The sequence below is a fragment of the Paracidovorax wautersii genome (assembly GCF_900113035.1).
GTDB classification, from domain to species: Bacteria; Pseudomonadota; Gammaproteobacteria; order Burkholderiales; family Burkholderiaceae_C; genus Paracidovorax; species Paracidovorax wautersii.
In genome coordinates this window covers 180,727-292,634 of record NZ_FONX01000004.1, presented here as the reverse complement: position 1 = coordinate 292,634, position 111,908 = coordinate 180,727, and the positions used below count along the sequence as shown (strand labels likewise).

Annotated in this window: 107 protein-coding genes and 1 pseudogene (1 of these 108 running past the window's edge); 46 read left to right on the top strand and 62 right to left on the bottom strand. The window is 66.0% G+C overall.

Annotated features, from left to right (window positions below; translation table 11 throughout):
• From copD to BM070_RS08335, 7 genes are all read right to left on the bottom strand, one after another.
• On the bottom strand, positions 1-203 hold the 5' portion of the coding sequence (copD, locus tag BM070_RS08365) for a copper homeostasis membrane protein CopD (protein ID WP_009517031.1). 736 nt of this gene lie to the left of the window's left edge; the window shows 203 of its 939 coding nt (coding positions 1-203); it begins with the start codon at positions 201-203; its stop codon lies beyond the left edge, outside the window.
• A gap of 4 nt (positions 204-207) precedes the next feature.
• Complete coding sequence (copC, locus tag BM070_RS08360) at positions 208-594, bottom strand: copper homeostasis periplasmic binding protein CopC (protein ID WP_009517030.1); 387 nt, start codon at positions 592-594, stop codon at positions 208-210.
• 131 nt (positions 595-725) lie between these two features.
• Positions 726-3,185 carry a heavy metal translocating P-type ATPase gene (locus tag BM070_RS08355; protein WP_074931806.1) on the bottom strand — a complete coding sequence of 820 codons (2,460 nt, stop codon included), beginning with the start codon at positions 3,183-3,185 and terminating at the stop codon, positions 726-728.
• A gap of 132 nt (positions 3,186-3,317) precedes the next feature.
• A complete protein-coding gene (locus tag BM070_RS08350) occupies positions 3,318-3,617 on the bottom strand; it encodes a DUF2933 domain-containing protein (protein ID WP_009517028.1) in 300 nt (99 codons plus the stop codon).
• Between the two features lie 23 nt (positions 3,618-3,640).
• Complete coding sequence (locus BM070_RS08345; RefSeq protein ID WP_009517026.1) at positions 3,641-4,129, bottom strand: DUF411 domain-containing protein; 489 nt, start codon at positions 4,127-4,129, stop codon at positions 3,641-3,643.
• 34 nt (positions 4,130-4,163) lie between these two features.
• Positions 4,164-5,255, bottom strand: coding sequence for a copper resistance protein B (locus BM070_RS08340; RefSeq protein WP_174484801.1), 1,092 nt, complete (start codon positions 5,253-5,255; stop codon positions 4,164-4,166).
• A 23-nt stretch (positions 5,256-5,278) separates the two neighbouring features.
• Positions 5,279-7,165 carry a copper resistance system multicopper oxidase gene (locus tag BM070_RS08335; protein WP_009517024.1) on the bottom strand — a complete coding sequence of 629 codons (1,887 nt, stop codon included), beginning with the start codon at positions 7,163-7,165 and terminating at the stop codon, positions 5,279-5,281.
• A gap of 261 nt (positions 7,166-7,426) precedes the next feature.
• Here BM070_RS08335 and BM070_RS08330 point away from each other — a divergent pair, with 261 nt between their 5' ends.
• On the top strand, positions 7,427-8,110 hold the full coding sequence (locus tag BM070_RS08330) for a heavy metal response regulator transcription factor (RefSeq protein ID WP_009517023.1): 684 nt from the start codon (positions 7,427-7,429) through the stop codon (positions 8,108-8,110).
• On the top strand, positions 8,097-9,557 hold the full coding sequence (locus BM070_RS08325) for a heavy metal sensor histidine kinase (protein ID WP_074931800.1): 1,461 nt from the start codon (positions 8,097-8,099) through the stop codon (positions 9,555-9,557). Before BM070_RS08330 ends, BM070_RS08325 begins: the two co-directional genes overlap by 14 nt.
• Positions 9,558-9,632: 75 nt before the next feature.
• Here BM070_RS08325 and BM070_RS08320 read toward each other — a convergent pair whose 3' ends face one another.
• The 9 genes from BM070_RS08320 to BM070_RS08270 all read right to left on the bottom strand — a co-directional run bounded on the left by BM070_RS08320 (position 9,633) and on the right by BM070_RS08270 (position 17,091).
• Positions 9,633-11,618 carry a relaxase/mobilization nuclease domain-containing protein gene (locus BM070_RS08320; RefSeq protein WP_009517021.1) on the bottom strand — a complete coding sequence of 662 codons (1,986 nt, stop codon included), beginning with the start codon at positions 11,616-11,618 and terminating at the stop codon, positions 9,633-9,635.
• A 448-nt stretch (positions 11,619-12,066) separates the two neighbouring features.
• On the bottom strand, positions 12,067-12,654 hold the full coding sequence (locus BM070_RS08310; protein WP_012202386.1) for a S26 family signal peptidase: 588 nt from the start codon (positions 12,652-12,654) through the stop codon (positions 12,067-12,069).
• Positions 12,651-13,208, bottom strand: a complete 558-nt coding sequence (locus tag BM070_RS08305) for a DUF2840 domain-containing protein (RefSeq protein WP_012202387.1) — start codon at positions 13,206-13,208, stop codon at positions 12,651-12,653. Before BM070_RS08305 ends, BM070_RS08310 begins: the two co-directional genes overlap by 4 nt.
• Positions 13,205-13,480: a hypothetical protein gene (locus tag BM070_RS08300; protein ID WP_012202388.1), complete on the bottom strand. Its 276-nt coding sequence runs from the start codon at positions 13,478-13,480 to the stop codon at positions 13,205-13,207. The genes BM070_RS08305 and BM070_RS08300 overlap by 4 nt, the downstream gene beginning before the upstream one ends.
• Positions 13,477-14,115 carry a ParA family partition ATPase gene (gene parA / locus BM070_RS08295; RefSeq protein WP_012202389.1) on the bottom strand — a complete coding sequence of 213 codons (639 nt, stop codon included), beginning with the start codon at positions 14,113-14,115 and terminating at the stop codon, positions 13,477-13,479. Before parA ends, BM070_RS08300 begins: the two co-directional genes overlap by 4 nt.
• Before the next feature lie 253 nt (positions 14,116-14,368).
• A complete protein-coding gene (locus tag BM070_RS08285) occupies positions 14,369-15,226 on the bottom strand; it encodes a replication initiator protein A (protein WP_012202390.1) in 858 nt (285 codons plus the stop codon).
• Positions 15,227-15,252: 26 nt separating this feature from the next.
• Entirely contained in the window at positions 15,253-15,543 is a 291-nt protein-coding gene (locus tag BM070_RS08280; RefSeq protein ID WP_016451569.1) for a helix-turn-helix transcriptional regulator, read from the bottom strand.
• An 83-nt stretch (positions 15,544-15,626) separates the two neighbouring features.
• Entirely contained in the window at positions 15,627-16,400 is a 774-nt protein-coding gene (locus tag BM070_RS08275) for a DUF2285 domain-containing protein (RefSeq protein WP_016451570.1), read from the bottom strand.
• 343 nt (positions 16,401-16,743) lie between these two features.
• Positions 16,744-17,091, bottom strand: coding sequence for a DUF2958 domain-containing protein (locus BM070_RS08270; RefSeq protein WP_012202392.1), 348 nt, complete (start codon positions 17,089-17,091; stop codon positions 16,744-16,746).
• Positions 17,092-17,307: 216 nt separating this feature from the next.
• On the opposite strand from BM070_RS08270, the gene BM070_RS08265 reads away from it, so the two are divergent.
• A complete protein-coding gene (locus BM070_RS08265; RefSeq protein WP_012202393.1) occupies positions 17,308-17,601 on the top strand; it encodes a helix-turn-helix domain-containing protein in 294 nt (97 codons plus the stop codon).
• Positions 17,602-17,965: 364 nt separating this feature from the next.
• Here the strand turns inward: BM070_RS08265 and BM070_RS08260 are convergent, their stop codons facing one another.
• From BM070_RS08260 to cadR, 17 genes are all read right to left on the bottom strand, one after another.
• On the bottom strand, positions 17,966-18,280 hold the full coding sequence (locus tag BM070_RS08260) for a DUF736 domain-containing protein (RefSeq protein ID WP_016451571.1): 315 nt from the start codon (positions 18,278-18,280) through the stop codon (positions 17,966-17,968).
• Between the two features lie 790 nt (positions 18,281-19,070).
• Entirely contained in the window at positions 19,071-19,463 is a 393-nt protein-coding gene (locus BM070_RS08250) for a YkvA family protein (RefSeq protein WP_012202395.1), read from the bottom strand.
• Complete coding sequence (gene dmeF, locus BM070_RS08245; protein WP_012202396.1) at positions 19,460-20,413, bottom strand: CDF family Co(II)/Ni(II) efflux transporter DmeF; 954 nt, start codon at positions 20,411-20,413, stop codon at positions 19,460-19,462. The genes BM070_RS08250 and dmeF overlap by 4 nt, the downstream gene beginning before the upstream one ends.
• A 46-nt stretch (positions 20,414-20,459) precedes the next feature.
• The gene (locus tag BM070_RS08240) at positions 20,460-20,732 is read right to left on the bottom strand and encodes a metal/formaldehyde-sensitive transcriptional repressor (protein ID WP_012202397.1); all 273 of its coding nucleotides are present in this window, start codon (positions 20,730-20,732) and stop codon (positions 20,460-20,462) included.
• A 260-nt stretch (positions 20,733-20,992) separates the two neighbouring features.
• Positions 20,993-21,202, bottom strand: coding sequence for a hypothetical protein (locus BM070_RS08235; protein WP_012202398.1), 210 nt, complete (start codon positions 21,200-21,202; stop codon positions 20,993-20,995).
• Between the two features lie 63 nt (positions 21,203-21,265).
• Positions 21,266-23,329 carry a ParB/RepB/Spo0J family partition protein gene (locus BM070_RS08230; protein WP_016451573.1) on the bottom strand — a complete coding sequence of 688 codons (2,064 nt, stop codon included), beginning with the start codon at positions 23,327-23,329 and terminating at the stop codon, positions 21,266-21,268.
• A 64-nt stretch (positions 23,330-23,393) separates the two neighbouring features.
• Entirely contained in the window at positions 23,394-24,218 is an 825-nt protein-coding gene (locus BM070_RS08225; RefSeq protein WP_012202400.1) for a DUF932 domain-containing protein, read from the bottom strand.
• A 710-nt stretch (positions 24,219-24,928) separates the two neighbouring features.
• Complete coding sequence (locus tag BM070_RS08215; protein ID WP_012202401.1) at positions 24,929-25,207, bottom strand: hypothetical protein; 279 nt, start codon at positions 25,205-25,207, stop codon at positions 24,929-24,931.
• Positions 25,208-25,272: 65 nt separating this feature from the next.
• The gene (locus BM070_RS08210; RefSeq protein ID WP_012202402.1) at positions 25,273-25,623 is read right to left on the bottom strand and encodes a DUF2958 domain-containing protein; all 351 of its coding nucleotides are present in this window, start codon (positions 25,621-25,623) and stop codon (positions 25,273-25,275) included.
• Positions 25,624-26,088: 465 nt separating this feature from the next.
• On the bottom strand, positions 26,089-26,526 hold the full coding sequence (locus tag BM070_RS08205; protein ID WP_016451574.1) for a copper-binding protein: 438 nt from the start codon (positions 26,524-26,526) through the stop codon (positions 26,089-26,091).
• Positions 26,527-26,634: 108 nt separating this feature from the next.
• Positions 26,635-26,940, bottom strand: a complete 306-nt coding sequence (locus tag BM070_RS08200) for a hypothetical protein (RefSeq protein WP_016451575.1) — start codon at positions 26,938-26,940, stop codon at positions 26,635-26,637.
• A 417-nt stretch (positions 26,941-27,357) separates the two neighbouring features.
• Positions 27,358-30,528 (bottom strand): efflux RND transporter permease subunit, encoded by a 3,171-nt coding sequence (locus tag BM070_RS08195; protein WP_016451576.1) that lies wholly within the window; start codon positions 30,526-30,528, stop codon positions 27,358-27,360.
• Entirely contained in the window at positions 30,525-32,162 is a 1,638-nt protein-coding gene (locus BM070_RS08190; RefSeq protein WP_016451577.1) for an efflux RND transporter periplasmic adaptor subunit, read from the bottom strand. Before BM070_RS08190 ends, BM070_RS08195 begins: the two co-directional genes overlap by 4 nt.
• 20 nt (positions 32,163-32,182) lie before the next feature.
• Positions 32,183-33,496 (bottom strand): TolC family protein, encoded by a 1,314-nt coding sequence (locus BM070_RS08185; RefSeq protein ID WP_016451578.1) that lies wholly within the window; start codon positions 33,494-33,496, stop codon positions 32,183-32,185.
• A 134-nt stretch (positions 33,497-33,630) separates the two neighbouring features.
• Positions 33,631-34,104, bottom strand: a complete 474-nt coding sequence (locus BM070_RS08180; RefSeq protein WP_012202408.1) for a hypothetical protein — start codon at positions 34,102-34,104, stop codon at positions 33,631-33,633.
• Positions 34,101-34,622 (bottom strand): MerR family transcriptional regulator, encoded by a 522-nt coding sequence (locus BM070_RS08175; protein ID WP_012202409.1) that lies wholly within the window; start codon positions 34,620-34,622, stop codon positions 34,101-34,103. The genes BM070_RS08180 and BM070_RS08175 overlap by 4 nt, the downstream gene beginning before the upstream one ends.
• Before the next feature lie 163 nt (positions 34,623-34,785).
• Positions 34,786-35,193 carry a Cd(II)/Pb(II)-responsive transcriptional regulator gene (cadR, locus tag BM070_RS08170; protein WP_016451579.1) on the bottom strand — a complete coding sequence of 136 codons (408 nt, stop codon included), beginning with the start codon at positions 35,191-35,193 and terminating at the stop codon, positions 34,786-34,788.
• Positions 35,194-35,458: 265 nt separating this feature from the next.
• Here cadR and BM070_RS08165 point away from each other — a divergent pair, with 265 nt between their 5' ends.
• The 4 genes from BM070_RS08165 (at position 35,459) to BM070_RS08150 (ending at position 41,900) form a co-directional block, all read left to right on the top strand.
• On the top strand, positions 35,459-38,332 hold the full coding sequence (locus BM070_RS08165; RefSeq protein ID WP_174484806.1) for a heavy metal translocating P-type ATPase: 2,874 nt from the start codon (positions 35,459-35,461) through the stop codon (positions 38,330-38,332).
• Complete coding sequence (gene lspA, locus BM070_RS08160; protein ID WP_016451581.1) at positions 38,322-38,828, top strand: signal peptidase II; 507 nt, start codon at positions 38,322-38,324, stop codon at positions 38,826-38,828. The genes BM070_RS08165 and lspA overlap by 11 nt, the downstream gene beginning before the upstream one ends.
• 87 nt (positions 38,829-38,915) lie before the next feature.
• On the top strand, positions 38,916-39,719 hold the full coding sequence (locus tag BM070_RS08155) for an undecaprenyl-diphosphate phosphatase (protein WP_012202413.1): 804 nt from the start codon (positions 38,916-38,918) through the stop codon (positions 39,717-39,719).
• Positions 39,720-39,950: 231 nt separating this feature from the next.
• Positions 39,951-41,900: a cytochrome c/FTR1 family iron permease gene (locus BM070_RS08150; RefSeq protein WP_012202414.1), complete on the top strand. Its 1,950-nt coding sequence runs from the start codon at positions 39,951-39,953 to the stop codon at positions 41,898-41,900.
• A 63-nt stretch (positions 41,901-41,963) separates the two neighbouring features.
• Here the strand turns inward: BM070_RS08150 and merA are convergent, their stop codons facing one another.
• From merA to merT, 3 genes are read right to left on the bottom strand one after another with little or no spacing between them, the layout of a single operon-like run.
• The gene (merA, locus tag BM070_RS08145; protein WP_047219395.1) at positions 41,964-43,652 is read right to left on the bottom strand and encodes a mercury(II) reductase; all 1,689 of its coding nucleotides are present in this window, start codon (positions 43,650-43,652) and stop codon (positions 41,964-41,966) included.
• Positions 43,653-43,663: 11 nt separating this feature from the next.
• On the bottom strand, positions 43,664-43,942 hold the full coding sequence (merP, locus tag BM070_RS08140; protein WP_012202416.1) for a mercury resistance system periplasmic binding protein MerP: 279 nt from the start codon (positions 43,940-43,942) through the stop codon (positions 43,664-43,666).
• Positions 43,943-43,954: 12 nt separating this feature from the next.
• On the bottom strand, positions 43,955-44,305 hold the full coding sequence (gene merT, locus BM070_RS08135) for a mercuric ion transporter MerT (RefSeq protein ID WP_046239654.1): 351 nt from the start codon (positions 44,303-44,305) through the stop codon (positions 43,955-43,957).
• 71 nt (positions 44,306-44,376) lie between these two features.
• Between merT and merR the strand changes: the two genes are divergently transcribed.
• The 8 genes from merR (at position 44,377) to BM070_RS08095 (ending at position 49,057) form a co-directional block, all read left to right on the top strand.
• A complete protein-coding gene (gene merR / locus BM070_RS08130) occupies positions 44,377-44,784 on the top strand; it encodes a mercury resistance transcriptional regulator MerR (RefSeq protein ID WP_012202418.1) in 408 nt (135 codons plus the stop codon).
• Between the two features lie 175 nt (positions 44,785-44,959).
• The gene (locus BM070_RS08125; RefSeq protein ID WP_016451582.1) at positions 44,960-45,289 is read left to right on the top strand and encodes an ArsR/SmtB family transcription factor; all 330 of its coding nucleotides are present in this window, start codon (positions 44,960-44,962) and stop codon (positions 45,287-45,289) included.
• Between the two features lie 12 nt (positions 45,290-45,301).
• Positions 45,302-45,772, top strand: coding sequence for an ArsI/CadI family heavy metal resistance metalloenzyme (locus BM070_RS08120; RefSeq protein WP_012202420.1), 471 nt, complete (start codon positions 45,302-45,304; stop codon positions 45,770-45,772).
• A 12-nt stretch (positions 45,773-45,784) separates the two neighbouring features.
• Positions 45,785-46,282: an arsenate reductase ArsC gene (locus BM070_RS08115; RefSeq protein WP_012202421.1), complete on the top strand. Its 498-nt coding sequence runs from the start codon at positions 45,785-45,787 to the stop codon at positions 46,280-46,282.
• A 10-nt stretch (positions 46,283-46,292) separates the two neighbouring features.
• The gene (arsB, locus tag BM070_RS08110; RefSeq protein WP_012202422.1) at positions 46,293-47,378 is read left to right on the top strand and encodes an ACR3 family arsenite efflux transporter; all 1,086 of its coding nucleotides are present in this window, start codon (positions 46,293-46,295) and stop codon (positions 47,376-47,378) included.
• A 14-nt stretch (positions 47,379-47,392) separates the two neighbouring features.
• A complete protein-coding gene (gene arsC / locus BM070_RS08105; RefSeq protein WP_012202423.1) occupies positions 47,393-47,815 on the top strand; it encodes an arsenate reductase (glutaredoxin) in 423 nt (140 codons plus the stop codon).
• Complete coding sequence (gene arsH / locus BM070_RS08100) at positions 47,808-48,530, top strand: arsenical resistance protein ArsH (protein WP_012202424.1); 723 nt, start codon at positions 47,808-47,810, stop codon at positions 48,528-48,530. Before arsC ends, arsH begins: the two co-directional genes overlap by 8 nt.
• Before the next feature lie 95 nt (positions 48,531-48,625).
• On the top strand, positions 48,626-49,057 hold the full coding sequence (locus tag BM070_RS08095) for a hypothetical protein (protein WP_012202425.1): 432 nt from the start codon (positions 48,626-48,628) through the stop codon (positions 49,055-49,057).
• 83 nt (positions 49,058-49,140) lie between these two features.
• Here BM070_RS08095 and BM070_RS08090 read toward each other — a convergent pair.
• The 8 genes and pseudogenes from BM070_RS08090 to BM070_RS08055 form a co-directional block, all read right to left on the bottom strand.
• Positions 49,141-49,287, bottom strand: a pseudogene (locus tag BM070_RS08090) (addiction module antidote protein); the annotation flags it as partial.
• Positions 49,287-49,811: a helix-turn-helix transcriptional regulator gene (locus BM070_RS08085; RefSeq protein WP_012202427.1), complete on the bottom strand. Its 525-nt coding sequence runs from the start codon at positions 49,809-49,811 to the stop codon at positions 49,287-49,289. The pseudogene BM070_RS08090 and the gene BM070_RS08085, both read right to left, overlap by 1 nt.
• A 4-nt stretch (positions 49,812-49,815) precedes the next feature.
• On the bottom strand, positions 49,816-50,094 hold the full coding sequence (locus tag BM070_RS08080) for a hypothetical protein (RefSeq protein ID WP_012202428.1): 279 nt from the start codon (positions 50,092-50,094) through the stop codon (positions 49,816-49,818).
• Positions 50,095-50,269: 175 nt separating this feature from the next.
• Positions 50,270-51,469, bottom strand: coding sequence for a tyrosine-type recombinase/integrase (locus BM070_RS08075; RefSeq protein ID WP_016451583.1), 1,200 nt, complete (start codon positions 51,467-51,469; stop codon positions 50,270-50,272).
• Positions 51,470-51,717: 248 nt separating this feature from the next.
• Positions 51,718-52,104 (bottom strand): hypothetical protein, encoded by a 387-nt coding sequence (locus BM070_RS08070; RefSeq protein WP_092939144.1) that lies wholly within the window; start codon positions 52,102-52,104, stop codon positions 51,718-51,720.
• 2 nt (positions 52,105-52,106) lie between these two features.
• The gene (locus tag BM070_RS08065) at positions 52,107-53,909 is read right to left on the bottom strand and encodes a PhoH family protein (RefSeq protein ID WP_092939143.1); all 1,803 of its coding nucleotides are present in this window, start codon (positions 53,907-53,909) and stop codon (positions 52,107-52,109) included.
• A gap of 176 nt (positions 53,910-54,085) precedes the next feature.
• Positions 54,086-54,571 carry a peroxiredoxin gene (locus BM070_RS08060; RefSeq protein ID WP_092939142.1) on the bottom strand — a complete coding sequence of 162 codons (486 nt, stop codon included), beginning with the start codon at positions 54,569-54,571 and terminating at the stop codon, positions 54,086-54,088.
• Between the two features lie 148 nt (positions 54,572-54,719).
• Entirely contained in the window at positions 54,720-55,103 is a 384-nt protein-coding gene (locus tag BM070_RS08055; protein ID WP_092939141.1) for an Mth938-like domain-containing protein, read from the bottom strand.
• Positions 55,104-55,275: 172 nt separating this feature from the next.
• Here BM070_RS08055 and BM070_RS08050 point away from each other — a divergent pair, with 172 nt between their 5' ends.
• From BM070_RS08050 to moaD, 6 genes are all read left to right on the top strand, one after another.
• Positions 55,276-56,505, top strand: a complete 1,230-nt coding sequence (locus tag BM070_RS08050) for a pyridoxal phosphate-dependent aminotransferase (protein WP_092939140.1) — start codon at positions 55,276-55,278, stop codon at positions 56,503-56,505.
• A gap of 80 nt (positions 56,506-56,585) precedes the next feature.
• Positions 56,586-57,932 (top strand): homoserine dehydrogenase, encoded by a 1,347-nt coding sequence (locus BM070_RS08045; RefSeq protein ID WP_092939139.1) that lies wholly within the window; start codon positions 56,586-56,588, stop codon positions 57,930-57,932.
• Entirely contained in the window at positions 57,932-59,371 is a 1,440-nt protein-coding gene (thrC, locus tag BM070_RS08040; RefSeq protein ID WP_092939138.1) for a threonine synthase, read from the top strand. Before BM070_RS08045 ends, thrC begins: the two co-directional genes overlap by 1 nt.
• An 82-nt stretch (positions 59,372-59,453) precedes the next feature.
• A complete protein-coding gene (gene mobB / locus BM070_RS08035; protein WP_092939137.1) occupies positions 59,454-60,044 on the top strand; it encodes a molybdopterin-guanine dinucleotide biosynthesis protein B in 591 nt (196 codons plus the stop codon).
• Positions 60,044-61,276: a molybdopterin molybdotransferase MoeA gene (locus BM070_RS08030; RefSeq protein ID WP_092939136.1), complete on the top strand. Its 1,233-nt coding sequence runs from the start codon at positions 60,044-60,046 to the stop codon at positions 61,274-61,276. The genes mobB and BM070_RS08030 overlap by 1 nt, the downstream gene beginning before the upstream one ends.
• Positions 61,273-61,551, top strand: coding sequence for a molybdopterin converting factor subunit 1 (gene moaD, locus BM070_RS08025; protein WP_092939135.1), 279 nt, complete (start codon positions 61,273-61,275; stop codon positions 61,549-61,551). The genes BM070_RS08030 and moaD overlap by 4 nt, the downstream gene beginning before the upstream one ends.
• 45 nt (positions 61,552-61,596) lie before the next feature.
• Here moaD and dapA read toward each other — a convergent pair whose 3' ends face one another.
• The 3 genes from dapA to BM070_RS08010 form a co-directional block, all read right to left on the bottom strand.
• Positions 61,597-62,511, bottom strand: a complete 915-nt coding sequence (gene dapA / locus BM070_RS08020; RefSeq protein ID WP_092939134.1) for a 4-hydroxy-tetrahydrodipicolinate synthase — start codon at positions 62,509-62,511, stop codon at positions 61,597-61,599.
• 300 nt (positions 62,512-62,811) lie between these two features.
• Positions 62,812-63,129 carry a hypothetical protein gene (locus tag BM070_RS08015; protein ID WP_092939133.1) on the bottom strand — a complete coding sequence of 106 codons (318 nt, stop codon included), beginning with the start codon at positions 63,127-63,129 and terminating at the stop codon, positions 62,812-62,814.
• Positions 63,130-63,161: 32 nt separating this feature from the next.
• Positions 63,162-63,416: a hypothetical protein gene (locus BM070_RS08010; RefSeq protein ID WP_092939132.1), complete on the bottom strand. Its 255-nt coding sequence runs from the start codon at positions 63,414-63,416 to the stop codon at positions 63,162-63,164.
• A 214-nt stretch (positions 63,417-63,630) separates the two neighbouring features.
• Here BM070_RS08010 and BM070_RS08005 point away from each other — a divergent pair, with 214 nt between their 5' ends.
• Positions 63,631-63,861 carry a hypothetical protein gene (locus tag BM070_RS08005; protein ID WP_092939131.1) on the top strand — a complete coding sequence of 77 codons (231 nt, stop codon included), beginning with the start codon at positions 63,631-63,633 and terminating at the stop codon, positions 63,859-63,861.
• Positions 63,862-63,869: 8 nt separating this feature from the next.
• Positions 63,870-64,349, top strand: coding sequence for a molybdenum cofactor biosynthesis protein MoaE (locus BM070_RS08000; protein ID WP_092939249.1), 480 nt, complete (start codon positions 63,870-63,872; stop codon positions 64,347-64,349).
• Between the two features lie 50 nt (positions 64,350-64,399).
• Here BM070_RS08000 and BM070_RS07995 read toward each other — a convergent pair whose 3' ends face one another.
• Positions 64,400-65,395 (bottom strand): Bug family tripartite tricarboxylate transporter substrate binding protein, encoded by a 996-nt coding sequence (locus BM070_RS07995; protein WP_139222784.1) that lies wholly within the window; start codon positions 65,393-65,395, stop codon positions 64,400-64,402.
• Positions 65,396-65,524: 129 nt separating this feature from the next.
• Between BM070_RS07995 and clpB the strand changes: the two genes are divergently transcribed.
• The 5 genes from clpB to BM070_RS07970 all read left to right on the top strand — a co-directional run bounded on the left by clpB (position 65,525) and on the right by BM070_RS07970 (position 72,168).
• Entirely contained in the window at positions 65,525-68,137 is a 2,613-nt protein-coding gene (gene clpB, locus BM070_RS07990; RefSeq protein WP_092939130.1) for an ATP-dependent chaperone ClpB, read from the top strand.
• A gap of 69 nt (positions 68,138-68,206) precedes the next feature.
• Entirely contained in the window at positions 68,207-68,548 is a 342-nt protein-coding gene (locus BM070_RS07985; RefSeq protein ID WP_092939129.1) for a hypothetical protein, read from the top strand.
• Positions 68,549-68,738: 190 nt separating this feature from the next.
• On the top strand, positions 68,739-70,175 hold the full coding sequence (locus BM070_RS07980; RefSeq protein WP_092939128.1) for a coniferyl aldehyde dehydrogenase: 1,437 nt from the start codon (positions 68,739-68,741) through the stop codon (positions 70,173-70,175).
• 150 nt (positions 70,176-70,325) lie between these two features.
• Positions 70,326-70,847 (top strand): GNAT family N-acetyltransferase, encoded by a 522-nt coding sequence (locus BM070_RS07975; protein ID WP_092939127.1) that lies wholly within the window; start codon positions 70,326-70,328, stop codon positions 70,845-70,847.
• Positions 70,848-70,977: 130 nt separating this feature from the next.
• The gene (locus BM070_RS07970) at positions 70,978-72,168 is read left to right on the top strand and encodes a methyltransferase (protein WP_092939126.1); all 1,191 of its coding nucleotides are present in this window, start codon (positions 70,978-70,980) and stop codon (positions 72,166-72,168) included.
• Positions 72,169-72,217: 49 nt separating this feature from the next.
• On the opposite strand, the gene BM070_RS07965 is transcribed toward BM070_RS07970, so the two are convergent.
• Complete coding sequence (locus tag BM070_RS07965; protein ID WP_092939247.1) at positions 72,218-72,703, bottom strand: hypothetical protein; 486 nt, start codon at positions 72,701-72,703, stop codon at positions 72,218-72,220.
• A 222-nt stretch (positions 72,704-72,925) separates the two neighbouring features.
• Between BM070_RS07965 and BM070_RS07960 the strand changes: the two genes are divergently transcribed.
• Complete coding sequence (locus BM070_RS07960) at positions 72,926-73,918, top strand: tRNA dihydrouridine synthase (protein WP_092939125.1); 993 nt, start codon at positions 72,926-72,928, stop codon at positions 73,916-73,918.
• Here BM070_RS07960 and BM070_RS07955 read toward each other — a convergent pair.
• The 8 genes from BM070_RS07955 to BM070_RS07920 form a co-directional block, all read right to left on the bottom strand.
• Entirely contained in the window at positions 73,878-75,755 is a 1,878-nt protein-coding gene (locus tag BM070_RS07955; protein WP_092939124.1) for a phospholipase D family protein, read from the bottom strand. The genes BM070_RS07960 and BM070_RS07955 overlap by 41 nt on opposite strands.
• 98 nt (positions 75,756-75,853) lie before the next feature.
• The gene (ribD, locus tag BM070_RS07950) at positions 75,854-77,014 is read right to left on the bottom strand and encodes a bifunctional diaminohydroxyphosphoribosylaminopyrimidine deaminase/5-amino-6-(5-phosphoribosylamino)uracil reductase RibD (protein ID WP_434803177.1); all 1,161 of its coding nucleotides are present in this window, start codon (positions 77,012-77,014) and stop codon (positions 75,854-75,856) included.
• Positions 77,014-77,469: a type IV pilin protein gene (locus BM070_RS07945; RefSeq protein WP_092939123.1), complete on the bottom strand. Its 456-nt coding sequence runs from the start codon at positions 77,467-77,469 to the stop codon at positions 77,014-77,016. The genes ribD and BM070_RS07945 overlap by 1 nt, the downstream gene beginning before the upstream one ends.
• Positions 77,470-77,482: 13 nt before the next feature.
• Entirely contained in the window at positions 77,483-81,004 is a 3,522-nt protein-coding gene (locus BM070_RS07940; protein ID WP_139222783.1) for a pilus assembly protein, read from the bottom strand.
• 35 nt (positions 81,005-81,039) lie between these two features.
• Positions 81,040-81,810 (bottom strand): pilus assembly PilX family protein, encoded by a 771-nt coding sequence (locus BM070_RS07935; protein WP_092939245.1) that lies wholly within the window; start codon positions 81,808-81,810, stop codon positions 81,040-81,042.
• A 29-nt stretch (positions 81,811-81,839) separates the two neighbouring features.
• On the bottom strand, positions 81,840-82,679 hold the full coding sequence (locus BM070_RS25010) for a PilW family protein (RefSeq protein WP_092939244.1): 840 nt from the start codon (positions 82,677-82,679) through the stop codon (positions 81,840-81,842).
• A 37-nt stretch (positions 82,680-82,716) separates the two neighbouring features.
• On the bottom strand, positions 82,717-83,337 hold the full coding sequence (pilV, locus tag BM070_RS07925) for a type IV pilus modification protein PilV (RefSeq protein WP_092939121.1): 621 nt from the start codon (positions 83,335-83,337) through the stop codon (positions 82,717-82,719).
• A complete protein-coding gene (locus BM070_RS07920) occupies positions 83,328-83,927 on the bottom strand; it encodes a GspH/FimT family pseudopilin (protein WP_245785147.1) in 600 nt (199 codons plus the stop codon). Before BM070_RS07920 ends, pilV begins: the two co-directional genes overlap by 10 nt.
• Positions 83,928-84,004: 77 nt before the next feature.
• On the opposite strand from BM070_RS07920, the gene guaD reads away from it, so the two are divergent.
• The 6 genes from guaD (at position 84,005) to BM070_RS07885 (ending at position 89,748) form a co-directional block, all read left to right on the top strand.
• Entirely contained in the window at positions 84,005-85,276 is a 1,272-nt protein-coding gene (guaD, locus tag BM070_RS07915) for a guanine deaminase (RefSeq protein ID WP_092939243.1), read from the top strand.
• A gap of 121 nt (positions 85,277-85,397) precedes the next feature.
• Positions 85,398-85,964 (top strand): dCTP deaminase, encoded by a 567-nt coding sequence (dcd, locus tag BM070_RS07910; protein ID WP_092939119.1) that lies wholly within the window; start codon positions 85,398-85,400, stop codon positions 85,962-85,964.
• Positions 85,965-86,381: 417 nt separating this feature from the next.
• A complete protein-coding gene (locus BM070_RS24155) occupies positions 86,382-86,789 on the top strand; it encodes a hypothetical protein (RefSeq protein WP_139222782.1) in 408 nt (135 codons plus the stop codon).
• Positions 86,790-86,858: 69 nt separating this feature from the next.
• Positions 86,859-87,101: a hypothetical protein gene (locus tag BM070_RS07895; protein ID WP_092939116.1), complete on the top strand. Its 243-nt coding sequence runs from the start codon at positions 86,859-86,861 to the stop codon at positions 87,099-87,101.
• A 100-nt stretch (positions 87,102-87,201) separates the two neighbouring features.
• Entirely contained in the window at positions 87,202-88,092 is an 891-nt protein-coding gene (ypfJ, locus tag BM070_RS07890) for a KPN_02809 family neutral zinc metallopeptidase (RefSeq protein WP_092939115.1), read from the top strand.
• Positions 88,093-88,296: 204 nt separating this feature from the next.
• Positions 88,297-89,748, top strand: a complete 1,452-nt coding sequence (locus BM070_RS07885) for a DEAD/DEAH box helicase (RefSeq protein WP_092939114.1) — start codon at positions 88,297-88,299, stop codon at positions 89,746-89,748.
• Positions 89,749-89,824: 76 nt separating this feature from the next.
• On the opposite strand, the gene BM070_RS07880 is transcribed toward BM070_RS07885, so the two are convergent.
• Positions 89,825-90,667 carry a symmetrical bis(5'-nucleosyl)-tetraphosphatase gene (locus BM070_RS07880; RefSeq protein ID WP_092939113.1) on the bottom strand — a complete coding sequence of 281 codons (843 nt, stop codon included), beginning with the start codon at positions 90,665-90,667 and terminating at the stop codon, positions 89,825-89,827.
• A gap of 305 nt (positions 90,668-90,972) precedes the next feature.
• On the opposite strand from BM070_RS07880, the gene BM070_RS07875 reads away from it, so the two are divergent.
• The 8 genes from BM070_RS07875 (at position 90,973) to dinB (ending at position 103,716) form a co-directional block, all read left to right on the top strand.
• Complete coding sequence (locus BM070_RS07875; RefSeq protein WP_092939112.1) at positions 90,973-91,272, top strand: H-NS histone family protein; 300 nt, start codon at positions 90,973-90,975, stop codon at positions 91,270-91,272.
• A 515-nt stretch (positions 91,273-91,787) separates the two neighbouring features.
• Positions 91,788-94,712: an aconitate hydratase gene (locus BM070_RS07870; protein ID WP_092939111.1), complete on the top strand. Its 2,925-nt coding sequence runs from the start codon at positions 91,788-91,790 to the stop codon at positions 94,710-94,712.
• Positions 94,713-94,873: 161 nt separating this feature from the next.
• Complete coding sequence (locus tag BM070_RS07865) at positions 94,874-98,167, top strand: sensor domain-containing protein (protein WP_092939110.1); 3,294 nt, start codon at positions 94,874-94,876, stop codon at positions 98,165-98,167.
• 132 nt (positions 98,168-98,299) lie between these two features.
• Positions 98,300-99,517, top strand: a complete 1,218-nt coding sequence (locus tag BM070_RS07860) for an FAD-dependent monooxygenase (RefSeq protein ID WP_092939109.1) — start codon at positions 98,300-98,302, stop codon at positions 99,515-99,517.
• 115 nt (positions 99,518-99,632) lie between these two features.
• Positions 99,633-100,577, top strand: coding sequence for a DMT family transporter (locus tag BM070_RS07855; protein WP_092939108.1), 945 nt, complete (start codon positions 99,633-99,635; stop codon positions 100,575-100,577).
• Positions 100,578-100,726: 149 nt separating this feature from the next.
• Entirely contained in the window at positions 100,727-101,677 is a 951-nt protein-coding gene (locus BM070_RS07850; RefSeq protein ID WP_092939107.1) for a DUF3034 family protein, read from the top strand.
• 65 nt (positions 101,678-101,742) lie between these two features.
• The gene (locus tag BM070_RS07845) at positions 101,743-102,300 is read left to right on the top strand and encodes a group I truncated hemoglobin (protein ID WP_092939106.1); all 558 of its coding nucleotides are present in this window, start codon (positions 101,743-101,745) and stop codon (positions 102,298-102,300) included.
• Positions 102,301-102,525: 225 nt separating this feature from the next.
• Positions 102,526-103,716: a DNA polymerase IV gene (dinB, locus tag BM070_RS07840; RefSeq protein WP_092939105.1), complete on the top strand. Its 1,191-nt coding sequence runs from the start codon at positions 102,526-102,528 to the stop codon at positions 103,714-103,716.
• 13 nt (positions 103,717-103,729) lie between these two features.
• On the opposite strand, the gene queF is transcribed toward dinB, so the two are convergent.
• The 3 genes from queF to hemA all read right to left on the bottom strand — a co-directional run bounded on the left by queF (position 103,730) and on the right by hemA (position 107,175).
• Complete coding sequence (gene queF / locus BM070_RS07835) at positions 103,730-104,596, bottom strand: NADPH-dependent 7-cyano-7-deazaguanine reductase QueF (protein WP_092939104.1); 867 nt, start codon at positions 104,594-104,596, stop codon at positions 103,730-103,732.
• A gap of 13 nt (positions 104,597-104,609) precedes the next feature.
• Positions 104,610-105,713 (bottom strand): peptide chain release factor 1, encoded by a 1,104-nt coding sequence (gene prfA / locus BM070_RS07830; RefSeq protein ID WP_092939103.1) that lies wholly within the window; start codon positions 105,711-105,713, stop codon positions 104,610-104,612.
• A gap of 145 nt (positions 105,714-105,858) precedes the next feature.
• Entirely contained in the window at positions 105,859-107,175 is a 1,317-nt protein-coding gene (gene hemA, locus BM070_RS07825) for a glutamyl-tRNA reductase (RefSeq protein ID WP_092939102.1), read from the bottom strand.
• A gap of 72 nt (positions 107,176-107,247) precedes the next feature.
• Here hemA and BM070_RS07820 point away from each other — a divergent pair, with 72 nt between their 5' ends.
• Complete coding sequence (locus BM070_RS07820) at positions 107,248-107,523, top strand: hypothetical protein (RefSeq protein WP_092939101.1); 276 nt, start codon at positions 107,248-107,250, stop codon at positions 107,521-107,523.
• 533 nt (positions 107,524-108,056) lie between these two features.
• On the top strand, positions 108,057-109,190 hold the full coding sequence (locus tag BM070_RS07815; RefSeq protein ID WP_092939100.1) for a PIN domain-containing protein: 1,134 nt from the start codon (positions 108,057-108,059) through the stop codon (positions 109,188-109,190).
• Here the strand turns inward: BM070_RS07815 and BM070_RS07810 are convergent.
• Complete coding sequence (locus BM070_RS07810) at positions 109,187-111,532, bottom strand: AAA family ATPase (protein ID WP_175518456.1); 2,346 nt, start codon at positions 111,530-111,532, stop codon at positions 109,187-109,189. The genes BM070_RS07815 and BM070_RS07810 overlap by 4 nt on opposite strands.
• Before the next feature lie 119 nt (positions 111,533-111,651).
• Here BM070_RS07810 and BM070_RS07805 point away from each other — a divergent pair.
• Positions 111,652-111,908, top strand: a 257-nt coding sequence (locus tag BM070_RS07805; protein ID WP_217648936.1) for a transposase, incomplete at its 3' end; no start/stop codon positions are given.

Sequence of the window (111,908 nt, the reverse complement as noted above, 5' to 3'; positions counted from 1 at the left end):
GCCAGGACGGTCAGCGCCCAAACCGAGAGCACGATTCCGAGAGCCGCGGCAGCACCGACCAAGGTCCTGAAGCGATGTGCAACCGCCGAGGATCGCTCGTCGCGGCCCAGCGCGTACAGAGCGAACAAGGCGACGCCAAAAGCCGCCGCCAAGTCCAGGTACAGCGCCAGGCGCAATGCGATGGTCAACCAATCCCCGGCCATCGGCTTACTTGACCTTGAAGCTCACATTGCCCGTGATCGGATGCGTGTCTGAGGAAACGGCACGCCATTCAACGCGGTAGTCGCCGGCGCGCAGCGGCTGCGCAGGTGTGATCACCATGGTCTTTCCGTCGCCGGCAGCAGCCACGCTGGCGTTGATCTTCATGTTGCCGTGGTTGGGCATGCCCGGCATGCCTGTCATCACAAGGTTAGCCGCCGAAAACTGCGGCACGAGCGTCTCGGTGAATTTCAGCTCGATGGTCGCCGGGGCATCGACTTCGGACTTGTCGGCGGGCGTGGAAGACACCAGCGCGGGATGCGCGAAAGCGGCGGTCGCGAACAGGCTGGCGGCGATCGGCGTGATGAGTTTGGCAATCAGTGCAGAGCGGGTCATGGAAGTTCCTATCTTGGTGTTGAAAGGTTGGGGGATTGAGCGAACACGGACTGCACGCGGCTCGATGGAGCGCAGTCCGATCAGATGGTTGTGTGGCGCGATAGCGACCTCCTGGTTCAGTTCTTGACCGGTCATTGCCCTCGGGGCCCGGCACCACGCAGGCGCAAGGCGTTGCCGACCACCGACGCCGAACTGAGGCTCATGGCCAGAGCCGCGATCAAGGGGGACAGCAGCCAGCCCGTGAAGGGATAGAGCACGCCGGCAGCAACCGGGATGCCGAGCGCGTTGTAGAGAAAAGCGAACACGAGGTTTTGCTTCATGTTGCGCACCGTGTCGACCGAAAGCGTGCGCGCCACGGCGATGCCCCGAAGGTCACCCTTGACCAGGGTCACCTGCGCGCTGTTCATCGCCACGTCGGTGCCCGTGCCCATGGCGATGCCCACGTCCGCCTTGGCCAGAGCCGGTGCATCGTTGATGCCGTCACCCGCCATGGCGACGACACGGCCTTCCTTCTGCAGACGCTCGATCAACTGCAGCTTGTCGGCCGGCTTGACCTCGCCATGGACCTCGTCGATGCCCAGGCGGGCACCCACCGCCTTGGCGGTGGTATGTCCATCACCGGTGGCCATGATGACGCGCAGGCCGGCCGCCTTGAGCGCGGCCAAAGCCTCAGGGGTGCTGTCCTTGACCGGATCGGACACGGCCAGCAGGCCGGCAAGCTGACCGTCGACCGCCAGGTACATGACGCTCGCGCCCTCGCTGCGCAGCGCCTCCGCCTGCGGCACCAGTGGATCAACCGAAACACCCGCCTGCTGCATCAGCACCGTGTTGCCCAGCGCCAACTGGCGCTGCTCGACCTTGCCTCGCACGCCGATGCCGGTCCCCGATTCGAAGCCTTGCGGCTTGGCGAGTTGCAACCCCTGGGCCCGGGCAGCCTGCACGATGGCGTCGGCCAAGGGGTGCTCGCTGCCCTGGTCCAGGCTGGCCGCCAGGCGAAGCACCTCCTGGTCGGTGAAGCCAGCAACGGCGACGGCTCGGTCGAAGGCGGGACGACCTTGCGTCAGGGTGCCCGTCTTGTCGATGACCAGCGTATCGACCTTGCGCAGGTTCTCGATCGCCGCGGCATCTCGGAACAACACGCCCTGCGTGGCGCCGCGGCCGGTGGCCACCATGATGGACATCGGTGTGGCCAAGCCCAGCGCGCACGGGCAAGCGATGATGAGGACCGCAACGGCATTGATCAGCCCATACACCCAGGCCGGTTGCGGCCCGTAGAACCCCCAGACGAAGAGCGTCGTCAACGCGATGGCGACCACGACCATCACGAAGTAGCCCGCGACGAGGTCGGCCATGCGTTGCATGGGCGCCTTGGAGCGCTGAGCTTGGGCAACCATCTGCACGATCTGCGAGAGCACGGTGTCAGAACCGATGCGCTCCGACCGCATGACCAGTGCACCACTGGTGTTGAGTGTGGCGCCGATCACCTTGTCGCCCGCGCGCTTGCTCACCGGCAGCGGCTCGCCGGTCAGCATGGACTCGTCGACCGCGCTACTGCCCTCGTGCACCACGCCGTCGACGGGCACCTTCTCGCCGGGGCGGATGCGCAGCAAATCGCCCACGTGCACATGGCTGAGCGGCACATCCTCCTCGCGCCCATCAGCGCCGATGCGGCGCGCGGTCTTGGGCGCCAGTCCCAGCAGCGACTTGATTGCCGCAGAGGTCTGCGAGCGGGCCTTGAGTTCCAGCACCTGGCCCAGCAGGGTCAGCGAGATGATGACGGCCGCGGCCTCGAAGTACACCCCGACGCGGCCCATGGAGAAGAACGAAGCCGGAAACACCTGTGGTGCCACGGTCGCTACCACGCTGTAGAGGAAGGCGGCTCCCGTACCCAGGCCGATGAGGGTCCACATGTTCGGGCTGCGGTGCACCACCGACTGCCAGCCGCGCGAGAAGAAGGGCCAACCCGCCCACAGCACGATCGGCAGCGACAGCACCAGCTCGACCCAACTCTGCGTGGCCATGTCCATCAGATGCAACCGCTCGCCCGCCATGGCGAGCGCCAGCACCACGAGCGTCAACGGCAGCGTCCACCAGAACCGGCGAGAGAAGTCGCGAAGCTCGGGGTTGTCATCGTCCAGGTCGGGCAACAGCGGCTCCAGCGCCATGCCGCACCTCGGGCAGGTACCAGGGTGGTCCTGGCGAATCTCCGGATGCATCGGGCAGGTGTAGACCGAGCCCGGCGCTGCGGCGGGCGTTGGCGCGGCCTGCGCCATCGGATCCTTTGCCGTGTGCACGTAGCGCAGCGGCTGCGTGTCGAACTTGTTCTTGCAGCCGGCGCTGCAGAAGAAGTAGGTGCGCTCTTCGCGGCTGGAACGGTGCGGTGACTGCGACGCGACCGCCATGCCGCAGACGGGATCCCGTTCTCCGGCCTCGGGCTTCGAGGCATCCGATGAACTTGCGCCGTCGTTCTTGGGCAGGTCGGCACTGTGCTCGTGGTCCTCGTGGTGCGCATGTGGGCGGGAGCCCGACGCGTCCTTAGGCGCGTCGTGAGGGGGATGTCCATGACCTGACGATGGGAGGGAAGAGTTCATGTTGTGTGCTGGCCTCGCCTAAGTTCAAGCGGCGCGATAAGCGCGAAGGGTTCGTCCGACATCCTCAAATACCGTGGAGCGCCGCACTCACACCTCATAGAAAAGACGCGCGGGCGTGCAGCTTCGCTTCGTTCATCGCTGCTCGCCGCCGGAAGCCGGGACCGCGTTCGACGCTTCCTTGCCTTCCCGCGACGGCTCGGTGTTGTTGTCGTCGGCGCGGTGACCGTGGCCTCGGTGCATGAAGAGGTGCATCAGCGGACATGCCGCAAGCAGCAGGAATGGCAGATAGCCTGCGATATGCGTCAAGTGCCCCTTCAGCAGGAAGTACGCAGCGACGGCCGCGATTGGCACCAAGATCAGGAAAGCCAGGCCGTAGCGCGACCGCCAGAATTGGGGGCGGCCGCTGGGTGTCTGCGTGTGCGCATGGTGCATAAAAAGCTCTCCCGGATCCGTGTTCAGCGATGCGACTGGAAGACCGTGCTCTTGCCGTCCGCCGTCAACAGCAACACGTCGTAGGCGTCCTTGCGGTCACCGTACACGGGACCGTCCATGCCGGGCGAGCCGACCGGCATGCCTGGTGCGGCCAGGCCGATGGCCCGCGGTGCTTCCCGCAGTAGACGACGGATGTCTGCGGCCGGGACATGGCCCTCGATGGCGTATCGCCCGATCTGCGCCGTGTGACAGGAGCCGAACTTCTGCGCGATGCCCAGGCGCGCTCGCGCGGCGTTGTTGCCGCTATCGAAAACCTGCACCTCGAACCCAGCCTGCTCCATGTGCGTGATCCAGTCCTTGCAGCAGCCGCAGCTCGGGTCCTTCCAGACCTTGGCCGTCAGCCGCTCCTGGGCCAGGACGGGGCCCGCCAGCAGCAAGGCAAGGACGCCCGCGATGGCGGCTCGGCGCTTCGCTTCGACCGGACGCTGCGTGTGCTGTGTTGTCGTGTTCATGCTTTGCCCACTCCTCACGTCGACGTGTTACCAACTAAAACCAGAAGCGCACACCGGCCACCCAGCGTGTTTGCAGGGGGCGGCCGCCCGAGGCGCGCACGTAGTCGGCGGTCTGGCCGAAGCTGCCCGCGCGCTCCACGCCGATGTAGGGCGCGAACTGGCGGCTGAACTCGTAGCGCAGTCGCAGGCCCGCGGACGCTTCGGCGAGGCCCTTGCCGATGCGCCGCTCTGGATCGTCCTTGCCGTAGAACTGCAGCTCGGCGCGCGGCTCGAGCACCAAGCGCTGGGTCAGCAGCATCTCGTAGCTGCCCTCCAGGCGCAGCGCGGTCCTGCCGCCGCTGCCCACGTAGGCGGTCGCGTCCAACTCGAACCAGTACGGCGCGAGTCCCTGGATGCCGAAGGCCAGCCACTGGCGGCTTGGTCCCTCGCCGGTGTCCAGGCGGACGCCCAGTTGCGTGTCCCAGAAGGTGGAGACCGCATGGCCCCACAGCAGTTCGGTGCGCGCCTCTTCGAACTTGCCGCCCGCCACGTCGCCCTCGGCCTTGAGCACCGCCCGATTGAAGGCGTTCCCATACCAGGCTTGCAGGCCGTAGGCCGTGTCATTGCCGCCATTGCGCGTGAAGCGACGCTCCAGGGTTTCGGCCCGTAGCGAGAAGAAGGCGTGCTCGTCGGCCAGCATGAGCCGTGGCACGCCCGGCACGGCGTAGTCACCCGATCCCAGCTTGAGGCCATTGGAGTAGGCGTGCGGATCGCGCGCATCGGGCGGGGCCGAGCCGCCTTGCATGCGCATGTTGCCGTGGTCCATGGCCGGTGCGGCGGTCGCGGAGGAGGCGCCACTGGCGGGCGCACCATGCCCGGCATGAGGATCGGTCGCCGCGGCAGCGGCAGGCGTGGCCGGCGCAGAGGGCGAAGACGGCGCGCCGCTGGCGGGAGCCCCGTGTCCGGCATGCGGGTCAGCGGCGGCAGGATTCGCGGTTGCGGCAGGTGCGACTGCTGGCGCGGGTGTGGCGCGGGGAGCGGCTTGACCATGGGCGCTGTGGTCGTTCTGCGCCCGGGCTTGTGTGGCCACGCCGACAAGGGCCATGAGCGCGATGGACAGTGCGCGAAGGGGGAGTGCTTGGGACATTCTGGATCTTCCTTGTGCTGGGCTCAGGACACCACGACTTCGCGGAACATGCCGGCATCCATGTGGAACATCAGATGGCAATGCCAGGCCCAGCGTCCGAGCGCGTCGGCCGTCACAAGGAAACTGATGCGTTGCGCGGGCTGCACCGGCAGGGTGTGCCGGCGGGCGAGGAAGCGGCCATCCGGGCTCTCCAGCTCGCTCCACAAACCGTGCAGGTGCATGGGATGGGTCATCATCGTGTCGTTGTGCAAGATGACCCGCAGGCGCTCGCCGTAGCGAAAATGGACCGGCGTGGACTTGCCGAACTCCAGTCCGTCCAGAGACCAGGAATAGCGCTCCATGTTGCCCGTCAGGTGCAACTCGACCTCACGGCCGGGGCCCCGTTTGTCCAGCGGACCCGATGGCGTGTGCAGATCCGCGAGGGTCAGGACACGCCTCCCGTTGTTGCGCAGGCCGATGCCGGGGTCATCCAGGTTGGTGCGCGCCATGTCGACCCGCATGTCCGTGCTCGCGCCGTATTCGGTGCGCGCGTGGCGCGCCGTGGTGCTTGGCACAGCCAGCGCGCCCGCGGCATGCTGGCTGTGGTCCATGGCCATGCCGCCGTGGTTCATGGCGCCATGGTTCATCCCGCCCATCGCGCCGTGGTTCATGCCAGTCATCGGGGTCGCGGCCATGCCGGCCATGCCGGCCATGCCAGCCATTCCCGTCATGCCGGTCATTCCCGTCATGCCGGCATCCTGGCCCGAAGCGCCGTGGTCCATGCCGCCCATCATGTCGCCCATGCCGAGCCATTCCACCGGATCCAAGGCAGGCACCGGCGCCTGCAGGCCCTCGCGCACTGCCAAGGTGGCACGCGCATACCCGGTGCGCTCCATGGCCTGCGCGAAGATCGTGTAGGCGTCGTCGCGTGGCTGAACGATGACGTCGATGGTCTCGCCCGGGCCGAAGCGGAATTCGTCGACCGTCACGGGCTCCACATCCACGCCATCGACGTGCACGACGGTGAGCTTGAGCCCAGGGATGCGTACGTCGTAGAAGGTGTTACCCGCGCCGTTGACCATGCGCAGGCGCACGCGTTCGCCCGGACGGAACAGGCCCGTCCAGTTGCCCGCCGGGGTCGTGCCGTTGGCGAGGTAGGTCAGGGTCGCGGAGGACAGATCGGCGAGATCGGTCGGGTTCATCCGCATTTCGTTCCACATCTTGCGCTTGCCGAGCGCAGCAGCCATGCCATCGCGCGAAACGTCGCGGAAGAAGTCGATGACGGTGGGCTGGTTGAAGTTCAGGTAATCGCTCTGGGACTTGAGCTTGGCGAAGATCCGCATCGGGTCTTCGTCGGTCCAGTCCGAGAACACGAGCACATGCTCGCGGTCGGCGTGGATGGTCTGGGGCCCGGCCGGATCGATGATGATCGCCCCATACATGCCGGTGAGCTCTTGCATGCCGGAGTGCGAGTGGTACCAATACGAACCGCTTTGCTCGACTTTGAATTGGTAGGTGAAGGTCTCGCCCGGCGCAATGCCGTCGAAGCTGATGCCGGGCACGCCGTCCATCTGGTAGGGCAGGATGATGCCGTGCCAGTGGATGGAGGTGGACTCGCGCAGCTTGTTGGTCACGCGGATGGTGACCGTTTCTCCTTCGCGCCAGCGCAGCGTTGGCGCGGGAATAGTGCCGTTGATCGTGGTTGCGATACCGGGCTTGCCTGTGAAATTGACGGGCGACTCAGCCACCACCAAATCGAACTCGTTGCCGCTCAGAACGCGAGGCCCCCCGACCGTTCCAGGGCCCTGCTGCGCAAACGCCTTGAGCGCGGGTGTCGACAGGCCAGCCATGACGCCACCGGCGGCCAAGCCCTGTACGAACCGCCGCCGGGACAAGCCCGGGGGCATGATTAGAAAAGGCGAGCGCGGCATAGGGTGGGATCCTCCAGGGGGTCAACGACAGTCGTCCTTGCCCGGACCCGGCCAGCCCGCTGGTCTCAGGGTCCAACGCACAAGGTTCGACGCATGGAGGACATCCTAAGGAGGGGGCGTTTTCCAACCCATGACCCGTCCATTACTTTCATGTAATGGTTGTGTCATCCTTCGGGAAGGGGCAGAGCGGTACATTGCCCGGTAGTGGGCGCAAAAGTCCCACGCGGCCCCTCTCACCGCAACGATTCTGTAAGGAAAGCCATGAAGATGCTGGTCGTCGAGGACGAAGCCAAGACGGCGGACTATGTGCGCCAAGGCCTGCAGGAGGCAGGCTTCATCGTGGACTTGGCCCGCACCGGCCTGGAGGGCCATCACCTGGCCATGAGCGAGTCCTACGATTTGATCGTTCTGGATGTCATGCTGCCGGACGTCGATGGCTGGCGCATCGTGCGCTCGCTGCGGGCGGCGGGCAAACAGGTCCCGGTGCTGTTCCTGACAGCGCGCGGCAGCGTGGACGATCGGGTCAAGGGCTTGGAACTTGGCGCCGATGACTACCTGGTTAAGCCGTTCGCGTTTTCGGAGTTACTGGCGCGCGTGCGCACGCTGCTGCGACGCGGCACTGCGCCGAGCCAACCCGACCGCATTCAGATTGTCGACCTGGAGCTCGATCTGGCACGCCGACGCGCCACACGGGCCGGCAAGCGTATCGCGCTGACCGTCAAGGAGTTCGCCTTATTGGAGCTGCTGGCACGTCGCCAGGGAGAAGTGCTGCCGCGCTCGCTGATTGCGTCCCAGGTGTGGGACATGAACTATGACAGTGACACCAATGTGATCGACGTGGCGATCCGCCGGCTGCGCGCGAAGATCGACGATGCGTTCAACCCCAAGCTGATCCACACCGTGCGCGGCATGGGCTACACGCTCGACACCGATGACGGCCTCTAAACCTGAGACGTCGGCCATTGGCCACGCCAAGCAGGTCAGGCCGACCCGGCGGCGCAGTCCCGCTTCGCTCGCCCTGCGCGTGACGGCATTGATCGGCGCGGCCATCACCTTGGTGTTCCTCTGTTTCCAGTGGGCCATCGTCCGATCGTTGGAGCATCACTTTGCGCAACAGGACGCGCATGAACTGGACGCGGTCATCTCGGCCCTGGCCGAGCCCTTGCGTCAGGGCGACGACATGGACCGCGACGCGCTGGGGCAGCAACTTGCCAATGCGGTGGCGGGGCACCACGGGATGAGCTACGCCGTCTACGACCAGACAGGCAACACCATCTACGCCACGGCGGGTCCTGACCTGTCCAAGATGAACCTGGCCCCCAAGCCTCTGGCGCAGATCGACGCCGAGGAGTTGGCGGTGTGGCAGGATCGTCAGCGGTCCTACCGGGGCGTTGCGTTCGAATTTGCAGCAGGCCCTACTTCGGATGCGCCACGCTACCGCATCCTCGCTGCCATGGACATCGGCTTCCACCTGGAATTCCTCGGGGAGTTCCAGCGCATGCTGCGTTGGGTGACCTTCATGGTCCTGTGCATTGCGCTGCTGGCCGCTTGGCTGGCGGTCCACTGGGGGCATCTGCCGATCCGCAAGGTCAACGAGAAAATCCGTGCCATCCGTTCGTCCAAACTGGACGTGCGACTCGACCCACGCGACGTGCCGATCGAGCTGTCAGAGTTGGTGTTCGCCTTCAACGACATGCTGGCGCGCATCGAGGAAGGCTTTGCCCGCTTGTCGCACTTCTCTGCCGACATTGCGCATGAGCTGCGCACCCCGGTGACCAACCTCGTGACACAGACCCATGTGGTGTTGGGGCAGCCCCGTAGCGCCGAAGAGTACCGGGAGATCCTGTACTCCCATCTGGAGGAGTTCGATCGCATGAGTCGCATGATCGCGGACATGCTGTTTCTCGCGCAGACCGAGAACGATCCACGCAACATCCGCATGAGCCAGGTCGACCTGAGTGCGCTGGTCCGGGGCTTGTTCGACTACTACGAGGCCCTCGCCGACGATCGACACATCACGCTCAGCCTCAAGGGCGCGGTCGAGCCGGTCCTGGCGGATCGCGAGATGTTGTCGCGGGCCATCGGCAACCTTCTTTCCAATGCCATTCGCTACACGCCGCGCGAGGCTCGGATCATCGTCACGCTCAAACAGGACGACCAGGGAACGGTCATTCGCGTCGAGAACCCGGGTGAGCGGATATCGGACGCCGATCTGCCCAAGCTCTTCGATCGCTTCTACCGCGCCGACCCTGCCCGCCAGCGCAAGTCCGCGGGGGCCGGCCTCGGACTGGCGATCGTCAAATCAATTGCCGAAGCTCATGGTGGACATGTGCAGGCAACGTCCAACGATACAGCGACTAAATTTGATCTAACGCTGCCTCGCATCGCTTAGGTTGGCCTCCCGCCATTGCGGGAGAATGCAGATCGTGGATGGGCGCAGTTTCGGCTCGTCGGAAGCAGGTGCTCGTCAGGTGATGGACATGCCTTTCTGTCGTCCGATCTCCCATGACACGCCACCGCCGCGTACAGTGGCAGCAAGTTGCTGACCTAGCCGTTGCTCGATCACTGGTTTCCACGGCACTAGGCTGAATCCCATGCCGTCATCGAGCATCGCGTAGCGACCGCTGGCCAGCATGACGGAGCGCCGGTAGATGCCGGCCACACGCTGCCCGTCGGCCACCGGGTGATGCTCCAGGCCGGTGTCGGCGGCAATGTCCTTCGCGGCCTGCGCTAGCTCCCGATTGCGCAGTGTGCCCAGCAGGTTCCGGGCGACGATCACGCGCTGCCCGCGCCGCTCGGCCATTCCCTGTTCGGCCAGGAAGTCGGCGCGCTGCTGCATCGCCTGCTTGGCCTCGCCACCAAAGCCCAGGTCGCCCAAGCCCGAGCCACCACCGATCAATTGCTGGTCGAGCCAGGTGGCCCCGATCACGCGAGCCTGCCGCTCGATGGGCAGATGCGATTTCAGTTCCACAGCCACGCCGCCAAGGCGCTGCGCGTCGTGGCGGCGGCCCTGTTCGGCTAGGTCGTCCGGCATCTTCCATAGTCCCTCGGCCACGCGCTCCACGATGCCGGCGCGGCGCAAGGCTTCCAGCCGGCGGACGTGGGCCGCGACGACTTCCTGCGGATCGCGGCCGGGCTTGGCCCGGCCTTGCTCAATCGCAAGGTGATGATCGGTGCGGTACAGGCCATCGCTCGCCAGCGCGGCGATGTTCTTGTCGGCCGCGCGCACATCGGCTGCCCCCTTTACCTCCACCACGGCGCCAATCGGGTAGTTCGCCAGCTCGTCGCGGGCGTTGAGCGCGACGTAGTGGGCCTTGCCGTCCACGCCGTCGATGACCAGATAGCCCCGGTCGCGCAGCTCGTCGGCAAGCCCCTTCGCGGCCACGCGGCCGAGGATGGTTTGGCCATCGTCGCCCGGCTCGAACACCGCCAGCTCGCGCGGCTCGCCGCGCATGGCCCGCTGCATGGTGCGGATGATGTCGCCGCGCTCGCCCAGGGCGCGTAGGGTCTTTTCGGCGTCGGCATGGACAGCCCAGGTGCCCGGCTGTATCTCATCGGCCAAGCCCAGGCGCTGCAAGCGTTGCAGGCGGCCGATCAGCAGCAGGCGCTGGCGTTGCAATCTCGGCTCGTTGAGGCATTCGACATGCACCAGGCCATCGTCGCCCAGCTCGCGCTTGAGCGTGCGATCCAGGCTCGTCCACCGTTCTTGCTCCACCTCGCGCCGCAAGGTCTGCTGGATCTCCAGCTCGGTGCGCGGCCCGAGCCATTCGGTCGCCAGTTCGGCGGCGCGATGGCGGAAGCCATCGGCGATGTAGTTGCCGGCGATGATGAGGTCTTTGCCGGTGTCGTCGCGCCCGCGCACGATCAGGTGGGTATGCGCGTTGTCGGTGTTCCAGTGATCGACGGCCACCCACTCCAGCCGTGTGCCCAGGTCGGCCTCCATTCGGCCCATCAGGTGCCGCGTGTAGGTGCGCAGGTCTTCCAGCTCGGCGCCATCCTCGGGCGAGAGGATGAACCGAAAGTGATGCCGGTCGTCGACGCAGCGTTCCTTGAAGGCGTCGAGGTCGGCGGCATCGGTCTGCGGCCCGTAGGCTTGACCCGGCTCGCCATCGCGGCCCACACCGTCGCGCTCAATGTAGCGCAGGTGCTTGGCGAGCGACTGCGGGCTGGCCCGCTGCTGATTGACCAGCAGCGTCTTGATAGTCACGCGCCGCGACACGGGCGTGAGCTTCGCTCCGACGAAGCGCGCCGCCGTGTGGCCGCGCCCCAGGCGCGAGCCGGGCCGCTGGCCGGTGCCCCTCCCGGAGCCGCTGGCAGCGCCAGGACGACGCACCGACGACTTGCCGCTGCTGGCCTTGCCTGCCTGCTTGAGCACCTTGGAAACGAAGCCCTGGCCCCGGTTCTTCGGGGCGCTGGGGCGGATGCGGAAATCGTCGTCGCGGCGGTCGGTCATGGCTGCGCTCCCTGCAAGCTCTGGCGTGTCCTGTCGTGCGAAGCACACGCACATGCCAGCATTGGCGCGAGCCTCGCGCTCCACGCGGCACGGCGGCGAAGCCGCTCCGTGCTGCGCCAACCCCACGTGCAGACTGGCTTTGCGGGCCGACAGGTGCCGCTCCCTTTTGTCTTGCCTTCCGCATTTGCCTCCCGCATCCGCTCCCGGCAATCGCGGCCCGGTGGCGCTGCTGCACCAGCAGCCAGCGCGCCGGCGAACGCGGATACGGCCGCAGGCCGGGCGCGTTCGAGGCAAGACGCCTGCACGTTGGACGGCTGCGCCGGAGACAGCGCGAAGTGCGGTGCGAATGCACCCGCACTGCACGCGCGACGACACGGCGACGACCAGCAGGACGACACGCCCGATGGCACGATGAGATGCATGGCAACGTGCAGCGAATCGACGGCCATCATGGGCGGGATTCCAGCCAGATCGGATGCGCGACGCCGATCACGGCGGATGCGCTGACCGGCCCGAAATACCGGCTGTCGAACGACGCCGGGTTGGTCACGCTCAAGAGGAACAGTTCGCCAGGCCGAAGCTGGCGGCACTGCCGCCAGGAAGGCAGCGGACGGCCCAGCCGGTCGGCGGGCAGCACGGCGGCCACCGGCACGCCGTCGATCCAGACCAGCGCATCAAACACGCACACCGTTTGCGGCGCGACGGCGCCCACGCGCTTGAGCAGCGGCACGCGCGCCGGCAGGTAGCGGCGCTGCGCGGCCAGCGCGGCGGTGTCTGCCGGCAACGTGGTCAAGACGATGCTGCCAACGGACAAAGGCTGGTGCAGCGAGTCGGTACGCTGGTGGAGCGGTTCCACGCGATACCAGCCGACCGCCACGCTGTCGGACGGGTTGTAGATGATGCGCGGCAGCGGATGCACGAAGGACGCCCAGGCCAGCGCAGCGAGGCCGCAGGCAGACAGGCACGCGAGCACGATGCGAGCGCGCAGGCGTGAGCGAGGACGCGGCGCGGTGCCGACAGTCGAAACGGCGGTCATGGCAGCGCCCTCCCGATGAGCCATCCGGCGTGCCGCTCGGCGGTGTATTCGGGCAGCGGCAGGCGCGCAGCGAGCCGGTTGGCGAGCGTGCGCCAGTACGCGGGTGAAGCGGCGGATGGCGCGATCCCCAGCGCCTCGATGGCGTCGATGCGCTCCAGCACGGCGCGCACCTGGTTCTCGCCCTCGGTGTGCAGCAGCAGGCGTGCGCCCGGCTGCACACCGGGGATGCGCTGCGCCGCGTCCAGCGGCGTGCAAGCCTGCATCACCATGAGCTGCCAGCGAACAGTGCCGTAGTCGGTGGACTGCCAGCGAATGCGGCAGAACATGGCATTCGGCATGAATACGGCGAGACTGCGCCAGCGGTCGAGCCGCAGCGTGCGCGCCGGTTCGCCGAAGCGCAGGTAGAGCTTGAAACGGTGCTCCAGGAAGGCCAGCGAAACGCGCGTTAGCGGCGTTGATGTTGGCCCCGTCGCGTGTGCTAGGAGTGGCGGCGACGGTGCAGCCGTGGCCGCGAAGGCAACAGGCGCGGGGGCAGACGAAGCGGATGCGGTCATGGTGTGTTCTCCCTGCGTTGTTCTGGAAACTCGCGCTCCAGCAGGCCGCGCAGCAGTTCGGCCACCGTCACGCCTTGCGTGAACGCCGACACCTTGATGCGCGCCCGCATTGCGGGCGTGATGTCGAGCGTCAGGCGTGCGGTGTAGAGGTCGCCCTTGCCCAGCGCATCGGCGTCGCCCTGGCGAATCCACGCCTCGGCGTGCGGATTCGCGGGCGGACGCGCGCCGATGCCGACGCGCTTTGTCGTGCGCTTGCTGGCGGGGCTGCTCATGTCGGCCACCGCAGCAGTTCGTCCACCAGTGCGGTGATTTCGCGCGCGGCGACGCTGTCCGGCGCCGTCTCGCGTGCCAGCCGGCCAGCAGCCACGCTGTCGGCGAACACGATGCGTTGATGCACTTCCGCGCGCAGCGCAGGAAGCGGCTGCTCGGCCAGCGCGCCGCGTGCTTCGCGTCCGATCACCGTGGTGCTCACGCGCCGGTTGATGACGAAGGCCGCGCGCAGCGCAGGCCGAAACACCTGCGCCTCGCGGATCAGCGCCACCATCTCGGCGCTGGCCCACAGGTCGTAGGGGCTGGGCTGCACCGGGATCAGCACGCGCTCGGCCGCCAGCAGCGAGGAGCGCGCCAAGGCGGCGATGCGCGGCGGCCCGTCGATGACGACGTGATCGGCCCGCCTGGCGAGTTCTGGCGCTTCCTGGTGCAGCGTTTCGCGTGCGAGGCCCACGGCGCTGAACAGCCTTGGCAAACCTTGCTGGCTGCGGCGCTGCGTCCAGTCCAGCGCGGAGCCTTGCGGGTCGGCGTCCAGCAACACGACGTGTTGGCCGCGCATCGCCAGCTCGCCAGCGATGTGGGTAGCCAGCGTGGTTTTGCCGACGCCGCCTTTCTGGTTGAGCAGCGCGACGATCATGGCCTGGCCCTCCCTGTTGGAAAGCCCGGTTGTTGCCGCTGTGCTTCGCGCCGCGTGGCGGTTTTCCACCGAGGTGCGGCGCTTCTACTACCAGTTAGATGTTTTAAGTTAGGGAAGTTAGGGGAGGCCGAAACCCGCGCCGTTATTGGCTTTGCGGCCGATCCGTACTCCTGATAGCACGAGAGTCGTACTCCCGATAGCACGATACCTCGTACTCCTGATAGCACGAGCCCGTCCACAAGCTGCGCACCGTTTATCCCCGTGCCGCGAACGGCACGGGCCGGAAGGTCAGCAGCTCGGCGCTGTTGTCCGGCATCCGCTCGATGCCTAGGACGTAGCCGGGCAGCGACTGCCGCGCGACCAGTGCGCGCAGGTCGTAGGCGAAGTCTGAGAAGCGCGTGGCACTGCCCGATTTCCGATACAGGTGTCGGAAATCGAATTGCCAACCACCCGGCTGTCGCCCGCCGTGTTTGCGCACCAGCCGGTACAGCCATCGCTCGATGCCGCCCGTGAGCCGGAAATACGCTGGGTCGATGGTCAGCACCAGCGCGGCATCCATGACGCCCGCGTAAAACCAGTCCGGCAGGATCAGCTCCAGCCCTAAGGGCGTGCCCTTGGTATCGGCCAGTTCCTTCCATTCGTTGATCCACGAGAAGCGGTGCAGCCGTCTTCCCGTGGTCTCCCGAATGGACGTGGCCACCGTCGTGGATTGCAGGCGATCCAAGGCCGCCTTGAGGCGCTGGTAGTCGCGCAGCGACGTACCGCGCCCAATGAATCGCTGGATCTCGTAGGGCGTGGCCTGCATGAGCCGCGATGGACGCAAGCCCGCGTCGCGCGCCTCCACAATCTGCGAAGCCGCCCAAATGAGCACATCTGCATCCCAAATCGTGGCGATGCCATGCTCCTGCGTTCCCTCCACGCGGATCGTGATGCCGCTGGCGCGGAAGTCGATCGGCGCCACGCGCCGCGACTTCGCCAGCGAGAAGAACGGAAAGGCCATCAAATCCTGGCTGTCGCGCGGCGCCATGTCGCCCGGCAGGGCACGGAACAGGTCGAGCTGTTCGCGCTCTGGCACGAGCCGCTGCCGGGACGGCAGCGCAGGGCTGGACATGGCGAAAGCCACCCGCGCGCCAGCGGTCAGCGCGCACGGCTGTCCGCCGAATGCTGCTCGGCGTACTCGGGATCGGATGTGCTCTCGAAGCTGCGCTCGGAAGCCCAGGCATCGAGATCGGCCACGGCGTACATGACGCGGCGGCCGAATTTGCGGAACTTGGGGCCGCCGCCCAGCACGCGCTGCTTTTCCAGCGTGCGCGGTGACAGTCGCAGGTAGTCGGCGGCTTCGTCGTTGGTGAGATAACGCTGCGGTTGCGCGACAGCGGCCGAGGTGGTTGCGGGAGCGGCGGCAGGCCGCAAGGGAGCAGGACGCATGGTGAGAACCTCCATCGGTTGCAGGGCTCCGGCCACACAGCGCAACCGGATGGAGGCAGTCTCAGAAAATGAAGCTCTCTTGCTCAGGGTCGTTTTGCGTGGCCTTCAAAACGACCCTTCTCAAGCGGCGCAAGCTGTGCTAGGCGGCGATAGCCGCCGCGCATCAGCGCATCGCCGCGCCGCGTCAGGCGGCGCACCTTGGAGCGCAGGCCGCCGTCGCTGTACCAACCGGCTGCGGCATCCACGCCGAACAAGCCTTCGGCCACATCGCGCAAGGACGCACCCGCCAGGGTTGCGTCGAGCGCCTGCAAGGTGTGCAGTTCCAGCAAGGCCGAATGCGATGGCCGGGGCCGAGCATTGGCCAGCGCCGCACCGGGCGCATGGCCGCGTGCAGGTGCGGCAGCACCGCCGTGATGGGCATAGGCGACAGCCATGCCGTCCTCCAGGCCGGGTGCCAGCGCGAAGCGCAGGCAATGGCCAGGGCTGCGCGCGATCAGCACCAGCCGCTTGCCATCGTGGATCAATTGCTTGTGACCAGGGATGCGCCAGAACGCGAAGGCGGTGGCATTCTGCGGTGGGTCGGCATCGGGGTAGAGCTGCACCACGCCGGCATGGCCGGGGAGCCAGGCCGGATGCGCGTCGCGCGCATCCAAGGCTGGGTCTTCCAGCAGGCGTAAGCCCCAGCGATGCGCCGCGTGCTGTGCCGCCTGCGGCCGGCGATGACGGTGCAGCCAGTCGAGCCGGTAGTCGGGATGGCGCCGCAGGTACTCCCAGGCCAGTGCGAGTGCATCGAGCCGCAGAACGTAGAGGTAGGCGGCGGTGGGATACCAGTGCGGGAAATGGTGAGGGCTGACCATGACGAAAGCTCCTGTCGAACAGCAGGAACGTCGCCACGGGCCGATCAAAACGAAGCTATCGCATCCAGATCAAAACCATCATCTGCATCAATTCAAGCATGTAACATGCGGTGTCAAGACTGATTGGCTCCGGTGTATTGCGAATCCCGTCCGAATGCGACGACCGCCCGACCCGACAACGTCATGCGGCACAAAACACCGTGCCCGTACCCGCATAAAAGATCGTGACTGATTGGGTCACACCAGCACGGGTTGAATGCAAGAGTGCGGATTCAGACCGGACAGGTCTGGAATAAGACTGAAATAGTCCCAATACGCCCCGCTTGGCCGCAGTGCGAACGGTTCAATCGAGGATGGAACCATTCTCCTGGGCCAGCCGCAGATATTCCGACAGCGGGCGTGCCGCCTGAAAATACCGATCCCGCATCACGGGCTGCTTGCGTGGCCCGACGATGGATTCCAGATCGGACAGCTTCACGGTGCCCAGCTCGGGCATTCCCAGCCCCAGGTCGATCAGGCCAAAGGCCGTATCGCCATCGGCCGGATCGAGCGCGGCCAGCAGCCAAGTGAGATGCGCGTCCGGCGTGAACAACCGCACCACGGGCAACGGGTCGATGGAGCCGCCAGCGGCGCGATTCTGGCCGTGGGCCAGCAACTGCCTGCGCTCGTCCTCGGTGATGAGTCGGTTCATGGGCAGCCCTTTCTTGGAACAAATCCACCGAAGCGTGAAAGCGTAAAGCCGTATCGGCGGATTTGAGGAAATGCACGGATTCGGTTTTGTGCTTCCGTGAAAAACCGCAAATGCGTATTTCTGTAAAGACGTAGAAGCACGAAAAAGGATTGATTCGGAATGAATGAGTTAAAGATAACGTGGTTTTAATTGTGCTGCGAATTGACGCTTCTGTCTATGCAGAAGCGAACCGTCCAGCGCGGCCGACCGGCCGGCTCCACCACCCATGACGCCGAGCTGGCCCACGCCTTCGGCGCGGCGGTGCGTGCTCTGCGGATGGAGCGCGGCATCGCGCAGGAATCGCTGGCACACCAGGCCGGCATCGAGCGTTCCCACATGGGGAAGATCGAGCGCGGCGAGCACATGCCCACGCTGGCGATCATTTTCAAGATCGCTGGCGCGCTCGAATGCAGCACGGCAGTGCTAATGAGCGAGGCTGAAAGCCAGCTCGCAGCGGCGGCCCCGCCGTAGGCGCTGGCCCGGCCGATCCGGCGCAAGCCGGTTCGGCGGTGTTCAAGGGGCGCCAAGTGCAGCGCGGCGGGGATGGGCCTTGCGCCGATCCCCTGGAGCAAGCGACGCGCGCAGCGCCGCAGGCGCGAAGGCGTGAGGGATTGGCGCCGAATGGCCGTGACGACAAAGACGGCACGGGGCGCAGCCAGCTAAGCCCGGCGGTGCAAGGCACCGACACGCCCGGCCGTTCTTGCAGCCGCAGACTCGCCCCATGCCTCAACAGAAGCGGCCCAACATGGGCCACGCTCCTGCAATGACCAGGCTTCCATGCAGCTCTGCGAAAGCGGCACGGCGCCCCGCCGCGTGGGCGGGGCGCTGGCGGCCATCAGGCCGCCTGGGGCTTGCTGCGCGACCAGATCAGCGTGTGCGTGCCGTCCTCTTCCTCGATCAGCCGGGCATAGACCGTTGCTGGGAACGAAGGATCGTCGAGGGTCACGGACACGTAGGGCCGTTCGGCCTTGCTGACTTTCTTCCACGCCGCGCCGATGTCGAAGCCCGCCGCCTGCACGCGGAAGTCGGGGGCGTGTTCGTTGTCCCCCTTGTCGTTGGGAACCAGCTTGGCCTTGACGTTGAGGGTCAGGGTGCGCAGCGTGCCGGTGAAGCCGTCTTTGTCCGCGGTGAAGGTGCCGATGGTTGCCATGATGAATCTCCTTACGATTGAACAAGGTTCGCGCCCATCGCGTCCTTGTTGTGATCCGACCGGCGGGAGACGGGCTGGCTGCACCGCTTGCGGTCGCAACGCAGTGGAGAACCGGGAGGCGAAAAGAATTTGTCCCGCGAGGAATGCGCGCAGCGCAGGGGGAAATTGTTTTCGCCGGACGGTTGCAGCCATAAAGCCCGAGGCGCAGCCGTGCCACCGCCAGGATTCACAACAAGACAAGGACGCCTTGGGCCGAACCGCTTCGAAAGGAGACAGGGCTGACTCGGCATCCCCGCACGAACGCTGCACTGGCTCGCTCCCAGACGCGGGCCAGGTCAACACCCCAATGACGGGCGAGAACGCCCCGGTCACACCTTGCGGCGCCAGTCTTGAGGCGTGGCATGGAAGCTCCATAGCGATGCCGGGCGGGATGCCCGTGAACCGTCCTTCGTAACGTGATGGGCAGGAACCGTCAGCGTCGGGGACGGCACGCATCCGTACAACCTGCCGCAGCAAGCTCCAGCGTATTCGCCAGTTCCCCGCCCATCGCGGCGGGGGCGCCGGCTTGGCCGATCCGGCGTTGCCGGTTCGGCGGTATTCGACGGGCGTCAAGCACCGCGCGGCAGGGATGAGCCTTGCGCCGATCCTCAGGAGGCAAGCGCAGGCGCGAAGGCGTGAGGGATTGAAGCCGAATGGCCGTAATTCGGCACGAAGCACGGGACGCAGCTCGAAAGCCCGGCGGCGCTTCGCGCCGACACGCCCATGCCATTCAATATGCCCTCAGGAAAAACTAAAGATGCGGCATGAGCCAGAACCACAATGCCACCCCCATCACCAGCCACAGCGCCACGATCATCACTGCCCCGAACCGGCTCCGCGGCTTGGCGCCTTCCGCCAGCATCCATTCATCGGCCTGAATACGGCATTGCGCCAGCACATCGGATGGCAGCAGCTTCACAGTCAACCAGATCAGCACGGGCAACAAGATCACATCGTCCACATAACCCAGCACCGGAATGAAGTCTGGAATCAGGTCAATGGGACTGAGCGCATAGGCCACCACGAACAGCCCCAGCGCCTTGGCATACCAAGGCGTGCCGGGATGCTTGCCGGCAAACCACAGCGTCACGCCATCACGCTTGATCCGCCTGGCCCAAGCCTTCAAGGTGACGCCGATGCTCATGCGGCCCCGCGCTGCACTTCGATCGTGACATGCGACAGTTCGTGAATATGCGCGAGCAGTGCCTTGTAGTGCGCGGGCTCCTGGGGCTCCCGAGCCACCAGTGAGACGATGGCCGCGAAATGCCCTGGCCCCACCTGCCAGACATGCAGATCTGTAACCTCGCTTCCCGTCGGCTCCACGGCCTCCCGAATCTCCTGCCGCACTTCCTCGCCCTCGACTGCCGCATCGAGCAACACGCTGCCGGAGTCCCGGATCAGCCCCCATGACCAGCGGGCAATCACCAGCGCGCCCACCACACCCATGACCGGATCAGCCCACAGCCAGCCGTAGCTGCGGCCGAGCAGCAGCGCGACGATGGCGAATACGGATGTCAGCGCATCGGCCAACACATGGATGTACGCGGCGCGCAGATTGTTGTCGCGGCTCTTGCCTGGCACATGATGGTCGTGATCGTGGTGGTGATGTCCATGATTGTGACCGTGATGCGCATGGTCGTCCTTCAGCAGCCAAGCGCAGACCAGGTTGACGCCCAGGCCCACGACAGCCACGGCGATCGCCTGGTTAAAGTCGATATGGATGGGTTGGGTGAGCCGTACCAGACTTTCCCAAGCGATCAGCAGGGCAATCAAGGCCAGGACGATCGCGCTGGCGAAGCCGGCCAGATCGCCGAGCTTGCCCGTGCCGAAGGTAAAGCGCGGATTGCCCACATGCTGGCGCGCAAAGCGGTAGGCCAGCGCGGTAATCAGCATCGCGCCCGCATGGGTGGACATATGCCATCCATCGGCCACCAGCGCCATGGAGCCGTAGATCGAACCGGCCACGATTTCCACCAGCATCATGCTGGCCGTGAGAGCGATCACCAGCCACACCTTGCGCTCATTGCGCTGGTGGTCGCTGCCGAGAAAGAAATGGTCGTGGCCTGAGGCCGAGGGGGTATAGGTCATTGTCATCGGGGAGTCCCTGTCATCTGGAAAAGGTCGCCGGCGGGCGGCGGGTTTATTTCATGTAGGCTCGGATGACCTCGACCATTTCCTCGCCGCCCTGGCGGCGCTCCTTGTCCGTTTCAACTTCCAGGACGTGCTCGCGCAAATGGTCTTCCATCACCTCGGCGGTCAGGCCATTGACCGCGCCGCGCACTGACGCGATCTGGCGTAGCACTTCCACGCACGCCGCGTCTGATTCCAAAGCGCGCTCGATGCCTTCCAACTGCCCTTTGATGCGGCGAACACGGGCGACCAGCTTGTCTTTCTGGCGAGAGGTATGGGACATGACAGCCGACAATTAATATAGTCTAGGGGGCTATATTATAACAACAGCAAAGACGGCATGAGGCGCAGCCGGAAAACCCGACAGCGCGTTGCCGGGCGTGACGCCCGGCAATTTCAACGCCGCCGCCTGAGTGCCAGCGAAGGCGGCGGCGTTCTGATGGAGCTGTTGGGCCTTCAACACCGGGCGCGGCCACCGCCGCGCCCGGATTGGGCTTTTACCGCGCCCAGGACGGAACGGCCTGGGCGCGGTGCTGATCGCGGTTATTCCTTCGTTTTGATGAGCCACCACACGGCGCGCGGCAAGGCGCGTCCCGTGATGGGGTGAATGTCGGCGAGGTCGGCGCGCGTCGTCCAGCCCGAGGGCGGGAGGTAGCCGCACACGTCGCCATCGCCGCGCCAGCGGCGGGCGCGCACCGTGCCGGGCGCGTAGATCGCCGCCATGCGCGGGCGGCTGGTCGTGGTGCGGGTCATGGGGCGGTTCTCCTTCCAGCGAAGCGCCCCGGTCAAGGCCGGGGCGATTGCCATTGGCGCGGGTCAAGCAGCCAGCGCCTCGGCGGGTTCATCCGCCATTACCTCGGCATCCTCCGGGGCGTCCTGTTCCGGGCCTTCCTCCTGCGCAGCTCCCTGCGAGCCTATGGCCTTGAAGATGGCGGGCATCCAGCCCGTACCATCGGCCAGTCGTTCGGCTTCGCTGGCAATGTCGGCTTTCTTCAGCTTTGCCAACCGGGTGACGTGCTCGGGCGCGTACTCGCCCACGGCTCGCAGAATCACGGCCTTTGGAACATGCCGGAAATACCCCTCGGCAGTCGGCTGCCACCACGCGGCCATGTCCAGCCCCACGGCCTGCGCTAGTTCCGCGCCCGGCTGCTGCACCGTGGCACGCGGCGTCACCACGTCCACCGTCGAAGCCACGCACACGGCCAGCAGCTTGACCAGTTCGCCTTGCTCCATCGCCAGCAGCGCAGCGAACAGTTCGGCGCTGTCCTCGGGCAGCTTCTCGCCCCATGCCTGCTGCGCCTCGTGCAGAGCCACAGCAGCAGGCGATTCCGGCCAGTCCGGGGCCATGCCTTCCAGCCTGTCCTGCACCGTGAGGCGAACCCCCAGCGGCAGATCGTGGCCGTAGTGACTGCCCTGCAAGATGGTTTGCACCATGCCATGCACCAGCGCCGCCAGCGCCACCTGCGGATGCCGGGCGACTTCGGTTTGCAGCGCGGCGGTGCGGTGGGCGCTCAAGCGTTGGGCCAGCCGGTCGGACATGGCTGCGGCCTTGGGTGCTTCGTCGGCATCTTCGCCGTCGTCGTCGCCTTCGATTTCCGCGCCGCTAAAACCTTGGCGCAGCTTCTCCAGCGTGCGCAGCGCCTTGGCCTCGGCTTCGCGCAGCAACCCGCGATGAATGACGGCTTCGCCGTTGCGGTCGATGGTGACGATGGCACCGGCTGCGGCCTTCACGCTCGCGGCATAGTCCAGCAAGCCATCCTCCAATGCCTGCAACTGCTCGCCCAGGCGCTCGCCTTCTTCCTGCAAGGCTTCGGCCTTGTCCTCGTCGTCGGCGTCCATCGCGGCATCAATGGCTTCGGCCACTTCCTGCATCTTGGCCTGCAACTTCTCGATGCGCTGTGCGTCGCGCTTGCCCGGTGCGCGGCGCTCCCTCGGCGCACGCTGAAAGGCGTGCAGGTCGGCATGGGTCACGCCCGGCGTGGCATCCACCCATGCCCAGCCCTCGGTGCGGATTGTGTCGGCAATGCTCGCCAGCTTCTGGCGCACCAGCGTTTCCAGCAGAGCGGCATCGTTGAGGTACACGCCCGCATCGCCTTCCGCGAACAGGTCGCGGCGGATGCCTCCGCCTGCCTGCTCGTAGGTGTCCAACCCGACAAAGCGCACCAGCGGATGCGATGCCCCAATCTCGCGCTCGGTCAGCCGCTCGCGCAAGTTGGACGGGTTGCGCTGCCACTGTGGCGCATCATAGAACGCGGCCTCCTGCGCGGCGTGGTCGTCGGTGATGGACAGCGCCATCAACTGATCCAGCGTCACGGCATCGGCGCGATAGTCGGCCATCAGGCGGGGCGAGACATTCGCCAGCTTCAAGCGGCGCTGCACCACCAGCGGCGTGACGGAGAAATCCGCCGCAATGTCCTCGATGGGCCGGCCCTCGGCCACCAATGCCGCAAACGCTTCAAACTGATCTGCGGGGTGCATGGCTTCGCGCTGCACGTTTTCGGTGAGGCTGGCCGTGCGGGCCGTGCCATCGGCCACCTGCAGGCAAGGCACCTCCCAATCCTTGGCGATGCGGTGTTTCTTCGCCAGCAGCTTGAGGGCTGCAAGGCGTCGGCCACCGGCCACCACCTCGTAATGCTCGCCATCAGCGGCGGGAATCACGATCAGGTTTTGCAGCAGGCCAACGCGCTGGATGCTCGCGGCCAGTTCGGGGATGGACATGCGCGGGGTCTTGCGCACATTGCGGCCCGTGGGGCGCAGCACCAGCCGCGACAGCGGAACCAGAATCATGTGCTTGCTCGGGTCGGCGGCTTGCAGCACGTTCGCTGCGCTGCTGGCTGCGGTGTGGACGGCGCGGGCTTCGGTAGTGGTAACGGCGTTCATGGTGAATCTCCAATAAGTGAAACAAGGAAATGGAGGGGAACCGCCCCTCCGGCGGGGGAACGGTTCAAGCCTTAAGCTGGCGCATACCATCGGCCAGCAGCCACAGGGCACGGTTCAGCCGAATGTCGGAATCAATGCCCTGCACGGGGCGGGTCTGCTGCCTGCGTCCGTTGGTGCTGCGCCCGGACAGGCCGCCTTTGGTGAGGTTTTCTTGAGTGCGGTTGAACACGCTCCACAAGTCCGGGCGGCGGTCGTCGAAGCGGCGCGGCATCAGAATTTGCGATTCGGTGACAGGCGCTGGCTTGTCCGGGTCGTCGTACTTCAACGCCAGCGCAGCACGGGCGAACACCTCCGATTCGCCATCGTCCAAGGTGATGCCGCGCATCAGGTCGCGCGATTCCTTCACCCGCTCGAAGCCGCTCAACACCTCATAAGCGCCTTCGATGACGTGCCCGGCCACGTTGCCTTTGTGGGGTACGCGCACATCGGCCACGGTGTCACCGCACACCAGCCCATTGCTGCACACGAAGCGGAACATTCCGGCCAGCATCTGGTAGCTGCTCGTGCCGTCATGGGAGTTCAGCAGCACGATTTCGTTAGCTTCCGCGCCGTTGATCTGGCTGGCATGGCGCAGGCGCAGCATGTGTTTCGTGTGCTCGCGCTTGCCTTCATCGCGCACGCGGGTCTGCGTCACCATGAAGGGTTGAAACCCCTCTTTGCGCAGTTCGGTCAGCACGGCGGCGGTGGGGATATAGGCGTACCGCTCGGAACGGCTCTCATGCGGTGCATCCGCGAAGATGGACGGGGCCACCCTGCGAATCTGGTCATCGGACAGCGGGTAGCCGCTGCGCAGCGCCGGGGAGTGGGAAGCGAAACGGGTTGCAAGCATGTCGTTCTCCTGAACAAAAAGGCTGTTGAAGAAAACCGCACACCGGATTCCTAGATTCGGAGCCCAGCCTTTCGGCTGTTCGGTGCGGTCGGCACGAGGAACCCGGTTGGCCCTGTTGCCACCGTCCTTCCTGAGTTCATCGCCCGCGACGGTCAGGAGCGCGCGGACGGGGGCCGTCAAGGAGACAAGCGCAGGGTTGGTGCGGCCCGCAGGCGCAGCCGAGGACACGGCCCTGCGCGCCTTGACGGCACACAGCCGCGGGCTACAGTCGCGGTGAAGGTGATGAAGTCAGGGAAGACGGCTGGACATGGCAACGGCCGTCCCTACACACCGACCGCACGGCAAGCGAAGCGCGCAGGCCCGAAGCTGGAAGCCGGGCCGGAGGCGTCAGCCGAGCGGAGCGAGGGAACGATGGAAGCCCGAAGGGGCGAGACGCCGCAGGCGGCTCGATGCGCCACGCGCACGACAGCGCGACCGGCTATCTCCCAGGTGGCCGGGGACGCCCAGCCTTCAAAGTGGAATGAACAACTGGATCAGGATGAGCAAACGCGAGGCATCGTCGATCTGCGGCTGATGTTGTCTGGCCGATCCGGCGCAGCCGGTTCGGCGGTCTTTGAGGGGTGCCAAGCATCGCGCGGCGGGGATAGCCCGCAGGGCTTTCCCCTGGAGGCAAGCGAAGCGCGCAGCGCCCCGTCAGGGGCGCGTAGGCATCATGCCGAGTCGTCAGGACGCAGGCTGGATTCCGCAACCGGCATCCACGGCGATGACGAGTCCAGCAGGTATCGCGCACCGCGCGCGTACAGACCCGACAGCCCGGTGGGCTGGTAGAACCCGGTGACGCGGCGCCGGAACTGTGCGCCGTACTCGTTGGTGTAGATCACCGCGTCGCCGATCTTGAAGCGCAAGGGCTGGCCGTTCTCCGGCGCGAACGGCTTGAGCGCATCGTGCTGCGCCGTGATTTCGATGATGTAGTCGTGATGGCTGCTCATGGCATTGATCTCCTTCGATGGTCGAGAAAGCACAAGGAGCGCCTTGCGGCGCTCCCAAGGCCAGGTCAGACAGCGATCCGCCCGGCCAAGCGCGCATCGCGCGCATAGGCGCTCAACCGCTTCTCGGCGCGGAAAGACAGGTCACGCTCGATCGGCAACCCCAGCCGCCCGCGCACCGCTGCCAGCTCGCCCAGGCTGACCCAGCCGATTTCCGGCATCCCCAGGCCCAGGTCGCAAAGACCAAAGACGTGGTCGTGGTCGTCGGGATCAATCTCGGTCAGCAGCCAGGTCGCGCCCGCATCGGGCGTGAACAGCTTGACTACGGGCGCCGGATCGAAGTCCGGGTTCTCCAAGGATGCGCGGCCGTTGGCCAGCAGCAGCGCACGCTGCTCGTCGGTGATGAATGCGTAGTTCATGCTGAACTCCTGAAAGGATGCCGGGCGGAATTGCCCAGCCCCTGCGGGTCACGGCGCAGCGCAAGCCGTCAAGGGGCACGACGGCCGCAGGCCGCAAGCGCCCATGGCGCGCCGCCCTTTACGGCGCGAACGCCGTGGCACCATGGGGAGACAGCAAGCCGCCACACCCCACCATCCAGCTACACCCGGTCTTGGCAAGCGCAGCGCGCAGGCCCTGGTCAGCAAGTTGGGCCGGAGGTGTCAGCGATGAGAGCCCGCATGGGGCGAAACCCGCAGGGGTTCAATGCGCAGCACGACAGCGTGGCCGGCCATGCTCCAGTGGCCGGGATCGCCCTGCATCTGCGGTGAAACAGAAAAACGCCTTGGGTGACGATGCTGATCACCTTGATCAATTTGCAGGAAGGATGCGACTACGAAACGCGTGCGCGTTCACCGTAGTCGCAGGCTCACATCGTCTGCGGCGCGTTATTTGACCGAGGTCACGACGTAGCCGTCACCCTCTTTCTTGAACCCGACGTGGACTTTCGCGCCCACGGCGAGTTTGTCGTACAGGGCCTTGTCCTTGACGCCAAACGCCATGGTCATCGCGGGCCACCCCAGGCTCTTGACGGGGCCATGCGCAAGGGTGACCTTGCCCTGGACCGCGTCAAATTCCTTCACCACGGCATCGGCCTCATGGGCCGCGGACTTGGCGGTGCCTTTGGCGTCCATGCCTTTCATCATGTCCTGGCACTTCTTGGCATCCATGTCCTTCATGTCCATGCCCTTCATCCCCTTCATGTCCATGCACTCCTGCATGCCCTTACCCTCCATCTTCATGCTGCCCATGTCGCCGGATTGGGCGAAGGTGGCAGCAGAAAACGCCAAGGCGGCGATCAGCGTTGCGGTTGAGACGAGTTTCATGATGGATTTCCTTTTCTGAGCTTTAAAAATGGGGCCGGCCTTCTGGCAGGCCCCGGATGGAACGCGGCCACTGGGAATGGCCAGCGTTGGAGAGTCATGGGCTGGTGCTCACGACCCGGGGTTCGTGCATGCCTTGACCTGGGCCTCGTAACGCGCCTTGCGCATCCGGTTTTCTCCAGGCGTCGTTTGGGCACGCGGGCCGTGATCCAGCGGCAGCACCAGCGGGTCGGTCGGGCAGTTCACCCGCTGACCTGTGGTGCCGTCGACTCGGGTGGTACTGGCCGTTTGCGATGCTGCTGCCGCCTGTTTGGCTGCGCGTGCCTTCTCGATGGCCTGGAAGTCGGGGCCGGCCAGTGCAGGCAGAGAAGCGCCCAGCGCCAGGGCGGCGATGAGGGGGAGCAGTGATTTTTTCATGATGGTTTTCCAAGGTTGGTTGATCCAAAAAGTCCGAGAGGAGCCTCATCGGATCAATCCAGCCACCGGCAGAACGCTAGGCGTACAGGCCATCGCAGTCGACCGCCTCCCGCATCAAAGAACCAGGTCGGCGCCGGCGCCACCGTCGCAAGCGCGAGCCAGGCCACCGGAGCCTGCTCTCGCGCTTCGCCTTCGCCGGTGAATGCGTGAGCCGCTGGTGCCGGTGCGATGGCACAAGCCGGGCATACCTGGCAATCGTCGGCGCTGCTGGGCAACGGGCGCGAGGCCACCATTGCCGTCATCACCGGGCCGGCGTGCTGAATCTCCTGGGCGGAAACGGCAGCGCGTGTCGCTGTGCCCAGCAGCAGCGACAGGCAAAGCACCGCCGCACCCCATGCGCGGCCGCCACCGGAGCGTTCAAGTGGCCGCATGACGACGCCTCCAGAACATCCGCCGCGATGCCTTGCGCTCGCGCGGCCGCCGCATCAACAGGTAGGCCGCGGGAATGACGAACATCGACAGCAACGGGGCCGTGACCATCCCTCCCACCATCGGCGCGGCGATGCGCTGCATCACCTCGGAGCCGGTGCCCGTGCCCCACATGATCGGCAGCAGGCCGGCCAGGATGACGGCCACCGTCATCGCTTTGGGCCGCACGCGCAGCACGGCGCCCTCGCGAATGGCATTCAGCAGATCGGCCTCGCTGGTCGTGCCGCGGCCGACTCGCTCCTGCCAGGCGTTCTTGAGGTACAGCAGCATGATCACGCCGAATTCGGCGGACACGCCAGCCAGTGCGATGAAGCCCACCGCACCCGCGATCGACAGGTTGTAGCCCAGCAGGTACAGCAGCCAGATGCCGCCCACCAGCGCGAATGGGAGCGCAGCCATGATCAGAAGCGCTTCACCGAACGCGCCGAAGGTCAGGTACAGCAACACGAAGATGATGAGCAGCGTGAAGGGCACCACTACCTTGAGCTTGGCGGTGGCCCGCTCCAGGAACTCGAACTGTCCCGACCAGGAGATTGAGTAGCCCGGCGGCAGCTTTACCTGCTTGGCCACGGCCTGCTGCATGTCCTGCACCGCGGAGCGCAGGTCGCGGTCCCGGATGTCGACGTACACCCAGCCCGACAGGCGCGCGTTCTCGCTGCGCAGCATCGGCGGCCCGTCGGCAATGCGGATGTCGGCCACGTCGGACAGCACCAGGCGCTGGCCGCGCTCGGTCACGACGGGCAGGGAGCGCAGTTTTTCCAGCGAATCGCGCATCTCGCGCGGGTAGCGCAGGTTGATCGGGAAGCGCTGCAGGCCTTCCACCGTCTCGCCGATGTTCTCGCCGCCCACGGCGGACGAGACCACCGACTGCACGTCGGCGATGTTCAGGCCGTAGCGGGCCGCATCGTCGCGCCGGATGTTCACATCCACATAGCGCCCACCCGTGAGCCGCTCGGCCAAAGCGCTGCTGACGCCGGGCACGTCCTTGAGCGTGCGTTCGATCTCTGCGGTGATGCGATCGATGGTTGCTAGGTCGGTGCCCGCGACCTTAACCCCCACAGGGCTCTTGATGCCCGTGGCCAGCATGTCAATGCGGTTGCGGATCGGCGGCACCCAGATGTTGGACAGGCCCGGCACCTTGACGATGCGGTCAAGTTCCTCGACCAGCTTGTCGGTCGTCATGCCGGCGCGCCACTGGTCGCGCGGCTTGAACTGGATCGTCGTCTCGAACATCTCCAGCGGAGCGGGGTCGGTGGCGCTCTCCGCGCGGCCGGCCTTGCCGTAGACGCTCGCGACCTCCGGCACCGTCTTGATCAGGCGGTCGGTCTGCTGCAGCAGCTCTCCCGCCTTTCCTGCCGACAGTCCCGGCAGCGCCGAAGGCATGTACAGCAGGTCACCTTCGTCCAGCCGCGGCATGAACTCGCCGCCGATGTGCTGCAGCGGCCACAGGCTGGTGGCCAGCACCACGACCGCCACCACGAGCGTGAGCTTTGGGGCGCGCAGCACCCTGTCGAGCAGCGGCCGGTAGACCGCGATCAACAGGCGATTGAGTGGATTGTTTTTCTCATCGGGGATGCGGCCACGGATCAGGTAGCCCATGAGCACCGGAATCAAGGTCACCGACAGGCCGGCCGCAGCCGCCATGGCGTAGGTCTTGGTGAACGCCAGCGGCGAGAACAGGCGTCCCTCCTGCGCTTCCAGCGTGAACACAGGCACGAAGGACAGCGTGATGATCAGCAGCGAGAAAAACAACGCCGGCCCCACCTCCGCCGCCGAGTCACCGATGACCCGCCACCGGGCCGGCCCTTCGAGCACCTCGCCGGGGTGCTCATGGCTCCAGTGCTCCAGATGCTTGTGGGCGTTCTCGATCATCACCACCGCCGCGTCGACCATCGCACCGATGGCGATCGCGATACCCCCCAGCGACATGATGTTGGCGTTGACGCCCTGGTAGTGCATCACGATGAACGCCGCCAGGATGCCCAGGGGCAGAGAGATGATCGCGACCAGCGCCGAGCGCAGGTGGAACAGGAAGATGAAGCAGACCACCGCGACGACGATGAACTCCTCGATCAGCTTGTGCGTGAGGTTGTCGACCGCGCGTTCGATCAGCCCGGAGCGGTCGTACACCGGCACGATCTCCACGCCCCGCGGCAAGCTGGACGCCAGGCCCTTGAGCTTGTCCTTGACCGCGGCAATGGTCTGCAGCGCGTTCTTGCCTGAGCGCATGACGATCACGCCGCCGACGGCTTCGCCCTCGCCATTGAGTTCGCCGATACCGCGGCGCATCTCCGGACCGATCTGCACCCGGGCCACGTCGCCCAGGCGCACTGATACGCCGGCGGCTGTCGTCATCAGCGGCACCTTCCTAAAATCCTCAAGACTCCCCAGGTAGCCCGAGGCGCGCACCATGTATTCGGCCTCGCCGAGTTCGAGCACCGAGCCGCCGGTCTCCTGGTTCGCGCGCTGGATCGCCTCCACGACCTTGGTGTGCGGGATGCCGTAGGCCGCGAGCTTGTCCGGATCAAGCACGATCTGGTACTGGCGCACCATGCCGCCTACCGAGGCAACCTCGGCCACGTCGGGCACGGTCTTGAGCTCGTACTTGAGGAACCAGTCCTGCAGGGCGCGCAGTTGCGAGATGTCCATCTTGCCGCTGCGGTCGACCAGTGCGTACTCGTAGATCCAGCCCACGCCGGAAGCGTCCGGACCGAGCGAGGCCTTAGCCTGGGCCGGCAACCTCGACTGCACCTGGTTGAGGTATTCGAGGACGCGGGAGCGCGCCCAATATTGGTCGGTCCCGTCCTCGAACAGCACGTAGACGAAGGAGTCGCCAAAGAACGAGTAGCCGCGCACCGCCTTTGCGCCCGGCACCGAGAGCATCGTCGTCGTCAACGGGTACGTGACCTGGTTCTCGACGATGCGCGGCGCCTGGCCCGGATAGGTGGTGCGGATGATGACCTGCACGTCCGACAGGTCGGGCAGCGCGTCCAGCGGCGTTCGCTGTACCGCATAGATGCCCCAGGCGCTGAGTGCCAAGGTGGCCAGCAGCACGAGGAAGCGGTTGGCGATGGACCAGCGGATCAGCTTGGCGATCATGGCTTGCCTCCGGCCGCCATCGGCGTGACGTGCGTGAGCTGCGGCAGGTCGTCCGCGCCCATGAAGAACTCGAAGCGCACGCGATCACCGACCTGCACGTTGCGCGCCGCGCCGTCGGGCGGCAGTTTGAAGTCCATCGTCATCGGGCCCCACTTCATTGTGGGAATGGCGCCGTGCGACAGGGTCAACGCGTCCTTGCCGACGCTGACGACCTTGGCCTCACCGACATGCCGTGGCGCGCTGGCGGCCACCGGGGCCGAAGGCGAAGCTGGGGCAACCACGGCCGGCTCGCTGTTCAAGCGGGCCTCGACACCCTTGAGGCTGGCCTCCGAGTCGATCAGGAACTGCGAGGACACGACGACGCGCTGCCCCGCCGACAGGCCGCGCTTGATCTCGGTCTGGCCACTGTTCTCCAGGCCCGCCTCGACATCGACCGGACGGAAGCGCCCGTTGTCTTCGGCCACGATCACCACCGTGCGTTTGCCGGTCTGGATCACCGCCTCGGTGGGCACGAGCAGCGTCTTGTCGGGCCGCATGTCCACGAAGTTCATCGTGACGAACATCCCCGGTACCAGCCGGCTGCCAGGATTGGCGAGCTCCAGGCGAGCCTTCAGTGTGCGCGTGCTCGGATTCACCTCGGGCAGGATCGCCTGCACCTTGCCATCGAAGCTGCTGCCGGGCGCGGCCGGGCTACGGGCCTGCACCTTGGCGCCCGGGCGCAGCAGCGCGGCCTGGCTCTCGGGCACCTCGGCGTTGGCCCACACGGTGGACAAGCCGTTGATGCGGAACAGCGTCGCGCCCGGCATCACCGTCATGCCTTCACGCGCCAGCAATTCGACCACCACGCCGCCGATGGGCGCGCTCAGCGTGATGCGTGGCTGGGTCTTGCCGCTGCGCTCGACCAGCGCGATCTGGGCATCGTCCATGCCGACCTGGCGCATGCGCTGGCGCGCACCGTCGACCAGCCCACCCAGGTCCGTGCCTTTCATGCGCCGTACTGACAGGAACTCTTCCTGCGCAGCAACCCAGTCCGGGACATAGAGGCTGACCAGCGGTTGCCCCTTGGCGACCGGGTCCAGCGTGGCACGCACGTACAGGTGCTCGACGTACCCGGTGGCACGCGCTTGCACGATCGCCTGGTCACGCTCGTTGAAGGCGATGCTGCCCACCGCCGACACCTGCGGCGACAGCGTGCCTTCGGTCACTTCGGCGGTGCGAACGCCGAGGTTCTGCTGGATGCGCGAGCTGACAGTGACGTTTCCCTTATCTGCATCCCCGTCGGCATAGACCGGCGACATCATCATGTCCATGAAGGGTGACTTGCCCGGCTTGTCGAACTTGTTCGCCGGTACCATGGGATCGTTGTAGTACAGGATCTTCTTGCCATTGGCGGGATCGACGTCGCCGGCCTTGAGGCCGGCCGCGATATGCCGCCGCGTGGCGTCCTCGCCCGACTCATTGGCAGGCGCAGCAACAGCGGGAGTCGCCGCTTGCGGCGATGCCATGCCACTGGGATTCGAAGGCGTGGCCGGCATGTCGGCTCCGTGGCGCATGCCGAGGGTGTAGAGGCCGTAGCCGGCGGCGCCCAGCACGCCGGCGGCGACGAGGGCCATCACGAGGTTTTTGGTTTTCATGGGAGGTCTCTCGGTTGTGCTCAGGGGCGGGGTGCGGCCGTGTCGTGACCAGCCGGCACCAGGTAGTTCAGTTGTGCCCACAGGCGCGCCGCGCCCATTTCCAGGCGCAAGCGTTCGACGCGCGTGTCAATCTCGGCGCGGCGTGCCTCTAGCACCGCGGTCAAGGTGCCCGCGTTGCCGCGGTAGGCGGCGATCGAGGCGCGCGTGCGCTCGGTGGCCAGTGGCAGCAGCGAGCTGTCGTAGCGCGCCAGGCGCTCTCGGTCGCTGCGCCATTCCTGCAGCATCGCCAGTGCCTCGGCCACATGGGCGCGCGTGGCTTCCTCGCGCTCGGCGCGCTTTTGCTCGACACTGGCGAGCTTGGCGGCCAGCTCGCGGTCCTGGCGGTTTTTCTGGTCCCACTGCAGCGGGATCGAAACATTGAGCGAGACCATGTTCGAGTAGGCCGGGCCGCGCTGGCTGTACATCAGCTCGACGCTCACATCGGTCTTCTTGTTGGCTTGCGCGATGTCGGCTTCGGCCTGCGCGACCTCTTCCTGCTTTTGCATCACGGCGATTTCAGGGTGGTGGGCCAACTGGGCTTCCAAATCCTGCGGGCTCAGGCGAACCGTATCCAATGCCGGAACCGAGCCCAGGGGATCGCTTGCGACGGAGCCAATCCAGCGCGCCAGTTGCGTGCGGGCCGTGGCGACCTGGCGCTCGGCCTGCTCGATGCGGTCGTCGATCTGGGCGACCGCCGAACGGGCGGCGAACACATCGGCTTGCGTGCCGCGCCCGCCCCGGTAGGCGGCATCAGCGGCGTCGATCTGCAGGCGCGCTTCGTCGCGCTGGGTCACCAGCATGTCGCGCACACGCTCCTGGAAGAGACGGTCCAGCCAGGCCAAGGCGGTGTCGCGCTGCAGGTTGGCGAGCGCCAGGCTGCGCCCGGCCTCGGCGACTTCGGCCTCGCGCTCGTAGCGCCCGGCACGGGCCTTGAGTTTGTCTTCGCGTGTGAACTCCTGCATCACGCCGATGGAGCGCATGGTCATGAAGTCGCGCGTCGGGCTGAACCGATCCGCGCCGTTGACGGGCAGGTTGTTGATGCCGAGCTTGAGGGTGGGGTCTGGCCGCTGTCCGGCGGCGACCGCCATGTCCCGTGCGGCCGATGCCGTCGCATCCTGGGCCACGAGCGCGCGAGAACGGGTTTGTGCCAGGCGCAGCGCCTGATCCAGCGTCAGGCCGTCGGCGGCATGGGCTGCACCGGCGCCCATGGCGAATGCCGCAACGATGCCGGCAGCAAGCCTGCGCCATGGCACAGCGCCGCCCGGCGTGCGGAAAGAAAAAGAGTCGATGAACATGGGATCTCCAGTTGACGAATGCCATCAGGTCGAATGGAGCTTGGCGGGGGCGAGCGGAAACTCGCGGACACGCGCAAGCGCGACCGATCGGTCTGGTTCAGCCGGCTCAGGCCGGCCGCACCAGCGTCAGGAGATCAAATGCGAAAACAGCAGTGCAGGATGGCGTGCGGCGGAGACGCCGCGACGCGCCGGAATATCACGTCGGCCGAAGGCCAGCCATGCCCGAGAGGCTCGGGTTGCACCGGAAGGGTGTAGAGGGTCGTCAGCAGCGCCGCGGGTACGGTCGGGGCCGACGCATGGTCGGCGCTTTGCTGGCCGAAACGGCAGTGCTCTACGCACAAGTTGGCGGCGTTGTCGTCGATTTGGTCGCAGCTCGCCATGGCGGCCATGTCTGACGTTGCGACCATGTCGGGCGACACGGCCATCGCAGCACCGGCCTCATCACCGGGCATCGCCGCGGCCGACGCATTCAGGGCCATCGTCGGAAGCGACTGCGGCATGCCCGACAGTGCGGGGCAGGCGTAGGCAGCGATGGCCAACTGGCCGAAGACCAGCACACCGAGCATCAGCCGGCAGACGAATCGCCTGAACATGCGCGTCATCGTCATGCGGCCACCCCATCAGTGCGGTGATAGGCTTCAGCGCCCGGCCGCACGGATCTGCGTCGGCCGGCAACGCTTGCCTGCGCAACGAGGCTCGGATCGGCGATGGCCGGATCTAAGTCCTGCTCCCCGGTCAGCGCGGCGATGATCGAACAGGCCGAACCTTCTGGCGCTTTGGCGCAGCAATCGGCCAGATTTTCCAGCGCCGAGGCCATCGACTGCAGGTCGGCCACGCGCTCCCGGATCTCCGCGATGCGTTCGCGGGTGATTTCCCGCACGCGCAGCCGATCACGCTTGGTACTCAAGGACATCAGTTCGGCGATGTCCTCCAGCGAGTACCCCAATGCCTGAGCCCGCTTGATGAAGCGCAGACGACGGACATCGTCCTCCGAATACTGCCGGAAGCCGCCGTCCACGCGATCCGGCGCAGCCAGCAATCCACCGCGCTGGTAATAGCGCACCGCCTCCACGCCAACGCCTGCCGCGTCGGCGAGTTTGCGTATGGTGAATGCATGGGTCGGCATGGGGAAAAGAATGGCTCAGGCGATCGAACGACGAAAAGACTCTATGTCTGTTGTTTGGTACGTAGTTTAGGCGGTCTTGCCGGCGCATGTCAACACAGCCTTCGCCTGCTGCCAGTGCTTGCGCACAGGCGTCTTGCCCTGCGCCATCGATAGATCTGTTTGACTACGCTTCCCGCTGCGCTGCAGAGACCAGCTCGCCAAGGATGCCGCACTCTTTCGCTTGATGTCCTGCGGAGCAGCGGGCGCGCAGCGTCGTCAGTTGCCTTTCCAGTGCTTTCAAGCTGGTCAGGCGGGCACGCACCCTCGCAATCTGCTCGTCGACCAGCCGGTTGATGTCCGCGCAATCCTCATCCGGACGGGATGTGAAGTTCAGGAGCCGCCTGACATCGGCCAGAGGAATGTCCAAGGCCCGGCAGTGGCGGACAAAGGACAGTCCATCGATGTGTTCCGTCCCGTATACCCGGTATCCATTGGTCTGCCGAGCTGGCGGCGGCAACACCCCCGTCCTCTCGTAGAACCGGATCGTGTCGGTGTCCACGCCGGTGGCGTGGCTCAACTCGCCAATTTTCATCGCAGAACACTCACATGTTGTCAGGACATGCATCGTAGCCGCTTGACCTTGGAGCTACTCCAAGGTGTGAAATAGCCCTTGTAAATGAAAGCACAAGGGGAACGGCACCTGTCGCAACGCTGTCGGCGTCTGCGCTTTGGCTCTCCTGCGCGGAGACTGGCAAAGCTGGCCCGTCTCACCACCTGACTCTTGAAGAAGAACGGATCGATCCATGAAAGCAGACACCGAAACCTCCTGCACCACGGCGTGCTGTTCAGCGAGCGCCATGAGCGCAGCGGCGACCGTTGAGCCACTCGTGACCCACTTCGGGATAGCCAACATGGATTGCCCCAGCGAGGAGGCTCAGATTCGCAAGCGCTTGGCGCAGGTCGATGGCGTCCGGGATATGGCTTTCGACTTGACCCGTCGCCGCCTTGAGGTCACACACGAACCAGCTGGACAGAACGCCATCCTGCGCGCGCTGCACGACATCGGCATGCGGGCGGTCGTGGAACCCGCGCCGCAGCAGGTCATCTACTTCATCAAGGAGATGGACTGTCCCAGCGAAGAGCGCCAGTTGCGCTCGATGCTGGAGCCACTGGCGGGCGTGCAGGCGGTGGACTTCGATCTGAAGGCCCACACGCTGACGGTGACCCATTCGCTGACCGATACAGCCCCGATTGCCAGGACCATCGAAGGCCTGGGAATGAAGCCGGTGGAAAAGACGGCGGGCAGCATGCCAATCGCTGTCGAAGCCCTCATCCCCAGCACGGCGGCGTCGCAAACCCCGGCACCGGCGACAGGGAACGGTACACGCTTCCTTATTCCGAACATGGATTGCCCTACCGAAGAGGCAACGATCCGCAAGCGCCTTGGTGCGGTCGATGGCATCGAACGGCTGGATTTCGACCTGATGGGGCGACGGCTCGATGTCCAGCACCGTCTGCCCGACCCCGCGCCGATCCTCAAGGCCCTGAACGATGTAGGCATGAAGGCCAGCATTGAGCACGCTGACGACACCGGGCCGCAGGGCCAGGCCGTGTACCTGATCGAAAAAATGGACTGCCCGACCGAGGAGGGCCTGCTGCGCAAGGCGCTCGAAGGCATGCCTGGGGTGAAGGCCCTGGATTTCAACCTGATGGGCCGCACGCTGACCGTGAGCCACGAGCTTGTCGATCTGGCTCCGGTGACCAGCGCGATCGAGCGGCTCGGCATGGCTCCAGTGCTCCAAAGCGCCTCCGACCCGGCGCCATCCGCTCCCCGTGAGTTCGGCACCGGCATCTCGCGCGGGCAATGGATTCGGATGGCGGTCTCCGGCGTGCTGGCGCTCGGCGCGGAGGCCATGGTCTTCGCGGGTGCTCCCGAGGCCTCCTGGCCCATCATTCTTGCTTGCCTCGCGGCCATCGGCCTGGGTGGGGTCGAGACCCTCAAGAAGGGCTGGATCGCGCTGAAGACGCGTTCGCTGAACATGAACCTGTTGATGACGGTCGCCGTCATCGGCGCGGCGCTGATCGGCCAGTGGCCCGAGGCGGCGGTGGTCATCTGGCTCTTCGGCATCGCCGAGATGATCGAGGCCTTGAGCCTGGATCGGGCCCGCAATGCCATCCGCAAGCTGATGGACCTGGCGCCAGAGAACGCATTGGTGCGCCAGCCCGACGGTCAATGGCGCGAGGTCAAGGCGGATACCGTGCCACTCGGAAGTGTTGTGCGGGTGCGTCCGGGCGAACGCATCGCACTGGATGGCGAAGTCGTCGCGGGACAGTCGTCGGTGAACCAGGCGCCGATCACCGGCGAAAGCATGCCGGTGGAGAAGACCGCCGGTGCCACGGTCTTCGCCGGCACCATCAACGAGCGCGGCACGCTGGAGTTCCGCGTTACCTCGCGCAAGGGCGAAACCACCCTCGACCGCATTGCACGATCGGTCCAGGAAGCGCAGGGACAACGCGCGCCCACGCAACGCTTCGTGGACAAGTTCGCCGGCATCTATACACCCGCGGTGTTTGCGCTTGCCCTTGCCGTGGCGGTCATTCCTCCGCTCGCTTTCGGGCAGCCCTGGTTCGAATGGGTCTACAAGGCGCTGGTGATGCTGGTCATTGCCTGCCCCTGCGCATTGGTGATCTCCACGCCGGTTACCGTGGTCAGCGGCCTGGCAGCTGCCGCACGCCGAGGCATCCTGGTCAAGGGCGGTCTTTACCTCGAACAAGGGCGGCACCTGAAATCGGTGGCCCTGGACAAGACCGGGACCCTGACCCATGGGCGCCCCGCACTGACCGATGTCATATCGCTGCGCGGCCTGCCGAAGGAAGAAGTTCTGCGCATTGCAGCGAGCATCGATGCTCTGTCGGAGCATCCTGTGGCCACCGCCATCGTGGCGGGCTACAACCAACCGCATGCCCAGGTGGACAAGTTCGAGGCGATCCCTGGACGCGGCGTCAAAGGCAACGTCGATGGAGATGTCTATTACGTCGGCAACCACCGGCTGATCAAAGAGCTGGGACTTTCAACACTTGAGGTCGAGACTCAGCTCGATGCGTTGGAGTACCAGGCCAAGACCGTTGTGCTCCTCGCCACGGACCAGCAAGTACTCGCCCTGCTGGCCGTGGCCGACACAGTGCGCGACACCAGCCGGCAAGCGATCGCCGAACTCAAGTCGCTGGGAATCGAACCAGTCATGTTGACTGGCGATAACGCGAAAACCGCGCAAGCCGTGGCTGCCCAGGTCGGCATCACCAGCGCCAAGGGCGAGTTGCTGCCGCAGGACAAGCTGCAGGCAATCGAAGAACTGCTCTCACGCGGGCCAGTCGGCATGGTGGGCGACGGCGTCAACGACGCACCGGCATTGGCCAAGTCGAGCATAGGCTTCGCAATGGGCGCAGCTGGCACCGACACGGCAATCGAAACGGCCGACGTCGCATTGATGCAGGACAACCTGCGCAAGCTTCCAGAGTTCATCCGGCTGTCACAGCGCGTAGCCGGCATCCTGACGGCCAACATCGTCTTTGCGCTTGGAACAAAGGCGGTGTTCATGGCCTTGGCCTTTACTGGACATGCAAGTCTGTGGCTGGCGATTCTGGCCGACATGGGTGCCAGTCTGGCGGTCGTTTTCAATGGGATGCGCTTGCTGCGGTCGTCTGAGGACATCAAGCCACATGGCCATTGATAGGGCTGTCTTGCGGATGTACCTGTTGGCCGTGACGGTGCTTGCCGCCGACGTAGCGACCAAGGCGGCCATCGTCGCGTGGATTCCCTTGTATGGCTCCCATGAAATCACGCCATGGTTCAACATCGGGCATTGGCTGAATCCAGGCGCGGCCTTCAGCTTCTTGGCGCAGGCGGGTGGGTGGCAACGCGGCTTTTTTATTGTTATTGGCGTCGCTGCTTCTGCCTTTCTCACCTGGCTCATTGCCCGCGAGAAGACTGCAACACCTGAGGCCGTGGGCTATGCAGCAATTCTCGGCGGCGCGCTCGGCAATGTTCTTGATCGAGTGCGGCATGGGGCCGTGGTGGACTGGCTCGATTTTCATTGGGGCGATTGGCACTGGCCTGCGTTCAATGCAGCCGACGTTGGCATCACCCTGGGAGCGGGGCTTCTGCTGATCGCCGCGTTTCGCGGCCGCGGCCGAAACGGCGCAGATTCCCATTCGCCAGCACGATGATCCAGATTTTCATTGACACATGCGGAGCCGTGAGCACGGCTTCGGAGAAACCGATGTCCCACTCGGCGCTACCACTGCCGCCTGCAAATGCACGCTGAACTCGTTCTCAAGACGCTAATGATGGGCGTCGTCGAAGGCATCACGGAATTCTTGCCAGTCTCCTCGACGGGGCATTTGATCCTAGCGGGCAATGCGCTCTCATTCCTTGCGAAAGAGAAGCGCGACGTCTTTGAAGTGTTCATCCAGTTCGGCGCGATGCTCGCGGTCATCTGGGAATATAGGGCTCGTCTGGCAAGCGTTGTTGTCTCAGCGCATGCCGACCAAGGCTCCCGCCGGTTTTTAGTGAACCTTGCCATTGCATTTATGCCCGCGGCAGTGCTCGGACTGCTGATTGGATCTCATGTGCAGAGGCTGCTTTTCAGTCCGGGGCCGGTGGCCGTCGCACTCGTTGTCGGTGGCATCGCGATCCTGTGGGCTGAGCGACGCCCCGTGCAAGTGAAGGCTGAGCGTGCCGAACAGATCAGCCGAATCGACGCACTGAAGATTGGTTTCGTGCAGTGCCTTGCGCTCTGGCCGGGTACTTCGCGCTCAGGCGCGACGATTATCGGCGGGCTATGGTTCGGGGCTTCGCGGCAGGCTGCGACGGAGTTTTCGTTTTTCCTCGGCATTCCAATCTTGGGGGCCGCCTCGGTATACAACCTCTTCAAGCACTGGGGCGCATTGTCGAGCGACGACATCGGCGTTTTTGCAATGGGTTTCATTGCTTCTTTCGCATTTGCGCTGCTTGCGATACGCCTTCTGATGCGTTATTTGACCGGACATGGATTTGGAGTTTTTGCGTGGTATCGCATTGCACTGGGAACGCTAATCTTGGTAGCGGTCGCCACGTAACCTTTCACTGGCGATGACGACGACCCATGTGGACGCTGTTGAAGGCCTTCTGCACAACAGGCCGTGGCGCAGGGCCATACGTGCAGCGAAAGGTGCGCGGCGTAGTTAGCCCCATCATTTTTCGCCGGCAACAGGCAAATCTTCGTTTTAGAACCTTCGCTCGCACTGCATCGTGCAACGCCCAGTGGTCCGAGTCATCGATAAAATGAGAATCAATAACATTTATACATCATGAAAATGCTTTCTCTTTGCGCCAGGCGATTCCTGGCAATAGCCGCGTTGTTCGCACTCTGGTCGGCTTCTCCCGCCTGGGCTGCCGCCCCTGCCGCCAGCGACCAGGCCAAGCAGACCTGGCAATTGCTGGACTACCTCGCGGTTGACTACGGCGGCGCGGTGAGCAACGGCCAGATTCAAAGTGCCAGCGAGTACGAGGAGATGAAGGAGTTCGCGGCAACCGCCGCACAGCAGCTTGCCGCACTGCCGAGCACTGCGGCGCTGCCCGAGTTGCAGCGGCAGGCCAAAGCGCTCGGAGACCTCATCGCCGCAAAGGCGGACGCCAAGGCCGTGGCCGACAGCGCCCATTCGCTGGCCGCAGCGCTGGTCAAAGCCTATCCGTTTCCGCTCTCGCCGACCCAGCCGCCGGATCTCGCACGCGCCAAGGTGCTGTTTGAAGCCAACTGCGCGGCATGCCACGGGGCAACCGGTGCAGGCGACGGCCCGCTCGGCGCCAAGCTCGAACCGCCGCCGATCGCCTTCACCGATCGTGATCGTGCCCGTTCGCGCAGCGTGCTCGCGCTGTACCAGGTCATTTCTCAAGGCGTGACCAGCACGTCGATGCCCAGCTTCGCCACGCTCTCCGACGAGGATCGGTGGGCATTGGCATTTTTCGCCGGCACACTGTCGCATGACGATGCCATGCGCGCACGCGGCGAACAGTCCTGGGGGCGAGACGCCAGCGCCAAGGCTGTCTTTCCCGACCTGGCTGCTGCCGCCACCTTGACCGAAGCCGCCTTGTCCGAGCGGATGCCCCCGGACGCAGCCCGCGACCTCACCGCCTATGTTCGCCGCCACCCGGAAGTCACCGCTGCCGCGAGCGGCTCGGGCGGACTGGCCTTGGCCCGCACACGCCTTCAGGAGAGCCTTGCCGCGGCGCGCGCGGGCGACCGGGCCAGCGCAACGCGCCTGGGCCTGTCGGCCTACCTGGATGGATTTGAGCCTCTGGAGCCGGCATTGCGCGCACGCAACCAGACACTTCTCACGGAAGTCGAAAACGCCATGCTGGCCTATCGCGGCGCGCTCGCCGGCGGGAAACTGGAACAAGCCGATGCCACGGCGCAGAAGCTGGACTATCTCTTTGCCCAGGTGGACGCCGAACTCGGCGCGGACAAGGCAGACCCGCTGACCACGTTCATCGCCTCCCTCACCATCCTGCTGCGCGAAGGGGTTGAAGCGCTGTTGATCGTCGTGGGCATGCTGGCCTTCCTGAAGAAGGCAGAACGGCGCGATGTGCTGGGCTATGTGCATGGCGGCTGGATGGCCGCACTGGCTTGCGGTGGCCTGACCTGGGCGGTGGCCACCTACTTCGTGAGCATCAGCGGCGCAAGCCGTGAGGTGACCGAGGGGGTTTCATCCCTGTTTGCGGCCGTTGTGCTGCTGAGCGTCGGGCTCTGGATGCACCAGAAAAGCACGGCGGGCAAGTGGCAGGCCTACCTGAAGGAAAAACTCTCCGCAGCCATGACGCGGCGTTCGGCATGGGCATTGTTCGCCTTGTCGTTCATTGCGGTCTACCGCGAAGTTTTCGAGACGGTGCTTTTCTATTCGGCCCTGGCCGGCGACGGCAACAATGGAGCCCTGCTCGGTGGATTGGTGGGCGGAGTGGCCGTTCTGGCCGTCCTCGCATGGTTCATGCTGCGCACCAGCGCCCGCATGCCGATCGGCAAATTCTTCAGTCTCAGCTCGATCCTGGTAGCGGTGCTCGCGGTCGTGCTCGCCGGCAAGGGGGTTGCCGGCCTCCAGGAGGCCGGCCGGTTGAGCGCCAGCCCGATCCATTGGCCGCGCATCGAAGTGCTTGGCATCTATCCGTCAGCGGAAACCGCCATTGCGCAAGCCGTGGTGCTTGCCGTTGCTCTGGCAGGCTTTGCCATGAACGCCGTGAAGGCGCGAAATCCCCGGCCCGCGTGAAACAAGCCGGCGTCACTGCCGAGCGTGACTCCTGGAAAAAATCGCGCTCAGCAAGAGATGACGCTATCCGGCACAGCAGGACAGCTGCTTCACGTCCTTGCTGAAGGTCTGCGCCGCGAGCTTCAGGCCCTCGACCATCGTCAGGTAGGGGAATAGCTGATCGGCCAGCTCCTGCACGGTCATCCGGTTGCGGATCGCCAGCGCCGCCGTCTGGATCAGTTCGCCCGCTTCCTGCGCGACCGCCTGCACGCCGATCAGCCGTCCGGTGCCGGCCTCGGCAACCAGCTTGATGAAGCCGCGCGTGTCGAAGTTGGCCAGCGCCCTCGGCACGTTGTCGAGCGTGAGCGTGCGGCTGTCGGTCTCGACGCCGTCGTGGCGCGCTTGCGCCTCGCTGTAGCCCACCGTCGCCACCTGCGGATCGGTGAACACCACGGCCGGCATCGCCGTCAGGTCCAGCGTCGCGTCGCCGCCGGTCATGTTGATGGCGGCGCGCGTGCCGGCCGCCGCCGCGACGTAGACGAATTGCGGCTGGTCGGTGCAGTCGCCGGCCGCGTAGATGTGCGGCGCGCTGGTACGCATGGTGTGGCTGACGAGGATGGCCCCCTGGGGATTGACCTCGATGCCCGCCGCTTCGAGGTTCAGCGTGCGGGTGTTCGGCGCGCGCCCCGTGGCAATGAGCAGCTTGTCGGCGCGCAGCTCGCCGCGATCCGTCGTCAAGATGAACTCTTCCTCTGCATGGGCGACTCGACTGGCCTGGACATGCTCCAGCACCTCGATGCCCTCGGCACGGAACGCGGCCGTGACGGCTTCGGCGACGGCGGGGTCTTCGCGAAAGAGCAGTGTGCTGCGCGCGAGGATCGTGACCTGGCTGCCCAGCCGGGCAAAGGCTTGCGCCAATTCGACTGCCACCACCGACGAACCGATCACGGCCAGCCGCGAGGGAATGGCATCGCTCGCCAGCGCCTCGGTGGAGGTCCAGTAGGGAGTGCCCTTCAAGCCAGGAATCGGCGGGAGCGCGGGGCTCGCACCAGTGGCGATGAGACAGCGGTCGAAGGCCACCGTGCGCTCACCGCCTTCCGCCAGTTGCACGGTCAGGCAGTTTTCATTCATGAAACGGGCCTCGCCATGCAGCACGGTGATAGCCGGGGTGCTCTGCAGGATGCCTTCGTACTTGGCATGGCGCAGCGCATCGACGCGGCCTTGTTGCTGGGCCAGCAGCCGCTCGCGCAGAATGGACGGCGGCGTGGGCGGCAGGCCGGCATCGAACGGGCTTTCCCGGCGCAGATGCGCAATGTGCGCGGCGCGGATCATGATTTTGGACGGCACGCAGCCGACATTGACGCAGGTGCCGCCGATGGTGCTCCGCTCGATTAGCGTCACGCGCGCGCCTCGCTCGACCGCCTTGAGTGCCGCCGCCATCGCCGCGCCGCCACTGCCGATCACGGCCACATGCAGCGCCCGCTCGCCACCACCGTGACTCGGTTCGCTGCCCAGCCAGCCCAGCGCCTTGCCCAACAAGCCCGCAGCCTTGTTCGGCGTGTCGGACACCCGTGCGCGGTAACCGAGCGCGGCCATCGCCGCGACCAGCGGACCATGGTTCATGTCCGCATCCGCCTCGACCTCGGCCCGTCGCCGCGGATAGGACACCGAGGCCGAGCGCACCCCGGGCACCTTCTCCAGCGCCTCTCTGACGTGCTCGGCGCACGACGCGCAGGTCATGCCGTCGATGTGCAAGGCGATCGCTTCGGCCATGGCGGGCAACCTCACTGCTTGACGGTGGCGGGGTAGCCCGCGTTTGCGGTGGCCTTGGCCAAGGCCCCGGCGTTGGTCTTGGCATCGTCGAAGGTCACGACGGCTTCCCGCTTTTCATAGCTGACCTCGGTCTTCTGGACCCCGGCCACCTTGAACAGGGCCATCTTGACCGTGATCGGACACGACGCGCAGGTCATATCGGGCACCGACAGTGTGACGGTCTTGGTGGCGGCCCACGCCGGAGCGCCCAGGGTAACGGCCAGGGCAATAGCGGTGGCAAGTTTCTTCACGGTGGATTCCTCTCAATAGAACAACGGCAGGACGTACGGAAAAGCGAGGGCAATCAAGACCAGCGCGACCACGATCCAGAAAATGATCTTGTAGGCCGTCCGCACGCGGGGCACGGCGCAGACCTCATCCGGCTTGCAGGCGTGAACCGGCCGGAAGATGCTGCGCCAGGCGAAAAACAGCGCCATCAGGGCCGCGCCGATGAAAATCGGCCGGTAGGGTTCCAACACGGCCAGGTTGGCGATCCAGGCGCCCGAGAAACCGAGCAAGACCAAGATGAGGGGGCCGAGGCAACAGGCCAACGCAAGAATGGCGGCGAGGCCGCCAGCGGCCAGGGCGCCACGCCCGCTCTTGGGTTCCGACATATGGTTTTCCTTCCGGGACTTCGCTTGATGCTGTAAGGTTACTTCCGTAGTCAACTACGGAGTCAAGCGTCATGGAAAGCGCCTCGGACAATCTGACCATCGGCGCCTTTGCCAAGGCGGCCACAGTCAATGTGGAGACGATCCGGTTCTATCAGCTCAAGGGCTTGTTGCCCCAGCCGGAGCGGGCCTACGGCCGCATCCGCCGCTACGGGCCGGCAGATGTGGCGCGGGTGAAGTTCGTGAAGTCAGCCCAGCGCCTGGGGTTCAGCCTGGATGAAATCGGCCAGCTTCTGAAACTTGAGGACGGCACCCATTGCAATGAGGCGGCGGAGCTGGCCTCGCTGCGGCTGGCCGATGTGCGCGCCCGCCTGGTGGACCTCACACGGATTGAGGCGGCATTGTCGAAATTGGTGGGTGAATGCGACGCGCACCATGGCAATGTGTCCTGCCCGCTGATCGCGGCATTGCACTGCTGTTGAGCGGAGAAGTTCGGCCGTTCACCTCGCGGCGAAGGGGCGGACAGGCAAGCGCGGCGCGCGAACCAGATTTAAGGTATTGAGCCGGAGGCGCGATGGGATCAAGACCGGATGGCCACAATTCGGCGCGATAGTGCCCTTTTGCACATTAATTCAATAAATGTTGTATTATCGAAATATGAAAGAGACCCAAGCCGTTTCCGCCCTCGGCGCCCTGGCCCACACCCAGCGCCTGCGGGTTTTCCGCGCCCTGGTGGTCGCCGGCCCCGAAGGGCTGACACCCAGCGCCCTCGCCGACCAGCTCGACGTGGCCCGCAATTCCCTGTCCTTCCACCTGAAGGAGCTGGCCCATGCCGGCCTGGTCACCATCGAGCAGCAGGGCCGCAACCTGATCTACCGCGCCGACTTCACCCAGATGAACGGACTGCTCGGCTACCTGACCGAGCACTGCTGCCAAGGCAGCACATGCGAGGTCAGTGATTCCTCCTCTGCCTGTACTTCCTGCTGAAAGGATCTCCCCATGAAGCGCTTTCACGTTCACCTGCACGTCGATGACCTGAACCGCAGCATCGGCTTCTATTCCCAACTGTTCGCCGCGCAGCCCGCGCGTGTCGAGGGCGACTACGCCAAGTGGATGCTCGAAGACCCGCCGGTCAACTTCGCTATCTCCACACGGGGCAACAAACCAGGCATCGACCATCTGGGCATCCAGACCGACGATGCGGAGGAATTGGCCGTGCTGAAGGCACGCGCCGAGGCGGCCGACATGGCGCTGCTCGACGAAGGCACCACCACCTGCTGCTACGCGCGCAGCGAGAAGCACTGGATCACCGATCCGCAGGGCGTGGCCTGGGAACACTTTCATACGCTGGGCAGCATCCCGGTCTTCAACGAAGCGGCGCCTGCAACGGGTTCTGCCGCAGCCTGCTGCGCCCCGGCGCGCGGCAAGCCGGTGGGCGTTGCGGTGAAGCCGGCTTCGTCCTGCTGCTGATGTGAGACATCCATGACCACCAACAAGACCTACAACGCCCTGTTCATCTGCACGGGTAACTCGGCCCGCTCCATCCTGGCCGAAGGCATCCTCAATGAATTGGGCCAGGGGCGCTTTCGCGCCTACTCGGCGGGCAGCCACCCCAAGGGCGAAGTCCACCCGCTGGCGCTTGCCACGCTGGAACGGCTGCATATGCCGATCGTCGGCTACCGCAGCAAGAACTGGGACGAGTTCGCGGCGCCCGGTGCACCGGAGCTGGATTTCATCTTCACGGTGTGCGACAACGCCGCCGGCGAGGTCTGCCCCGTATGGCCTGGGCGCCCGATGTCAGCGCATTGGGGTGTGCCTGATCCTGCAGCCGTTGAAGGCACCGACGAGCAGAAGCGCAAGGCGTTCACGGATGCGGCGCTGACCTTGCGCCGGCGCATTGAGCTGTTCCTGTCGCTGCCATTGCAGCGGCTCGATGCCATGTCGCTGCAGCACGAGCTGCGCAGCATTGGTACGAAGTGAGGTCTGCGCGATGAGTGTTGGAACCCAAACGGCCGGCCGCGTGCCGGCCACCTCCACCATGAGCGTCTTCGAGCGCTACCTGAGCGTGTGGGTGCTGCTGTGCATCGTCGCCGGCATCGCGCTGGGCCAGTTCGCACCCAACGTATTTCAGGCCATTGGCCGCATGGAGATCGCCCAGGTTAATCTGCCGGTCGGTCTGCTGATCTGGATCATGATCGTGCCGATGCTGCTGAAGGTGGACTTCGGTGCGCTGGGCCAGGTCAAGCAGCACTGGCGCGGCATCGGCGTGACGCTGTTCGTCAACTGGGCGGTCAAACCGTTCTCGATGGCGCTGCTGGCCTGGATCTTCGTCCGCCAGGTCTTCGCTCAGTGGCTGCCGGCCGACCAGCTCGACAGCTACGTTGCCGGCCTCATCCTGCTGGCCGCCGCGCCCTGCACGGCGATGGTGTTCGTCTGGAGCCGGCTGACCGGGGGCGATCCGGTATTCACGCTGTCGCAGGTGGCGCTGAACGACACCATCATGGTGTTTGCCTTCGCGCCCATTGTCGGCCTGCTGCTGGGCCTGTCGTCCATCACGGTGCCGTGGGCCACGCTGCTGGTATCGGTCGGCCTGTACATCGTGATTCCGGTCATCCTGGCCCAGCTCTGGCGCCGTGCTCTGCTGAACAAGGGCCAAGCCGCCTTCGACCGGGCGCTGGAGCGCATCGGCCCGCTGTCGATCGCGGCGCTGCTGCTCACGCTGGTGCTGCTGTTCGCCTTCCAGGGCGAGGCCATCATCCGCCAGCCGCTGGTCATCGCCATGCTGGCGGTGCCGATCCTGATTCAGGTGTTCTTCAACTCCGGCCTGGCCTATTGGCTCAGCCGCAAGGCCGGCGAGCAGCACAGCATCGCTTGCCCCTCGGCGTTGATCGGCGCCTCCAACTTCTTCGAGCTGGCTGTAGCGGCCGCCATCAGCCTGTTCGGCTTCCAGTCCGGCGCGGCGCTGGCCACCGTGGTCGGCGTGCTGATCGAGGTGCCGGTGATGCTGCTGGTCGTTCGGATCGTCAACCAAAGCAAGGGCTGGTATGAGTGCGGCCCGAACCCTGCCCGCAGATAAGCAAGGCATTTCCCATGAGCAGTATCACGATATATCACAACCCCGTCTGCGGCACGTCGCGCAACGTGCTGGCCCTGATCCGCAACAGCGGCGAGGAACCCACGGTCATCGAATACCTGAAGACACCGCCCGACCGCGAAACCCTGCAACGCCTGATCACGGACATGGGCGTGCCGGTGCGCGCGGTATTGCGCGAGAAGGGCACGCCCTACGCGGAACTCGGCCTCGATGACCCGAAGTGGAGCGATGCGCAGTTGATCGACTGCATGCTCCAGCATCCCATTCTGATCAACCGCCCTATCGTGGTGACGCCGCTGGGCACGCGGCTGTGCCGGCCTTCGGAGGCCGTGCTGGACATCCTGCCGCAATCACAGCGCGGCGCGTTCAACAAGGAAGACGGCGAAGCGGTCGTGGACGCGGAAGGCCGCCGTGTCTGAATCCAGAATCGACCTACCCAATATCGACACCGCGCTATTCCAACTGCCCGATACCCAACGGCTGCTGACACCCGAGCGCGCCACGCACGCGCCGCGCTTCCTATTGCTCTATGGCTCGCTACGCGAGCGCTCGTTCAGTCGCTTGGCCGCTGAGGAAGCGGCTCGCATCCTGCGCGCGCTCGGCGGTGAGACGCGCATGTTCAATCCCTCGGGCCTGCCACTGGTGGACGATGCACCCGCCGACCATCCCAAGGTCAAGGAACTGCACGAGCTGGCCCAGTGGGCCGAAGGCATGGTGTGGAGTTCGCCCGAGCGCCATGGGGCCATGACGGGGTTGATGAAGACGCAGATCGACTGGATTCCGCTGTCGGCCGGCGCAGTGCGCCCGACGCAGGGCAAGACGCTGGCGGTGATGCAGGTCTCGGGCGGCTCGCAGTCCTTCAACGCCGTCAACCAGATGCGCGTGCTGGGCCGCTGGATGCGGATGCTGACCATCCCCAACCAGTCCTCGGTCGCCAAGGCGTACCAGGAGTTCGACGAGGCCGGGCGCATGAAGCCCTCGGCCTACTATGACCGCATCGCGGACGTGATGGAGGAGCTGATGAAGTTCACCCTGCTCACGCGCGATGCGGCGCCGTACCTCGTGGACCGCTACAGCGAGCGCAAGGAAAGTGCGGAAGCACTGAGCCGGCGCGTCCAGCAGACGGCTATCTGAACACTCCCCCTAAAAAACAAGCACTTCACTCACCAATCCGTCGTGACGCTAATCTGATGCGCCATCGCAGCGACAGAAACGGATCGGAGAACAGAATGGGAATTTCCAGCAGCAAGGTCTACAAGCAGGCCGATGAGGCCGCTGCGTTTGCGCATATCAGGGAGCTCGCAGAAAAGGAACCCGTCGATGACGAGACGGCTTCGGAATTGTGGCTTGAGGCAGAAGCCATCGTGGACACCTACATCGAGGCCGCTGAGTCGCGGTCCATAGAGGACTTGCCCTCCAGGCAGGAACTGGGCGAGTCCTGCTTTTGGCTGTTGTTCCAGACGAAAGTTTTGCGGGAGGACGAGCATTACCGGCTGATCGTCGAACTGCTGTCGCCACAGCTCGGGCTGTCCCTGTTCGATTTGCTGCCCCGCGTCCGAAAGCTCCGCGAAGCGGCCCTTGACGCACTGGAGGCCATGGTCAAGAAGCCATCAATGGATCGTCCGACAGCGCCGCAAGCGTGCGAGGACGACCTTTTCTGATGGGAAGCTGGTGGCACCTCCGAGCCGAAATTCTCGTATCAGCGATACGAGAATTCATCGGCTGCGGAAGATCGAGCGTCAGCACCGAACGTCCGCGCCATCTGGCGCAGCACAGTCGGCAGTTCGGCCTGGTCGCCGTCCTCCAGAACACCGTTGATGACTTCGAGCGCGAGCGCCGGGTCGCTGCGGTACAGCTCGGCCATCGCTTCGTCATGGGGTCTGCTTTTCATCAGCCCACCAGCGCTTCCAGTTCCTCGAACGCCAGGCGCGGCAAGCGCCGGCCTTCCTTGGCCACGTTGACCTGCAGGGCGGCCCGCGCCACGTCCAGCACCTCCCGCGCCAGGGCATAACCGCCCTTGGCCTGCATCCAGCCCAGCACATCCGCCAGATGCCAGATCGACGCGCTGCCCTCATGCACCGGCGCCGGGAAGCTACCCGGATGGGCCAGCATCAGCTTGCGCATATTCTGCCGCGACACGCCCACGATGTCGGCCACATCGGTCAGCCCAACCAGATCAGGCGCCACTTCGATCAGCCGGGCCGAGGGTGCGGCACGGCGCACATCGGCCAGCGCGCTGCGCACTGCCTCATCTGCATCCACCGCCTCGCGGGTAAATTCCAGCGCCAGCCGCCCCGGCTGCCCGATGCCGACCAGGGCATCGTCGCAGCCGGCTTCACCCAGGCGCTCGACCAGTGTCTGCGAATCGCGGTCGTCATCGGTGAGCTGGTATTTGAGGGTAAAGGTGTATTCCATCGCGCTATTCCTGGGTGCCATCGTCATCCGCCTCGCGCTGCTGGCGGTCCATGGTGCAGTTGTCCACGGCGCGCCGTAAGGCGCGGGCATGGTTGCCGGGGTTCTTCGGCGTGCTCCATACACTGGTAATGCAGAACTCGCCGCAACGGCATTCCTCATCGTTGTACGGGCAGTACATCCGCCCCCAGGCATGGCTACCGCCGACTTCGACACGCCAGCCTTGCCCTTCGGCGTGTCGCAGCGCATCCTCGACCTCTTTCTTCGGGTGAGAGGAACGGGCCATCAGCGACCTCCAGTATGGGGATGATGCGCAAGGTTGTCAAGTGACAACCTTGCTGCAAGGCTTGGTGACCCACGCTCGAATTGTCGCGACAGCGTCGCGACAATTCGGCGGGCCTGATTTCCGACACGAAAGGCTGGCAACGCCGCGCCTGCCGCAGCCGACGGCATCTTGCCGTTCATGCGGACGCCTGCTCGGTGCGTTGCGCCCCGGTGATCGTCTTGCGCCGGTTCGCCACCAGCTCGGCGGCCTGCCGCACCGGATCGTCCTCCGTGTGGACGTACCGCATGAACATCGCCACGGTCTTGTGCGCCGTCAGCGCCATGCCCACCTTCACCGGAATCCCCGAGTTGGCGATGTCAGTGGCCGAACGGTGGCGGATGCCATGCGTGCCCACGTGCGTAGCGCCCGCCGCCTTCAGGATGCGGCACCAGGCACCGTAATACTCGCCCTCGGTGAGATGCTTGGCCGGGTCGTTCGGCGACGGCAGCACGTAGGGGCAGCCGTCCCGGCGCGGCGCGGTGGACAGCAGCCGGTAGGCTTCCTCGCTCAAGGGCTTGGACATGCCACCTGTCTTGCTATCGGGCCAGACCACGCGGCGGTTGTCCAGATCCACCCATGCCCATTCCAGCGAGATGATCTCGGAGCGCCGCCCGGCAAACTCGAATTGCAGGCGGATCGCCAGCGGGATGACGTAGTTCTCCAGCCCTTCGGCCTCGATACCGTCAAGGTGCCGGAACAGCTTGCCCATGTCCTCGTCGCTGATGAGGTGGGTGGCCTTGCCGTCGGGGTACACCGGGACGTGGCGGCATGGGTTGGTGCCGTCCGGCCGATAACCCCAGACCTCGGCCAGGTTGAACATCTTGCGCATGACGCTGAAAGCGCGGTTCGCCTCGGCGGGCTTGTGCGCCATCTTCTTCATCGCCCCGGCCACGTCCGGGCGCTTCACGTCCTGAACCTTGATGCGGCCCAGGAAGGGGACGATGCAGCGGTCGATGACGCCCTGGTAGCCCCGGCGGGTGCTGGGCTTGTTGCGTTGCTTGGAGTGATCCTCCATGAACTTCACGCACAGTTCCGTGACCGTGGGCGCCTTGCGCGCCGCCGCCTTGTCGGCGGCCGGGTCGCCGCCCCGGCGTACCTGGGCCAGCCATTCCTGGGCCAGCGAGCGGGCCTGCTCGACGGTCAGTTCGCCATACAGGCCCAAAGCGGGTTTGCGGCGCTCGCCGGCGTTCGTGCGGTACTGGAGCATGAACACCTTGCGGCCCGCTGGTGTAATCTTGCACAGGAAGCCGGGCACCAGCGTGTCCCGCAGTTCGACGGCCTGCGCCTGGGGTTGTGCCGCATCCACTGCGGACTTGGTGAGCTTGATTTTTGCCACGATGACTCCTCGGAAAGACCCGGTTTCCAGGGGCCACATGGGAGCCACGAGGCAGGAAGCCGGATCAGGTTTCAGAAAGCACCGGCATATGATGAACGCGCCTAAGTTATTGATAAACCTGCTGTATCTGGCTTCGGCGTAGTCCAGCGAATTACGGTACTGAAGTCAGTGTGAAATGAAAAAAGCCCCTGGCGCTTGATGCACAAGCGCCAGGGGCTCTTTTTTTGATAGCGTTGCCGCGGCGGCGCTCAGCGGGTGAAGGCCCAGACCAGCAGCCCGGCCGTGGAGGCGCCCAGCACCCAGGCGGCCCACACCAGCCGCTGCTGGCGCCGGCGCAGCGCATCGACGGCGCGCACCAGCAGGGCGTTCTGCTCGGCCAGCGACTCGATCAGCTGGGCCGAGGCGCGCTGCTCGTCCTGCAGTTGCACCAGGGCGTCGCGCATCACCGCCAACTGGTCGGCGGTGCTCATCGCGATCGCGCCGCCGGCATCGGCACCGGTGGCCTGCACGTCTTCGGCGGCGCCCTTGCGGGTCGATCCCATCAAGCGGCGGGCCGCCTGCAGGATCTGCGGCGTCGCCTCGATCACCTCGCCCCAGGGGACGAGCTTGAGGGCCGTCATCCAACCGATGGCCATGCTCAGAGCACCTCGCTGGCGAAATCTGCCAGGCGCGAGCGTTCGCCGCGCGCCAGCGTGATGTGGCCGCTGTGCGGCCAGCCCTTGAAGCGGTCCACCGCGTAGGTCAGGCCGGAGGAGCCTTCGGTCAGGTAGGGTGTGTCGATCTGCGCGAGGTTGCCCATGCAGATGATCTTGGTGCCGGGCCCCGCGCGCGTGATCAGCGTCTTCATCTGCTTGGGCGTCAGGTTCTGCGCCTCGTCGATGATGACGTACTTGTTCATGAACGTGCGGCCGCGCATGAAGTTCATGCTCTTGATCTTGATGCGGCTGCGGATCAGCTCGTTGGTGGCGGCGCGGCCCCATTCGCCGGCATTGCCGCCGTCGCCCTTGGCGAGGAATTCGAGGTTGTCGTCGAGCGCGCCCATCCAGGGGCCCATCTTTTCCTCTTCCGTGCCGGGCAGGAAGCCGATGTCCTCGCCCACGCTCACCGTGGCGCGGGTCATGATGATCTCGGTGTAGCGGCGGTCGTCCAGCACCTGGGTGAGGCCGGCGGCCAGGGCCATCAGCGTCTTGCCGGTGCCGGCGGTGCCGGCCAGCGTCACGAAGTCCACTTCCGGGTCCATGAGCAGGTTCATGGCGAAGTTCTGCTCGCGGTTGCGCGTGTTCACGCCCCAGACCGCGTTCTTGGCCGAGCCGTAGTCCTTGAGGGTCTGCAGCACGGCGGTCTTGTCGCGGATCTCGGTGACGCGCGCGAACAGGCTGGGCTCGCCGGGCGCCTCGAAATACACGAACTGGTTGATCATGAGCTGCGGCACCACCGGCCCGCCGATGCGGTAGTAGGTGTGCGCGCCCTGCTGCCAGCTTTCGACGTTCTTGCCGGTCTTGGTCCAGAAGTCGGCCGGCAGGGCCAGCACGCCGGAGTAGAGCAGGTCGCCGTCTTCGAGCGTCTTGTCGTTCTGGTAGTCCTCGGCGTTCAGGCCCAGGGCGCGCGCCTTGACGCGCATGTTGATGTCCTTGGACACCAGCACCACCTCGCGCGGCGCGTAGCGCTGGCGCAGGGCCTCGACCACGCCGAGGATCTGGTTGTCGGCCTTGCCCTGCGGCAGGCTGGTGGGCAGCTGGTAGTCGAGCGGCTCGGTCTGGAAGTGCAGGCAGCCGCCGGCGGCGCGCTGGCCCGTGGAATCGAGTGCGATGCCCTTGCCGATGTCGGCGCCCTGCACGCCCACCAGGGCGTCCAGCGTGCGGCTGGCCTGGCGGCCGTTGCGGGCGACCTCGGTCATGCCCTTCTTGTGGCCGTCGAGCTCTTCCAGCACGATCATCGGCAGGAAGATGTCGTGTTCCTCGAAGCGGAACAGGCAGGTGGGGTCGTGCAGCAGCACGTTGGTGTCCAGCACGAACATCTTCTTCGGGCCGGTGCTGCGTGCCTTGCGCGGGCGCTCGGCCACGGCGGGCTTGGGCGCTGCCGTGGCGGTGGTGCGCTGGGCGGCCACGGGTGCGCTCGCCGGGGCGGTGGTGAGCGCGGGCGCGGCGGTTGCCGGGGCCTTGCGCGTGCGGCTGCGGGGCGCAGGCTGCGGTGCCGGCGCGGCTTCCACGGCGGGTGCTGCCGACACGGAGGTGGTCGCGGCCGCAGCCTCTGCGGCATTGCGGCGGCTGGTGGCCGCGGCCTTGCGGCTGCGGCGGGTGGAGGGCACTGCGGCGGCGGGCGCCACTTCTTCGGATGGGCGGGCGGGCGTCACCGCGTCGGACGATGCGTGGGCGTTCTGCAGGTACGCATCCGGGGACAGCAGCGCGGCGCGCTTGGCGGGGGCGGGGGGCAGGGGCATGGGGCGGTGGCCTCGCTTGGGGGAAGGGAAGGGTGAGGGACGGCGTGCGTCAGAAAGCAAAAAGCCGCCTGGAGACCCAGACGGCTTTGGAGGGGGAAGGGGGCGTTGCGTCGCTCAGAGGCATTGACCCATTATGCATATTCCCGGTGAACGGCCCGGCAAGTCGCCGCAGCGTTTCAGGCGGCCTTTTTCAGGGCCTTGATGGACTTGACGGCCTTGAGCACTTCGTCCACATGGCCGGGCACCTTCAGGCCGCGCCACTCTTGCACCAGCACGCCATCGGGGCCGATGAGGAAGGTGCTGCGCTCGATGCCCTTGACCTTCTTGCCGTACATGATCTTGTTCTTGACAACGCCGAACATGTGGCACATCTTCTCTTCGGTGTCGGCGATCAGCTCGAAAGGCAGTTCTAGCTTTTCCTTGAAGTCGTCGTGCGACTTCATGTTGTCGCGCGACACGCCGAACACGGCGGCACCGGCCTTGGCGAAGTCCTTGTACTTGTCGCGGAACTGCATGGCTTCGGTGGTGCAGCCGGGCGTGTTGTCCTTGGGGTAGAAGTACAGGATCAGAACCTGGCCCAGATGCGAGGTGTTGGAGACCTTGATCCCGCCGGTCGCGTTGGCTTCAAATTCAGGGAGGGGTTTGTTGACAACGATCGCCATGGCACTCAGTCTCTCAGGAGGGTAGTCGTTGGAAAATCGGGGGTGCGGGTGTGATGTTGCAGCTGGACTAGGCCCCCGACCGCAACCCGGTATTTTACCCTGAAACGCACACTTTCGCCGGTCGCAGTCTGTAACCAAAATGCACGAATCATGCCGGTTCGGTGCTCTCCAGCAGCAGCGCCGCGGCCACGTTGCGGCCCTCGCCGGCCAGGATGTTGTAGGTGCGGCAGGCGGCCTGCGTGTCCATGGTTTCCAGGCCGATGCGCCGCGCCATGAGCGGCTGCAGCCAGGCCGGCGGCGGGAAGCGGTTGCGCCCGCCGCTGCCGAAGATGACCAGCTCGCAGTCCAGCTCGGCCAGCTGCGCGAAGTGCGCGGGCGTGAGGTCTTCGTAGCGCGCGCAGTGCCATTCGGTGCGCACGCCGCCGGAGGTGATGACCACGCTGTGCGTGATGCGTTCGGCGTCGATGCCGATCCAGCCGGGCCCGTAGGCATTGATGCTCTGGGCGTCGGATCGGTCGGGCTGGAATTTCATGGGGATGTCCGGGTGGGTGGCCCCGTGCAGGGGCCCTGCGTGCCGCAGGGCGCGGGCCCGGTTCCGTCGTGTAGAACTGTGGTCAAATTATAGGTTTCACCGGGGGTGCGCCGTGCCCCGCAGGACCGATTCCCCTTCTCCTGGCGGCCTTTGGCGCCGCCAATCGCGCAGCATGAAGACCGTCCACAAATCCGCCAAGCTCAATAACGTTCTCTACGATGTGCGAGGCCCGATCGTGGATGCGGCCAAGCAGATGGAGGACGAGGGTCAGAAGATCATCAAGCTGAACATCGGCAACATGGCGCCGTTCGGCTTCGATCCGCCCGAGGAAATCCAGCAGGACATGATCCGCAACCTGCCCGACTCGGCAGGCTATTCGGACAGCAAGGGCATCTTCGCCGCGCGCAAGGCGGTGATGCACTACTCGCAGCAGCTGGGCATCGCCGGCGTGACGCTGGACGACATCTACCTGGGTAACGGCGCCAGCGAACTGATCGTGATGGCCACCAATGCGCTGCTCGACGACGGCGACGAGCTGCTGGTGCCCATGCCCGACTACCCGCTCTGGACGGCCGCGGTCTCGCTCTCGGGCGGCAAGCCCGTGCATTACCTCTGCGACGAGGCCGACGGCTGGCTGCCCAGCCTGGACGACATCCGCGCCAAGATCACGCCGCGCACGCGCGGCATCGTGGTCATCAACCCCAACAACCCCACCGGCGTGCTCTATCCGCCGGAGCTGCTGCGCGGCATCGTCGCCATCGCCCGCGAGCACGGCCTGGTGCTGATGGTCGATGAGGTCTATGACAAGGTGCTCTATGAGGGCGCGGTCTTCACCTCGATGGCGAGCCTCTCCACCGACGTGCTGACGCTCACCTTCAACTCGCTCTCCAAGGCCTATCGCTCGTGCGGCTTCCGCGCCGGCTGGATGATCGTCTCCGGCCCCAAGCAGGATGCGCGCGACTACATCGAAGGCCTGAACATGCTGGCCAACCTCAAGCTGGGCTCCAACGTGCCCGGCCAGTGGGCCATCCAGACCGCGCTGGGCGGCTACCAGAGCATCAACGATCTGGTGGCCGAAGGCGGGCGCCTGCGCCGCCAGCGCGATCTGGCCTACGAGCTCATCTCGGCGATCCCGGGCGTGAGCTGCGTCAAGCCGCAGGCGGCGCTCTACATGTTCCCCCGCCTGGACCCGGCGATGTACCCCATCGCCGACGACCGCCAGTTCTTCATGGAAGTGCTGCGCGCCACCCGCGTGATGCTGGTGCAGGGCTCGGGCTTCAACTTCCCCGACAACCAGCATTTCCGCATCGTGTTCCTGCCGCACGAGGGCGACCTGCGCGTGGCCATCGGCCGGCTGGCGGACTTCCTCGCCCAGTACCGCCAGCGGCACGCCGCCGCCTGACGGGAATTCACTCCTTTTTTGATAGCTGCGAGCGTAGATAGATCAAGCGCTCCAGACCATTTTGACCTGAGATTTTTGATATGAAACCGATCCAAGTAGGCCTGCTGGGCATTGGCACCGTGGGCAGCGGCGTCTTCAACGTGCTGCAACGCAACCAGGAAGAGATCCGCCGCCGCGCCGGCCGCGGCATCGAAGTGACCATGGTGGCCGACCTGGATGTGGAGCGCGCCCGCGCCGTGGCCGGCGAGCACGTGCAGGTGGTCAGCGACGCCCGTGCCGTCATCGCCAACCCCGACATCGACATCGTGGTCGAGCTCATCGGCGGCTACGGCATCGCCAAGGCGCTGGTGCTCGAAGCCATCGCCGCCGGCAAGCACGTGGTCACCGCCAACAAGGCGCTGCTGGCCGTGCATGGCACCGAGATCTTCGCCGCCGCCGCCGCCAAGGGCGTGATGGTCGCCTTCGAGGCCGCCGTGGCCGGTGGCATCCCCATCATCAAGGCGCTGCGCGAAGGCCTCACGGCCAACCGCATCCAGTGGATCGCCGGCATCATCAACGGCACCACCAACTTCATCCTGTCCGAGATGCGCGACAAGGGCCTGGACTTCGACGTGGTGCTCAAGGAGGCTCAAGCGCTGGGCTACGCCGAGGCCGACCCGACCTTCGACATCGAAGGCGTGGATGCCGCGCACAAGGCCACCATCATGTCGGCCATCGCCTTCGGCATCCCGGTGCAGTTCGACAAGGCCTACGTCGAAGGCATCACTCAGCTGGCCGGCGCCGACATCAAGTACGCCGAGCAGCTGGGCTACCGCATCAAGCTGCTGGGCATCGCCAAGCGCCGCACGGGCGAGGGCGTGGACGGCGTGGAGCTGCGCGTGCACCCCACGCTGATCCCGGCCAAGCGCCTGATCGCCAACGTCGAAGGCGCCATGAACGCCGTCGTGGTGCAGGCCGATGCGGTGGGCACCACGCTCTACTACGGCAAGGGCGCGGGCAGCGAGCCCACGGCCAGCGCCGTGATCGCCGACCTGGTGGACATCGCCCGCCTGGCCTCGGCCGACCCCGGCCACCGCGTGCCCTACCTGGCCTTCCAGCCGCACACGCTGGACCAGGCCCAGGCCGCCTTGCCCGTGCTGCCTGCCAGCGAATTCGTCACCAGCTACTATCTGCGCCTGCGCGTGGCCGACCAGGCCGGCGTGCTGACCAAGGTCACGGGCCTGCTGGCCGGCGCCGGCATCAGCATCGATGCCGTGCTGCAGCGCGAGGCCGACGAAGTGGGCGGCGAAGGCGCCGCGCAGACCGACCTCATCATCCTCACGCACGAGACCCGCGAAGGCACCATGAACGACGCCATCGTCCAGATGCAGGCCCTGCCCACGGTGCTCGCGCCCATCACGCGCATCCGCAAGGAAGAGTTGAACTGATGCTGTACCTCTCCACGCGCGGCCATTCGGACCGCAAGCGCTTTTGCGACATCCTGCTCGAAGGCCTGGCGCCCGACGGCGGCCTCTATCTGCCCGAGCGCTACCCGCGCATCGACGACGCCGCGCTCACCCGCCTGCGCACGGCCTACCACGAGCAGGGTTACGCGGAACTCGCCTTCCAGATCCTGTCGCTCTACATCGACGACATTCCCGCCGCAGACCTGAAGCGCCTGTGCGAGAAGACGTACACGGCCGAGGTCTTCGGCACTGGCGAGATCGTGCCGCTGCGCCACCTCGAAGACGGCCTCTGGCTCGAAGCCCTGTCCAACGGCCCCACGCTGGCCTTCAAGGACATGGCCATGCAGCTGCTGGGCAACCTGTTCGAATATGAACTGGCCCGGCGCGGCGAGCAGCTCAACATCCTGGGCGCGACCAGCGGCGACACCGGCAGCGCGGCCGAATACGCCATGAAGGGCAAGGCCGGCGTGCGCGTCTTCATGACCAGCCCCAGCGGCCGCATGAGCCCCTTCCAGCAGGCGCAGATGTTCAGCCTGCAGGACGCGAACATCCACAACATCGCCATCGAAGGCGTGTTCGACGACTGTCAGGACATCGTCAAGGCCGTGAGCAACGACCTGGAGTTCAAGCGCCGCTACAAGATCGGCACCGTCAACTCGATCAACTGGGCGCGCCTCCTGGCTCAGGTGGTCTATTACTTCGCCGGCTACGTGCAGGCGACCGAGACCAACGACCAGAAGGTCAGCTTCACCGTGCCCTCGGGCAACTTCGGCAACGTCTGCGCCGGCCACGTCGCGCGCATGATGGGCCTGCCCATCGACCGGCTGGTGGTGGCCACCAACGAAAACGACGTGCTCGACGAGTTCTTCCGCACCGGCGTCTATCGCGTGCGCGGCAGCGCCGACACGCACGAGACCTCCAGCCCCTCGATGGACATCAGCAAGGCCAGCAACTTCGAGCGCTTCGTGTTCGACCTGCTGGGCCGCGACGCCGCGCGCACCCAGGCGCTGTTCGGCGACGCGCTGGCCCGCGACGGCCGCTTCGACCTGAGTGCCGATCCGCACTTCGCCGAAGCCGCCACGCGCTACGGCTTCGCCAGCGGCAAGAGCACCCATGCCGACCGCCTGGCCACCATCAAGGACAACTTCGTGCGCCACGGCGTGACCATCGACACCCACACCGCCGACGGCGTGAAGGTGGCGCTGGAGCAGCGCGGCGATGCGGCCGTGCCGATGATCGTGCTGGAGACGGCGCTGCCCATCAAGTTCGCCGAAACCATCGTCCAGGCCCTGGGCCAGCCGCCCGAGCGGCCCGCGAAGTTCGAAGGCATCGAGGCCCTGCCCAAGCGCGTGCAGCTGATGCCCGCCGATGCCGAGGCGGTCAAGGACTACATCCGCCGCCACGTGCCGGAAGCCGCCTGAAGCGGTCTGAAGCAAAAAAAGCCTGCAGCCCTTGCCATGCAACGGCTCGCAGCTATGGTTTGAATAGCACAAAGGAATCAGGATGAAGGTGGTCGGCTTTGCCGGGTTTTCGGGCTGCGGCAAGACCACGCTGGTCGAGCAATTGATTCCCGAGTTGCGGCTGCAGGGCCTGCGCGTGTCGGTGGTCAAGCATGCGCACCACAATTTCGACATCGACCATGTCGGCAAGGACACCTGGCGCCACCGCGAGGCCGGCGCCTACGAGGTGGCCGTGGCCTCCGACCGGCGCCTGGCCGTGATGCGCGAATTCGAGTCGCCCGGCGCCCTCAGCGTGCATGCGCTGCTGGCCGAGCTCGATGCCGGCGTGGACTGGGTGCTGGTCGAAGGCTTCAAGGAAAGCGACCTGCCCAAGGTCGAGGTCTGGCGCATGCCCTCGCCCGACTACCGCGAGCGTCCCGCGCGCTACCCCGAAGACCCGCACATCGTCGCCATCGCCACCGATGCCGCGCCCGCCGGCCTGCCCGCGCCCACCACGCTGCCGGTGTTCGACGTGCGCGACCCGCACGCGCTGGCGAACTGGCTGCTGGTCCAGGGCGGGCGCTTCGACTACGCCCGTCCGGTGGCGCCTGCATCCGCAGCGGCCGTTCCCCCTCATCCCGCAGGAGCCCTCTGATGCGAGCCCCCTTGAAACCGCTGGACGACGCGCTCGCCGAACTGCTGGCCCGGGCCGTGCCCGTGCTCGGCGTGGAGACCGTGGACAGCTTCGACGCCGACGGCCGGGTGCTCCGTGAGGGCGCCACCTCGCCGCTGCAGGTGCCGCCAGCCGACAACAGCTCCATGGACGGCTACGCCGTGCGTGTGGCCGATCTGGCGGGTGGCGGTGCCACCGCAGCCGAGTTGCCCGTCTCGCAGCGCATTCCCGCCGGCAGCGCCGCCCAGCCGCTGGCAGCCGGCACTGCCGCCCGCATCTTCACCGGCGCCCCGGTGCCGGCCGGCGCCGACGCCATCGTCATGCAGGAAGATTGCGAGCCGCTGGAGGGCGGCGAGCGCGTGCGCATCAACGCCGTGCCCGCGCCCGGGCAGTGGATCCGCCGGGCGGGCGAAGACATCACCCTGGGCGCCCAGGTGCTCTCCGCCGGCACCCGGCTGGGCCCCGCATCCCTGGGGCTAGCCGCCAGCATCGGGCTGGCGCGGCTCACGGTGTCGCGGCGCCCGCGCGTGGCCTTGTTCTCCACCGGCGACGAACTCGTCATGCCCGGCGACGTGCCCCCCGAGCGCATGCCGCCCGGCGCCATCTACAACAGCAACCGCTTCTTCCTGCGCGCCATGCTGCGCCGGCTGGGCTGCGATGTGACCGATCTGGGCATCGTGCCCGACCGGCGCGACGCCACCATCGAGGCGCTGCGCTCGGCCAGCGCCGCGCACGACCTCATCCTGACCAGCGGCGGCGTGTCGGTGGGCGAGGAAGACCACATCAAGCCCGCCGTCGAGACGCTGGGCGAGCTGCACCTCTGGCAGATCGCCATGAAGCCGGGCAAGCCCTTCGCCTACGGCCGCATCGGCGACGCGCATTTCATGGGGCTGCCGGGCAACCCCGTGTCGAGCTTCGTCACCTTCTCGCTGCTGGTGCGCCCCTTCCTGCTGGCCCTGCAGGGCACGGCCGACGTGGCGCCCCGCGCCATGGCCGTCACCGCCGGCTTCGACTGGCTGCGCGCCGACAAGCGCCGCGAATTCCTGCGCGTGCGCTGGGGCGCGGACGGCCGGCTGGAGCGCTTCGGCAACCAAAGCTCGGGCGTGCTCACCTCCGCCGCCTGGGGCGACGGCGTGGTGGACAACCCCGCGGGCCAGACCATCGCCCGGGGCGACACCGTGCGTTTCATCTCCTTCGCCGATCTGCTGTCATGAGCCAGGACACCACTGCCGCCGCCATCACCGTCGAGGTGCGCTATTTCGCCTCCATACGCGAGGCTATCGGCCGCGGCAGCGAAACCGTGCAGACCCGCGCCGCCACCCTGGGCGCACTGCGGAGCGAACTCATCGCCCGCGGCGAGCCCTGGTCCACCGCGCTCGCCCCCGGCCGGGCGGTGCGCATGGCGCTCGACCAGACCATGAGCGGCGAAGACGCGGCCCTGAAGGCGGGCGCCGAAGTCGCGTTCTTTCCGCCCGTCACGGGCGGGTAAGGGCTGTTAAAGGCGGCTGAGGCCGCCCGCCGTTCCTCTTTCCGCTCAGAGCCGCGCGAGCGCCGCTTCCTGTGCGGCCGCCAGCTCGCGCAGCCGCTGTGCCAGTGCGGGCGACACCGGCGTCATCGGAGCGCGCAGCCCGTCGTCCATCCAGCCTTGCTGCGCCAGCAGCGCCTTCACCGGCGCGGGGTTGGGTTCGGCGAAGAGGGCCGGGATCAGCGGCGCCAGCGCCTGCCAGAGCGGCCGGGCGCGGTCCAGCTCGCCTTGGGCGATGGCCTGCATGCATTCCACCAGCCGCTCGGGCCGCCAGTGCGCGCTGGCGGCGATGGCGCCTGCGCCGCCGAGGGCCATGGTCGAAAAGATCTGCCCATCCTCGCCCGCGAGCACCTGCAGCGCGCCATCGGCGATCAGCGCCTGCGTCTTGGCGGCATCGCCGCCGCAGTCCTTGATCGCCCGGATGCGCGGGTGGGCCGCCAGGGCGCGCAGCGTGGCCAGTTCCAGCGTGGCGCCGGTGCGGTAGGGAATGTCATAGACGATGAGCGGACGGGCGCTGGCCTCGGCGATGGCTTTGAACCACTGGCGCAGCCCGGCCTGCGAAGGGCGGATGTAGTGCGGCGCCGGCACCAGCAGGCCGGCGAGCGGGCGCTGGTTCAGCTGCCGCACACGCTCGAGCACATGGCCCAGGTGGTAGCCCGATAGGCCCATCACCACCGGCAGGCCGTCGGCGGCGTCGGTCACGGTGTCCAGCACCGCGTCCTGCTCGGCGGTTTCCAGCGCGGCTGCCTCGCCCGTGGAGCCGCAGGCGACGAAGCCGGCGATGCCGCTGCCGCGCAGGCGCTGCACCAGCGACCGCAGCGCGGCATGGTCGATGTGCCCGCCCTGGAAGGGCGTGACGAGGGGAACCCAGAGCCCGGAGAAATCGGACGTGGCTGGGGTGGCTGGCTGTGTGGCTTGGGGCATGGCGAATCCTTGAGGACGGAAGAACGACCGTTTCGGAGTACCGCCAGATGCATGCGCGCGGCGACCGTTCGGGCAGTCCGACCAGGGTCGGCAACAAGGGGAGGGGGAGTGGGGTGGGGCTGCCAGGTGGTTCCGTCGCTCATCCGGACGGAACCGCAGCTCCGGTCAGATGAGCTGTGGTTTCTTGGCTTTGCCTGCGCAGCGCACTGCCGCCGGCTGGGCGGCGGTTGGGGAGCAGTGCTGGCGCGAATGCATGGCGAAAAGTATAGCCACGGCCGTGTAAACGTTCGCGTAAAGATTTCAGGCTGCGGGCAGTTCCGGGCTGCGCCACTCCAGCAGCTCCGCCAGCCGCAGCGTGATCCAGCGCGCTTCTGCTGCGATCACGCCGGAATCTGCCGTGTTCAGGCCTGAATGGATGCCACGCAGAATGTCGGCTTCGGACGGCGCCTGGGTGTGGTAGAGCGTCTGCGCGCGCTCCACCAGGTGGCAGGCCAGGTCTTCGCAGAGCTCGTAGCGGGCGCGCACGACGTCGCTGCGCTCGGTCAGGCGCTGGCGGGTGTCGCTATAGACGGCGATGAAGGACGGGGGGACGTGGATCTGGTTGTCTTCTTCGGACATACGCGGTGCTTTCCGTTCGCGTTCGGTTTCGCTCAGTCCGGCACGAAGCGCGACTCGAAGCGCTCCATGTCCTGCGTCAGCTCGAAGGTGACGAGCTGGCCCATCTTCATGTCCGAGAGGCGGCAGGCGGCGAAGAGGCTGTAGCGGCCGCTCAGGTCGAAGCTCGGCAGGTCGATGATCGCGTAGGGGTGGGGCACGAAGACCTCGTGCTCGAAGACAACGCGGTGCTGGTTGCGGGGCGACGGAAAAAGCTTGTAGCGGTCGGTGGTGATGGTCTGTGTGGCCATGTCGGGAGCGTTAAAGTGCGGGGCTGCAGGCCGTGGGCGGCTGCCGCCGCGCGCATGAAGGTCTGAGGATCTGGCGCAGATGATGGCATGGCCGGCCCTTTCAACGCATTTCCGCCGGCCTGCGCCGCCCGTGGGCGGCATGGCGCGTGCGGCCTTCGCACCGTCCGCTTCCTGTTTCCCCTTTTTTCGATCACTTCGCAGACGACATCACCGCATGGCCCGCAATCCCAACGAATGGACCCAGAAGATCATGGCGCTCGTCAAGGTCGGCAACGTGGCGGGTGCCACCGCGCAGATCCGCGTGGCGCCCACCGTGGCCGACCTGAAGCGCCTGCAGGCCGCGCTGGCCGCGCCCGGCGCGCCCGCGGCCGGCCGCCAGCTGGAGACGGTGGTGGCCGAGCAGATCGTGGCGCTGTCCGCCCCCCGCCTGCACCGTTCGCCATGAGTGCCGCCATGCCCCGCGTTTCCATCCAGACCGCCGACTTCGACGTGGCCGCCGAGCTGGCCGCGCTGCGCGCTGCCGATGCCCGCGTGGGGGCGGTGTGCAGCTTCGTGGGCGTGGTGCGCGACCGCAGCGACGGCCAGAGCGTCGCATCGATGGAGCTGGAGCACTACCCCGGCATGACCGAGAAGTCGATCGAGGCCATGATCGACGAGGCCCTGGCGCGTTTCGACGTGCTCGGCGCCCGGGTGATCCACCGCGTGGGGCTGCTCGCGCCGCTCGACCAGATCGTGCTGGTGGCCGTCAGTTCGGCCCACCGGGGCGCGAGCTTCCAGGCCTGCGAGTTCCTCATGGACTACCTCAAGACCCAGGCCCCGTTCTGGAAGAAGGAAGCCACGCCCGAGGGCGCGCGCTGGGTGGATGCGCGCGTCTCGGACGATGCGGCGCTGGAGCGCTGGGGCATCCGCGCCGCGAATGCGCCTTCACGCTGATTCGCTATTGATTTGATAGCTGAATGCCCAGGCGCATCAAGCGCTGCGGCTCATAAAGGCTGGAACCCGCTGTCCCGGATGATGCGCTGCCAGGCCGCTGTATAGGTCCGCACCCGCCCCGCGAACTGGCCCTGCGGCTCGAAGCCCACGTTCAGGCCCATGGCGGTGAGCTTCTCGCGCACGTCGGGCATGGCCAGCGCCTGCTGCAGCGCGGCGCCGAAGCGGTCGATGACCGGCTGGGGCGTGCCGGCCGGTGCGAACAGGCCGTAGTAGGGGTAGTCGTCCAGATGGTCGAAGCCCAGCTCGCCGAAGGTGGGCACCTGGGGCAGCAGCGGCTGGCGCCTGGCGCCGATGACGGCGACGATGCGCAGCTTGCCCGCGCGCTGCAGCTCGATCAGGTCGGGCACCGAGGCGATGCCCGCCGCGATCTGGTTGCCCAGCATGTCGGCCGTCATGGGCGCGCTGCCGCGGTAGGGCGCGGCCTGCAGGTCCAGCTGGTAGCGCTGCGCCATCAGCCGTACGAGGAATTCGGGGATCGAGCCGGGCGCGGGCACGCCGATCGTGTCCTTGCCCCCGCGCTGGGTCTTCACCCAGCGCACGTACTCGTCCATGCTGCGCGCAGGCGTGGCGCCCGAGACGGCCAGCACGTTGGCGAAGGTGGCCAGGCCGGCCACGGGCACGAAATCGGCCGCCGGCTGGAAACCCGGGTTGCGTATGACCTGCGGCAAGATCGAGATGGTGTGGTCGTGCGAGAGTAGCAAGGTGTGCCCGTCCGGCGCGGCCGTCTTCAGCGCCTGAGCGGCGATCTGCCCGCCCGCGCCGGCGCGGTTTTCGACCACCACGGGCGCATGCAGCAGGTCCTTGAGCTTGTCGGCCAGCAGGCGCGCGATGGCGTCGCTGCCCGCGCCGGCCGGAAAACCCACCAGCAGCCGCACCGGCGCGCCCTGCGGCTGCGCGCCGGCCCAGCCGGCCGCCGTGGCCAGGGTGGCGGCGGTGAAGGCGCGGCGGGACAACTGGGGCACGCGGGGTGGGGCGATCGGGGGCATGGCGGGGCTCCTGGGGTGATGGGGTCCGGACATTGTCCGGCAAGGCCGGCGCACTGCACACGCTCGCCGTCCGGCTTGAATCCGATCCGGACGGCCGCATATCCATGGCAATCCGGAGGTTTTTCCATCATGCGACAAGACAAACTCACCACCAAGTTCCAAGAAGCCCTGGGCGATGCGCAATCGCTGGCCCTGGGGCATGACAACGCCTACATCGAAGCCCCCCACCTGCTGCTGGCCATGCTGCGCCAGGACGGTGGCCCGCGCGCGCTGCTCGAGCGTGCCGGCGCCAACGTGCGCGGGCTCGAAACCGCGGCCGAAGCCGCCATTCAGCGCCTGCCGCAGGTGCAGGGCGGCGACGGCGTGCAGGTCGGCCCCGAGCTGGGCCGGCTGCTGCAGGCCACCGAAAAGGAAGCCATCAAGCGCGGCGACCAGTTCATCGCGGGCGAACTCTTCCTGCTGGCCGTGGCCGACGCCAAGGGCGACGTGGGCACGCTGGCCCGCTCCAACGGCCTGACGCGCAAGAGCCTGGAATCGGCCATCGAAGCCGTGCGCGGCGGCCAGAAGATGGACAGCGCCGAGGCCGAGGGCCAGCGCGAGGCGCTCAAGAAATACTGCATGGACCTGACCGAGCGCGCCCGCGCCGGCAAGCTGGACCCGGTGATCGGCCGCGACGACGAGATCCGCCGCGCCATCCAGGTGCTGCAGCGCCGCAGCAAGAACAACCCCGTGCTGATCGGCGAGCCCGGCGTGGGCAAGACCGCCATCGTCGAAGGCCTGGCCCAGCGCATCGTGGCCGGCGAAGTGCCCGAATCGCTCAAGAACAAGCGCGTGCTGAGCCTGGACATGGCCGCGCTGCTGGCTGGCGCCAAGTTCCGCGGCGAGTTCGAGGAACGCCTGAAGAGCGTGCTGAGCGAGCTGGCCAAGGACGAGGGCCAGACCATCGTCTTCATCGACGAGCTGCACACCATGGTGGGCGCCGGCAAGGCCGAAGGCGCCATGGATGCGGGCAACATGCTGAAACCCGCCCTGGCGCGCGGCGAGCTGCACTGCGTGGGCGCGACCACGCTCGACGAATACCGCAAGTACATCGAAAAAGACGCGGCGCTGGAGCGGCGCTTCCAGAAGATCCTGGTGGGCGAACCCACGGTGGAGGCCACCATCGCCATCCTGCGCGGCCTGCAGGAAAAGTACGAGCTGCACCACGGCGTGGAGATCACCGACCCGGCCATCGTGGCCGCGGCCGAGCTGTCGAACCGCTACATCACCGACCGCTTCCTGCCCGACAAGGCCATCGACCTGATCGACGAGGCCGCGGCCAAGATCAAGATCGAGATCGATTCCAAGCCCGAGGCCATCGACAAGCTCGACCGCCGGCTGATCCAGCTGCAGATCGAGCGCGAAGCCGTGAAGAAGGAAAAGGACGAGGCCTCGCAGAAGCGCCTGGCGCTGCTCGAAGAGGAGATCGGCAAGCTGCAGAAGGACATCGCAGACCTGGAGGACATCTGGACCGCCGAGAAGGCCCAGGCCCAGGGCAGCCAGCACGTGCGCGAGCAGGTCGAGAAGGTGAAGCTGCAGATCGAGGACCTCAAGCGCAAGGGCGACTTCAACAAGGTCGCCGAGCTGCAGTACGGCCAGCTGCCGGACCTGGAGCGCCAGCTCAAGGAAGCGCAGGCCAAGGAAGAGGGCACCGATGGCACCGCCACGCCCAACCGCCTGCTGCGCACCCAGGTGGGCGCCGAGGAGATCGCAGAGGTCGTGAGCCGCGCCACGGGCATTCCCGTCTCCAAGATGATGCAGGGCGAAAAGGACAAGCTGCTGCTGATGGAAGACAAGCTGCACGAGCGCGTGGTGGGCCAGGACGAGGCGATCGCCGCCGTGGCCAACGCCATCCGCCGCTCGCGCTCGGGCCTGTCGGACCCGAACCGGCCCACGGGCTCGTTCCTGTTCCTCGGCCCCACGGGCGTGGGCAAGACCGAGCTGTGCAAGGCGCTGGCGGGCTTCCTCTTCGACAGCGAAGACCATCTGGTGCGCATCGACATGAGCGAGTTCATGGAAAAACATTCCGTGGCCCGCCTGATCGGCGCTCCGCCCGGCTACGTGGGCTATGAAGAAGGCGGCTACCTGACCGAGGCCGTGCGCCGCAAGCCCTACAGCGTGCTGCTGCTCGATGAGGTGGAAAAGGCCCACCCGGACGTGTTCAACGTGCTGCTGCAGGTGCTGGACGACGGCCGCCTGACCGACGGCCAGGGCCGCACCGTGGACTTCAAGAACACCGTGATCGTGATGACGAGCAACATCGGCTCGCATCTGATCCAGGCCATGGTCGGCCAGGACTCGCAGGACATCAAAGAGGCGGTCTGGGGGGAACTCAAGAATCATTTCCGACCCGAATTCCTCAACCGCATCGACGAGACCGTGGTGTTCCACGCGCTCGACGCGAAGAACATCGAAGCCATCGCCCGCATCCAGCTGCAGCTGCTGGAGGCCCGGCTGGCCAAGATGGACCTCGCGCTGCAGGTCTCGCCTGCCGCCGTGGCCGAGCTGGCCAAGGTCGGTTTTGATCCGGTGTTCGGGGCGCGCCCCCTCAAGCGCGCCATTCAGCAACGCATCGAGAATCCGCTGTCCAAGCTCCTGCTGGAAGGGCGCTTCCCGCCCAAGAGCGTGATTCCCGTCGATGTGGATCCGGTACTGGAGCCGGGCGTGTTCCGGTTCGGCACCCCGCAGCCCGTGGGGGCTTGAAGCTCCGGTTCCAATATGGGTTGCGCGGCGCGTATGTGCACCGCGCAACCGCCAGAAAGGAGCAAGGTTTTGAATGATTTCGTAGCTGGATTGATCCGGTGGACGCTGCGCTTGTTCGTGGTGGTCGTGGGGCTGGTGTTCTTCCTGAGCCTGGTCGCCGCAGCCGCCGTGCTGGCCCTGGCATGGGGCGTGCGCGCCCTCTGGGCCCAGCTCACAGGCCGGCCCGTCACGCCCTGGACCATGCGCATGGACCCCCGCGAAGGCTGGAGCACGGTCTATCGCAGCACCGCCCGCTGGACTGCGCGCGGCGGCCGTGCCGAGGAGCCGGCCACGCCTGGCGCGCGTTCGCGCGAGCTGCCCGGCGCGCGCGACGTGGTGGTCGATGTGGTCGAGCCGCGCGAAGTGCGCTGAGCCTGCGCGCAGCATCCACCGGCTTGACGCCACCGCAGCGCATGGCGGTCACTGCAGCCCGGGCACGCCCGGCGCCGCAATGGCTGCCATGCGTTTTCTTTTTTGAGCGGCGCTGCAGCCGGCGCGCCGCGCCGCGACAGTGCTTGCCGGCCTTACAGCCCGTTGCACGCCCGCTGCCTATGATGTTCCCATGACGCCTGCCGATATCCGCCACCAGTTCGAAGTCCAGCGCCAGGCCAGCCGCGCGCAGCCCGATGTCCCGCTGATGGTGCGGCGCGAACGCCTGCTGCGCCTGAGCAAGCTGCTGCAGGAAAACGGCCCCGTGCTGGCGGCGGCGGTGCAGGCGGATTTCGGCATGCGCTCCCCGCGCGTGACCGAGGTGGCGGACCTGCTCATGCTGCATTCGCAGCTGCGGCACACGCTGCGCCATCTGGCGCGCTGGTCGCGCCCGCAGAAGGTGCGCACGCCGCTCATGCTGCAGCCCGCGCAGGCCTGGATCGAGCGCCAGCCGCTGGGCGTGGTCGGCGTGATCGCGCCCTGGAACTACCCCGTGCAGCTGGCCCTGGGCCCGGTGATCGCCGCGCTGGCATCGGGCAACCGCGTCATGCTCAAGCCCAGCGAGCTCACGCCGCACACCTCGGCGCAGCTCGCCCTGCTGGTGGCGCAGTTCTTCTCGCCCGACGAGTTCTGCGTGGTGCAGGGCGATGCCGCCGTGGCGGCGCTGGTGGCTTCGCTGCCGTTCGATCACCTCTTCTTCACCGGCTCCACCGCCATCGGCCGCAAGGTCGCGCTGGCGGCGGCGGCCAACCTCACGCCCACCACGCTGGAGCTGGGCGGCAAGTCGCCCTGCATCATCGATGCGGACTGCGACCTGCACGAGGCCGCGCTGAAGATCGCGCACGGCAAGCTGCTCAACGCCGGCCAGACCTGCATCGCGCCCGACTACGTGCTGCTGCCGCGCGGCAGCGAAGCCGCCTTCGCCGAGGCCTACCGCGCCGCCGTGGCACGCCTGTTCCCGTACTTCGAGGGCAACCCCGACTACGCGGCCGTCATCAACGCCCGGCACCTGGCGCGGCTGCGCACCATGCTGCAGCAGGCGCAGACGCTGGGCGCCGAAGTGCATGTGCTGGAGCCGGTGCCCGGCTCGCCCCCGCCGCCCCCGCAGAGCATCGGCGACGGCGTGGGCCGGCAGATGCCGCCCGTGCTCGTCTTCGGCGCCACGCAGGCCATGCAGCTCATGCAGGAGGAGATCTTCGGCCCGGTGCTGCCCGTGCTGGCCTACGAGCGGCCGGACGATGTCATCGCCCACATCAACGCCGGCCCGCGCCCGCTCGCGCTCTACTGGTTCGGCCGCAGCGAGGCGGGGCGCAACGCCGTGCTGCGCGGCACGGTGAGCGGCGGCGTCACGCTGAACGACACGCTCCTGCACGTGGCGCACGACAACCTGCCCTTCGGCGGCGTGGGCGACAGCGGCTGGGGCGCCTATCACGGCGAGCAGGGCTTCCTGCGCTTTTGCCACCAGAAATCGGTGCTGGCGCAGGCGCGCTGGTCGCTCGGCAGCCTGCTCTATCCGCCCTACGGCGCGCGCTTCGACCAGGTTCTGGCCTGGCTCAAACGCTTCGGCTGAAGGGCGCCGCGGGCTTCGCGCAAGGGGTGCGGGGCAGGCCGCGCAAGGCCACCTGAAGGGCCTCCTATAACGGAAGGATTGAGTCGAAAAACCATTTGCGGCGACAATGCCGCTCTTTTTCGTTTTTTCATCCGTTTCCGTTCCGTTCCCATGTCCAGTATCCAGGTCCGTCCCGCCACCCTCCGCGACGCCAAAGCCATTGCCCAGATCCACACGCAATCAGCCACCGAGGCCTACCGCGGCCTGCTGCCAGACGACCAGCTGAAGTCCATGTCTTCCGTCGAGAAGCGCCAGGCCTACTGGCGCGAGGCCATCGAATACTGCGAGCCGCAAGTGCAGGTCGCCGTGGACGGCGACAAGATCGTCGGCTTCGTCGGCTTCGACCGTTCCCGCGATGAGAAGTCCCGTCCCACCACCGGTGAGATCTGGGCCATCTACGCCGCCCCCACGCACTGGAACCAGGGTGTGGGCGTGGCCCTGTGGGACGCCGCCCGCGACGGCCTGCAGGAAGAAGGCTGCACCAACGTCACCGCCTGGGTGCCGCTGCGCAACGAGCGTGCGCTGCGTTTCCACGAAATGGCCGGCTTCAAGCGCGAGATGTCCACCGCCAAGACCGCCGTCGTCGGCGGCGTGAAGATCGAGGAAGTGCGCCTGAAGCGCCCGCTGAACTGATCCCCGGGCCAGTGGCCCGGCGCCCTTTGCGGGGCGCACGGCCGGCCCGCCTTCCCTCTCTGGCATGCGCGCATCCGCTCCGGTTGCGCGCATGTTGCCTTTCAGAACCCCCTTTCCGGGCAGACCGCGCATGAACACCATCCATTGGCAAGACGCCACCGGCCAGGAGCGCAGCGCGCTCTGGCGCGCGGAAAGCGGGGCGCCCGCGCCGCGCCGCGTGCAACTGGCCGACGACACGCTGGCGGCCGACACGGCGTATCGCCTGGCCTGCGAAGGCACGGGGCTGCTCTGGGCGGGGGACTTCCACAACGCCCGGCAGCTGCTGCAGGCGCTGGCGCGCCGCGCCGATGCGCGCAGCCGCAAGTCGCCATCGCGGGGCCGCAAGGCGGCGGCCAAGCCGGCCGGCGATGCGGTGGCTGCAGCCGCAGCCATGCCCGGCCAGGCCTTCCATCTGCACCGTCAGGCGCAGGCGCAGCGTGCGCGCACGCTGGCCCAGGTGCTGGTGCCGGTGGATGCCGACTACGGCATTCCGCTGCGGCGTGCGCCCGACCTGCGCGCGGCCCTGATCGAGGCCTGGGGCCCGCCCTCCGGCGAGCCCGCCGTGGTGTCGCTGCGCGAGGTGCTGGGCCTGGTCGGCGCGCACGAATGGCGCAAGAAGGGCGTGCCCATCGCCGCCCTGGGCGAGGACGCGCGCATCCATCCGCACTACGGCGTGTATTCGCCCGTGCGTGGCGAATACATCGACCTGGTGGCCGCCACGCCGCTGCCGGCCGGCGCCCAGGCGCTGGCGTTCGACATCGGCACCGGCACCGGCGTGCTGGCGGCGGTGCTGGCCCGGCGCGGCGTGGCCCGCGTGGTGGCGACCGACCAGGACCCGCGCGCGCTGGCCTGCGCGGCCGACAACCTGCACCGCCTGGGGCTGCATCGCAAGGTGGAGCTGCAGACGGCTGACCTCTTTCCCGCAGGCCGCGCGCCGCTGGTGGTGTGCAATCCGCCCTGGGTGCCGGCGCGCGCCAATGCGCCCATCGAGCGTGCCGTGTACGACGAAGACAGCCGCATGCTGCGCGGCTTTCTCGCGGGCCTGGCGGAGCACCTGGCGCCGGGCGGGGAGGGCTGGCTGATCCTGTCGGACCTGGCCGAGCACCTGGGGCTGCGCCCACGTGCGCAACTGCTGGAGTGGATCGCCGCCGGTGGCCTGCGCGTGCTGCAGCGGCACGACGTGCGCCCGCGCCACGGCAAGGCGGCGGACCCGTCCGATCCGCTGCACGCGGCGCGTTCGGCCGAAGTGACTTCGCTCTGGCGGCTGGCCGCTGCGGCCTGAGGTGATGCGAGGCCGGTGCCGATGCCCGTGCCTGCGTGGCGCGGCCTCGTCAGGCCGGCAGCAGTTGCTGCATGCGTTCCCGCACCGAGGCCGCCCGCTCTGCGCCGGCCTGCACGGTGATCTCGGCCAGCAGGCCTTCGCCCACTTCCAGCATGCTGTCGCGGTCGCGCGCGGCGCGCAGCGCTTCGCGGAACTGCTCGGCCAGCTCCGGGTCGCGTCGGGCGAACATACGCTCGCACATGTCGAAGAGGTACATGCGGGCGCCGGCCAGCGACCGCAGTGCGTTCGAGGGGGCCGGTGCTTCGCCCGCGCCGGCATCGGTGTCCGCCGGCGTGCCGGGCGGTTCGAGTGCGGTCAGATAGCCCTGGCGCAGCAGTTCGCTCACCATCTCGGCGCCCAGGCCGTTGTACATCGCGTCCAACTCCACCTTGGACCGTCCGTCGGCCAGCAGCAGCAGCGAACGCTCGCGCAGGCTGAGCGTGCGAACGCCGGGCGAGAGTTCGAGTCGGGCTTTGTCGGTTTTCTGCAGCAGCATGGAGCGGTAGCCTGCCACGAGGCAGGTGGCCTATTGGACACGGTAGGCGTGACGCGGCCATGACGCGGGGTCTTGGCGGGAATGGGTTTGCTATATATTTGATAGCGTGGTGCGCAGGATAATCAAGCGCTCAAGGCAGTTTTCATTCATGTTTTCAACTGATCGCCGGTGTCCGGCGCTATCGCTGCGGGCCTTGCCGGCCCGGTGCCCGAGGGCCCGCCCATGACGCTGCTGCTGGCGCCCATGGAGGGGCTGCTCGACTTCGTGCTGCGCGACGTGCTCACGCGCGTGGGGGGCGTGGACCGCTGCGTGTCCGAATTCATCCGCATCACCGATTCGCTGCTGCCCGACAAGGTCTTCCTGCGCTACATCCCCGAGCTGAACCACGGCGGGCGCACCCGGGCCGGCGTGCCGGTGCGCGCCCAGCTGCTGGGCTCCGACCCGGTGAGCATGGCCGAGAACGCGGCCCGGCTGGCCGAGCTGGGCCCCGAAGGCATCGACCTGAACTTCGGTTGCCCCGCCAAGGTGGTCAACCGCCACGGCGGCGGCGCGGCGCTGCTGCGCGAGCCCGAGCGCATCGCCGCCGTGGTCTCGGCCGTGCGGCGCGCGGTGCCGGCGCATCTGCCTGTGTCCGCCAAGATGCGCCTGGGCTACGACGACACCAGCCTGACGCTGGAATGCGCCCAGGCCATGGCCGACGGCGGCGCCTGCGAGCTGGTCGTGCATGCGCGGACCAAGACGGACGGCTACCGCCCGCCCGCGTACTGGGAGCGCATTCCGGCCATCCGCGCCGCCGTCGCCATCCCCGTGGTGGCCAATGGCGAGATCTGGACCGTCGCCGACGCTCAGCGCTGCCGAGAGGTGTCAGGCGGGCAGGCGCTGATGCTGGGGCGCGGCATCGTCGCCGACCCCGGGCTGGCCCTGGCCATCCGTGCGGCCGACGAGGCGGGAGGCCCGCCGCACGGCGAAGCGCTGCCCTGGGCCGCGCTGCTGCCGCACATCGCCGATTTCTGGCAGCTGGTGTGCGAGGACCTGGAGCCGCGCCAGCGCGCCGGCCGCCTCAAGCAGTGGCTCAACCTGCTGCGACGCCGCTACCCCGAGGCCGAGGCCGCCTACCAGCACGTGCGCACGATGACGGACCAGCAGGCGATCACGCAATGGGTGGCGCAGCAGCTCACAGCAGCTGGTCAGGCGCCAGCGGCCCCAGCAGCTTGAGGATCAGCCGCAGGCCCAGGCTGGTGTTCGGGTCGGTCGTGGCATCGGGCAGGCCGCTGCCTTCGGGCGCGATCCAGCGCAGGCCACCCTGCGCATCGCGCTCCAGCCGCCAGGCGTTGTACCGCATGGCCGATTCGATCTGCGCGGCCGCCTGGCCCGAGAGTTCGGCACTGCGGATCAGCAGCGCGATCTCGGTGTTCTGCAGCTGCGAGCGCAGGTCCAGGTTCATCGAGCCGATCACCAGCAGCCGGCCGTCGATGACCATGACCTTGGAGTGCAGCATGGCCCGCGAATCCTGCGCCGGCTCGCCGCCCGCTGCGCCTGCGCTGCTGCCGAAGGCCGAGCGCAGGCCCGCCGCGTCGCTGCGCATCTCGTAGAGCTCGATGCCCATGTCCAGCAGCTCCTGGCGGTGCCGCGCATAGCCCACGTGGGCGATGGGCGCATCGTTGGACGCCAGCGAGTTGGTCAGGATGCGCACCCGCACGCCGCGAGCGCGCGCCTTGGCGAAGGCGGCCTTCATGTCGTCGCCGGGCACGAAATAGGGCGAGATGATGAGCAGATCGCTGCGCGTCAGGCCGATCAGCTTGAGCACGCCATCCACCACCGTGTCGCCATCCGATGTGATGGGAATCGTGCCCGTCTTTGGCTCCGGGCCTTCAGGCGTGGAGCCGGGCGCCGCGGGGGATTGCCCAGGTGCATCGCTGCTCGCGGAGGCCGCAGGGTCGTCCAGCGGGATCTTGGTCGGCTTGTCCGCCATCAGCACGGCAGGCGCCCACACGAAACCGGCCCGCGCCAGATCCATGGGCCTGGCGCGCCAGACGCGCTCGCGCTGCTCCTGCGTGGGCCCGCCTGCGGCGGGGCGCGGCTCTCCATCGGGCGGCATCGGGCGGCTGCTGCCTGCACGCTCGTTGCTGCTGCTGTCGGCAACGCTGCCGTTGCCGGAGACGTTCCGCGCCGCCTGGGTTGCGCCGCTGCGAGCCGGCGCGGCAGCGTCGCCGGTGACGTCCTCGTCGCCGGAGTGGTCGTTGCTCCCATCGTCCTGCAGCACCTGTGTGCGCAGGCGGTCCAGCTCCTCGCGCGTGATCAGCGACTGCACCGGATAGGCCCGCTCGTTGTTCCAGTAGCTGTCGAAGCTGCGCGACATGTCCTGCACGATGGGGCCGGCGGCCAGCACGTCCATGTCCACGAAATTGGCGGCATCGGAGAAGCCGAAATAGGCATCGCCCAGATTGCGCCCACCCGTCACGCCCATCACGTTGTCGGCCAGGAAGAGCTTGTTGTGCATGCGCTGCTGCACCCGGGAGAAGTCGGTGAGCGAGCTCCAGAGCCGCCCGATAGGCGAGGCCCGCGAGCCCGCCACCGGGTTGAACATGCGCATCTCGATGCGCGGCTCGAACGCCATGCGCATCACCAGCGCATTGCGCCCTGTGCTGTGGAAGTCGTCCAGCAGGATGCGCACCCGCACCCCCCGCCGCGCGGCTGCCACGATGCCGCGCAACAACCGTTCGCTGCTGGCGTCGGCGTGGATGGCGTAGTACTGCAGGTCCAGGGTTTTCTGGGCCTGCTGGATGAGGGCGAGGCGGCTGGTGAATGCGTCCTGGGGGGAGTCGAGCAGCAGGAAGGCGGAGGTGTTCCCGCGCCTTGCTTCCTTGGCTGGTCCACCGAGTCCGGAAAGAATCTTCTGCAGCGCTGAGCCGTCCGAAGGAGGCAGCGACGTGGATACGGGGCGCTCAACGTGCTGTGGAAGGCCTGCGCACCCTGCCATCAGGCCCGCAGCCAGGACGAAAGCAGCCCAGCGCAATGATCGGTGCAAGAGGGCGGTGGGCGTGTGGTGCATATCTGGCTGCAGCGTTGAAGACGTGGTGCGGCAGATATACCAATCTTCTGCTGCAAAGCGTGTCGGACGGACTCGCTCTGCAGCTTGGTTCAGAGCGCTCAGCTGGCACGCGGCACGAAGGCCGCACGCCCCGGCGGGCGTGCCAGCAGTCTGAGATCCGGCCCCACTGGCTGATGGCTATGGAACTCCAGCGTCGCGCTTTCCTGCAACGACTGCAGGGGGCCCCAGCTCGTGATGCCGCGTGTGCCGGCTCCCAGAAGCTTGGGGGCGACGTAGGCCAGAACTTCATCGACGAGATGGGCCTCCACCAAGGCGCCGTTGAGCGTCTGCCCCGCTTCGACGTGCAACTCATTGACGTTGCGCTGCGCCAGATCGCGCAGCATGGCGGCGAGCTCCACGCGCCCGCTCGCATCGGGCATGGTGATCACCTGAGCGCCTAGTGCTTCCAGATGACTTTTCCGGGAGGGGGCGTCGATGCCGGTGTAGATAAGCACAGATCGGTGGCTGACGCTCCAGAGGCGCGCATTGGCAGGCGTGCGGAGGTCGCTGTCCACGATGACCAGATGTGGCTGGCGCGGCGTTTCCACCTCCCGCACATCCAGCGACGGATCGTCTGCGAGCACCGTACCGATGCCCGTCAGCACTGCGCATGCCCGCGCCCTCCAGGCATGGCCGTCAGCGCGCGCCTGGGGTGATGTGATCCACTGGCTTTGGCCGTTCTGAAGCGCAGTCGCTCCGTCCAGCGAGATCGCCGTCTTCAGCCTGACCCAGGGCGTGCCGCGAATCATGCGGCTGAAGAAGCCCACATTCAGCTCGACGGATTCCTCGGCCCCTTCACCGACTTCCACCGCCACTCCGGCGGCACGGAGCTTGGCGAAACCCTGGCCTGCCACCAGTGGGTTGGGATCGGACACGCTCGCCACGACGCGCTGAATGCCAGCGCTGATGAGCGCATCGCAGCAGGGGCCGGTGCGTCCACGGTGTGAGCACGGCTCCAGCGTCACGTAGGCCGTTGCTCCTCGGGCCTCCAGGCCTCGCGCTGCCACATCGCGCAAGGCCATCACCTCGGCATGGGCGCTGCCCGCGGCCTGTGTGGAGCCAACGCCCAGCACGTCGCCCGTGGACGAGACGATCACGCAGCCGACGCGGGGGTTGGGGTTGGAGCGATACAGCGCTTGGCTTGCATAGCTCAGTGCGCTGCGCATGAACGGTGAGCTGGTACGGCTCGGCTCGCTGGCTTGCTGTGCCTGGGAATTCATCACTTGTTCCAGCAGCTCGGGTCATAGCCCGCGTCACCGGACTTCTTGCCGTTTGCCGAGCGCGCACCGTCCTGCGCCAACGTGTAGGTTCCGCATTTGTCACCTGCCTGTATTCCCCTCGGCGTAGCCGACAGGATATAGGTGGAGTCGGTTCTAGCCGTCAACGCGATGACGTATGTATTCGATGGCACGACCGGCAAGTTCGTGCTGTTGAGCTGGTCGGTCGTCGGATATATGCCGGTTGCGGTCGCCGCGCGTTCCATCCACTGCGCAGCCTGCAGCAGGGCGCTTCGTGCTTCTGTGCGGTAGCCACGGCGTAGATACTCGTTGTAAGTCGGAATGGCAATCGACGCCAAGATGCCGACGACTGCCACCACGATCATCATTTCGATCAAGGTGAAGCCTTGTTGGCTGGCGCGTGCGGTGTCCGCACTATGGGAGTTTGAAGAAATCATGATGCTCTGGTGATCATTGCAGTTGTCGCCAATTGGGGCGTGCCAGCATCTGAGGCAGGCGTGCCAGTTTGTCGATCTTGCCATCGCTTCCCTTTCGGATTTGCTGTGTTTTGGTCGTGATCCGGAGCTCCTTGCTCGATGCCGTCATACGTGCGTAGTTGGCACTCTCTGTCGTGTAGGTGGACCCGTTGATGCTCATCACCGGCGGCGTAGGTGCCTTGCCGGAAACGATGTTGATGATCGTGCGGAACGGTTGCGCCGCCTGCGGCGAGGGGGCACACACTTCTTGCCCGCTTGCTGTGGAACTGCCCGATGCAGGAACCTCGCTCGAAATCTCAAGCAGATTGCTGCCATCGTAGAAATCGAAGCCTGTCGTGATCCGCTCTCCAGCTACCGGCAAATCCATGTACCAGCCTTTTTTGGGGACGCAACTGCCAGCATTGCTAGGGCAAGCGAAGGCAACTTCTGTATTCGTCAGTTTCCAGAAGGATCGGCCGGTGCTCGTGCCGCTGCCATTGGCTTTTGTTCCATCATCGACGGATTGCGCTGCCAACGAGTTTCTGCCTCCGACGGTGGTGGGCTGCGGGTCCGTCGTGGCTACCTTGACTTTGCTCTTGTTGCTGCCCGTTGTTTCAATGGTGTATCTCGTATTATCGAGAATCGAGTAGATGCTTTGCACCGACTGGTCGGTGCGGTCATTCTCGGTCAGGTTCTGGCCCGTGCCGAAGGCCACCATTAATCCTCCCACCACGGTGTTGGGGCGGAGCACGGGCGGCGCCGTGATGGGTTGGCGGTTGCCGTTGCTGATGCTTGCTGTAAAAAGAGGACTGCCGCCGAAAGCAACATTCCATTGAGTGGCGTCTGCGCTTGAAATATCGAACTTCCACAGATTGCCTCGTAAATCGCCTGCGTAGACGAAGTCGGGCATGCCATCTGCATTCACATCTAAAAATTGTGGAGTGGACAGTCCGTTACCCACCGCTTCTGCAGAGCCCACAGCGGCAGCGGGAATGATCTTCAATTCCTTGTTGCCATCGAGGTACTGTACGAGTAGTGCAGGGCGCTCGTTGGAACTGTTGTACCCATTGCCTGTGACGAATGCCCAGCGCCCGTCATTGACCCTCGTGATCTGGAGTGCTCGTTGCTGGTTGCTGGTTGCAACGACCGGGTTGCCAAAGATATGGCCTACATCAGCACTCCCGTTGGGATCGGCGGGTTTGCTTGGTGGGTTCGCGCTGGTGATAGGCGCTGCAGTTTTATCCATCACTACCAGATTCGGCGCATTTTCTGCGTTGCCCATCCGTTCGACGAAAGTGTTGGGGACCACGGATGTGTCTTTGGCAGGGCCTGGACTGGTGATGTCCAGAATGAAATATCCTCTCCCCCCCGCGGCAAGCGTACCAACGAGATAGGAGCGCCAGTTCGGCGTATCGTCTGTACCCGCATTGACGTCGCCAGCAAGTGGCGAACCGTCGACATAATACTGGTGTGAGTACGCAGGGTCCGCATTGTCACTCAGCGACGCAATGTTCTGAATCACGCCATGCGGGATGTAGGCAATTTTCTCGGTCCCATCCTCCGCGGAGAATCCATGAAGCATTCCGTCGTTGCCGCCGACATACAACATCGGCACACGCGTGCGGTACCTGTCTGCGAATGACCGATAGCTGCTTGCGGAATAGCCGCTATTGGGTGCCCCGACATACCAAAGGGCCGAATTGACTATATCGCCTTGCCGGCTCTTGCGGTTGCGGAACGTCGCCTGCTCGCCATTGCTGGCTTCCTTGGTCCGGTCTCCACGGATGAAGTTGAGGCGGTCCTGCCCTTTGCCATCTCCGGCGACCGTCGATGCGCTGCCAACGGTCCCCTTGTTAAGCCACATCTTTGCAGAGGCTCCGGCGTTTGAGGTGGCCAGATTGGCCCATTTGAAGGAAACGGCCTTGTTAGGATTGCTGCTTGCGATGTCGTAGGAGAGAATCAATCTTTTATTGAGATCGTTGGGCGTCAGGGCATCGAGTTTGTCTGCAGTCGTGACATTTTTGTTGCTCGAGGATACGCCCCAAGTTTGATTGGGTGTGAAGATCCCATCAGTGGAAATGGAGTCGGAGCTGACGAAGCCGTACCAGCGGTTGTCATTCGAATTGGGGTTGTCCGCGGCGACGTACGTCGTATAGAACGAATTGGTTCCGACGCGGCTGACAGAGCCTGAGCCCGATACGAAACTGTTGATCGGGGCGGTGGTGTCCACGATGATTTCATCGAAGATGTCTGCAAAAACCTTGGTCAGGTCTCCTCCAGCTACAGGGTAGAATTTACCTCGGCTATTGATTGCGACGTGCCACATTTCCTGGGGGCGATAATTATCGTAATCATTGTCTGCCGCTGGCGATGTGACATCATCCCAGGCTGTTTTTCCTGTCACCAAATCCGAGAATCCCGAGTCGTACATTCCGAAAGTTCCGCCAGTGAACTGTGGTGAGGTTGGCGTGTTTTTGGCGAAGTTACTTGCCGTCGTTCCATATCCAATCGAATATTGGACCAGGTGCTGCCATTTTGCAGGGTCGTTCTTCGGATTCCAGTATTCGTCCAGAGTGGCACTCTTGTTTCCTGATGTGAAGGTCTCGCTGCCAGTTTTCTTTATCTTCGGGGCGACCTCGTTGCCGATATTCGGTTGAAGATCTGTGGACCAGTACAGGAAGGCCATGTCCGCCAAGGATGGGTAGGCATAGAACGTGCGGGTTTGGTACCACCAAGGGCCTGTTGTTGTGTACCTTACCTGATTGGGGTATGAGTCTTGATAAACTTGTGACTGGGGTGATGAGGCGCGATACTGAGTGCCATCCGGCAGGTTTTTATCCCGTCCGTCTGCATTCTGAACGGGAATGGTGTCCGTGGAGGATTGCAACCTCATCCCGGCTTTGAAGGCGTCGTCTATGTAGTCGTAAGAAAAATTCCATCCACCATCGGTCAGGGTGATGTTATATGCGCGTCGGCATGTGAGGGGGGAGTTGTCTGCTACTCCCGGGGTTGCATTCCACGGACTGTTTACGCCAGTGGTTTTCATGTATTCCCCCGCATTCCACATCATCGAGTGTGTGGGGGTGCTTCCATTGGCGCTGAGGTTCGCTACCCAAGCGCTGAAATCCGCCTTGTGGTTGCCCGAGAACGCGCCCATGGCATTGCGGTTGTTGCAGTTTCCGGATGCGCTCGGTATTCCATTGCAAGCGAAGGACTGCCAAGCCAAACGAAATTGGTTGTCGTACTTGCTGTTGTTGATCAGCGTGCTCTGCAATCCCTGCTTGACGAAGGCGATGCGCGTCGAGTCAGCGGGACATCGTGAATAGATTATGCCGTCGATGTCACAAAATGACATGCTTCCCGAGGTGTCAACGGAAATGATGACATTGGGGATGGGTGGCTTGTATGCCGTTCCTGCTGGGTACTGTGCAAGATTGATCTGCGCAGCCCATAAGGCGCTTGGCATTGAGAGGATGGCTGCAAAAATAGGTGAGAACCTGAAGGTGGGATAGGTCAAGGTGTTCTCCTGTTTTTTGAAGTGCTTCGTCGATCTTATTCGGCTGTTTTGATGGAGAGGGTCGACTGCAGGACTACCTCGCTGTTGGGCTTGTTACCACGCGCCAGCGCGGTGATTCGGTAGATGATCGGTTTCTTTTGCGTGGGGGCGAAGCGAAGGACGTTGGCATCGGGCGGCAGGCCCTGAATCAGGGCCAAGTTGGGATCTATGTAAGGCATGACTTCCACCCAATACCAGGCTCCCGTGCGAGTGCCATCCCTGCTTGCCAAGATCGGGTTTGCGCTGCTAGTAGCATCTGCGCCAGTGAATTGCCCATACCGTGCGCCGACATCAGGTTGCATCATTGCAGCAAGCAGCGTGGAGTCATTCCAAAAGTCCTGCGCTCCTGCTCGCTTGGCGCAAATGCCCTTGTAGCATTTTGTGGTCGAGTTTTGATTTTGTATGGTTGACAGAAGTCCGTCGAGTTCGCTGGTTTCTATGTCGAAATAGACCGAGGTCTTGGATCTGCAGACGTCTCCTTTTCCAGTGTCTTGGCTGGGCGTGCAAAATGTGCCATCCGGCTTGACTCCGCGGATGTCAAACTCTGCATCTTGAAGCATTGCCTGTGCCGCCTCAAACGTCCTTCGATAATCGGCATCATTGCCAATCACCATTTCATTGAATAGCGCGTTTCGAGCAGACCATAGCGCAAGCAGCATGGACAGCATGACGAAGACGATGACCACGTAGAGTGCGATACCCTTTTGTGATGCTGGCGATGCTCTCGGCCTTCGAGGTCGATGGATCACTTGTTTGACGACTGGCATGACCTTCGAGACGGAGGTGTTTTTGCTGGTCATGACAGCCCCTGGCTGCGGATTTGAAAAAGATTCCTGAAGACCATCCTGAGTCGGTTGCCATACTTTGTCTGTACTCCGCTGCAATTGGCGTAGGTTGCGTCGGCGGTTGGGTTCTGCTCGGTGCCCGTCAGTTCAAGGCAGACTTCCACTGCGTAGACATTTTTCCAATCGATGGATGAAGTGTCCGAAAGGTATTGCAGCGTGTTGGTCTGGGCATCCTGACGAACGTAGCGCATTCGAAAATCAGTGACATTTCCGATGATGGGCTGTGCAGTGTTGCTTCCCCGTCCAGTGCAGACCAATTCATTCGTGGCTGATTTCCGTTCGAATTTGCTGGTGAGCAATGGGTTGACCAAAGCACCACCTGACACCGGATTTTGTCCCAGGCAGTCCCTCAATTGAGACAGGTTACTGGAATTCGTCGTGGCTTCTGCATAGTTCTCGTACCCCACTGTGAAGCTCGAACTCGGCGTGGTGGTTGCTGCGATGGTGTTGAGGCTACGGTCGAATTGCGGCCGGACTCCTGTAGGATCTGGTGGATCGAATGCGACGGGAGCCATGGCGGGATCGGCTCCGCTTGCCGGCAGAAGCGACGGTGTTAGGTTGAGCTCGATGCTTCCAGCCTGGCGGACTTGCTGTCCGATGATGCGCAGGGCATAGCCCGCCTGTTGCTGCAGCAGTGTGCTTTCCGAAACGGTGCCCGATATGGTCCTTGAGTTCATCAGCGACACGACGGCGACTGCGACCACCAGCAAGCCGATGGCGATACCTACCATTAGTTCGATCAATGTAACGCCCCGCTGCCGCGATGGGCGAGTGCTGGATGGTATTGGCATGTAATCTTGGGGGCGTGTAGTGGCTGTGACTGGCAGCTCAATTGAGGCAATAAAGTTGTGCACTTCCAATCCCCCACGGAGCGCAGCGTTGTGTGGGTTGAAGATATTGGATGTGGCAGATCTGCCCTTCCGGGCAGGTAATCGCCGCGCCCGTGCTGTCCGTTGCAGAGACGGACAGGGGAGCGTTCAATGCATTGGATTGCGCGGTGGTCATCTGGGTGTCGCCAGACCTGTAGCGGTTTTCGCTCCAGCCGATCATTACGCCCAGCTGCCGTGGCCCTCCTTGAGGGATGAAAACCTTCGCGGTGCCGCCGGGTAGAACGTTTTTCACGTTGACCTGCCACTGTTGGATATCAAAGGCCGCCAAACTGGCGGCATTGCAGGTATTGGCTGAGCAGTCAGTGGCGCCGCTGCTGGATGTCTGTGTATAAAGGGACAGATTACCGATGGCATCTGGATTGTTCTGCAATCTTTCGCCCAGGTCTTCTATCAGCCTGATCGCCTGTGCCCTGCGTGCTCCCGCCTGTGTGTCCGTCAGCGTACGCAATTGAATGCCGAGGATGCCCAGAATACCCAATGCAAGAATGACGATGGCAACTAGCGACTCCATCAGTGCCAAGCCTTTTTGGGGCCTGGAGGTCTGGTGCCTCAACTGCATGGGACCTCCGTTTGGTTGATGACTCTGATGCGACCGCCTGCAGCCATACAAAGCCCTTTGGTCGCAGGTGAAGAGATCCCTTCGGAGGGGGCAAAGGTAAATCCGATCAAGTTCGCTCCGTTCATCATGCCCCAGCGATCCACGCGGATCGTGTCGCTGGACGTCGTTCTGGTCACCGTGATATTGCCTGGAGTATCGAATCGCTGAATTTCCTCGCCGGCATCCCATTTGCTATTACTGTTTGCATCGATATAGATGACCCATCCGCAATCCCAGTCGCTTTTGGTATTGGCTGTGGTGCACTGGGTAGATGCAGAATTGGGGATCTTTCCGATAAATACGTCAGAACTTCTTTTGATGGCTTCCGATCGTGCGTAAAACATCGTCATCTTCATGGCATCGACGACTTGAAGAATGCGCCAGCGGTCGATGAGTGTCTTGAAGCTCGGTGCCGCCAAGGCCGATAGGATGGCCATGATGCCGATCACCACCAGTAGCTCCAGTGCGGTGAATCCATGGCTGTGGCGTGACTTGTGTTGGGGCATTGTGGCGGGGCGCCGTAAAAGGTGTCTTGATGTTACGGTGGCCATGTCGTCACCTCTCAGCCGTTCGTCGGTTCTGTCTGACCGTTGGGCTGGCGTGAGGCTGCCGGTAAGCTTGTGGGATGCTGCACATTTACCGTTCCGCACTTCTTCGCTTCTCTCACACTGGTGAAGCGGTCTTTGAGTCCGACGCTTTCCTCGCGGTGGATGCTGATCACAGGCCGGCCAAGGTCGTGGCTTCTGGCGCTTGGTCTGCACTGCCCTCGGAATGGCGAGCGCGGCCGGTCACCCACTGGCCCGGCCGCATCATCGCCCCCGGCTTCATCGACATGCATATCCACTTCCCGCAGACCGACGTGATCGGATCGCCTGCGGAAGGATTGCTGCCCTGGCTGGAAAACTACACCTTCCCGCACGAATCGCGCTTCGCCGATCCGGCCTATGCGGCCGAGGTGGCCGAGGTCTTCCTGGACGAGTTGCTGCGCAATGGCGTGACGACCGCGCTGACCTTCGCCACCTCGCACCCGGCCTCCGTCGATGCCCTGATGGCTGGCGCGCAGCGGCGCGGCCTGCGGCTCATCGCTGGCAAGGTGCTGCAGGATCAGCACTCGCCCGACGGCGTGCGCGATGAGACGCGGCAATCGCTGATCGATACCGAGGCGCTCATCCGGCGCTGGCACGGGCAGGGCCGGCTGGGCTATGCCATCACGCCGCGTTTCGTGCCCACCTGCAGCGAGGCGCAGCTGCGCGGTGCGGGCGAGCTGGCGGCGCAGTACCCCGATGTGTGGATCCAGTCGCACGTGGCCGAGAACCTGGACGAGGTGCGCTGGGTGCGCGAGCTGTTCCCGGCGGCGCGCAGCTATCTGTCGGTCTATGATGATTTCGGGCTGATGCGCCGGCGCGCCGTCTATGCCCATTGCATTCATTTCGATGATGAAGACAGGGCGTTGATGCGCGATACGGGCACGGCTGCGGCTGTGAGCCCCACCAGCAACCTGTTCCTGGGCAGCGGCTTCTTCGATTACGAGGGCGCGGCCCGCATCGGTTTCGAGCACGGCCTGGCCAGCGACGTGGGCGGCGGCACCAGCTTCAGCCCGTTCCACACCATGCTGGCGGCCTACTACGTGGGGCGTGAAGGCCAGACCAAGCCCGGCGTGAGCCTGAGCCCTCAGCAGCTGTGGTGGCGCCACACGGGCGGTGCCGCGCGTGCGCTGGGGCTGGAGGGCGTGGTCGGCACGCTGCAGCCCGGCACCGAAGCCGACTTCGTCGTGCTGAACCCGCAGGCCACGCCCTTGCTGGCGCGCAAGACCTCGCAGGCTGCCAGCCTGGAAGAGCTGTTGTTCGCGCTGATCGTGCTGGGCGACGACCGGGTCATCGAGCGCACGGTCATTGCCTGATTGTCCCCGCAGCGCAGGTGAATCAAGGGCCTGATGCTATTTTTGTAATAGCATCGCCAGGGTATGGGCGGTGGGGGCCGGCGCAGGCCCCCACCCTAGAATAGGCTGCAGGAGTAAAGCAATGACCATTAAAAGCGACAAGTGGATCCGCCGCATGGCGGAGCAGCACGGGATGATCGAGCCCTTCGAGCCCGGCCAGATCCGTGAGCGCGAGGGCCGCAAGATCATCAGCTACGGCACCAGCAGCTACGGCTACGACATCCGCTGCGCGCCGGAATTCAAGGTGTTCACCAACATCCACAGCACGGTGGTGGACCCCAAGCATTTCGACGAAAAGAGCTTCGTCGATTTCCACGGCGACAGCTGCATCATCCCGCCCAACAGCTTCGCGCTGGCGCGCACGGTGGAGTACTTCCGCATTCCGCGCAACGTGCTGACCATCTGCCTGGGCAAGAGCACCTACGCGCGCTGCGGCATCATCGTGAACGTCACGCCCTTCGAGCCCGAGTGGGAAGGCTATGTGACGCTGGAATTCAGCAACACCACGCCGCTGCCTGCGCGCATCTATGCGGGCGAGGGCTGCGCCCAGGTGCTGTTCTTTGAAAGCGACGAAGTCTGCGAGGTCAGCTACAAGGACCGTGGCGGCAAGTACCAGGGGCAGATCGGCGTCACGCTGCCCAAGGCCTGAGAACGTGTTTGCGATCTCCCAGGGGTCGCGCAGCTACGTCGGCGGGATGGGATGCAAGGCGCGGTGCGCAGTGGATAGCACTGCTATCCACAAGCGCCGCAACGCCGCAGACCGCCCGCCCACACCGCTGCCCTTCGGGTTGGAGCGAAATCGGGCGATTGGAGGCCCCGGCTGCTTGCATGGACATGAGTCCATGCGGTGCATCCGAAGCATCCACTCATCCCGATTGCGCTCCAACGCGATCCCCTGCGAGATCGTGAACACGTTCTGAGGGGCCTGCGGACCGCCGCCGTCCTACATCGCGACGGGGCGGCACCGCATGAACCGCCCAGGGCGCGTGGCCTAGGATGAAGGCATCGAAGGGCTGCACGGACCATCCGAAAGCGGCCCGTATCCAGCCTTTACGAGGTCGCCGCCATGCTCGCTTTCCTCCAGTCCACGCTCCGGTCTGAATCATCTGGCACCTTGTCCGCGCAGCCATCCATGCCGTCCGACGTGGCACGGGGCAGTGCCCGATGCGCGCACGTCTACTGGCCGGCATACACCCTGGACGAATTCCTTTTGCGCATGGCGGCTCATGGCAAGTGCGTGAGTGCGTCCATGATGCTCGGCGACCGCAGCTATGCGGTGCAGCAGCTCGAGCGAGCCCAGGCCATCACGGGCGACGTGGCGCTGCAGGCCCTGGTGGCGCAGCTGGCTGCCTATTTCCCGGGGGCGCTGTCGCGGGACGCCGGTTGCCAGCAGCCCGTGGCTGAGGATCTGGGCCAAGCCGGCCCCGCCAGCCTGACGCATGCGCAGTCATCCTACGAACGCATGGGATCGTGACCTCAAGATGGCGTAACAAGAGGCTTCTAGCATTCTCGGCGTTACTACACACTGCACGAGGAGCCTTCCATGCCGGCGATCGAAACGTCTCCCGAATCCACCCAGCAAGCCACGGCGCCTTCGGCGGCCCGCATCTGGGTCATGGCGATCGGCGGTGTCGTCATCGCAGTGCAGATCGCGGCACTGGGCATGGTGCTGAACGGGCAGGTGGAGCGGGCCAGTGAGCGCCAGGCGGCCCAAACCATCCTGAAGTCGGAGCCCGTGCAGGTCACGTCAACGGCTGACCTGCGCCCCGCCAGCCTCACGCAATGACGCACCGGTTGCTGCCCGGCTGTTTGCCTGGCCGCAGGTGTGGGTCGTTGCTCGGGCGGGCTTAATATCCGCGCCATCGGCGAATGAACGGAGTGATGGCATGCGGTGGGAAGGCAATCGGGAATCGGACAATGTGGAGGACCGGCGCGACAGCGACGGCGGTGGCGGCGGTGGCTCGCCCGTGTTCGGCGGGCGCACCATCGGCATCGGCACCATCGTGGTGGCGCTGCTGGGCGGGTGGATCTTCGGCATCAACCCGATCACGCTGCTGAATTTGCTGAGCGGCGGTTCGCCCGCGCAGGTGCAGCCGCAGCAGCCGCAGGTGCCTGCCCACAAGCCGCCGGCAGACGACAACATGGCGCGCTTCGTCTCGACCGTGCTGGCGGACACCGAAGACGTCTGGGGCGACATCTTCCGCAAGGGTGGAGGCACCTACGAGCAGCCCAAGCTGGTGCTGTTCCGTGGCCGCACCCCCACGGCCTGCGGTCTGGGGCAGTCGGCCATGGGGCCTTTCTACTGCCCGGCGGACCACAAGGTCTATATCGACCTGGCCTTCTACCAGACCCTGAAGAACCAGCTGGGCGCGCCCGGCGACTTCGCCCAGGCCTACGTCATCGCCCATGAAGTGGGGCACCACGTGCAGAATCTGCTGGGTATCAGCGAGAAGGTGGACCAGATGCGCGGGCGCGTCAGCCAGGTCGAATACAACCACCTCTCGGTACGGCTGGAACTGCAGGCGGACTGCTTCGCTGGCGTCTGGGCGCACCATGCGCAGAATGCCCGCCAGATCCTGGAGCAGGGCGATGTGGAAGAGGCGATGAACGCCGCCTCCAAGATCGGCGACGACGCATTGCAGCGCGCGGGCGGCGGCGCCGTCGTGCCCGACAGCTTCACCCACGGCACCAGTGCCCAGCGCCAGCATTGGTTCCAGACCGGGCTGCAGACCGGCAGCGTCAAGAGCTGCGACACCTTCTCGGCTCGCACGCTGTAAGCCACCCCGCTCAGGCATGCCGCAAAGGCGTTCTGGCGCCCTGTGGGCCTGCAGCCCATGCTGGGTGGTCGCTTGGTGCTATTGATTTAATAGCTTGAGGCGTGGATTCCCAGCGCCTTTGCATCGCCTGCGCCACAGCTTGACACTGCCTTTTGCAGTAAAAAACGGCCCTGTCACGCCCTGGTGCGACAATAGAAGGCTCAAATGACAAGTTCCTTTTCCAATCTATCGCTGGCCGAGCCTCTGGCGCGCGCCGTGGCCGAGATGGGCTATGAGTCCATGACGCCCATCCAGGCCCAGGCCATTCCCGTCGTGTTGACCGGCCAGGACGTGATGGGCGCAGCCCAGACCGGCACGGGCAAGACGGCGGCGTTCTCGCTGCCCCTGCTGCAGCGCCTGCTCAAGCACGAAAACAGTTCCACCTCGCCCGCGCGCCATCCAGTGCGTGCCCTGGTGCTGCTGCCCACGCGCGAACTGGCCGACCAGGTCGCCCAGCAGATCGCGCTCTATGCCAAGCACACCAAGCTGCGCAGCACGGTGGTGTTCGGCGGCATGGACATGAAGCCGCAGACGCTCGAGCTGAAGAAGGGCGTCGAAGTGCTGGTGGCCACGCCGGGCCGGCTGCTCGATCACATCGAGGCCAAGAACGCGGTGCTCAACCAGGTCGAGTACGTGGTGCTCGACGAGGCCGACCGCATGCTCGACATCGGCTTCCTGCCCGATCTGCAGCGCATCCTGTCGTACCTGCCCAAGCAGCGCACGACGCTGCTCTTCTCGGCCACGTTCTCGCCCGAGATCAAGCGCCTGGCGGGCAGCTACCTGCAGAACCCGGTGACCATCGAGGTCGCCCGCCCGAACGAAACCGCCTCCACCGTCGAGCAGCGCTTCTATTCCGCTTCCGACGACGACAAGCGCCGCGCCATCCACAAGGTGCTCAAGGACCGTGGCGTGCGCCAGGCCTTCATCTTCGTCAACAGCAAGCTGGGCTGCGCGCGCCTGGCCCGCTCGCTGGAGCGCGAGGGCCTCAAGACGGCTGCGCTGCACGGCGACAAGAGCCAGGACGAGCGCCTGAAGGCCCTGGACGCCTTCAAGAAGGGCGAAGTCGATCTGCTGGTGTGTACCGATGTGGCCGCCCGCGGCCTGGACATCAAGGACGTGCCTGCGGTGTTCAACTTCGACGTGCCCTTCAACGCCGAAGACTACGTCCACCGCATCGGCCGTACGGGCCGTGCCGGGGCTTCCGGCCTCGCGGTGACGCTGGTGTCCAGCAGCGATGCGCGCCTGGTGGGCGACATCGAAAAGCTCATCAAGAAGAAGATCGACCTCGAACCGATCGAATTCGAGGCCGAGCGTCCGAACGGCCGTTTCAACGACGGCCGCCGCGCCTGGCGCGAAGAGGAAGAGGGCCGCAGCAGCGCCCATGGCGGCCGGGAGCGTCGCGAAGCCCGCACCTACCGCCAGAGCTCTCCGCCGCGCGATCCCTTCTTCGACCAGCCCTACCAGGCGCCTGCGTCGCCTGCCGAAGGCACTCCCGCCTGGGAAGCCACCGCCAAGGCGCAGCCCTCGCGCAGCGGCATCTCGGCCAACATCAAGCACAAGCGCAAGGTCGCGGCGCTCTTCAAGGCGCCCCAGCCCGAGACCTCCGAGCAGTCGTGACTCGGAGTTGAGAGGGGCGGGGGGCTCGGCGCTTGAAAAAGCCCTCGCCCCCGCGCCGCTAACCCCGGCCCGCTCTTCAGCCCGGCACCTGGGCCTGTTCGCAGCCCACTTCCAGATGTTCGCGGTCGGCCAGCGTGGCGCCGAACCGCACCGCGCTCAGGCAGCCGCCCCAGACGCAGCCGGTATCCAGCCCCAGCAATTGCGGGCGGTCCATCCAGCCCAGGGTGGACCAGTGGCCGAAGGCGATCAGCGTGCCGGCGGTGCGCCGCCCCGGCGCGTCGAACCAGGGCAGCAGCCCTTCCGGCGCCTCCGCGGCGGATTCCGTGCTTTCGAAGTCCATCACGCCCTCGGGCGTGCAAAAACGCAGCCGGGTCAAGGCGTTCACGATCACGCGCAGCCGGTCGGTGCCCTGCAGCGCATCGCTCCAGCGGTCGGGCGCGTTGCCGTACATGGAATGCAGAAAGTCCGGCAGGCCGGGGCCGCGCAGCACGGATTCCACTTCGCCTGCCAGCGCCAGCACGTCATCGGCCGTCCAGCAGGGCAGCACGCCCGCATGGACCATGAGCAGGTCCTCGCCCGCATGGCGAAGCCGCCGCGCCAGGGGTTGTTGCCGTAGCCACTGGAGCAGGGCTTCGCGGTCCGGCGCCTGGAGCACGGTGTCGAGCGTGTCCTTGCGTGAGGGCTTGCGGGCGCCGTGCGCGGCGGCCAGCAGATGCAGGTCGTGATTGCCCAGCAGGACGCGGATGCTGTCGCCCGCCTGCATGCAGCGCCGCAGCACATCGGCCGATGCCGGGCCTCGATTGACCAGGTCGCCGACCAGATAGGCAGTGTCGCGGCTGGGGGAGAAATCGACATGGGCCAGCAGCCGGCCCAGGGCGGCGTCGCAGCCCTGGATGTCGCCAATACAGTAAATCGCCATCGTTGGTTTCTTGGATGTGGGTTGCAGTGTGGGCCGTGATTTTGCGCGTTCCGCCATTTGCTGAACGCGCCCATCATCCGGGATCGAAGGGCTTCTGGGCGCCTGGCCCTGGCGGGAGTTAACCGGGTTGTGGGGTGAGGCGCCCCCCGACACTGAAACCCCTGCTGCTGAATTTCTCCCCATTTCTGCGTTTGTCTAATGGAATTCGGTAATTCCGCGAATCGAGAAGACCTTGGGGCGCTAACGGGACTCACATTCCTTCTTATAATTCGCACCTCTTCCCAAACCGTGTCACATATCACACCATGACCACCAGCTATAAAGAACTTCTCAAGCAGCGTGAAGCCCTGGAGCAGCAGATCAGCGAAGCCCGCCGCCGCGAATTGTCGGATGCAGTTGCGCAAGTGCGCAGCCTGGTCGCTGAATATGGCCTGACCGCTCAGGATGTTTTCCCCGCAGGTCGTTCTTCCACGCGTGCCTCTTCCACCAGCGGCACCAAGGTTGCGCCCAAATACCGCAATCCCGCCACGGGCCAGACCTGGACCGGCCGCGGCAAGGCTCCTAAGTGGATCCAGAACGAAAACCGCGAGCAATTCGCCATCTGATGGACGAATGCCCGCCGATTCACCGGCGGTATGGTGCGGCGTGACGCCGTGCCATTGCATCGATGTGAAGCTTGAAAGCCTGCCGGCAACGGCAGGCTTTTTTATTTGCGCTGAGGAATGCTCGATCTCTGCGGCGGGCCGTTGCAGGGCTGGTTTGTGGATTTTCGATGGGCTATGAGGGCCGCAAGGCTTTCGCTGACACCGCCTGTGCGCGTTCGGCGCGAGAATGTTTGCCTCACAGGAGCCGAAGGGCATGCTCGGTCGTCCCGATTTCTTTGCCGATGCCTGCTGGAGGAGCCGCTTGCCGGCGTTGGCGCCATGGTTGCAGCAGGGCTTATGCATCGCGAGCGTGCGATGAGGCGGCTCATCGGCGAGCATATTCAGCGGCGAAGCCTGGATGTGACGCGGCAATCGGCTGCCGATTTATGCAAACGGGCTATCGATAAAAGTTCCGTAGTGTCTATAAATAGAAGTTAAAAGACCGATAGTTTCATTCTCTTCCCACAGGAGTTCTCATGTCCACCTCCAAGGCGCCCGCCCACGCGTTTTCATCCACTTTGAAGTCCTTTACGACGGCTTCCGGGAAAAAAGGGCAGCTGTATTCGCTGCCCGCGCTGGCTAAGCAGTTTCCTTCCATCCAGCGGTTGCCGGTGTCCTTGCGTATCGTGCTGGAGTCGGTATTGCGCAATTGCGACGGGCGCAAGGTGACGGCGGAGCATGTGGAGCAATTGGCGCGCTGGCAGCCCACTGCCGCGCGTGTCGATGAGATTCCGTTCGTCGTTTCGCGCGTGGTGCTGCAGGATTTCACCGGCGTGCCGCTGCTGGCGGATCTGGCCGCGATGCGCAGCGCCGCCCAGAAACTGGGCAAGAACCCCAAGAAGATCGAGCCGCTGGTGCCCGTCGATCTGGTGGTGGACCATTCCATCATGGTCGATTACTACGGCACCAAGAAAGCGCTCGACCTGAACATGAAGCTGGAATTCCAGCGCAATCGCGAGCGCTACGAATTCATGAAATGGGGCATGCAGGCCTTCGATACCTTCGGCGTCGTTCCGCCGGGATTCGGCATCGTCCACCAGGTGAACCTGGAATATCTGGCGCGCGGCGTGCACCGCGCCAAGGGGGATGTGTATTACCCCGACACCCTGGTGGGCACGGACAGCCACACGACGATGATCAACGGCATCGGCGTGGTGGCCTGGGGCGTGGGCGGCATCGAGGCCGAAGCCGCCATGCTGGGCCAGCCGGTGTACTTCCTCACGCCCGATGTGGTGGGCTTCGAGTTGACGGGCCGCCTGCGCGAAGGCGTGACGGCGACCGACTTGGTGCTGACCGTGACCGAGATCCTGCGCCGCCACAAGGTGGTGGGCAAGTTCGTCGAATTCTTCGGCGAGGGCACGCGCACGCTGTCGCTGCCCGACCGCGCCACCATCGGCAACATGGCGCCCGAATACGGCGCGACCATGGGTTTCTTCCCGGTCGATGAGAAAACCATCGAATACTTCAAGGGCACGGGCCGCACCAAGGGCGAGATCGAAGCCTTCGAGGCCTATTTCAAGGCGCAGGGCCTCTTCGGCGTGCCTGAAGCGGGCGCCATCGATTATTCGCAGGTGGTGCGCCTGAACCTGGGCGACGTGACCCCCAGCCTGGCCGGCCCCAAGCGCCCGCAGGACCGCATCGAGCTGGGCAAGGTGGCGCAGCAGTTTGCCGATCTCTTCTCCAAGCCGGCGGCCGAAAGCGGCTTCAACCGCCCCGCGGACCTGCTGACCACGCGCCACCCGGTGCGCCGCCACGGTGAAGACAACGAGGCATCGGCACCTGCCGAAAAGCACGCGCCCGACGGCGGCCCGCGCTTTCTGGTGGAGATGGAGCAGAACAAGCCCCAGCTCGCCGTCGCCGCCAAGGACAGCGCCGCCGCCCAGGTGCCCGCCAAGGCCAAGGGCGCGGATCTGACCCTGGGCAACGGCGACGTGCTGATCGCGGCCATCACCAGCTGCACCAATACCTCCAACCCCAGCGTGCTGCTGGCGGCGGGCCTGCTGGCCAAGAAGGCGGTGGAAGCGGGGCTGAAGGTGCAGCCGCACATCAAGACCTCGCTCGCGCCCGGCTCGCGCATCGTCACCGAATACCTCACGCAGACCGGCCTGATGCCCTATCTGGAAAAGCTGGGCTTCGCGCTCGCGGGCTACGGCTGCACCACCTGCATCGGCAATGCGGGCGACCTGACGCCCGAGCTCAACGAAGCCATCACCAGCAACGAACTGGTGTGCGCGGCCGTGCTGTCCGGCAACCGCAACTTCGAGGCGCGCATCCACCCCAACATCAAGGCCAACTTCCTGGCCAGCCCGCCGCTGGTGGTGGCCTACGCCATTGCCGGCACGGTGCTGCGCGACCTGATGACCGAGCCCGTGGGCCGCGGCAAGGGTGGGCGCGACATCTACCTGGGCGACATCTGGCCAACTAGCGACGAAGTCAACGCCCTGATGAAGTACGCCATGAACGGCAAGGCCTTCAAGGAGAACTACGCCAAGGTCGAAACCGACCCGGGCGCGCTGTGGAACAAGATCAAGGGCGTGACGGGCGACACCTATGTCTGGCCCGCCAGCACCTATATCGCCGAGCCGCCTTTCTTCGAGAACTTTGCTATCGATGTGGAAGCAAAGGGCGCGGATTCCGCGGGCGCTGCAGCGCAAAAAGGCTCTGAAGCCGTGCGCGGCGCACGCATCATGGCGCTGTTCGGCGACTCCATCACGACCGACCACATCTCGCCGGCCGGCTCCATCAAGGAAAGCTCGCCCGCCGGCCAGTGGCTGCTGGAGCATGGCGTGATGAAGCAGGACTTCAACAGCTACGGCGCGCGGCGCGGCAACCACGACGTGATGATGCGCGGCACCTTCGCCAACGTGCGCATCAAGAACCTGATGATCCCGCCGCTCGATAACGGCTCGCGGGAAGAGGGCGGCGTCACCCTGTTCCAGAGCGACGGCCCGATGCAGGGCAAGAAGCTGCCGATCTTCGACGCCGCGATGCAGTACATCGCGGACGGCACGCCCACCGTGATCTTCGCCGGCGAGGAATACGGCACCGGCTCCAGCCGCGACTGGGCGGCCAAGGGCACGCAGCTGCTGGGCATCAAGGCCGTGGTGGCACGCAGCTTCGAGCGCATCCATCGCTCCAACCTGGTCGGCATGGGCGTGCTGCCGCTGCAGTTTCGTGGCGACGACTCCTGGGAATCGCTGGGCCTGAAGGGCGACGAGGTGATCGACGTGCTGCCCGATGCCGCGCTCACCCCGCAGAGCGAGGCGCGCCTGGTCATTCACCGCGCGGATGGTTCGCAGAAGGAGGTGTCGGTGACCTTGCGCATCGATACGCCCATCGAGGTGGACTACTACCGCGCAGGCGGCATCCTGCCCTACGTGCTGCGCCAGCTGCTGGCCTGACGGCCATCCCGCGCTGCCGGCCCCGACCGGCAGCGGGTTCGGAATCTCGGCGCGACGGCCTTGGGCCGTCATCCAACAGCTGATCCGGCGCAATGGACAGTTGCGTCCGGGCGTCTATACACTCGCCGCGATACGAATCCAGTGGCCTGCGCGGCCTGCCCATGAATCCCAATCCCGTAACAGCCCCGGCCCGCCCTCAGAAGCTGCCCGACGAGCCCGCTCTGACCGTGTTGCTGGTGCTGGGGGCGCTCGCGCTGCTGCTGGTGCCCGTTTCGCGCATGCTGGGCGCGGGCATGGTGGGGCCGTGGGGGCTGGCCTCGCTGTTCGGCTTGGTCGTCGTGCTGCTGGGCCTCGTCGGGCTCGCGCTCTCGGCCCATGCGCTCGACCCCGAACCGGACCGCCGGCTCCACTGCCTCGTGGGCGGGCTGACGGTGGCCTGCACCTGCGGCTTCATGCAGGCCGTGGTGCCCTTGCTGGAAAACGGAGGCGCCGCCGCCGTCCTGGCGCGCTCGCCCGCCGTGTCGTTCTTCAACAACTGCGCGCGGATGGCCGAGGGCCTGGCCTTCCTGCTGCTGGCGCTGGGCGTTCGCCTAGCAGGCTCGCCGCGGCTCTGGATGGCCGGCGCTGGCGGGGTGTCGATCGGGCTGGTCTGGATCGTGGCGAGCGGGCTGCCGGAAAGGCTGTCCGCCGCGCTGACGCTGCCCTGGGGCTCGATGGTTCTGGGGCTCGGCGTGGCCCTGCTGGCGCTGGCCGCGGTGCTGCTGTGGCGCCTCGGCCGACGGGAGCCCGCGCCGATCGGTTCGCTGCTGGCGGCCGCCGCGATGATCCTGGCGGCCTCCGCCGGGATGTCCCTGGCCGGGCGCCTGGGCCTCTCCACCGGCGAGATCGCGGCGCACATGCTGCGGATGCTGGCCTATGCGTTGGTCCTGCAGGTGCTCTTCATCTCCAGCATCCGCCGCCCCTATGCGCAGGCCCGCGAGGTCGAGGCGCGGCTGCGCGAAAGCGAGATGCGCCTGCAGCTGCTGGGCCGCAATCTCCCGGACAGCATCACCTACCAGATCGTGCGCGAGCACGATGGCCGGCGCCGCTTCGTCTATATGGGCGAGGCGCTGGAGCGGCTGATCGGCGTGCGGGTGGAGGATGCCGTGAACGACCCGACCGTGCTCTACGAGCGCATCCTGCCCGAGGACCGCGAGGACAACCTGCGCAAGGAAGAGGAGTCCTTCCGCCGCATGAGCGTGAGCGACAACGTGGTGCGCGTCCGGCGTACCGATGGCGAGGTGCGCTGGATCCGCATGAGCTCCTCGCCGCGCGATCTGCCCGACGGCCGCGTCATCTGGGACGGCGTGGCCACCGACGTGACCGAGCAGCGCGAGGCGGAGCTGATGGTCCAGCGGCGCGACCTGCAGCTGGGCAGCCTGCTGCGCAGCCTGCCGGGCGGCGTCGCGCGCATCGGCCCGGACCGGCGCGTGCTCTACGTCAATCCGCTGCAGGCGCAGTGGCTGCAGTCGGAACCCGGCGAGATGGAGGGCCGGCCGTTCTCCGACTTCATGGCACCCGACGTGATGAAGCGCCTGAGCCCGCATCTGGACCGGGCCTTCGCCGGGCACACCGCGGTGTTCGAGAGTCGCATCGACTACCCCGACGGGCCGCAGTTCCGCCACACCACGTTCGCGCCCGAGGTCGGCCCCGACGGCCGCGTGGTGGCGGTGGTGAGCTTCGCCTACGACCTGACCGCGCAGCGCCGCATGGCGCATGAGCTCGACCAGCAGCGCAGCCGGCTGGCCGGCCTGGTGAACGCTATCCCTGACATGGTGTTCCTCAAGGACGCCGAAGGCCGCTACCTCTCGGCCAATCCGGCGGTCGAGCGCTTCCTCGGGCGCTCCGCGCGCGAGATCATGGGCAAGACCGACGACGCCTTCTGGTCTCCCGCCGAAGCCCGGCGCATGCACGAGCAGGACCAGCGCGCCATGGGCGCCCCGACGCCGCTAGTCTTCGAAGAGGAGCTGACATTCGACGACGACGGTGCGCCCGGCTTCTTCGAAACCCTCAAGACCGCCATCCGCGACGCCCATGGCAACGTCACCGGCGTGCTGGGGGTGCGGCGCGACATCACCGACCGCAAGAAGGCCAAGCAGGAGATCGAGCGGCTGGCCTTCTACGACGCGCTCACCGGCCTGCCCAACCGCCGCCTGCTGCTGGACCGCCTGCAGCGCGCCTGCGCTGTGAGCCAGCGCAGCGAGCAACTGGGCGCCTTGTTCTTCATCGACCTGGACAACTTCAAGGACTTGAACGACACCCTGGGCCACGACATGGGCGACCGCCTGCTCGCCCAGGTCGCCCAGCGGCTGGTCGCATCGGTGCGTGCGACGGATACGGTCTCGCGCTTCGGCGGCGATGAATTCGTCGTGATGCTCGAAGACCTCGATGCCGTCGCCACCGTGGCCGCCGAGCAGGCCGAAAGCATCGCCGACAACCTGATGCAGCGGCTGAACGAGCCGTTCGAGCTGGGCGCGCAGCAGTACTACAGCACGCCCAGCATCGGCATCACCCTGTTCGGCGACCAGCGCCGCAGCGTGGACGAGCTGCTCAAGCGCGCCGATCTGGCCATGTACCAGGCCAAGGCCGCAGGCCGCAACACGCAGCGCTTCTTCGATCCGCACATGCAGGCGCTGGTCAATGCCCGCTCGCACCTGGAGGCCGAACTGCGCCAGGGCCTCGCGCGCGGCGAGTTGCGCGTGCACTACCAGCCGGTGATGGACGAGCGCACCCGCATCTGCGGCGCCGAGGCGCTGGTGCGCTGGCCCCATCCGCAGCGCGGCATGATCAGCCCGGCAGAATTCATTCCGCTGGCCGAGCAGACCGGCCTCATCCTGCCGCTGGGCCGCTTCGTGCTGCGCACCGCCTGCGAGCAGCTGGTGCGCTGGAGCCGCCGCCCCGACACGCGCCACCTGAGCGTGTCGGTGAACGTCAGCGCCCGGCAGTTCCGCCAGCCCGGCTTCGTCTCCGAAGTGCTCGACGTGCTGCGCGACACGGGCGCGGAGCCTCGGCACCTGAAGCTCGAGCTCACCGAAAGCATGCTGCTGGGCGACATCGAGGACACCATCGGCCGCATGACGCAGCTCAAGAACGAGGGCGTGGGCTTTTCGCTCGACGACTTCGGCACCGGCTACTCCTCGCTCAGCTACCTCAAGCGGCTGCCGCTCGACCAGGTCAAGATCGACCAGAGCTTCGTGCGCGACGTGCTCACCGACCCCAACGACGCGGCCATCGTCCGCACCATCCTCGCGCTGGCCGACAGCCTGGACCTGGACGTGGTGGCCGAGGGCGTCGAGACGACCGGGCAGCTGGCCTTCCTCAAGCTGCACGGCTGCAGCGGCTTCCAGGGCTACCTGTTCGGCCGCCCCGATACGCCGGAGGTGCTGGAGGCTTCCATGGCGCGCGCGCTGCCCTGAGATCGTGAACACGTTCTGAGGCCGCGAGGGCCGCTGGCCCGCAGCAGTGGGGCGCGTTGCCGTGCCCTCCATCACGCCCCGGCTTGACCCAGCCCAGGGTCTATCGCCGCGCCATGCCCGCACAATCGCCGGATGCAAAAACAGCGATTGGTGATTGCGGGCGGCGGCATCGGCGGTCTGGCGGCGGCCATCGGTGCCGCGCGCGCGGGCTGCGAGGTGCAGCTCTTCGAACGTGCGACGGTCCTGGCCGAAGTGGGGGCCGGCGTGCAGCTGGGCCCCAACGCCGTGCGCTGCCTGGACGCCTGGGGCCTGCATGCGGCCCTGCAGGCCGTGGCGGCCTTTCCCGAACGGCTGCAGGTGCGCAGCGCGCTTTCGGGCGCCGAACTGGCCGCGATGCCGCTGGGCGATGACATCGCCCGGCGCTACGGCGCCGCCTATGTGTCCATCCACCGGGCCGATCTGCATGGCCTGCTGCTGGACGCCGCGCAGGCCGCGGGCGAGGCCATTGCGATCCACCTGGGCGATGCGGTCGCGCTGCACGGCGACGACGGCAGCCAGGCCGTGGTGCGCCTGGCCAGCGGGCGGGTGGCGGCCGGCGATGCGCTGATCGGCGCCGACGGCCTGCGCAGCCCCACGCGCGCCCGGCTGCTGGGCCAGGAGCCCACGCGCACCTCCGGCCATCTGGCCTATCGCTCCGTGGTGCCGCAGTCCGCCTTGCCCGCGGCGCTGCGCACCGCGCAGGTCACCGCCTGGCTGGGGCCGCGGCTGCACGTGGTGCAGTACCCGGTGCGGCGGGGCGAGCTGATGAACGTGGTCGCCATCCGCCACGGCCACCCACCGGACGACCTGGACAGCTGGGACCATGCCGCCAACGCGGCCGAACTCGAAGCCGCCCTGGCCGGCACCTGCGCCGCACTGCAGGACCTGGTGCGCGCCGTGCCGCAGGCCGGCCCCGGCTGGCGCCTCTGGCCGCTGTCGGACCGCCCGCCCGTGCGCGGCCCGCGCGAGATGGCCCAAGGCCGCGTCGCGCTGCTGGGCGATGCGGCCCACCCCATGCGCCCCTATCTGGCGCAGGGCGCCGGCATGGCCATCGAAGACGCCGTGGCGCTGCAGGGTGCGCTGGCGATGGGGGGTGACGTGCCCATGGCCGAGCGGCTGCAGCACTATGCCGGCCAGCGCTGGCAGCGCGTGGCCCGCGTGCAGAGCCGCGCCGAGCGCAACGGCCGCATCTTCCACGCCACCGGCCCGGTGCGCTGGGCGCGCGACGCAACGCTGCGCCTGGGCGGCGAACGGGTGCTGGATCTGCCGTGGCTCTATGGGGCGGGCCCGGCTGCGGCGCCGGCCCGTTGATGGCTGGTTGATTGGGGGGGATGGCACCGGCCATCGCCATCGCCTGGGCCAGCCCTGCCCAGATCCGCGCGCGTTAGCCCCGGCGGGCGCGCGCGGCAGCGCTACGCTCCAGGGCATGTCGTCACTGTTCTTGTCCCTGTCCTGGATCTGGATTCCCATCACCGTCTGGGCTGCCTTCGCGCAGACGGTGCGCAATGCCGCGCAGCGCACGCTGACGGCCGAGATCGGCACGCTTCCTGCCACGCTGGTGCGCTTTCTCTACGGGCTGCCGCTGGCAGCGGCCTGGGTGCTGGGCACCTGCGTGCTGGGCGACCGGCCGGGGCTGGTGCCGGTGTTCAGCGCCAGCTATGCGGCCTGGCTGGCGCTGGGGGCGGTCATGCAGGTGGCGGCCACGGCCTTCGTGCTGCTGGCGATGCAGGAGCGCAACTTCATCCTGGCGGTGGCGTATTCCAAGACCGAATTGCTGCAGGTGGCGCTGGTGTCCGCCGTGCTGCTGGGCGAATGGCCCGGTCCGGTGGCGCTCGCCGCCATGGCGGCGGCCATGGTGGGCGTGATGCTGCTGTCGGTGCCGCGCGGCGGCCTGCGCCTGCTGTGGGCGGGTGGCAGCGCGGGGCAGGGGCGGCTGGTGGCCTACGGGCTGGCTTCGGGGGCGTGCTTTGCCACGGCCAGCGTGGGCTTTCGCGGTGCGTCGCTGGCGCTGGGCGAGGGCGTGGCGCCCTGGGTGGCCGGCGGCTGGGGCGTGCTCTGGGCGCAGCTGCTGCAGACGGTGCTTTTGGGCGGCTGGCTGCTGGTGCGCCAGCCCGGCGTGGTGCGGGCCCTGGGCCGGGCGTGGAAGCTGTCGATGGTGGCGGGCTCCATGGGCGCGCTGGCGTCGATCGCCTGGTTCACCGCCTATGCGCTGCAGCCGGTGGCCCAGGTGCGCACGCTGGGGCTGGTGGAGGTGCTCTTCAGCTACGCGGTGTCGCGCCGCGTGTTCCGCGAACGGCTGACGCGGCTGGAGACGGCGGGCCTGTCGCTGGTGTTCGCGGGTCTGGTGGGTATCTGCCTGTCGCTGGAGTAACCGGGCTGACAGAGGCGGTGCGTTTTCCGCCCGCCGAAAACGCGAGACATTGGGATTTCGCGTAAATTCAGGTAACCGCCTGCCGCCTGCGTGGGCGCCCGCACCGTGCGAGCTGCCGGTTTTATTTCCCACAGCACCCGACGCCCCACATGCCCGTCTTTTCTTCACTGCATTCCCGCTTTCCCGCATTGGCGCTGGGCGCCGCCCTGGCCCTGGTGCTGCCCGCCCATGCCGACACCGGCAAGCTGCTGCTGACCGGCGGCGTCAGCACCGTGAGCGGCCCGGCGGGCGGCGGCATCACGCCCTGGGCGGTGATCGGCACCAACGCCACCGAGGGCGAGGTGGGCGTATCGGCCTATGCGACCCGCGTGGGCACGCTGGACTACGACTTGAAGAGCTACGGCGTGGCCGTGGGCGTGCACGACCGGGTGGAGATCTCGGTGGCGCGGCAGGACTTCGACGCCAGCCCCGCCGTGGCGCTCAACGGCATCGCGCCCTTCGGCGTGGAGCCGAACGCGCACCTGAAGATGGACATCATCGGCGTCAAGGTCAAGCTGCTGGGCGATGCCATCCTGGACGCGCAGAACCTGATCCCGCAGATCGCCGTGGGCATCGAGCACAAGCGGCTCAATGCCGGCTCGCTGGGCAGCGTGCTGGACTTCCTGGGCACCGACCGCAGCGGCACCGACTTCTACCTGAGCGCCACCAAGCTGCTGCTCGACAAGAGCCTGCTCCTGAGCGGCACGCTGCGCTACACCCGCGCCAACCAGAACGGCCTGCTGGGCTTCGGCGCGGCCGCGCCGGGGCGCGATGGCTACCGGCTGCAGCCCGAGATCTCGGTGGCCTACCTGCTGCGCCGCGACCTGGCCATCGGCGCCGAATACCGCTTCAAGCCCGACAACCTGCGCGCGCTCGGCCAGGCGGCGGGGCTGGGCGACGCGCTGCGCGAGGACGACTGGAAGGACGTGTTCATCGCCTGGGCACCCAGCAAGAACCTCTCGCTCACGCTGGCCTATGTCGATCTGGGCCGCATCGTGCCCGGCATCACCCGCGACCGGCGCCAGACCGGCTGGTACATCTCGGCGCAAGGGGGCTTCTGATGAGCGCCGTGCAGCCCATGCCGCCGCTTGCCCCGTCTTCCCGTTCATCCCTGCAGCGATCCGCCATGCCCACGTTTTTCGCCTTTCTGCCCGCCACCCTGGTGTCCGCCGCGCTGCTGGCGGCGAGCGCCACCGCCGCTGCGCAGGCCGCGCCTGAGCCGGCTCCGGCCGCGAGTGCCGCTGCGGCCGACGCCCCCGCGCTGGTGCCCATCCCCGGCGGGCCCGAGGCGGCCGGCGTGCGCGGCCCCGCGCCCGAAGGGCTCTACCAGGCGCTGGGCGAAAAAGCCGGCATCGCCGCGCTGATGGGCGACATGGTGGACCGCGCGCTCAAGGACCCGCGCATCGGCCCCATGTTCGAGAACTCCTTCAAGCAGATGCGGCCCCAGGCGCTCAAGGACAGCCTCGCCGCGCAGATCTGCGTGCTGACCGGCGGGCCCTGCGAATACGAGGGCACGGACATGAAATACGCCCACGCCCAGCTCAAGATCGACAAGGCCCAGTTCAACGCCCTGGTCGAGGTGCTGCAGGACGCCATGGACGCCCGCGGCATCCCCTTCACCCAGCAGAACCGCCTGCTGGCGCTGCTGGCGCCCATGCACCGCGACATCATCACGGTGCGCTGATCGCATTGATCTCTTTTCGATAGCTGGGTGCGCAGCTTCTGCGCGCGCCAGCGGCTGGTTAGGCCCTGGCTTTCGTCAAGCTCCGCGCCGGCGCCGGCAGGCGCCCCGCACCGCCCGCACAATGGCGGGGTGAGCACCGCGCAACCCTCCGCCAACCCTGCTGCCGCGACTGAACCGGCTGCTGCCGTCGCCGCCGCTCCGGTGCGCCGTATCGCGCACCTGGACATGGACGCGTTCTATGCCTCGGTCGAGCTGCTGCGCTACCCGCAGCTCAAGGGCCTGCCGGTGGTGATCGGCGGTGGCGGGCGCGAGGCGCACGACGCGCTGCTGGCGCAGTTCGGCGGTGACCGCGCCGCGGTGCCGGTGGACGCCTTTCCGCGCCTGGGCGACTACGTGGGGCGGGGCGTCATCACCACGGCGACCTATCCGGCGCGGCAGTTCGGCGTGGGCTCGGCCATGGGCATGATGAAGGCGGCGCGGCTCTGCCCGCAGGCGCTGCTACTGCCGGTGGACTTCGCCGAATACCGGCGCTTCTCGCGCCGCTTCAAGGACATCATCCTGTCCATCGCCCCGCTGATGGAAGACCGCGGCGTCGATGAGGTGTACATCGATTTCACCCACGTGCCCGGCGGCCAGCGCCAGGGCGGGCGCACGCTGGCGCGGCTCATCCAGAAAAGCATCCTCGACGACACCGGCCTGACCTGCTCGATCGGCGTGGCGCCCAACAAGCTCATCGCCAAGATGGCGAGCGAATTCAACAAGCCCCACGGCATTTCCATCGTGCACGAGGGCGATCTGCAGAGCGTGATCTGGCCGCTGGCCTGCCGCAAGATCAACGGCGTGGGCCCCAAGGCCGACGCCAAGCTGCAGGCGCTGGGCATCGAAACCATCGGCCAGCTGGCGGCCGAGCCGCGCGAGCGGCTGGTGCAGCACTTCGGCCGATCGACCGGCGCCTGGCTGCACGAGGCCGCCTGGGGCCGCGACGACCGCCCGGTGGTGACCGAGAGCGAGCCCGTCTCCATGAGCCGCGAGACCACCTTCGACCGCGACCTGCACGCCGTGCGCGACCGTGCCGAGCTGGGCCGCATTTTCACCGACCTGTGCGTGCGCGTGGCCGAGGATCTGCGCCGCAAGGGCTACGCGGGCAAGACCATCGGCATCAAGCTGCGCTTCGACGACTTCAAGATCGCCACGCGCGACCAGACCATTGACGTCTACACGCAGGACCCCGCCGTCATCCGCCGCGCCGCGGGCCAGTGCCTCAAGCGCGTGCCGCTGGACCGGCGGCTGCGCCTGCTGGGCGTGCGGGTGGGCAATCTGCTGCCCGAAGACGCGGCGGTGGCGCAGCAGCAGCAGCAGGGCGCGGGCGGTGACTCACCGCCGGGCGGTGTCGGCACCAACGCCGTGCTGTTCTGATCAGGTCGCGCTGTTACTGCCTGGCGGTGCGCACGTTGGCCGGCAGCGCCTGCGGATGGCTGGTGCGCAGCGGGTTGATGTCCAGCCCGCCGCGGCGCGTGTAGCGCGCATACACGGCCAGCTTGATCGGGCGGCAGCGGGTCCACACGTCCATGAAGATGCGCTCCACGCACTGCTCGTGGAATTCGTTGTGGTTGCGGAAGCTCACCAGGTACTGCAGCAGCCCGGCCTGTTCGATCTGCGGGCCGCTGTAGCGGATCTGCACGCTGCCCCAGTCGGGCTGGCCGGTGACCAGGCAGTTGCTCTTGAGCAGGTGGCTCACCAGCGTTTCGGTGACGGGCGCTTCGCCGTGCGCGGCCGTCAGCAGCTCGGGCGCGGGCGTGTAGCGCGTGCATTCGATGTCCAGCCGGTCCAGCAGCAGGCCGTCCAGCTCGTGCACGGGCTCGCGGTCGAACAGCTCGGGCAGCAGCAGCTTCACGCCCACGGTGGCGGGGCTGGCGGCGCCGCGCCAGGCGGCTTCGCTCAGGTCGGCACGCAGGCGGGCCTGCACCTCGGCGGCATCGGCGAAGCGGCTGTTGTTGAAGCTGTTCAGGTACAGCTTGAACGACTTGCTCTCGATGATGTTGGGCGTCTCGCACGGAATGGTCACGTGCGCCAGCGCCACCTGCGGCTTGCCGCGCGCGTTCAGCCACGAGAGTTCGAAGGCCGTCCACAGATCGGCGCCGAAGAAGGGCATGGCAGCTGCGCCGTCCAGGCCGATCTCGGCGCGCTTGGGCGCGCGCGGGATGGGGAACAGCAGCGAGGGGTCGTACTGATCGACATAGGCCGAAGTCTTGCCCAGCTGCGATCGTTCGGGGGTGTTGTCGTTGTGTTGGCTCATGGCGTCGGTCCCTTCAGGTGCGTTCCAGCTCTTCCAGCAATTCGGCCTCGCGTGCATGGGCCAGCGCCTGCAGCACGTCGCCCAGGTCGCCTTCCATCACGGCCAGCAGCTTGTAGAGCGTGAGGTTGATGCGGTGGTCGGTCAGCCGCCCTTGCGGGAAGTTGTAGGTGCGGATGCGGTCGCTGCGGTCGCCCGAGCCGATCAGGCCCTTGCGCAGCGCGGCCTCCTTGGCAGCGCGCTCGCTGCGTTCCTTTTCCTGGATGCGCGCCTGCAGCACCTGCAGCGCCTTGGCCTTGTTGCTGTGCTGGCTGCGCCCGTCCTGGCATTCGGCCACGATGCCGGTGGGCAGGTGGACCACGCGCACGGCCGAGTCGGTCTTGTTGATGTGCTGGCCGCCCGCGCCGCTGGCGCGGAAGGTGTCGATGCGCAGGTCGGCCGGGTTCAGCGTGATGGCCTGGTGCTCGTCGGGCTCGGGCATCACGGCCACGGTGCAGGCGCTGGTGTGGATGCGGCCCTGCGTTTCGGTGGCGGGCACGCGCTGCACGCGGTGGCCGCCGGATTCGAAGCGCAGCGCGCCGTAGGCACCGGACCCGGAGGGGCCGTCACCAGCCCCGGCCTCCACGCGCAGCACCACTTCCTTGTAGCCGCCGATCTCGTTTTCGTTGGCGCTCATGATCTCGATCTTCCAGCCCTGGGTGGCGGCGTAGCGCGTGTACATGCGCGCCAGGTCGGCCGCGAACAGGGCCGATTCGTCGCCGCCCGTGCCGGCGCGGATTTCGAGGAAGGCATTGCGCGCGTCGTCGGGGTCCTTGGGCAGCAGCAGGCGCTGCAGCTCGTCTTCGAGCTGCACCAGCTCGGCCTCGGCGGTGGTGACTTCTTCCTGTGCCATCTCGGCCATGTCGGGGTCGGCCAGCATCTCGCGGGCGCCGGCCAGATCGGCCTCGCGCTGGCGGTAGCGGGCGTAGCGGCCGGCGATCTGCGTCACCTCGGCATGCTCGCGCGAGATGGTGCGGTACTGCGCCATGTCGCTCATGATGTCTTCGCGCGAGAGCAGGAAGTCGAGTTCTTCGAGGCGCTGGGCATAGCGCTCCAGCTGGCTTCTGAGGAAGGGTTTCATCGGACGTGGAAGGAAGAAGGGGTTTGCTACGTATTTCGTAGCGGGTAGCGCTTGTGCAGCAAGCGCCAGAGGCCGATTCGGCTTGAAAAATCCTGCAGCGCCGGCAGGCGCGTGCTGCGCTGCGGGCCGCGGCGAGAGAGCGCCGCTACAGGCTGCTCTTGGTCTGCGAGCGCAGGAAGAGGCGCGAGACGGTCTGCGCCGTCTGGGCGCGCGCTTCGGCATCGCCGGCGCGCAGCTCGGCCATGGTGCCGTGCAGCATCTTCTGCGTGAGGCCGCGCGAGAGCGCCTCCAGCACCGCGTCCAGGTCTTCGCCCTTGGCCAGCAGCTTCTTGGCGCGGGCGATCTCGGCGGCGCGCCACTCGTCGGCCTGGGCGTTGAGCTGCTGGATCAGCGGCACCACGGCGGCGCCGGAGGCCGCGCCCGCGGCGGGGCTGCGCAGGTCCATCCAGTGCATGAAGCTCTGCACGCCCGCGTCGATGATGGCCTCTGCCTGTGCCACGGCGGCCTGGCGGCTGGCCTGGGCGGTCTGCACCACGGTGGCCAGGTCGTCCACCGTGTAGAGGTAGATGTCCTGCAGCGCCTTCACCTCGGGCTCGATGTCGCGCGGCACGGCCAGATCGACCATGAACATGGGGCGGTGGCGGCGTTTCTTCAGCGCCCGCTCCACGGCACCCAGGCCGATGATGGGCAGGCTGCTGGCCGTGCAGCTGATGACGGCGTCGAATTCGTGCAGCCGCTCGGGCAGGTCGGCCAGGCGCATCACTTCGCCGCCGAAACGGGTGGCGAGCTTTTCGCCACGCTCCAGCGTGCGGTTGGCGATGGCGATGGCCTTGGGGTTGCGCGCCGCGAAGTGGGTGGCTGCCAGCTCGATCATCTCGCCCGCGCCCACGAAGAGCACGCGGATGTCCGAGAGGTCTTCGAACAGCTGGCTGGCCAGCCGCACGGCGGCTGCCGCCATGCTGATGCTGTGCGCGCCGATCTCGGTGCTGGTGCGCACTTCCTTCGCCACGGCGAAGCTGCGCTGGAACAACTGGTTGAGCGTGGTGCCCAGGGCGCCGGCGGTTTCAGCGGCGCGCACCGCGTCCTTCATCTGGCCGAGGATCTGCGCTTCGCCCAGCACCATCGAATCGAGCCCGCTCGCCACGCGGAAGGCATGGCGCGCGACCAGGCCGTCTTCGAGCGTGTAGGAGTGCGAGCGCAGCAGCGCGGGGCTCACGCCGCCGCTCTGGGCCAGCCAGCCCAGCGTGTGGTCCACGGCGGCCTGCTGGCCGGCGCAGTAGATCTCGGTGCGGTTGCAGGTGGAGATGATGGCCGTCTCGATCTGCGGATGCCGCTGCGAGCCGCCCAGCGACTGGCGCAGGCCCTGCAGCGTGGGCGCGATCTGATCGAGCGCGAACGCAAAACGACCGCGCAGATCGAGCGGCGCGGTCGTGTGGTTGATGCCCAGGGCCCAGACTGCCATAAGCCTGCATTATAAAATTTGTTGCATTCCAGGGCAGAGCGACCCGCGCAAGCCTTGATCTGCGTCATGTTTATGGACCCCTTGTCCGCCGCCAACCACCTCTTCAACCTGCTCCTGCCCGCCCTCGCCGTGGCGGTGCTGCTCGTGCTGGGCTGCAAGCTCTTCATGCGAAAACGCGCCGCAGCCCGCGGTGTGCTTGCGCAGGTAGCTATCAACTTCGTAGTGGGCTGCGCCCTCATCGTCGTCGGCCTGGTGTGGCTGGGGCGCGACGGCAAGATGCTCACCTACGCCGCCCTGGTGCTGGGCTGCGCCAGCACGCAGTGGGTGCTTTTGCGCGGCTGGCGGTAGGGTCTTTTCTGCCGCCTGCGGCGGCTTAGAACGTGTTCACGATCTCCCGGGGGGCGCGCAGCGGTGTGGGCGGGATGGGATGCAAGGCGCGGTGCGCAGTGGATAGCACGGCTATCCACAAGCGCCGCAACGCCGCAGACCGCCCGCCCACACCGCTGCCCTTCGGGTTGGAGCGAAATCGGGCGATTAGAGGCCCCGGCTGCTTGCATGGACATGAGTCCATGCGGCGCATCCGAGGCATCCACTCATCCCGATTGCGCTCCAACGCGATCCCCTGCGAGATCGTGAACACGTTCTTAAGCCTCCAGACCGGGGGCTCGCTATCTGGTGCATGCGGCTTGGCTACGAATGACCGGTCGTAGTTCAGACGAACAGGCGCTCTCGGCCCTGCGCGGTCAGTCGGAGGCGCTGATGGGATATATAAGGTAGCTGCCCCGTGCCGCCGTATGACGAGGTGGTCGCGCCAACCAGTGAGTACCGCCGGCAGACTAAAGGCATCCTCGGCTCTTGTCCCCTTTACATACCTGCGGCTGATGAACAAAGCAGAAATTGAGCGCTACATCCTCGAAGGGACGACATTGAAAGTCGCCATCTCGGTGGATACCTGCATCTACCAACAGCACGGTTTCCGCTTGGAGTCAGGGCAGCTTCGGCACTTAGAGCAGTTCAGCGGCACCCCCGGCGTCGTGGTGATGTCGGATGTTGTTCAGCACGAAGTGCTAGCCCATATGGTCACCGAGGCGGTTAAAGCGAAGAGCAAGCTGAAAGGTGCGCTCGAGGACGTCCGCGACCATTGGCCTGCTGCCGCCCGCGCGCCAACGCCGAGCGGCATTCTCGGCACCGAGACTGCTGAGGTCGTGACTGCAGTAAGGCTTGATGCCTTCCTGTCGCGCTGCGGTGGTGAAGTTGTCAATGCCAGCGGTCGCGTGGGCATCGCCGACCTCATGAAGCGCTACTTTCAGCCATCCTTGCCGTTCGAAAGTTCGGGCGATAAGAAGCACGAGTTCCCAGACGCAGTGGCGCTGATAGCCCTTGAGAGCTGGGCCGAGGAACACAACAAGCCTATCTTGCTCGTCAGCAACGACAGAGGCTGGCAGGCGTTCGCCGAAGCATCTAAGCACCTGTCCTGTGTTGCGGCACTGGATGAAGCATTGGCGCTCTTTCAGAAGCGAGACGCCACTCGAACCCGGCTGGTAGAGCATGTAACGGCCCTGTTGGAAGCCAAGGCGGAGTCTTGGGACGGGCTGCGTGAGCTTGCAAGTCTGCTCAACAGCACTATGTGGGTCGAGGATGCATCGGCTATGTTTGACTACGAAATCGACCTTCAAGTGGACGTCACGGAGGTCAAGTTCGTCAATGACGCTGTGCTGGGTTCGCTACGAGCAATCGACTACTCCAACGGCGCCCTGACCGTCATCGGAGAGTTCGAGGTAATCGCTTCCGTCGAGGCGACGTTTGACTTCGTCATGGATGGCGTCAACCTAGGCGGCTGTGTCGTTTCTGAGAACAAGATCGTGGACTTCGAAGCTCTCATCACCTTCGAGGAGCCCGGCGGAGATGAGCTGAACGCGATTGCCATAGAACTCGTGCGAAGAATGCACAAGCTCGACTTCGGCCACGTTCAGCCTGACTACTCCGACGAGGACCCGACGTTCGAGAAGTACTAGGCCCCGAGGCCTGCCAGCTTGCGCCGCGCCTCGGTCGCTTTCGCTCGGTCTTCCACCGTCTTGGCATAGGCGGCAAGCTCTTCGACGTCAGCGGCGAATTCGGCAGGCTCAGGTAGCGCCGGGGGTGCTTCTGCACCGCCTTCATGGGTGAACTTCGAGCAGCGCGTCATCCCGTTGTAGACGGCGCTGGCATCGGTGTCGTCCACCGACACTGACTTAAGCCGCGTCGTCTCCACAGAGACCCGATAGCGTCGGACCGTGCTCTGCAGAAGCACGTCCTCGACTAACTGCTCCCAGGTGTCGCGCAACCGACGATAGCCGTTGCGGACCAAGTCGTTGTAGCCCTCGACATTCCCATCCGTCTCCAAGAGTTTCTTGGCGTTTGTCGCCATTGCACGAAGGTCGCCGACACGGTTCTTGAGCTTCTTGCCTTCGAACGGCAAGTCGTCTGAAGACAAGCCCTTGCGCTTCGTCGTCGCCGCCAAGTGGCGGTGCGCGAACTTCACGCCCTGGTCCTCGGCAAAATCCGTGAGCGCCAGCGCGAAGGCGAGGTCATGCGTGAAGACGATGACCTGGCGCTTCTTTGCCTCGAGCACCAACCGCCTGGCAATTCGCTCACGTCGCATGTGGTCGAGAGACGAGACAGGGTCGTCGAAGATGATGCCCGAGCGTCCCGGTTCAATGCCAATCTCTGCGAGGAAGAGGGCCAGGGCCACGACGCGTTGCTCGCCCTCACTGAGGATGGAAGACAACTTGGCCTTCGCGAAACGAGGCATGGTTCCGAGCTTGAGCTGTTGCACCCGAGCGCCCTTTTGACCAGTCATCTCCAACGTGACGGGCTGGCCACGGATGCCTAACGCCTCCAGTTCCTTCACGAACGCAGTCCTCAGCTCTTCGGTGACGTGGGCGTCGTAGAGGTCGGTCGTCTTGCGCGTCACCGCGGTAGTTCCGCAGCTCTTGATGGCCTCACCAAATGCATGTTCACGCCTGTGCCATACGATGGCCTCGGAGACCTTTTGCAGCAATGGGCCGAGCCGCTCCCTGGCGTCCAAGTCAGCGAGGAGCTTGAGCTTGGCCGCGCGCTCCTCGGGGGTCATCGCTTTCTCGAGCGTGTTCGCCTCTGTGGCTCTCGCATTGACCCACGCCTCTATTGCGGCGAACGGTGCCTCCGGCAGCGCTTCAAGCGGCTCGAGCCTGCGCTCAGGCGCCATCGCCTCTACCCGGGTCTTGCGGGCCTGCAGCGCCTGCGCGAATGCTTTCAGCCCAGCCACGAGGTCCGGCTGCGCCTCAGCGAGTTCCTCTAGCAGCGCTGTGTCCGATGGGAAGGTTCCGAAGTTCAGCGTCTTGATGGCCAAATACAGCCGCCCAGCCGTTTCGCGCTGTTCTTTGAACTTCCGTTGGGCGTCGTTCTCAAGAAACTCGACGAAAGACTTCAACCGCGCAGCAGCCTCGTCACTCAGTGGCTGCTGACAGAGAACGCAGTGGGCACCGTCTTCCGGCCCTGGGAACGGACTGCCGGGGTACGCTGCTTTGGCTACAAAGTCCATCGCACTGCGCAGCAATACTTCCCAGGGCTCCGAGCCGGTTCCTGCGACTTTTGCTCCGTCAGCCTGCAATTTCTCGGCGGCCAACTTCGAGGCAGCTTCGGCGGCGATTAGAGCAACAAGGGCCTGCCTCAGCTGTTCGATGGCATCGTCCTGCAGAGGGGCCGTGCGTTCGATGAGCTCGCCTGTCAGAGTGGACATGCGCGTGATCAAGCGCCGGATACTGGCCGCCTGCTTGGCTGGGTCCTGGTCACTGAACAGCTTGCGCAGGGCCGCCAGCTCAAGCGCCTCTTGCTCAGAGAGCTTCGCCAATGCCTCAAACTCCTGGGGCTTGCTCTGCCGACTGAGCTTGGCAATCTCGCGGCCCACCACGTGTTCCCCAGCCAAGGTTGCCAGCTGATTGAGGTCAAAGCGGCCTGCCGCCCGCTCCAGCTCGAGTTGGTCTTGGATGGTCTTCATCGCCTCGGCCAGACCATGCATCACCTCAAGGCCGCCTGGGACGAACAGCACCTTGGCTTGGCTATCGACGAACACCCGCGCGCAATGCGCATCGAACACAGAGATTTGAGACAGCGCTGGCGGCGACGCCTTGTTCGCCGCCCAGCCGTCGGACTTTTCCGCGCCGCCTTCCAGCCAGTCGATAGTTGCGCTCGCTGTGGCATCCGCTTGGCCCTGCACGTACACGTTGGGAAGAATTTCCTCAACGTTCCGGGCCCGACATGCTTTCTTGAGAGCTCGCGTGTAGCCGGACTTTCCGACGCCGTTATATCCATAGACAACGGTGAGCCCATCCGCCACGAAGGTAAGGCTCTGCTGGGAGTCAATGGCATTGAGACTTTGGGGGGCCCTCAGAGCCTGTTTACGATCTTTTCAGAGCCGACAATTGCTTGGTGAAAAGAAAGCCCTACCCAAGCGACATGAGCAGAGAGAAGTTCGCCGAGATCGAGCCCTTGTTGCGCAGCGTTCGGCGCAGTACCAAGCCCATAGAGCTGGATCTCTACGAGGTGTTCTGCGCGGTGCTCTACCTACTGCGCACAGGCTGTCAGTGGAGGTTTCTCCCGCCGGAGTTTCCCAAGTGGCAGAACGTGTATGCGTACTGGCGCAAGTGGAGCGAGCCTGACCTGCACGGGATAAGCGTGCTGGAGCAGGCCCTCAAAAAATCAGGTTGGCGCGG

What these genes read in the sequence shown, in the direction of transcription:
- dcd (WP_092939119.1), top strand. Translation starts at nt 85,398, where the DNA reads ATGACCATTAAAAGCGACAAGTGGATCCGCCGCATGGCGGAGCAGCAC.
- BM070_RS08060 (WP_092939142.1), bottom strand. Translation starts at nt 54,571, where the DNA reads ATGGCGATCGTTGTCAACAAACCCCTCCCTGAATTTGAAGCCAACGCG.
- BM070_RS07880 (WP_092939113.1), bottom strand. Translation starts at nt 90,667, where the DNA reads ATGGCGATTTACTGTATTGGCGACATCCAGGGCTGCGACGCCGCCCTG.
- BM070_RS08225 (WP_012202400.1), bottom strand. Translation starts at nt 24,218, where the DNA reads ATGCTTGCAACCCGTTTCGCTTCCCACTCCCCGGCGCTGCGCAGCGGC.
- BM070_RS08015 (WP_092939133.1), bottom strand. Translation starts at nt 63,129, where the DNA reads ATGTCCGAAGAAGACAACCAGATCCACGTCCCCCCGTCCTTCATCGCC.
- BM070_RS08055 (WP_092939141.1), bottom strand. Translation starts at nt 55,103, where the DNA reads ATGAAATTCCAGCCCGACCGATCCGACGCCCAGAGCATCAATGCCTAC.
- BM070_RS08320 (WP_009517021.1), bottom strand. Translation starts at nt 11,618, where the DNA reads ATGACCGACCGCCGCGACGACGATTTCCGCATCCGCCCCAGCGCCCCG.
- cadR (WP_016451579.1), bottom strand. Translation starts at nt 35,193, where the DNA reads ATGAAAATTGGCGAGTTGAGCCACGCCACCGGCGTGGACACCGACACG.
- BM070_RS08325 (WP_074931800.1), top strand. Translation starts at nt 8,097, where the DNA reads ATGACGGCCTCTAAACCTGAGACGTCGGCCATTGGCCACGCCAAGCAG.
- BM070_RS07865 (WP_092939110.1), top strand. Translation starts at nt 94,874, where the DNA reads ATGAATCCCAATCCCGTAACAGCCCCGGCCCGCCCTCAGAAGCTGCCC.
- dmeF (WP_012202396.1), bottom strand. Translation starts at nt 20,413, where the DNA reads ATGACAATGACCTATACCCCCTCGGCCTCAGGCCACGACCATTTCTTT.
- BM070_RS07815 (WP_092939100.1), top strand. Translation starts at nt 108,057, where the DNA reads ATGAACAAAGCAGAAATTGAGCGCTACATCCTCGAAGGGACGACATTG.
- BM070_RS07960 (WP_092939125.1), top strand. Translation starts at nt 72,926, where the DNA reads ATGACGCTGCTGCTGGCGCCCATGGAGGGGCTGCTCGACTTCGTGCTG.
- BM070_RS08150 (WP_012202414.1), top strand. Translation starts at nt 39,951, where the DNA reads ATGAAAATGCTTTCTCTTTGCGCCAGGCGATTCCTGGCAATAGCCGCG.
- BM070_RS08340 (WP_174484801.1), bottom strand. Translation starts at nt 5,255, where the DNA reads ATGTCCCAAGCACTCCCCCTTCGCGCACTGTCCATCGCGCTCATGGCC.
- copC (WP_009517030.1), bottom strand. Translation starts at nt 594, where the DNA reads ATGACCCGCTCTGCACTGATTGCCAAACTCATCACGCCGATCGCCGCC.
- BM070_RS08000 (WP_092939249.1), top strand. Translation starts at nt 63,870, where the DNA reads ATGCCCCGCGTTTCCATCCAGACCGCCGACTTCGACGTGGCCGCCGAG.
- BM070_RS07860 (WP_092939109.1), top strand. Translation starts at nt 98,300, where the DNA reads ATGCAAAAACAGCGATTGGTGATTGCGGGCGGCGGCATCGGCGGTCTG.
- BM070_RS08305 (WP_012202387.1), bottom strand. Translation starts at nt 13,208, where the DNA reads ATGACCGCATCCGCTTCGTCTGCCCCCGCGCCTGTTGCCTTCGCGGCC.
- BM070_RS08115 (WP_012202421.1), top strand. Translation starts at nt 45,785, where the DNA reads ATGACCACCAACAAGACCTACAACGCCCTGTTCATCTGCACGGGTAAC.
- clpB (WP_092939130.1), top strand. Translation starts at nt 65,525, where the DNA reads ATGCGACAAGACAAACTCACCACCAAGTTCCAAGAAGCCCTGGGCGAT.
- BM070_RS07955 (WP_092939124.1), bottom strand. Translation starts at nt 75,755, where the DNA reads ATGCACCACACGCCCACCGCCCTCTTGCACCGATCATTGCGCTGGGCT.
- BM070_RS07850 (WP_092939107.1), top strand. Translation starts at nt 100,727, where the DNA reads ATGCCCGTCTTTTCTTCACTGCATTCCCGCTTTCCCGCATTGGCGCTG.
- BM070_RS08010 (WP_092939132.1), bottom strand. Translation starts at nt 63,416, where the DNA reads ATGGCCACACAGACCATCACCACCGACCGCTACAAGCTTTTTCCGTCG.
- BM070_RS08355 (WP_074931806.1), bottom strand. Translation starts at nt 3,185, where the DNA reads ATGAACTCTTCCCTCCCATCGTCAGGTCATGGACATCCCCCTCACGAC.
- BM070_RS08165 (WP_174484806.1), top strand. Translation starts at nt 35,459, where the DNA reads ATGAGCGCAGCGGCGACCGTTGAGCCACTCGTGACCCACTTCGGGATA.
- BM070_RS07895 (WP_092939116.1), top strand. Translation starts at nt 86,859, where the DNA reads ATGCCGGCGATCGAAACGTCTCCCGAATCCACCCAGCAAGCCACGGCG.
- BM070_RS08335 (WP_009517024.1), bottom strand. Translation starts at nt 7,165, where the DNA reads ATGCCGCGCTCGCCTTTTCTAATCATGCCCCCGGGCTTGTCCCGGCGG.
- BM070_RS07935 (WP_092939245.1), bottom strand. Translation starts at nt 81,810, where the DNA reads ATGCCAGTCGTCAAACAAGTGATCCATCGACCTCGAAGGCCGAGAGCA.
- BM070_RS08235 (WP_012202398.1), bottom strand. Translation starts at nt 21,202, where the DNA reads ATGACCCGCACCACGACCAGCCGCCCGCGCATGGCGGCGATCTACGCG.
- lspA (WP_016451581.1), top strand. Translation starts at nt 38,322, where the DNA reads ATGGCCATTGATAGGGCTGTCTTGCGGATGTACCTGTTGGCCGTGACG.
- BM070_RS25010 (WP_092939244.1), bottom strand. Translation starts at nt 82,679, where the DNA reads ATGCCAATACCATCCAGCACTCGCCCATCGCGGCAGCGGGGCGTTACA.
- moaD (WP_092939135.1), top strand. Translation starts at nt 61,273, where the DNA reads ATGAGCCAGGACACCACTGCCGCCGCCATCACCGTCGAGGTGCGCTAT.
- pilV (WP_092939121.1), bottom strand. Translation starts at nt 83,337, where the DNA reads ATGCAGTTGAGGCACCAGACCTCCAGGCCCCAAAAAGGCTTGGCACTG.
- merA (WP_047219395.1), bottom strand. Translation starts at nt 43,652, where the DNA reads ATGGCCGAAGCGATCGCCTTGCACATCGACGGCATGACCTGCGCGTCG.
- BM070_RS07870 (WP_092939111.1), top strand. Translation starts at nt 91,788, where the DNA reads ATGTCCACCTCCAAGGCGCCCGCCCACGCGTTTTCATCCACTTTGAAG.
- ribD (WP_434803177.1), bottom strand. Translation starts at nt 77,014, where the DNA reads ATGAATTCCCAGGCACAGCAAGCCAGCGAGCCGAGCCGTACCAGCTCA.
- hemA (WP_092939102.1), bottom strand. Translation starts at nt 107,175, where the DNA reads ATGGCAGTCTGGGCCCTGGGCATCAACCACACGACCGCGCCGCTCGAT.
- parA (WP_012202389.1), bottom strand. Translation starts at nt 14,115, where the DNA reads ATGATCGTCGCGCTGCTCAACCAGAAAGGCGGCGTCGGCAAAACCACG.
- BM070_RS08240 (WP_012202397.1), bottom strand. Translation starts at nt 20,732, where the DNA reads ATGTCCCATACCTCTCGCCAGAAAGACAAGCTGGTCGCCCGTGTTCGC.
- merR (WP_012202418.1), top strand. Translation starts at nt 44,377, where the DNA reads ATGGAAAGCGCCTCGGACAATCTGACCATCGGCGCCTTTGCCAAGGCG.
- BM070_RS08310 (WP_012202386.1), bottom strand. Translation starts at nt 12,654, where the DNA reads ATGACCGCCGTTTCGACTGTCGGCACCGCGCCGCGTCCTCGCTCACGC.
- queF (WP_092939104.1), bottom strand. Translation starts at nt 104,596, where the DNA reads ATGAGCCAACACAACGACAACACCCCCGAACGATCGCAGCTGGGCAAG.
- BM070_RS08185 (WP_016451578.1), bottom strand. Translation starts at nt 33,496, where the DNA reads ATGTTCATCGACTCTTTTTCTTTCCGCACGCCGGGCGGCGCTGTGCCA.
- BM070_RS08330 (WP_009517023.1), top strand. Translation starts at nt 7,427, where the DNA reads ATGAAGATGCTGGTCGTCGAGGACGAAGCCAAGACGGCGGACTATGTG.
- mobB (WP_092939137.1), top strand. Translation starts at nt 59,454, where the DNA reads ATGAAGGTGGTCGGCTTTGCCGGGTTTTCGGGCTGCGGCAAGACCACG.
- BM070_RS08345 (WP_009517026.1), bottom strand. Translation starts at nt 4,129, where the DNA reads ATGAACACGACAACACAGCACACGCAGCGTCCGGTCGAAGCGAAGCGC.
- BM070_RS08190 (WP_016451577.1), bottom strand. Translation starts at nt 32,162, where the DNA reads ATGAAAACCAAAAACCTCGTGATGGCCCTCGTCGCCGCCGGCGTGCTG.
- BM070_RS07965 (WP_092939247.1), bottom strand. Translation starts at nt 72,703, where the DNA reads ATGCTGCTGCAGAAAACCGACAAAGCCCGACTCGAACTCTCGCCCGGC.
- BM070_RS08280 (WP_016451569.1), bottom strand. Translation starts at nt 15,543, where the DNA reads ATGCGTCCTGCTCCCTTGCGGCCTGCCGCCGCTCCCGCAACCACCTCG.
- BM070_RS08080 (WP_012202428.1), bottom strand. Translation starts at nt 50,094, where the DNA reads ATGGCCCGTTCCTCTCACCCGAAGAAAGAGGTCGAGGATGCGCTGCGA.
- BM070_RS07845 (WP_092939106.1), top strand. Translation starts at nt 101,743, where the DNA reads ATGCCCACGTTTTTCGCCTTTCTGCCCGCCACCCTGGTGTCCGCCGCG.
- BM070_RS08300 (WP_012202388.1), bottom strand. Translation starts at nt 13,480, where the DNA reads ATGAGCAGCCCCGCCAGCAAGCGCACGACAAAGCGCGTCGGCATCGGC.
- BM070_RS08260 (WP_016451571.1), bottom strand. Translation starts at nt 18,280, where the DNA reads ATGGCAACCATCGGCACCTTCACCGCGGACAAAGACGGCTTCACCGGC.
- BM070_RS08285 (WP_012202390.1), bottom strand. Translation starts at nt 15,226, where the DNA reads ATGTCCAGCCCTGCGCTGCCGTCCCGGCAGCGGCTCGTGCCAGAGCGC.
- BM070_RS07995 (WP_139222784.1), bottom strand. Translation starts at nt 65,395, where the DNA reads ATGCCCCCGATCGCCCCACCCCGCGTGCCCCAGTTGTCCCGCCGCGCC.
- BM070_RS07945 (WP_092939123.1), bottom strand. Translation starts at nt 77,469, where the DNA reads ATGATTTCTTCAAACTCCCATAGTGCGGACACCGCACGCGCCAGCCAA.
- BM070_RS08045 (WP_092939139.1), top strand. Translation starts at nt 56,586, where the DNA reads ATGAAACCGATCCAAGTAGGCCTGCTGGGCATTGGCACCGTGGGCAGC.
- BM070_RS07885 (WP_092939114.1), top strand. Translation starts at nt 88,297, where the DNA reads ATGACAAGTTCCTTTTCCAATCTATCGCTGGCCGAGCCTCTGGCGCGC.
- BM070_RS08195 (WP_016451576.1), bottom strand. Translation starts at nt 30,528, where the DNA reads ATGATCGCCAAGCTGATCCGCTGGTCCATCGCCAACCGCTTCCTCGTG.
- BM070_RS08155 (WP_012202413.1), top strand. Translation starts at nt 38,916, where the DNA reads ATGCACGCTGAACTCGTTCTCAAGACGCTAATGATGGGCGTCGTCGAA.
- BM070_RS08265 (WP_012202393.1), top strand. Translation starts at nt 17,308, where the DNA reads ATGCAGAAGCGAACCGTCCAGCGCGGCCGACCGGCCGGCTCCACCACC.
- prfA (WP_092939103.1), bottom strand. Translation starts at nt 105,713, where the DNA reads ATGAAACCCTTCCTCAGAAGCCAGCTGGAGCGCTATGCCCAGCGCCTC.
- thrC (WP_092939138.1), top strand. Translation starts at nt 57,932, where the DNA reads ATGCTGTACCTCTCCACGCGCGGCCATTCGGACCGCAAGCGCTTTTGC.
- BM070_RS08030 (WP_092939136.1), top strand. Translation starts at nt 60,044, where the DNA reads ATGCGAGCCCCCTTGAAACCGCTGGACGACGCGCTCGCCGAACTGCTG.
- BM070_RS08050 (WP_092939140.1), top strand. Translation starts at nt 55,276, where the DNA reads ATGAAGACCGTCCACAAATCCGCCAAGCTCAATAACGTTCTCTACGAT.
- BM070_RS08230 (WP_016451573.1), bottom strand. Translation starts at nt 23,329, where the DNA reads ATGAACGCCGTTACCACTACCGAAGCCCGCGCCGTCCACACCGCAGCC.
- BM070_RS08120 (WP_012202420.1), top strand. Translation starts at nt 45,302, where the DNA reads ATGAAGCGCTTTCACGTTCACCTGCACGTCGATGACCTGAACCGCAGC.
- BM070_RS08200 (WP_016451575.1), bottom strand. Translation starts at nt 26,940, where the DNA reads ATGAAAAAATCACTGCTCCCCCTCATCGCCGCCCTGGCGCTGGGCGCT.
- ypfJ (WP_092939115.1), top strand. Translation starts at nt 87,202, where the DNA reads ATGCGGTGGGAAGGCAATCGGGAATCGGACAATGTGGAGGACCGGCGC.
- merT (WP_046239654.1), bottom strand. Translation starts at nt 44,305, where the DNA reads ATGTCGGAACCCAAGAGCGGGCGTGGCGCCCTGGCCGCTGGCGGCCTC.
- dinB (WP_092939105.1), top strand. Translation starts at nt 102,526, where the DNA reads ATGGACGCGTTCTATGCCTCGGTCGAGCTGCTGCGCTACCCGCAGCTC.
- BM070_RS08250 (WP_012202395.1), bottom strand. Translation starts at nt 19,463, where the DNA reads ATGAGCATCGGCGTCACCTTGAAGGCTTGGGCCAGGCGGATCAAGCGT.
- BM070_RS08070 (WP_092939144.1), bottom strand. Translation starts at nt 52,104, where the DNA reads ATGGCCATCGGTTGGATGACGGCCCTCAAGCTCGTCCCCTGGGGCGAG.
- BM070_RS08125 (WP_016451582.1), top strand. Translation starts at nt 44,960, where the DNA reads ATGAAAGAGACCCAAGCCGTTTCCGCCCTCGGCGCCCTGGCCCACACC.
- BM070_RS08210 (WP_012202402.1), bottom strand. Translation starts at nt 25,623, where the DNA reads ATGAACTACGCATTCATCACCGACGAGCAGCGTGCGCTGCTGCTGGCC.
- BM070_RS08065 (WP_092939143.1), bottom strand. Translation starts at nt 53,909, where the DNA reads ATGCCCCTGCCCCCCGCCCCCGCCAAGCGCGCCGCGCTGCTGTCCCCG.
- BM070_RS08085 (WP_012202427.1), bottom strand. Translation starts at nt 49,811, where the DNA reads ATGGAATACACCTTTACCCTCAAATACCAGCTCACCGATGACGACCGC.
- BM070_RS08205 (WP_016451574.1), bottom strand. Translation starts at nt 26,526, where the DNA reads ATGAAACTCGTCTCAACCGCAACGCTGATCGCCGCCTTGGCGTTTTCT.
- BM070_RS07820 (WP_092939101.1), top strand. Translation starts at nt 107,248, where the DNA reads ATGGACCCCTTGTCCGCCGCCAACCACCTCTTCAACCTGCTCCTGCCC.
- BM070_RS08175 (WP_012202409.1), bottom strand. Translation starts at nt 34,622, where the DNA reads ATGCCGACCCATGCATTCACCATACGCAAACTCGCCGACGCGGCAGGC.
- BM070_RS08270 (WP_012202392.1), bottom strand. Translation starts at nt 17,091, where the DNA reads ATGAACCGACTCATCACCGAGGACGAGCGCAGGCAGTTGCTGGCCCAC.
- dapA (WP_092939134.1), bottom strand. Translation starts at nt 62,511, where the DNA reads ATGCCCCAAGCCACACAGCCAGCCACCCCAGCCACGTCCGATTTCTCC.
- BM070_RS08275 (WP_016451570.1), bottom strand. Translation starts at nt 16,400, where the DNA reads ATGGTCAGCCCTCACCATTTCCCGCACTGGTATCCCACCGCCGCCTAC.
- BM070_RS07920 (WP_245785147.1), bottom strand. Translation starts at nt 83,927, where the DNA reads ATGGCCACCGTAACATCAAGACACCTTTTACGGCGCCCCGCCACAATG.
- BM070_RS07855 (WP_092939108.1), top strand. Translation starts at nt 99,633, where the DNA reads ATGTCGTCACTGTTCTTGTCCCTGTCCTGGATCTGGATTCCCATCACC.
- BM070_RS08215 (WP_012202401.1), bottom strand. Translation starts at nt 25,207, where the DNA reads ATGAGCAGCCATCACGACTACATCATCGAAATCACGGCGCAGCACGAT.
- BM070_RS07980 (WP_092939128.1), top strand. Translation starts at nt 68,739, where the DNA reads ATGACGCCTGCCGATATCCGCCACCAGTTCGAAGTCCAGCGCCAGGCC.
- BM070_RS07975 (WP_092939127.1), top strand. Translation starts at nt 70,326, where the DNA reads ATGTCCAGTATCCAGGTCCGTCCCGCCACCCTCCGCGACGCCAAAGCC.
- BM070_RS07970 (WP_092939126.1), top strand. Translation starts at nt 70,978, where the DNA reads ATGAACACCATCCATTGGCAAGACGCCACCGGCCAGGAGCGCAGCGCG.
- BM070_RS24155 (WP_139222782.1), top strand. Translation starts at nt 86,382, where the DNA reads ATGCTCGCTTTCCTCCAGTCCACGCTCCGGTCTGAATCATCTGGCACC.
- BM070_RS08350 (WP_009517028.1), bottom strand. Translation starts at nt 3,617, where the DNA reads ATGCACCATGCGCACACGCAGACACCCAGCGGCCGCCCCCAATTCTGG.
- arsB (WP_012202422.1), top strand. Translation starts at nt 46,293, where the DNA reads ATGAGTGTTGGAACCCAAACGGCCGGCCGCGTGCCGGCCACCTCCACC.
- BM070_RS07875 (WP_092939112.1), top strand. Translation starts at nt 90,973, where the DNA reads ATGACCACCAGCTATAAAGAACTTCTCAAGCAGCGTGAAGCCCTGGAG.
- arsC (WP_012202423.1), top strand. Translation starts at nt 47,393, where the DNA reads ATGAGCAGTATCACGATATATCACAACCCCGTCTGCGGCACGTCGCGC.
- BM070_RS08005 (WP_092939131.1), top strand. Translation starts at nt 63,631, where the DNA reads ATGGCCCGCAATCCCAACGAATGGACCCAGAAGATCATGGCGCTCGTC.
- BM070_RS08180 (WP_012202408.1), bottom strand. Translation starts at nt 34,104, where the DNA reads ATGACGATGACGCGCATGTTCAGGCGATTCGTCTGCCGGCTGATGCTC.
- BM070_RS08095 (WP_012202425.1), top strand. Translation starts at nt 48,626, where the DNA reads ATGGGAATTTCCAGCAGCAAGGTCTACAAGCAGGCCGATGAGGCCGCT.